Source organism: Massilia consociata, from assembly GCF_042432755.1.
In the GTDB taxonomy this organism is placed as follows: Bacteria; Pseudomonadota; Gammaproteobacteria; order Burkholderiales; family Burkholderiaceae_D; genus Telluria; species Telluria consociata.
The window spans coordinates 167248-278677 of the sequence record NZ_JBHLWP010000003.1 but is presented as its reverse complement, the minus strand read 5'-3'; the positions used below and the strand labels follow the sequence as shown (position 1 = coordinate 278677).

Genomic DNA, 111430 nt, shown 5'->3' with positions numbered 1-111430 from the left:
CGTTGTTCACCGTGTAGTTGCCCTTGGCGTCGATGGTGACGTTGATCTCGAACGGGCGCTCCTCCACCTTCGAGGCATCGGCCGTGGGCAGCGTGATCTGCAGTTCGGTGAACTTGCTGAAGGTGGTCGTGACCATCAGGAAGATGAGCACCACCAGCAGCACGTCGATGAAGGCGATCAGGTTGATCTCCGGCTCTTCGCGCCGGCGATCGCGGCGGAAATTCATCATTTGCGGCTACCGTGGACGACGTCGACGAATTTCACGGCCTGCAGTTCCATCTCGACGATGAAGCTGTCGACCAGCGCGCGGAAGTGGCGGTAGAACACCAGGGCCGGCATGGCGATGGCCAGGCCGAAGCCGGTGTTGTACAGCGCCACCGAGATGCCGTGCGCCAGCTGCGCCGGGTTGTTGCCGGTCGGGGTCTGGGCCCCGAAGATCTCGATCATGCCGACGATCGTGCCGAACAGCCCCATCAGCGGCGCCAGCGAGGCGATGGTGCCGAGCGTGGTCAGGAAGCGTTCCAGGCCGTGGGCGACGCCGCGGCCCGCTTCTTCGATCGATTCCTTCATGACGTCGCGCGGGGCGTCGACGTTGCGCAGCGCCGCCGCCAGCACGGTGCCGAGCGGCGAATTGTGTTCGAGCTTGTCCACGACCTCGGGCGTGACCTTGCCGGCGCGGTGGACGCGGATCACTTCATCGAGCAGTTGCTTCGGGAGGATCTTCTCGCGGCGCAGGTAGATCAGGCGTTCCACGATCAGGGCGACAGCAACGATCGAGGCGATCAGCAAGAACCAGATTGGCCAACCTGCAGCCTGAAAAATAGCGAGCAAGACAAACTCCTGAGGGAAGAAATCAATTCAGCAATGTAACAAGTTGCCAGCAGGGCGGCAAGTGTGCCGCACGCCAGGTTCTACACAAGTTCTGTGGATAAAAATGTGCGCAAGGGCCCTGCTACGTACGCATCCCCTTGATTGGTAAGGACTTTATGGACGTGCGCAAGAAAATGGCACCTGTTCGGCTCGCTTGGCAAGCGTACTATCGAGACTTATTCACGCGTCTTGACCTTGCTCAAGCATTTGCACTTACGAACAAATTCTGTGGACAAAATTGTGCGCAATGACGCCGACAGGCCATCAAATAGTTGATTTATATGGGGAAATTTCTAGCGCGCAAAAAATAAGCAGTGCCGAACTGTCGTCCTGCAACCGGACCTGTATGCGGTTCCTCACAATTTTTGTGGACAATAATGTGAGCAAGGGCCTTTTTGGACATCCAAGCACCTGATTTTAAACAATAAAACCTCTCTGCACAAAATTTAATCACTCAGCAGTAAAGCCGATGAAACGCTGCAAGCACGGCTTTACTTGCATGGTTTATTTTGCCCTCGACATGGAAAGGCAGACGAAGTTCAGCTTTGCACACATTGTGTGGATAAGGATGTGATGAAACGCAGAATCTAGAAGGTAAGTCGTTGTTTTTAAACGGTACGCACTCTCCTGCCGCAGAAATGTGCAGGCCAGGGGAAACGCCCGGGTCAAGGCATGATCCGGGGGGCAACGCTCGCCAGGCGCCCCGCGCGGCGGCGGCCCGGGACCTCCCCCACGCCCTCGCGGGCAAGCCGGCCAGGGCTTGTGCACACTTTTTGTGGACAAAATTGTGTGCAAGGCCCTGCTTGAGTCGTTAAGTCATTGATCCAACACAATAAAATTGCCGAGCGTCATTTTTGGGCAGGATCGAGATTGCCGCAAGCAAGTTCAATCACGGACAGCATAGGGGGATGGGCGCTTGGCGTGGTCATGCACAATTTCTGTGGACAAGAATGTGACCAAGCTCCTCATATGCCTGGCAAGTGCTTGATTCGAAAGGAAAGTCGGGCTTGCGCGCAATTCTTGTGCAGTCTTGTGTCTTATGGATGAGTTCCCCACAGAATGTGTGGATAAGATTGTGGTCAAGTATCAAGACCACCGTATAACCCTTTGATTTCAAATGATTTCATTGCCATGCATTGAAAAACGGCAATAGAAAGTTGTACACAGCAGCGCCCCGGCAGTCGCGCACGCTTGCATGCGCCCCTTGTCGCTCCATCAAGACTTGGCATAAGCTTCGCCTTTGCCCGTCTTTCAACGACTCCCCAGCTGCCCATGGAACACATCGCCGACGCCGATCCCGCCTACACCGCCCCGCCTGTCCTGAGCGTGACGGCCCTGAACCAGCAGGTTGCCCGCCTGCTCGAGCGGAGTTTTCCACTGGTGTGGATCGGCGGCGAGATTTCCAACTTCACGCGCGCCGCTTCCGGCCACTGGTATTTCACGCTGAAGGACGATGCCGCCCAGGTGCGCGCCGTCATGTTCCGCAGCCGTGCCCAGTACGCCGGCTTCATTCCGCGCGAAGGCGACAAGGTCGAGGTGCGGGCCCTGGTCACGCTGTATGGTGCACGCGGCGACTACCAGATCAACGTCGAGACCATCCGCCGCGCCGGCGTCGGCCAGCTGTATGAAGCCTTCCTGCGCCTGAAGGAAAAACTCTCGAGCCAGGGCCTGTTCGACGCCGAGCGCAAGCGCCCGCTGCCGCTGTTCCCGCGCACGGTCGGCATCGTCACCAGCCCGCAGGCCGCCGCCCTGCGCGACGTATTGACCGCCCTGCGCCGCCGCGCCCCGCATGTGAACGTCATCCTCTACCCTGCCCCGGTGCAGGGCCAGTTCGCCGCCGACAAGATCGCCGAAGCCATCATGACCGCGTCGCGCCGCCAGGAAGCCGACGTGCTGCTGGTCTGCCGCGGCGGCGGCTCGATCGAAGACCTGTGGAGCTTCAACGAGGAATGCGTGGCGCGCGCCATCGACGCCTGCACGATTCCCGTGATCTCGGGCGTCGGCCACGAAACCGACGTCACCATCGCCGACTTCGCCGCCGACGTGCGCGCCGCCACCCCGACCGCCGCCGCCGAACTGGCCGCCACGCCGCGCTCCGACTGGCTCGCCTCGCTGTCCGCCGATGCGACGGACCTGCGCCGCGCCATGCGCCGCACCCTGTCGGAAGCCAGCCAGGGACTGGACAATTACAGCCGCCGCCTCTTGAGCCCATCCGCCCAGATCCGGCACCAGCGCGTCAAGCTGCTGTCGATGGGCGCCGCGCTCACGCACGCCGTGCGCACCCCGGTCAACCGCCAGAACCTGGTGCTGGCCCAGTTGCAGCAGCGCTGGATGCGCCACCGTCCGGACATGCGGGCCCTGCGTGCGCGGCTGGCCTCGGACGCACGCCACCTGAACGCGAGCCTGTGCAGCCAGGTCAAACAGCGACGCGACGCGCTGGGCGCGCTGGCGGCCCAGCTCGAACTGCTGAACCCGCAGCGCACGCTCGAACGCGGCTATGCGATCGTGCGCAATGCAAAGGGCGAGGTCCTGCGCGACCCGGCGCAAATCAAGGCGCGCAACAAGCTCACCGTGCGCCTGGCCGGCGGCAGCGCCGAGATCGGCGTGTCCAGCGTGCAGAGCGTGCTGGAAGATGCGCCAGACTGACAGCCGGGCGGATAGCCGACCTGACAAGAGCCAAACATGCAACATCGCGCCATCCGGTTTAGAATAACGGCGCTCTGGAACAAAACCCGTCCAACCCGATACAAGGAATAACACATGGAACACATCCTGCCAGCACTGCCATACGCTAAGGACGCCCTGCAGCCGCACATCTCGGCCGAGACCCTGGAATTCCACCACGGCAAGCACCACCAGACCTATGTCACCAACCTGAACAACATGATCAAGGGGACCGAGTACGAAAACATGTCCCTGGAAGAGATCATCCAGAAGTCGTCGGGTGGCGTGTTCAACAATTCGGCCCAGATCTGGAACCACACCTTCTTCTGGAGCTGCATGTCGCCGAACGGCGGCGGCGCACCGACCGGCAAGGTTGCCGACGCGATCAACGCCAAGTGGGGTTCGTTCGACAAGTTCAAGGAAGAGTTCAACAAGGCCGCGCTGGGCAACTTCGGCTCGGGCTGGACCTGGCTGGTGCAGAAGGCCGACGGCAGCGTCGACATCGTCAACACCTCGAACGCCGGCACTCCGCTGACCACCTCGGACAAGGCCCTCCTGACCGCCGACGTCTGGGAGCACGCCTACTACATCGACTACCGCAACGCCCGCGCCAAGTTCCTGGAAGCGTTCTGGAACGTCGCCAACTGGGAATTCGCGAACCAGAACATGGCGTAAGCCTGTTTCGTTCGTGACGTGATGACGGCCCGCCTCGTGCGGGCCGTTTTCGTTTGGCCGCCCTGCCCGTCCTGGGCGGGCACGCCTGCACGCAAGCGCCTCAGAGCCAGCGCCGCACCCGGGCGCAGTAGGCGGCATATGGCGCGCCATGCAACTCGCGCAGGAAGGCTTCTTCGAGCCTGACCTGTAACTGCATCAATACCTCTCCCACCAGCATCAGCGCGACCGTGACCGCGTTCGGCCGCAGCAACACCAGGCTCAGCAGCGAAAGCCGCATGGCAAGGAAGATGGGGTTGCGCGACAAGGCGAACAATCCCGTGGTGACCAGGGCCGTCCGGTGTTGCCGATCGATCCCGATACGCCAGGACATCCTCATCTGGACTTGCGCCACGACGGTCCAGGCCACGGCGACGCCCAGTCCCACCCAACCGGCCATGCTTGCCGCGGGCCGGTCGAGCCAGGCCAGGGGGCCGAATGCGGGCTCCAGCTCCGGCCAGCACAGCTGGACGACGATGTAGCCGAGGATCCCGGCCATGACGGCGCGCATGCCGGCCGTCACGACACCGTAGGCGTCGTCCGTCGAGGGGAGCACATACGGATTCCTGCCGGTCATCCTCCAGACCCGGAAGGTAGGCCACAGGAAGGCCGCGGCAAAGTACAGCAGGAAGGCGGCAAACAGGACAAGGCGTTCGGCGTTCGGGGCCATGTGGCACACTCCTTTACGAGGTGGTTGTTTAATTGCCGCAATTACACACCCTGTAGCAGGTGCAGGGTCAATACACCATCGGCCGCCCCTGGCCAGACTACGGGTGGGGCACTTTCGCTGCCTCGGCGCAGACTAAGGCTGCGCCAGGTACCGCCGCAGGAAGTCCACGCACACCCGCACCCTGCCGGAACCGGCGAGGCGCTGCGGATACACGGCCCACACGTTCGCCGGCTGCGTGTATTCCGGCAGCACCTGCACCAAGGCCCCCTCCTCCAGGTAGCGCCGCGCATCCCACTGCGAGCGCAGCACGATGCCTGCGCCTTCCACCGCCCAGCGCAGGGCGATCTCGCCGTGGTTGGTCGACAGCGCGCCCGCCACCCGCACGGTTTCTTCTCCGTTCCTGCCGCGCAGGCGCCAGGTGCCGAACGGATGATCGCGCTCCTTGATGGCCAGGCACTGGTGGCCGGCAAGGTCGGCCAGCGTTTTCGGCGTGCCGGCCCGGGCCAGGTAGCCTGGCGCCGCGCACAGGATGCGGTGGTTGTCCATCAGCTTGCGCGCGACCAACTGCGGCGGGATGGCGTCGCCGATGCGCACGTCCAGGTCGAAACCCTCGGCCACCGTGTCCACCAGCCGGTCGAACACTTCGAAGCGGATCTGGAGTTTGGGATGGCTTGCCGCCAGCCTGGCGATCACCGGCGCGACAGCGTTGCGGCCGAAGCCGAAGCTGCTGCAGATGCGCAGCATGCCAGCCGGCTCCCCTCGGCGTTCCGAGAGGTCGTCCAGCATCTCGTCTACCTGTTCGAGGATGCGCAGGGCGCGTGCGTAGACCTGCTCGCCCTCGTCGGTAATGACGATGCGTCGTGTCGTGCGCTCGAACAGCCGCACGCCCAGGGCCTCTTCCAGCATGCCGATGCGCTTGCTGACATAGGCCGCCGACATGCCGAGCTCTTCGGCTGCACCGGTGAAGCTGCCCTTGCGGATGATCGTGACGAGCACCCTGAGATCGCCGTTCTCTACATTATTCACGATTCGTGTTTTATCGGGCTACGATTCTACGGATTATAAACAGATCGTTTTCTTGCTAAGCTGTCCTTCGTACAAATGCCATTGCAGGAGAAGCCATGAAAACGCACAAGATCGCCGTCATCGCCGGGGACGGCATCGGCAAGGAAGTCATGCCGGAAGGCCTGCGCGCACTGGAAGCAGCGGCGCAACGATTCGGTATCGGGCTGGAGTTCCAGACTTTCGAATGGGCCAGCTGCGACTACTACGCTAAGTACGGCAAGATGATGCCGGACGACTGGAAGGGGCAGCTCGCCGGATGCGAGGCGATCTTCTTCGGCGCGGTCGGCTGGCCGGATACCGTGCCCGACCACATCTCGCTGTGGGGCTCGCTGCTGAAGTTCCGCCGCGAGTTCGACCAGTACGTGAACCTGCGCCCGGTACGCCTGATGCCGGGCGTGCCCTGCCCGCTCGCGGGCAAGGAACCGGGCGACATCGACTTCTACGTGGTGCGCGAAAACACCGAAGGCGAGTACTCGTCGGTGGGCGGGCGCATGTTCGAAGGCACCGAGCGCGAGCTGGTGCTGCAGGAAGCCGTGTTCACGCGCCACGGCACCGACCGCATCCTGAAATATGCCTTCGAGCTGGCCCAGCGCCGGCCGAAGAAGCACCTGACGGCCGCCACCAAGTCGAACGGCATCGCCATCTCGATGCCCTACTGGGACGAGCGCGTGGCGGCGATGGGAAGCGCCTATCCGGACGTCCGCTGGGACAAGTACCATGTCGATATCCTGGCGGCGCGCTTCGTGCTGTCGCCGGAGCGCTTCGACGTGGTCGTGGCCTCGAACCTGTTCGGCGACATCCTGTCGGACCTGGGGCCGGCCTGCGCGGGCACGATCGGGATCGCGCCCTCGGCCAACCTGAATCCCGAGCGGAGCTTCCCGTCGCTGTTCGAGCCGGTGCATGGCTCGGCGCCGGATATCTACGGAAAGAACATCGCCAATCCGATCGCGATGATCTGGTCGGGGGCGATGATGCTGGAGTTCTTGGGTTACATCGAAGCGCACGATGCGGTCGTGCGGGCGATGGAGCATTGCCTGGTGAGCGGGCCGCGCACGCCGGACATGGGTGGGACCGCCAGCACCACGGAGGTGGGCACGGCGATCGCGGAGTACCTCGCGACCGCGTAGGGTGGCCGGCTTGCCGGCCGCGCGTTCAACTATCGCGTGAACAGCCATCGCGTCTGTTCGAGCCATGTTTTGAACGCGCGGTCGGCACAGCCGACCACCCTACAAGACCGGCGGCGCCGCAGTCGACACCAGCCTACTTCAGCAGGTAGGTGTTGAAGAACCCGATCGTCGCATAGAACAGGTAATCGGCATTCGCCTTCTTGGCAAACCCGTGCCCCTCGTCGTTCGCGGTCATGTACCACACCGGCGTGCCGTTCTTCTTCACGGTCGCGACGATCTGGTCGGCCTCCTGCCAGGGCACGCGCGGGTCGTTCTTGCCCTGCACGACGAACAGCGGCTTCTTGATTCTATCCGCGTTGTTGGCCGGCGCGATCGCTTCCATCCACTTGCGCATTTCCGGGTCGCGTTCGTCGCCGTACTCCACGCGGCGCAGGTCGCGGCGGTAGCTTTCGGTGCGCTCCAGGAACGTCACGAAGTTGGAGATGCCGACGATGTCGATGCTTGCTGCGATGCGGTCGGCGTACATGGTCGATACCGCCAGCGTCATGTAGCCGCCGTAGGAACCGCCCACCACCGCCACGCGCGAAGCGTCCATGTCCGGCTGGGTCGCGATCCAGTCGAGCAGCGCGCCGATGTCCTTCACCGAATCTTCCCTCAGCTTGCCGTTGTCCAGCTTCAGGAAGGTCTTGCCGTAGCCCGACGAGCCGCGCACGTTCGGGTAGATGACCGTCAGGCCCATCTCGTCGGTGTAGTAGTTGTTCCGCCCCAGGAAGCCCGGCGTGAACTGCGCTTCCGGGCCGCCGTGGATGTTGATCACCACCGGCCGCTTGCCCGGGAACTTGCCTGCCTGCGGACGGTAGACGAAGCCCGAGATCTCGCGCCCGTCGAAGGACTTCCAGCGCACCAGCGAAGGCTCGACGAACTTGTCCATGTCGACGCCCATCTTTTCGTGCCGGGTCCAGCGCGTCAGCGCATTGGTCTTTGCATCCACGCTGTAGACCTCGGACGGGCTGCGCGCCGACGACAGCGACAGCGCCAGGTGGCGGCTGTTCTTGTGCCACTCGATGCGGCCGATGACGCCCACCGGCAGCTTCGGCTGCGCGACCAGCTTGCGGTCGCCGGTACGCAGGATGCGCAGCACGCTGGTGCCGTCTTCGTTGGCCACGAAAGCCAGCAGCTTGCCGTCGTGCGACAGGTCGATGTCCTCGATGTCCCAGTTGATGTCGGGGGTGAGGATGGTCTCCTTGCCGCTGGCGATGTCGATGTACACCAGGCGCCGGAATTCCGAGCCGCGGTCGCTCGTCGTGTACAGGCCCTTGCCGTCGCGCGAGAACACGGCGTTCCCGTAGGCGACGGGCTCGCTGCCGTTGTTCTCCGTGTTTTTTTCGGTGAGGCGGCGGCTCTTGCCGGTCGCCACATCCATCAGCCACAGGTAGCTTTCGTTGGCCGACACGTACTCGCTGTACACGAGCTGCCTGTCGTCGTGCGAGAACGCGAACGCGCTCCAGCCGCCGCCCGGCAGTTCGGCCAGGGTGCGCACCTGCTCCGGCTCCTCCGGGTTCACGATGCTGACGGTGGACTGGATCTGGTCGTTCGAGCCCTGGCGGCCGACCGGCACCGTCACATACAGCAGCTTGCCGCTGGTCTTGCCCCAGGCCGTATCCTGCACGCGCCGGTTGTCCGGGGTGACGGGGATGGCCTCGCCACCCTTCCCATCGCGGCCGATGTCGCGCCGGTATGCACGGAACACCTCGTTGCCGCCGGTATCGCGGCCGAACACGTAGAACTTGCCGTGGCGCGGCTCGTACTGCGCGCTGCGCACCGGCTCGGCATAGTCCGTCATCAGCGTCAGCGGACCGCCCGGCTTGTCCACCCGGAACAGCTGCGGCGTGTTCTGGTGGCGGCGCGAGACGATCATCTCGAGCCTGGTCGGGTGCCAGGACGCGAACGAGGTCGGCTTGAACTCGTTGTACTTCGCCACCTGGCCGGCCAGGCTGGCCTGCACCGGCGGCACGTTTTCCAGCACCATCGCGGCAGGCGGCGCGACGGTGGTTTCCTGGGCCAGGGCCATGCCGGCGGCCAGGAACAGGCTTGCGAACAGGGTCAACCCGCGTGGGCTGCGGTCAGGTCTCATCCGGTAGTCTCCGTTTGCGTGTCAGTTGTTGGCATTACAGCATCTCAACTTTACACGATGTCGGCATGCCGGGACCACCGGATGAACAGGACCGGGCATGTCTTCCACCTGCAAGCTGCCTGCCGTGCCATCATGCGCAGCGGTCCCGGCCAATTGTCATCAAAATGTATGAAAGTGTCCCCCCATTGTAGGGGCTGTGCTTTTTGACAACTGGTCTTATACAATCTCGGACCAAGGAGAAATCAAGCATGTACCGAGTGATGTTGGTGGAAGACGATGCGCGCCTGGCCGAGCTCGTCATGGAATACCTGTCTGGCTACGAATTCGCGGTCGATCTCGTCACGCGCGGCGACGCGGCGCTGGAGCGCTTCAAGGCGCTCACCCCCGACGTCGTGGTGCTCGACCTGATGCTGCCGGGCCTGGACGGCATGGTGGTGTGCCGCCAGATCCGCGAGCTGTCCGAGGTGCCGATCCTGATCCTGACGGCGCGCGAGGACTCGTACGACGAGGTCTCCGGCCTGGAGCAGGGCGCCGACGACTTCGTGAACAAGCCGGTGCAGCCGCGCGTGCTGCTGGCGCGCCTGCGCGCGCTGATGCGGCGCACCCAGGCCAAGAATGGCGCGGATGCGCGCGTGCTGCAGTTCGGGGCGCTGCGCATCGCTACCAGCGACCGCAGCGTGGTCTGGCGCGGCGAACCCTGCGTGCTGTCGAACACCGAATACAAGCTGCTGCTGGTGCTGGCCGAGGCGGCCGGCCGCGTGCTGTCGCGCGACGCGCTGCTCAAGAAGATGCGCGGCATCGAGTTCGACGGCCTGGACCGCAGCATCGACAACTGCATCTCGAAGCTGCGCCGCAAGTTCGACGATGCGGACTCGGAAAAGATCAAGACGGTGTGGGGCGAAGGATATCTGTTCTCGCCGTCGGCCTGGGGCTGACCCGCCCCACCCTGCGCCCCCGTTACTCGAACAAAGGCACGATCGCCAGCGGCGCGCTGTAGGTCACCACCTGCGCCCGCTCGGGCGCGAAGCGGTAGGTCACCACCGGGAAATCGGTTTCGGTATCGCCCGCGAAGGCCTGGCCCGGCGCAACCGGCAGCGCCTGCTCGGCCCCGTCCGGACGGCGCAGCCTGACGGCGGTTTCGACGCCCTTCTTCGGGAACACCATGCGCACCCCCACGCATTGGCGCGCGCGCGCCGTGGCGTCCACGTAGCGGGCATAGGCCAGCGCCTGCTCGCAGGCGGCGCGCAGCTCGCCGCTGTCATAGGTATTGTCCGGCCGTGGCGCGATCGACACGCGCGCGCGCAGTTCGAACGCGCCCAGCTTGCGGTGCGGCGCCAGGATGGCGTTTTCGTCGTAGGCGGCCTTCACCAGCGGCAGCACGCCACGGCCCAGCGCGTCGAGCGCCAGACTGGTCTGCACGGTCTTGCCGCTCAGGACCAGCTGCACGCCCTCGCCCAGCACGCCCTTCTCGCGCGGCACCAGTTGCAGGCTGTTCTGCAGCAGGTTCTTGGGGCCGCCATACTTTTCGAACACCACCACCGCCCGGTAGGCGTCACGGTAGCTCGCCCACTCCGGCGCGTGCGCCATCCCCTGCGCCATGGCCGGGGCGGCCACGGACAGGAGGATGGCGGATGCGGTGGCGTGGGCGGGTCGCATCATCAGAACCGGTAGGCGAAGGCGGTCGAAACCGTCACGTTGGTCGGCCGCTCGACAAGCGGGCTATGGCGGGCGTCTCCGGCCAGGCGCGATGCCTGCACGGTCGAAGTCAGCATCCAGGACGGCGACAGCGTCCAGTTCCAGCGCGCGCCCAGGCGCACGTCCTTCAGGCCGCCATCCGGGCGGTATGCGGGATTGCCGCTGTTGGCGGACTGCTCCGCGGTGACACCGAAATACGACTGGTTGTAGGCGCGGTTGACGAAGCCGAGGCCGGCCGACACGGAAACCGTGTGGTGCGGGGCCACCCGGGCCGCCAGGCGCTGGATGCCCAGCTCGGCGCGCATGCCGTTGCGGTCGTTGCCGGCTCCGGCCAGCACGCTGCTGGTCAGCCGCCATTCGGGCGCCAGGTAATAGTTGAAGAAGGCCCCCGCCTCCGGTCGCGCCTTGATCTCGTCCATGCCGGCCAGCGGATTGCCGCGGCCGCTGCCCTGGCGCATCGTCACCGGCAGCAAGGTGTTGAATCCCTGCACGTCGTCGATGCTGCCGGCTGCGCCGGATTCGTTACGGCGCGGATGCACGGCCAGCAGCGGCCCGTACTCGACCGTCGGACGGCCGGACAGGTGCATGCCCGCGCTCATTCCCGAAATAAAAATCCCGTTGCTCCATTGGACCTGAAGCACCGGCAAGGCACGCTGCTTCCTGTCGTCCGCCCCCTCGTAGCGCGCGCCCGACACGACGCCCAGCCCCGCGTACATGTCGCGGCTGCCGTCGGGCATCGGGTTGGTGGTCGGCGTCTGTGCGTGTGCAGCACCGCACCAGACAGCTAGGACCAGGACGAGGAGTTTGTTCATGGTTTTGCAATCAGGGAGTTCGGGTGCCGATATTTTACGTCGAGCAACACAAACTCTCACCAATTGTTACTTCAGGAGTCGAATTTCTTGAGAGAATTCCACCGGAACCTCACTCCGGTCAACCACGACCAGGTGTGCCGGGTAGGTGATCGCCATCGTGCAGAACACCCCCGGGCCCGGCTGCGTGTCGACGTGCCTGACCTTGAGCTTGCCGTCGGCGTGGCGCACGCTCTCGATGCCGGTCGCGTAGCAGCCGCTCGGCTGGGCGCCCAGGAACACGCCGATGACCATCTGCCTGCCGAAATCGATCTTCGGCACCGGCGCGTCGCCGCCCGCATGCTCGCGCCACAGGGCCGCCCAGGCGGCCGGGTCACGCACCACCAGCTTGCGCGGCGTCTGCACGCCCGAGCGCGTGCCGCTGTCGATGCTCTGGAAGCTGGTCCAGTCCGACGCCGCCTTCACGAACTCGACCGGTACATCGCTGCGCGGCACCGCCACCACCTGCATCGGCTGGCTGACCACCGGCAGGCAGATCGCCACCGGGGTGATGTCGCGCTCTTCGTATTCCACGACCATCCTGCCGTCGCGCGTACCGACGTGCAGCACCGAGACCGTCTTGCAGCCGCTGTCGACGTCGCCGGCAAAGACGCCGACCAGCATCTGGCGCGAGAAGTCGACTTCCGGCGCGGCGATCCGGGTCTTGCTGTGCTCGGCCCACAGCGCAGCCCAGGCGGCGCCATCCTTGACGACCACCTGGCGCGGCGCGGTGATGTTGGAAAAACCTTCGCCCACCACCGTCGTGAAGGCGACCGGCGCGCCGGACGTCGGCAGGAAGGGCACCCGTTCCACCTTGTGGCCGGCGCCCAGGCCGAGGTCGGCCTTGTCGAGGTTCTTCAGCATCGTGTCGAACAGGCTGCGCAGGTTCGCGTCCGTGCAACTGGTGCGCGGGCCGGCGATGGTGTCGCCGGACTGGCACAGCACGGCCTCCGGGGTCGGGCCCATCAGGGTCTGGCCGTAGGCATTGTCGGCGCACTGTCCGGCACGGTCCCACAGCACGTATTTGTTATCCACCAGGTAGAGGTTGTTGCGGGTCGAGGCGCACGCGGCATCCTGCGCCAGCTTGATGTACTCGGAAACGACCGGGACGCCGCCATTGGGCTCGCCGAGCGTGATGCCCTGCCCTGCCGTCCGGTTCGTGGCGACGGTGGCGCCATCGCCGCCACCGCCACAGGCTGCCAGGGTGGCGCCGGCGACCAGCGCCATGGCCAGGGTGCGTACAACCATGCTCATCTTGTTCTTCTCCACGCAAGCAGGCGCAGGCTGCGCCAGGTCGTTTCCTTGGGAATAAAAAAACCCGCCGACACTCGCATATCAGGCGGGCAAACGGAAAACCAGATAGAACTTGATACCTGATGTTGAGCATGTTACGGACTCCCGGCTTGCGATTCCTCCTCGAACTGTCGGCCAATTGTCGTCAATTTGTAAATCACGTGCGCGGGCGATGTCGTAGTCACATCGTGCTCCTTGCTCCTATACAATACCGCCCAAGGAGAAACTATGTATTGCGCAGCATCCCGTAACCGCAAGTCATGCAGGATGGGCACGTGAACCGGATCTTCTTCCGCTTCTTCGTGCTGGTCATGCTGTCGATCACGGCGGCCACCTTCGTGATCTACTTCGCGTTCAGCCGCCTGTTCGGCGACCCGCTCGACGATATCGCGCGGCGCCAGGCGGCCGCCCAGATCTTCCTGCTCGAACAGTACGTGGACCAGGCGCCGCCCGACGACTGGCTGACGCGCCTGAACAACGTGCGCGAGGTCTCGGACGTGCGCTACGACCTGATTCCCCTGGGCGAGGCGCGCGCCGCGCTGTCCGCCGGGCGCCGCGCCGTGCTGGACCGCGGCGGCATCGTGCTCGACCCGGCCGGGCGCAGCTTCTACCGGCGGGTCGACCTCGAGGGGGAGCGCTACATCGGCAGCCACGAGGAAGTGCTGCGGGCGCAAAACCTGCCGATCGACATCGACCAGGCGCTCAAGCGGGAGGCGCTGCGCTACATCATCGTCGCGGTGGCGCTGCTGGTGCCGATCGCGCTGTGGTCGCGTTCGCACTGGCAGGGATTGCAGGCGCTGTCGCGCGTCGCCGACGAGTTCGGCAGCGGCAAGCTGACGGCGCGCGCGCAGATGAAACCCTCGGCCGCCGTCTATCCGCTGGCCGAGCGCATCAACCACATGGCCGACCGCATCGAACACCTGCTCGAAGCGCAGAAGAGCCTGCTGCATTCGGTGTCGCACGAACTGCGCACGCCGATTGCGCGGCTGGAATTTGCGCTGGAACTGCTCGATGCCCGCGCCAAGGACCCGGACCTGGGCAAGCGCATCCGCGCCATGGAGGGCGACCTGCACGAACTGAACGCCCTGGTGGGCGAACTGCTCGACATGAGCAAGCTCGACAGTGCCCGCAACCTGCAGGCGGAGCCGACCGCGCTGGCGCCGCTGCTGCGCGAGTGCACCCGGATGCTGCCGCCCTCGCCGCACAGCCTGGACTGCGCCGTGCCGGACGACCTGGGCGAGCCGGAACTCGACCGCCGCCTGCTGGCGCGCGCCGTGTGCAACCTGCTGCGCAACGCGCAGAAGTACGCCGGCAGCCGCATCGAACTGTCGGCCGCGCGCAACGGCAACGCGATCGAGATCGCGGTGGACGACGATGGCCCCGGTATCCCCGAGGACGAGCGCGAGAAGATCTTCGACCCGTTCTACCGGCTCGACCGCAGCCGGGACCGCGCCACCGGCGGCTTCGGCCTGGGCCTGTCGATCGCGCGCAAGGCGGTGGCGCTGCATGGCGGCACGCTGCGCGCCGAAAGCTCGGCCCTGGGCGGGGCGCGTTTCGTCATCACCCTGCCCGCATGAAGCGCACGCAGGCCCCGGTCAATCATGCGGCGCTTTCTTCCCGCCCCGCAGGCGTTACACTGTCTTTATGAGCGGAGGTCCACCATGATGATTGCATTACGCTGCCGTTGCGGCAAGCTGCGGGGACAGGTCGAGAGCCGGCGCGTGGCCGCGCGCCTGGTCTGCTACTGCAAGGACTGCCAGGCCTACGGGCGCTTCCTCGGCACCGGCGTGCTCGACGCCGCCGGCGGCACCGAGGTCGCGGCCATGCCGCCCTCCGCCGTGCGTTTCGAGGCCGGACTGGAGCACCTGGCCTGCATGTCGCTTGGGCCCAGGGGGACGCTTCGCTGGTATGCGAGCTGCTGCCGCACGCCGGTCGGGAACACGCCGCGTAACCCGCGCGTGTCTTACGTGGGACTGCCCAGGGCGTGCATGGATGCGCCGGCCGAAGTGCTGGACCGGGAAATGGGGCCGCTCCGGGCCAGGGTGAACACGGAATCGGCCACGGCGAAGATGGAAACGACGCCCGCGAGCACCGGCTGGGCGGTGTGCAGGCTGGCGGCGATGCTGCTGAAGGCGCGCCTCGGGGGCGGCTACAAGGACAATCCCTTCTTCGCACCGCAGGGCACGCCCGTCAGGACGCCGCAGGTGCTGTCGCTGGAAGAACGGAAAGCGCTGACCCCGGGTTGAGCCGCGGGGCCAGTGTAGGGAAACTGCAGGAAACGCTAGGACCCCGCGGAAAACCGCGGGATCAGCGCCGGCTCTGTTCGGAGCTGGGGCGCACGTGCGTCACGCCGTACCACAGGTGTTCCCACCAGTGGTCGCGCGAGCGTACGGTCACGAGGCAAGCCTTGTCGATGCCGCCCTTGAAGAGCGGATCGGGGCATTTGTTGGTCATCAGGGCGTGGCGCTGGTTCTCGGCGTTCACGAGGGCGATGGCCAGCCACACGGCCACACCCGCGAAGAACACCGCCAGCGACCACGCCACGTGGTTCACGTTACTGGTCTCAAACAGGTCCTCCTCGTTGGGCCGGGACCCATCGTACATCTTGAGGACTTCGCGTTCGACGTCCTTGTTACTCATTTCGCCTTCATTTCGTTTTAGCTGCCCTTGCAACGAGCGCGTCCATCACCTGCATGGTCGCCTGCATCGTCTGTTCCACGCCCTGGATCTTGTTGGCTTGGCCCACCTGGCCCGGCGACACCACGTACTTGCCGTCGATGACGATGGTCGGGGTGCTGTTGGCCTTGTAGGCTGCCGCTACCTGGCTCAGGCGGCGCAGCTTGGTAGTCACGCCGAACGAATTCCAGGTTTCCATGAACTTGGCGCGGTCCAGGCCGTTCTTCACTGCCCACTCGATGATCTGGTCGTCCTTCATCAGGCGCTGGCGCTCGACGTGGATGGCGCGAAACACGCGGTGGTGGTATTCGTCGAGCTTGCCCATCGCTTCGAGCGTCAGGAACAGGCGCGCTTCCGGATCGGCCGGCCCCTGGAACGGCAGGTGGATGCGGCGCACGACGATGTTGTCACCCTGCTTTTTGATCCACTGGTTGAACGCAGGTTCCAGCATGTTGCAGGCCGGGCAGTGATAGGCGAAGAATTCGATCACCTCGACCTTCTTGCCCGTTGCCTGGACCGGCTGCGGCTGGGCCAGCGTCTGGTAGTCAACGCCGTTTTTCGGGTCGGCCGGCGACGCGATGGCGGTGCTGGCGAACATGGCGGCGGCGATGATGGCAAAACGCAGAGAACGCATAGGTTACCTTCCACAAGAAAGAATTAGCAAACGCCGGGAGATTACCACTTTTTTGCCTTCCCCAAGAAGGAAGAGCGGTGATTTTGCATTTGCTTACGGAATTAACTTGAGCTTACGGAAGTGATGAGTGAGTGGCTGAGGTACGCACCTGGATTCGTGCCTGCGGTCTGCGCTGACGTACCTCATCCAGCGCCTCGCACAGCCGGGCCGTGCCGTCGATGATCCTGGGCCCCGGCCGCGTGAGCAGCTCCCCGTCCACGGTCACCAGGTTGCCCCGCTTTACCGCCGTCATGTTCCGGTACGGCTCCCACAGCCTGAGCCCCGGGTTGGCCGGATCATGGCGCCTGCCCGCCAGGATCGCTTCCGGGTCCGCCGCCAGCACCGCCTCGATGCTGACCACGGGGGCCACCACCTTCAGGTGGCCGAACACGTTGCGCCCGCCGCAGAGGCGGATCGCGTCGCTGGCGATCTGGCCATCGTTGAGCGTGTACAGCGGCTGGTCCCAGATCTGGTAGAACACCGTCACCGGCGGGCGTTTGCCGTAGCGCGCTTCCAGCCCTGCCAGCCGGGCGCGAAAGGCGCGGGAGGCGGCCTGCGCGCTCGCCTGGGTGCCCAGCAGCTGGCCCAGGCGCTCGACATTGTCCGCCACCTGCCCCAGCCGGCGCGGCTCGGTGTGGTACACGGGAATGCCGAGACTTTCCAGCTGCGCGATCTGGCGCGCCGTGTTCCCGGTATGCCAGACCACGATCAGGTCCGGTTTCAGGGACAGCACGCGCTCCATGTCGATCTGGCTGTTGCTGCCGATGAGCGGGATCTTCCTTGCCGCCTCCGGGTAGTCGCTGTAGTTCATGGCGCCCACGACGCGCGCGCCGCCGCCGGCCGCGAACAGCAGCTCGGTGGCGTGCGGCGCCATCGAGATGACGCGTTGCGCCGGCTGCCCCACCGTGACGCGGCGGCCGGCGTCGTCCACCACCGTCACGGCGGCCTCGGCGCCCAGCGCCGCCAGGGCCAGCAGCGCGGGGACGAGTCGATTCAAGGCACCCATCGTGGTTTGTTAGAAGTCGTAGCGCAACGACAGCTTCAGCTGGCGGCCGTCGCTCGGGTAGATGCCCGAACGGCAGGCGAAGGCGTTGCTGTAGTACTGGCGGTCGGCCAGGTTGAGTACCGTCGCCGCCACTTCCCATGCCCCCACGCGGTACGCATAGCGCGCGTCCACGGTGGTAAACGACGGGATGCGGGCATTGCAGCTGTTGGCGAAATCGTCGCCGTAGCGCTGGCGGTCGGCCCACTGGGCGCCGATGTCGGCGCTGTGGCCGCCGGCGGGAGCCCAGGCCAGGCGCGCGGTCACGACGTTCTTCGGCACCAGGACCATCTCGCGGCCGGCATTCGGGCCGCCGGTGAACTCGGCTTGCACGTGCTGCCACTGGCCGGTCAGGCGCCAGTCGCGGGCGAAGACCAGCTGCCCTTCCACTTCCACGCCCTGGCGGTGGGTCGGGTCGAGGTTGGTGTTCGCGCCCCAGCGGCCGTAAAGGGTCGGATCGTAGAAGATCTCGTTGCTCAGGCGGTGGCGGAACAGGCGCGCGCCGAGCTGGCGTGCGCTGTTGCCGAAGCTGGCGCCCAGCTCGATGTCGCGCGAGGTCTGCGGGGCCAGGACTTCGGGACCGGAACGCACGCTGTTCTCGTCGACGTTGGCGATGCGGTAGCTGCGCCCGAGCTTGGCGAACACGGTCAGCTGCGGCAGCACGTCGATGCTGCCTTCGAGCGACCAGGCGTTGACCGACTGGTCGCGCCGCTCGTTCGCTACCGGCGGGAAGCCCAGCGGGTCCGAATAGTTCTTCTCGAATTTCTCGTGGCGCGCGCCGACGGCCAGGCGCGCATTGTGCGGCGCCGACCACTGGATCTCGTCGCGCAGGTAGAAGGCGGTCGAATCCTGCTGCGCGTCGCCCAGCGAGAAATCGGACGTGGTCTGGCGGTTCCAGCGCATCAGGTCGACGCCGGCCACCAGCTCGTTGCGCTTGTCGCCGAGCGCGGCGATGTGGCGCAGGCGCGGCGAGAACTGGGTCTGGTCGGCGTCGTAGCGTGACCTTGATGCGATCCTGGCGCCGTTGCTCGTGTAGTAGTAGTAGTTCGCTTCCACCTCGCGTTCGCGATGCGACAGCTCGGCGGCCAGTTCCAGGCTGCCGATGCGGTGTTCGAGCGAAGCGGTGACGCGGTCGGTGTCGATGCTGCCGAAGTCGTCCGGCGTGACCGTCTGGCGCGGATTGTCCAGGAACTGGGCTTCCGTCAGCGATCCCGGGAAGCGCGCATCCTGGCGCGAGCGCTCCACACGCAGGCCGACGCGGCCGGCGCCATAGTTCCACTGCACGCCGCCGCTGGCGGTCTCCTGCTCGAATGCGCTGTTTTTGCGGTAGTTGTCGGTCTTGCGCCTGGCCACGGCCACGTCCAGCGACACCGGGCCGGCGCCATAGGCCAGCGAGCCGCGCAGGTCGCGCGCGTCGAAGCGGCCTGCTTCCGCGAACAGCGAGCCGTGGGCACCGGGGCGGGCGCCCTTGCGGGTAATGATGTTGATGACGCCGCCGGTGGCGCCTTCGCCGTACAGCACGCTGCTGCCGCCGCGCTGGATCTCGATGCGCTCGACGGTATCGACCGGGATGCTGGACAGGACGGCGTTGGTCAGCTCGTTCTCGTTCAGGCGCACGCCGTCGACCAGGATCACCACGTTCTGCGCGCTGTTCGAGCCGAAGCCGCGCAGGTCGAGCGCGAAGTCGGGCGAGGCGTCCAGGCTCTGGCGCCCGAACACGCCGCCGATCTTGCGGATCGCGGCATTGACGTCGGTGGCGCCGGCGCGGCGGATCTCGTCCGCGGTGATGACGGTGGCGCCGATCGGCGCGGCGCTCGGCTGGGCCGGGAAACGCGCCCCGGTGATGACGATCGAGGGCACGGCTTCCTGCGCGAGGGCGTTGGCGGCGAGGATGGACAGGGAAAAAGCACAGGCCAGCGCGAGCGGCTTGAAGGCCGGCGCGCTGCGCGGTACGGCAGCAAAATTCATGTTGGATGTTCTCGGTAAAAGCACCGGCCTGCGTCCCCGCACACCGGAGTCAACGGAAGCCGCCCAAGGCCCATGCCTGCGGCGCTTCCACCTGTCTGGCCGGTATCCGGGCTCGCAAGACCGACCGCCTCACCTTCCTATGCGATGCACAGTGGTTGTCGAGGCGGCCTGTCGCCCCAGGAAACCCTGCGCGGCGACGCTTGTTGACCGTTGCGGGGGCAGCACATCCCGGCGCCGGCGCGTTGCGCGGACACCTCGTGTTTCCCGTTTAACTGCACGCGCGGATTGCGCATGCGGGCACCAGAACGCGGCGATTATAACCTGACAAGCCGTCGCGGTTTGTTTCGCCGCTTGCAGGCGGGCCTGGTGGAGCCCGCGCCGGCGCCGCCGCGTTCGATCGGCTACCATGGGTGCTTCGACTGAACACCCGGAGCACCCATGACGCTTCCCACCTACTTCGTGTCCCACGGCGGCGGTCCCTGGCCGTGGATGAAGGACCAGTACGGCCGCGCCTACGACAAGCTGGAAGCCTCGCTGCAGGCGATGCGACGCGACGCGGGAGACCGGGTGCGCGCGGTGCTGGTCGTCACCAGCCACTGGGAGACGCCCGGCTTCATGCTGTCGTCGGGAACGGCGCCCGGCATGATCTACGACTACGGCGGCTTCCCGCCGCATACCTACCAGGTCAGGTACCCGGCGCCGGGCGAGCCGGCGCTGGCGCAGCAGGCGGCCGCGCTGTTGAGCACCGCCGGCCATCCGGCCGGGCTGGACCCGGCGCGCGGCTTCGACCACGGGACCTTCTCGATGCTGTATCCGGTCTATCCGGAAGCCGCGATGCCGGTGGTGCAGCTGTCGCTGCGGCGCGACCTCGACCCGCTGGGCCACATCGAGGCCGGCCGTGCGCTGGCGCCGCTGCGGGACGATGGCGTACTGCTCATCGGCAGCGGGCTGTCGTACCACAACCTGCGCCAGTTCGGTCCCTCCGGGGCGGCGGCATCGAAGGCGTTCGACGGATGGCTGCAGCAGGCGCTGGCCTTGCCGCCGCAGGAGCGCACTGCCGCGCTGCTGGGCTGGCTTGACGCGCCGATGGCGCGGGCAGCGCATCCGCGCGAGGAACACCTGATTCCACTGATGGTGGCGCTGGGCGCCGCCGAGCGGGAGCCGGCGGCCTGCGTGTATCACGAGGAGGATTTTTTCGGGAGCCTGACGGTGTCGAGCTTCCGGTTCGGGTGAAGCGAGTGGCCTGCTCATCAGGTCGCAGGGTGGCCGCCTGGCGGCCGCGCGCTCAAATGACGCTTGCATCGCGAGGACGCATCATCTGCCTGGACGCGCGCACGGCATAGCCGTCCACCCTACAAAAAACCTCAGGTGCCGCGCTTGCCGCGCGCCGCTTCCTCGGCCTTGGCGGCAGCCTTCTCTTCGGCGATGCGCGCCTTCTCCGCCATCTCGGCCGCATGCCTGGCCAGGGCCGCGGCGCGGGTCGCGGGCGTCTCCAGGCTGATGCGTCCCAGCGCGCCGGTGCGGTAGTCGTGCAGCAGCACGTGCGCCGCCTTTTCGTAGTCGAACTCCCCGCCGCGCACGCGGAAGCCGCGCCGCTGCGCGACGTTCTCGATCACGGCGATGCCGTCCAGGCCCTCGGTCTTGAAGCCGTAGCGCGCCGTGAGCAGCTGCGGGTAACGCTCCAGCAGCAGGTTGGCCAGGAATTCCGCCACCTCTTCCTCGATCAGCGCATTCGAGCCGACCGCGTGGCTGGCGGCCAGCATCAGGCCGTCGCTCGCCATCGCGATCTTCGGCCACAGCATGCCCGGGGTGTCGACCAGCACGATGTGCTTGCCGAGGTAGAGCTTCTGCTGGGTCTTGGTGACGGCCGGCTCGTCGCCCACCTTCGCCACGCGCTTCTTCAGCAGCGCGTTCATCAGGGTGGATTTGCCGACGTTCGGGATCCCCATGATCATGATGCGCAGTGGCTTGGTCGGCACACCGCGGTGCGGCGCCAGCGACTGGCACAACTCCGGAATGCGCGCGACATCAAGCGGCTTCTTGGTCGTCATCGGGTAGGCGGTCACGCCTTCCTGGGCGTCATAGAAGGCTTTCCATGCCGCGGTGGCGGCCGGGTCGGCCAGGTCGATCTTGTTCAGGATTTTCAGGCAGGGACGCTGGCGGAACTTGCGCAGTTCCTCGACCAGCGGGTTGCAACTGGCCTCGGGCAGGCGGGCGTCGAGGACTTCGATCACCAGATCGGTGTTCTCCATCTGCTCGGCGGCTTCCTTCTTGGCCGCGTTCATGTGCCCCGGGAACCATTGAATGGACATGCTGTGCTTTCGTAATCTTCGGTCAGGGCGCTATTTTACGCTGCCCCCGCGGCATGCAAGCAACAGACCGGGCAAAGCCGGCCTGTTGAAGCGGCCTGTAGCTACTCTTTACGCTGGCCTGTTGATCCACTACAACGTTATCGCCATCCGGCGGCGCACACTGGTGACTTTCATGTGTCTGCTGCAATCAGGAGTATCACCATGCAACACCGTACCAAGAAGTCGCCCAAGGCTGCGAAATTTCCACCAAGGAACTCCCTGATCCGCTGGTGTACGTTCGGCATGCTGTGCGCCATGGTCGGCGGCGCCTGCTTCGTCGACCGCTTCCCTCTGCTGCCGGTCTAGCGGTCTAGCGCTCCGGCGCTGCGCAGGCGCTCGGCGGCAGCGGCTGGGCCGGATCGAAGGCGGCCAGCTGCGCACGCGCGGCATGGCGGTCCTTCGCGTACTCGGTGAGGTAGCGCGTCCGTTCCTCGCTCTGCCATTCGGCGTCCGACACGCCCTTCATGCTCTGCGTGCGGCTGGCGAACACCTGCCCTTCCAGCCGCGGCAGCAGCAGGCGGTCCGGGTCCACGTTCTCGCGCAGCAGGTAGCCGTCGACGTCGCGCAGCCTGAGCGGCAATGCCGGCGCCTCGTCCGTCATCAGCTTGCCGAACACGGTCAGCTTCACTTCGCGCGTGCCGGTTTCCAGCACGTCGTTGAAGGTCGCCACCGCGAACGGCTTGCCGCGCGCATCGTCGACCCGGCCGGTGACCACATAGCGTCCCGGCTGGCGCACCTCGAGGCGCAGGTAGAAGTTGAGCGAGCCGTTTTCCAGCGCCTCGCGCACCTGGCCGGTCCAGGCGGCCGGCAGGACCGGGCTGTAGACCACGTCGAACAGGGCGAACCCGTTCTTCCCGCCCGCGGTGTAGCGTACCTCGGTGCGGATGGTGCCGTGGAAGCCCGCCAGGCCGGTCTGGCTTGGGGCCAGCACGCCGGCGAAGGCGTTGTCTCCCGCTACCGGGTCGGCGCCGCCGCCATCGTCGGCAAACGCGAGCGCCACCTGCGGCGTGGCACGGCTGGCCCCGTAGGTCATGCCCTGCGCGACCGCGCGCGTGATCACGATCGGCACGACTTCGCCTTGCGCGTTCACGGCCCGCAGCGAAAACGCAACGGCTTCGCCCGCGGCGAGGTAGACGCGCGACTGCGAGGTCTGCAGCAGGACCGAATTGCTGGTCGCGCCGCCTTCGACCCGCATCGGGTGCATCTCCGTGACAGGCTGGTTCGGGTGCAGCTGGTCGGGATTGTGCGCCACCGGCTGCGACTCCATCGGGTACTTGCTGCCTTCCAGGTAGCTGCAATAGGTATGGTCCGTGAGCTGCGCGTGCTCGAGCAACTGGCGGCGGCGCTCGGCGCGGTCGCCGGGAATGGCCAGGCCGCCGTCGCCCGCTAGCGCGCCGAAGAACCGGGGTCCCGCGGGCGGCGGGCTTGGGGCCGCCTGTACGGGCGCCTCCGCCTCGCCGCGCGCGAGCCACAGGCCGAGCGCGGCCACGAAGGCGACGCCCAGCCCGATCAGCCCCTTGGATCGCCTAGAGGGCACTGTTCACCACCGCGCTGCGCACCACGCCCACGATGCCGCCCCAGTTGCCGTTGGCGTAGTGGTTGTAGGCTTCGTTATCGTCACGGAAGACCACCGAATGGTAGCTCCACTTGGCGCTGCCGCCTTCGTTGGCGGCGGTGCCCATGGTCAGGTCGTTGCAGAACCAGTCGCTCGGGTTGCAGTAGGAGCCGCCCGAACTGCCGGCCACGCCGCCGGTGCTGTGGTAGGCCACGGCCTCGTCGTCCTGCCCCGGCAGGATGCCGGAATAGGCCGTGCCCTTGGCCGCCGCGTACATGTAGAACCAGATGTTGCGCGTGGTATTGTGGTTGTACATGGCGCGCGCCGTGGTGGTCTTCAGGTCCTGCACCAGTGGCTCCGACGTCGTCCAGGAGCCGGCATCGGACAGCTCCGAGCCCCCGGCGGCCCCGGAGGCGGCGCGCACCCATTTGATGTTCCAGCCGGTCTGCGAACTGCCGTCGCTGTTGCCGCACACGCCGCTCGTATTCGGGCTGGCGTTCTTCTTCAGGCGCGCCGAGCCGCCGTAGTTGGCCAGCGTGTAGCCCATCATCAGGTCGCCGGCGCTGTGGGTAACGACGTAGCACCAGTTGGGGCCGGTGCAGAAGCAGTCGAGCGCGTCGCGCACCTTGCCGCTCTGGGACGCGATGCTGCTGCGGCCGTCCCAGTTGACGGCCTTCTTGTTGACGCCGGCCGCCGTGGTGCCGGGCCCCCAATATCTGAAATCGTTGTAGTTGCCGATCGTCCCGCCGCCGGTGCGGCCGTTGATCCAGAGGGTGTAGTTTGCGGCAGCGGCCAGGCCGGATGCGAGGAACAGGCACAGCGCGCAGATCATACGTAGATGTCTCACTGTCTTTCTCCTTTTGTCGTTGTTCGCCGTAGGGGTACCACTCGGTTACGGCTGAGTCCGACTCTATGCCTGACATATATGCATGTCAATTTGCACAATTGAAAAGGAAACAGTGTGTCGTAATTGCACAATACAAGAGGCAACGAAGCATCGCGATTTACGCAAAGCAAGCACGCTGCCTCTTGTGCACCCTTGTGCGCCTACAGGGCGGTGTTCACCACGGCGCTGCGCACCACGCCCATGATGCCGCCCCAGTTGCCGTTGATGTAGTGGTTGTAGTCTTCGCTGTCGTCGCGGAAGACCACCGAGTGGTAGCTCCATTTGGTGCTGCCGCCCTGGTTGGCGGCGGTGCCGAGCGTCAGGTCGTTGCAGAACCAGTCGCGCGGGTTGCAGAGGGAGCGGCCGGCGCTGCCGGCCACGCCGCCGCTGCTGTGGTAGGCGATGACTTCGTCGTCCTGGCCCGGCAGCAGGCCGGAATACAGCGTACCCCTGGCGCCCGCATACATGTAGAACCAGATGTTGCGCGTGGTATTGTGGTTGTACATGGCGCGCGCGGTGCTGGTCTTCAGGTCCTGCACCAGCGGTTCCGACGTCGTCCAGGAGCCGGCATCGGACAGCTCCGAGCCCCCGGCGGCGCCGGCGGCGACACGCACCCACCGGATGTTCCAGCCGGTCTGCGAACTGCCGTCGCTGTTGCCGCACACGCCCGCGGCGTTCGGGCTGGCGTTCTTCTTCAGGCGCGCCGAGCCGCCGTAGTTGGCCAAGGTGTAGCCCAGCATCAGGTCGCCGGCGCTGTAGGTGACGACATAGCACCAGTTGGGGCCGGTGCAGAAGCAGTCGAGCGCGTCGCGCACCTTGCCGCTCTGGGACGCGATGCTGCTGCGGCCGTCCCAGTTGACTGCCTTCTTGTTGACGCCGGCCGGGGTGGAAGACGGGCCCCAGTAGCTGAAGTCGTCGTAATTGCCGGCGGCGCCGACCGCGCCACCGGCGCGGCCGTTGATCCATAGCGTGTAGTTGGTTGCGGCTGCCACGCCGGAAGCGAGGAACAGGCACAGCGCGCAAAAGGGTCGGGTCGGTCTCACTTTCTTCTCCTTGTTGGTCGCTTCGCGCATGGGCGCGAAGTCGTGAAGGATTAGATGTGCGGACCGGGCAGGACGTTCCAGGCCGAGCCTGCAGGCGAACGGCGATTGCCGGGTTATTCGAGTTCGGCCAGCACCTTCAGGTGGGCCACGACGCTGCGCCCCAGCGCCGACAGCGCATAACCGCCCTCGAGGCAGCTGACGATGCGCCCGTTCGCATACTGCCTGGCGATCGCCATCACCTGGCGCGTGATCCAGGCGTAGTCGGCCTCGACCAGGCCGATGCCGCCCATGTCGTCCTCGCGGTGGCCGTCGAAGCCGGCCGAGACGAAGATCATCTGCGGCTTGTGGGCATGCAGCGCGGGCAGCCAGTAGTCCGTGACCAGCTTGCGCACGGCCTCGCCGTCGCACAGCGCCGGCACCGGGATGTTGACGCTGGTGGCCGTGACGGGCTCCGGGTCGCAATACGGGTAGAACGGATGCTGGAACAGGCTCGCCATCAGCACCCGCGGGTCGCCCCTGAACGCCTCGGCCGTGCCGTTGCCGTGGTGGACGTCGAAGTCGACGATGGCCACGCGCTCCAGCCCATGCACCTCCATCGCATGGCGGGCGGCGATGGCGACGTTGTTGAAGAAGCAGAAACCCATCGGCTCGCGCGGCGTGGCATGGTGGCCCGGCGGGCGCACCGAGCAGAAGGCGTTGTCGACTTCGCCCGCGATGACGGCATCGGTCGCCGCCACCGCCGCGCCGGCCGCGCGCAGGGCCGCGCGGTAGCTGTCATGGCTGAGGATGGTGTCGCCGTCGAGCGGATAGTATTCGCCGGCGGCGGGCACGTTGTCGCGCACCAGCGCCACCGCGCCGGGGGTGTGGTTGCGCAGGACGTCGGACAGGTCGGCCAGCGGCGCGCTGCGCTGCTCGATCAGGCCGTCCAGGCGGGCCAGGATCAGCTGGTCGTCGATCGCCTGCAGGCGCGCCGGGCATTCCGGATGCCAGTCGCCCATCTCGTGCTTCATGCAGTCCGGGTGACTGTAGATTGCTGTGCTCATCGTGCTTGTCGTCTGCCTAATCGTTTGCCTGCCGGTTCGCAGGCCGGTTGCACTCGGCTCATCCATGTTCCCCCGTGCGCCCGTTCTCGCATAGAATCGGTGCAAAGGCTTGTTGCCGATGGAGTATGAAGCTTGCCAATGGCGTTAATCTACCACGCCAGCGCCCGCATCCGCACCTGGGCCTGCACGACAGGCACCGCGCCTTCACTTGAATGGATCACCGGAACCCAACCATGTTCAATCAACTGCATGCCGCCGCACGCCAGGTCAGCCAGGTCGTGGTCGGCAAGGACCAGCAGGTCCGCCTGGCCCTGACCTGCCTGCTGGCCGGCGGCCACCTGCTGCTCGAAGACCTGCCCGGCGTGGGCAAGACCACGCTGGCGCACGCGCTGGCGATCTCGCTCGGCCTGAAGTTCAACCGCGTCCAGTTCACCAGCGACCTGCTGCCGGCCGACGTGGCCGGCATCTCGGTGTACGAGCGCGAGAAGAACGACTTCGTGTTCCACCCCGGCCCGATCTTCACCCAGGTGCTGCTGGCCGACGAGATCAACCGCGCCACGCCCAAGACCCAGTCCGGCCTGCTGGAGGCGATGGAGGAACGCCAGGTCAGCGCCGACGGCGTCACCCGCGCCCTGCCCGAGCCCTTCTTTGTCATCGCCACCCAGAACCCGGCCAACCAGGTGGGCACCTTCCCGCTGCCGGAATCGCAGCTCGACCGCTTCCTGATGTGCCTGTCGCTTGGCTACCCGGACGCCGCCGCCGAACGCGCCCTCTTGATGGGCGAAGACCGGCGCGCCATGCTGCGCACCCTGCAGCCGGCCATGCAGCCGTCGGAACTGGCGGCCGCGCAGCGCGCCCTCAAGGAGATCCACGCTTCGCCGTCGCTCATCACCTATGTGCAGGCGCTGGCGCAGGCCTCGCGCCAGAACGGCCTGTTCGCCGAGGGGCTGTCGCCGCGCGCCGCCATCGCCCTGCTGCAGGCCGGCCGCGCCTGGGCGGCGCTGGAAGGACGCGACCACGTGATCCCCGAGGATATCCAGGCGGTGCTGGTGCCGGTCTGCGCGCACCGCCTGCGCCCGCTGAAGGCGGCGCACGGCATGGCGCTGGCCAGCCGCGACCTCGTGCTGCAATTGCAGAAGTCGGTCGCCGTCTAGATGGGGCAGGCGCTACGCGGACAGGGAGTGCGCGGTTGGCTGCGGCGCAGCACCGGCAAGTGGCTGCCGCGCCGCGGCACGCTCGATGCCGGCGAAGTGGTCCTGAGCCAGCGCCGCGTGTTCATCCTGCCGACGCGGGCCGGCATCGGCTTTGCCGTGCTGCTGTTCGTGCTGCTGGTCGGTTCCATCAACTACACGCTCGGCCTGGGTTTCGCCCTCACCTTCCTGGCCCTGTCGTGCGGCCTGGTGGACATGGTCTTCACCTACCGTAACCTGGCCCACCTGGCATTGCAGCCGGGCCGCGTGCCCCCGGTCTTCGCCGGCCAGGAAGCGCAGTTCGAGCTGCACATCGCCAACCGCGCCGGGCTGGCGCGCTACGGCGTCTGGGTCGACTTCGACGACGTTCCCGGCGGCGAGCCGCGCCACGTGACCGACATCCCCGCCCACGGCAGCGCCGCGGTGCTGCTGGGCGTACCGACTGCGGCGCGCGGCTGGCTGCGGCCTGCGCGCATCGTGCTGTCCACCCGCTTCCCGCTCGGCCTGTTCCGCGCCTGGAGTTACTGGCGTCCGGCCGCCCAGGCCCTGGTCTATCCGCGCCCGGAAGAAGGCGCGCCGCCGCTGCCGGCAGGCGGCAACGCGGACGGCAGCGGGCGTGCGGCATCGGCCTGCGCCAGCAACGACGATTTCGCCGGCGTGCGCAGCTACCAGGCCGGCGACTCGCCGCGCCAGCTGGCCTGGCGCCAGATCGCGCGGCTCGACCCGGCCCTCGGCGGCCAGCTGGTCACCAAGCATTTCGAAGGCGGCGCCGGCGACGAGCTGGTGCTCGACTTCGCCGCCCTGCCGGCCACCCTCGACCTGGAGCTGCGCCTGTCGCGCATGACCCGCTGGGTGCTCGACGCCGAGCAGCGCGCCCTGCCCTATGCCTTCCGGCTGGGCGCCGTGCGGTACGACGCCGCGCTCGGGGCAGCCCACCAGGCGGCCTGCCTGCGCGCGCTGGCCCTGTACGGCAAGGAGGCGGCATGAAGCCGGGTACCCTCCCGCGCGACAAGGCCGATACCCTGCTGCTGCTGGGCAGCGCGGTGCTGGTGCTGGCGCCGCACGCCGCCCACCTGCCGCTGTGGGTGACGCTGCTGTGCGCGGCGACGCTGGGGTGGCGCGCCGCGATCACCCTGCGCGGCAAGCGCATGCCCTCGGCCCTGGTGCTGCTGCCGATCGCGGCGGCGGCGATGGCCGGGGTGCAGTTCAGCTACCAGACCCTGATCGGACGCGACGCCGGGGTGGCGATGCTGGTGCTGCTGGTCGCCTTCAAGATGCTCGAGATGCATGCGCGGCGCGACCTGTACGTCGTGATCTTCCTGTGCTTCTTCCTGGTCCTGACCAACTTCTTCTACGCCCAGGGCATCGGCACCGCGCTCCTGATGGTGGCCGCGGTGCTGGCCCTGCTCACCACCCAGCTCTCGTTCCAGTTCACCGGCGCGGTGCCCCCGCTGCGCTCGCGCCTGGCGATGGGGGCGAAGATGCTGGCCTTCGCCGCGCCGGTCGCGGTGGTGCTGTTCGTCGTCTTCCCGCGCCTGGGCGGCCCGCTGTGGAGCATGCCGGGCAGCGGCCCCGGGGGCGGCGGCCAGTCCGGCCTGTCCGAGCGCATGGCACCGGGGCAGATGTCGAACCTGGCGATGTCCGGCGAGCCGGCCTTCCGGGCGCGCTTCGACGGCCCGCCGCCGAACCGCGAGCAGCTGTACTGGCGCGCGCTGGTGCTCGACGCCTACGACGGCGTCGCCTGGACCCGCGGCGGCTCGCTTCCGACCCGCGGCGGCGTCGACCTGAACGTGCGCGGCCAGGCCCTGCGCTACGAGGTGACGCTGGAGCCGTCGACTGCGCGCTGGCTGTTCACGCTCGAGATGCCGGGCCAGGTGCCGCAGTTGACGGGCTACCGGGCGCGCGTGTCGCACCAGCTGGAACTGAGCAGCGACCGCCCCCTGAACCAGCGCGTACGCTACGCCATGACCTCGTACCCGGAATACACCCTGGACGGCGCCGACGCCCTCGACGACCCGAACCAGTGGCTGCTGCTGCCCTATGGGTACAACCCACGCGCGCTCGCCGCCGGCATCGCCCTGCGCAAGGAGCCGGAGCCGGCGCGCCGCGTCGAGGCCGTGCTGCGCCAGTTCCGCGAGCAGCCCTACAGCTACACGCTGGAGCCGCCGCTGCTGGGCCGTCACGCGGTGGACGAATTCCTGTACGGGACGCGCGCCGGTTTTTGCGAACATTATTCCGGCGCCTTCGTGTTCCTGATGCGCGCGGCCGGCATCCCGGCGCGTGTCGTGACCGGCTACCAGGGCGGCGAGCTGAACCCGATCGACGGCTACATGACGGTGCGCCAGTCCGATGCGCACGCCTGGGCCGAGGTCTGGCTGCGGGGACGCGGCTGGGTGCGCGTGGATCCGACCGCCGCGGTGGCGCCGGAGCGGGTGCGCCGCAACCTCGCCGCGGCCGTCGAGGCGCCGGCGCCGTTCGGCATCGACGCGCTGCGCGGCTTTTCGCTGTTCAACGCCGGCGGCGACGGGCTGCTCGGGCGCCTGCGCAACGCGATCGGCGCCGTCAACAACGGCTGGAACCAGTGGGTGCTGAACTACACGCCGGAGCGCCAGCGCGGCGTGATGCAAAGCCTGCAAACCGGGTTGTCGGGATGGCGTTTTGCCGCCCTGTTAACGTTCATCGCCGCGGTGTTGCTGCTCACGAGAATTTTATCTCGCCATAGGGAAATTGATCCTGTCGAGGCGGTATACTCCTCGCTATGCAAGCGCCTCGCCCACCTGAGCCTGGCACGTGCGGCGGACGAAGGGCCCACCTCCTACGCGGCCCGGATTGCGGCCACGCAGCGCCTGGCGCCGCCATCACGCGAAGCCGCCGCCGAACTCTTGCGCCGCTATAGCGCCTGGCGCTATGCGCCGCCCCAGCCGCAACTGCAGCGCGAGCGGCTGGCCGCTACCTTGAAGAGCTTATTGTCACAGGTTAGATGAAATCGATCGTTCCCCTGGTTGCCGCGCTGGCACTGGCGTTTTCCCCGATCGGGGTTGCCGGCGCCGCCGCGAAGGATTCCCACGCCCCTGCCACCCAATCGACCGCCAAGGCCAAAGCCGGGACCAAGGCTAGCACCAAGGCCAAGCCCGGCAAGGCGAAGGCCGGCAAGCCGGTCTCCATCAAGTCGTCCCGCGTACTGAAGGCCGCCCCGGCGGCTGCGGTCATCGACTATGACGGCGAGCACAGCAATTTCCTCGAATGGCAGGCCATGCGCGACTTCATCGACGAGATGGTCGGCAAGCACGGTTTCGAGCGTGCCTGGCTGGAGTCGCTGTTCCGCGAGGCGCGCTTCATCGACTCGGCCGTCCAGCTGGTCAAGCCGGCGCCGCCGGGCAAGCCGAAGAACTGGCAGGTCTACCGCGACCGCTTCATCGAACCGATCCGCATCGCCGCCGGCGTGCGCTTCTGGAACGAGCACGCCGCCACGCTGGCCCGCGCCGAAGCGGCCTATGGGGTGCCGGCCGAAATCATCGTCGGCATCATCGGCATCGAGACCATCTATGGCCGCGACACCGGCAAGTTCCGCGTGCTCGATACGCTCTCCACGCTGGCCTTCGCGTATCCGGAAACGCCGAACCGCGCCAGCCGCATGGCGTTCTTCCGCAGCGAACTGGCCAACACCCTGCTGTTCGCGCGCGAGCACAAGATCGAGCCGTTTTCGCTGCTGGGCTCGTTCGCCGGCGCGGTCGGCATGCCGCAGTTCATGCCCGGCAGCATCCTGAGGTATGGCGTCGACTTCAATGGCGACGGTAAGCTCGACCTGCGCAATTCGCCGGAAGACGCGATCGGCAGCGTCGCCAACTTCCTGGTCCAGCACGGCTGGAATCCGGAGCACCGCGGCACGCCGGTGGTGAAGGTCGATGTGTCGCCGAACCGGGCCTGGGAACCCCTGCTGGAGCGCGGTCTGACGGCGACGCTGACACCGGAAGCGCTGCGCGCCGCAGGCGTCATGCCCGAAACCGCGCTGCCGGCCGGGCGCCTGTATGGCCTGGTCGACCTGCAGAACGGCGCCGAGCCGACCGAGTATTGGGCAGCAGACGATAATTTCTTTGCTATCACTAAATACAATCGCAGTTATTTCTATGCCATGTCCGTCATCGAGCTTGGCCGTGCTGTAAGCGCTTCTCGCGGCCGTTAGCCTTGCCGCGCGGGAAACTTTGTATCGATTTGTAACGGGTTTCCCGCACTGCAGCAGTGCTCCTCCCCCTTCCACCCCCGCATACCCCCGGGGGTATGCGTCCCTTTCGTGTAGATTCTCTGTAGAAACATCTACAACGTCCCCATACTCCCCGTTTTCTTGCATTCCTGTCAGCGTTTTTCATACCGTGCGGCACTAATAGCGGCTTCCGACTACACTGGTGATTAATCAAAAAACAATTATTATTTCCGTGACTTTGTGAGAGAATTGCATTGCGGCTATTGTTGCGATGAGACAACAATTCTGAGACTAGTCATCTGATTCTTATTGCTATTGAGTATCAGATTAGAAATAGTTGTACAATTGAATAGAAAATTACGAAATACCATGCCTGGAGCCGAGCGCCGCATGGGGCTCCGTCCAACCCAAAAATAGGATATTGAATCATGACAAACCAAGTCGGCATCGATATGAATAGCGATTCGGAGTCCGATGAACTCCTGCAGTACAACCCGAACCGCCTGCTCGACACCCTGATCGAGAACCTTCGCCTGAAGAACGATGCGGCCCTGTCGCGCGCGCTGGAAGTGGCACCGCCGGTGATTTCGAAGATTCGTCACCACCGCCTGCCGGTCGGCGCCTCGCTGCTGATCCGCATGCACGAAGTGAGCGACCTGTCGATCCGCGACCTGCGTTACCTGATGGGCGACCGTCGCGCCAAGTTCCGCATCAGCGACAAGCAGTTCAAACCGAAAGAAGGTGCCGCCCCGGCACCGAAAGAGGCGTGATCGCCGGGACGGGCCTGGCCCGTCCAGCTTGCGCAACGAGTGCGTGGCCCGGGTATCGCCGCATGTGCGACACACGGCTCAGGCGCGCACGTTAAGTTGCACAAAAACAAAAGCCATCCGTCAGGATGGCTTTTTTATTGTCCAGCCAGGCCGGTTGCCTCAGGCAGGAAAGACGCCGGTCGACAGGTAGCGGTCGCCGCGGTCGCACACCACGAACACGATCGTCGCGTTTTCCACGGTCTGGGAGATGCGCAGTGCCACTTCGCAGGCGCCGGCCGCCGAGATGCCGCAGAAGATGCCCTCCTCGGCCGCCAGGCGGCGCGCCATCTGCTCGGCGGCGGCCTGGCTCACCGGCTCCACCTGGTCCACGCGCGATTTCTCGTAGATCTTCGGCAGGTAGGCTTCCGGCCACTTGCGGATGCCCGGGATCGACGAGCCTTCCTCCGGCTGGGCGCCGATGATGCGGATCGCTTCGTTCTGTTCCTTCAGGTAGCGCGACACGCCCATGATGGTGCCGGTCGTGCCCATGGCGCTCACAAAATGGGTGATGCGGCCTTCGGTGTCGCGCCAGATTTCCGGGCCGGTGCTCTCGTAGTGCGCATGCGGGTTATCGCCGTTGGCGAACTGGTCGAGGATGATGCCCTGGCCGTCCTTCTGCATCTGCTCGGCCATGTCGCGCGCATACTCCATGCCGCCCGACTTCGGCGTCAGGATGATCTGGGCGCCGTAGGCGGCCATGCTCTGGCGGCGCTCGATCGACAGGTTGTCCGGCATCAGGAGCACCATCTTGTAGCCGCGGATGGCGGCCGCCATCGCCAGCGCGATGCCGGTGTTGCCGCTGGTGGCTTCGATCAGGGTGTCGCCCGGCTTGATTCTCCCGCGCTGCTCCGCGCCGCGCAGCATCGACATCGCGGCGCGGTCCTTCACCGAACCGGCCGGGTTGTTGCCTTCGAGCTTGCCGAGGATGATGTTGTTGCGTGCAGCCGCCTCCGCGCCGGGCAGGCGCACCAGGCGCACCAGCGGGGTGTTGCCGATCGTGTCTTCGATGGTCTTGTAAGCCATTCCTTGCTCTCTCGCGATTTCCTAAACCGCTATTTTAATCCGGACAGCAAGGTGGCGTACGGGATGGGCCCGCAAGCCCTGTCCCGTCTTCGAATGCGCCGGATCAGCGCTGCGGCAACGGGTAAGTGGCGACGCTGACGTTGCCGTCCTTGTCCACCGCCTGCACGCCGAAGAACACGTTGTCCTTCGACAGGTCGACCGTTGCCTCGGTTACGTTGCCAACCCACTTCGAACCCTGCCAGTTGGCGGCGGTGGTCTCGCGCCAGACGATGCGGTAACCCGCCAGGTCCGGCTCGGCATTGGCCTGCCACACCAGGGTCGAGTCGTTGGTCAGCTTGTCGGTGCGCAGCTTGACGTTCTGCGGCGCGGCCGGCGCCAGCGCCAGCGAGGCCAGCGCGGCGGCGTTCACCTTCGTCACCTTGGCGATGTAGTCATAGTCATTGAACTCGATGAGGTCGCCGTACACCTTGCCGTTTTCGGTGCGCAGGTCCTGGTGCTGGTGCGCGAAGTCCTCGTTCGGTTCGGTGAAGCGCAGCGCGGCATAGCCCTGCTCCAGGAACGGCATGTGGTCGCCGCCGCGCAGGTAGCGGTCGGCACGGTGGATCACCGTCACCTTGAAGCCCTTCACGTAGCGCTCGCCCTGCTCCTTGGTGTGGCGGGCCAGCTGGCGCGACAGCGAATCGCTCTCGCCGCCGGTGGCCACCAGCTGGCGCACGGTCTCGCTCATTTCCTTGGTGGCGGGGATGCTCTGCGAGAACAGGCGCACCTGCTTGTTATCCACCTTGCCATTGTCGGCGCGCGAGCTGCCGATGATGTCGTTGGTGTACATGCCGGCGATGTTCAGGTTCTTCTGGCGCGCCTGGGTAGCCCAGTGGCGGGCACCCAGCAGGCCCTGCTCCTCGGCGGCCACCGCCATGAAGACCAGGGTGGCGTCGAACTTGTGCTTGGCCATCACGCATGCCAGCTCCATGGTGGCGGCGGTACCCGACGCGTCATCGTTGGCGCCCGGGGCATCCGAGGTGTAGTCCATGACGTCGCTGACGCGCGAATCGTAGTGGCCGCTGACCACGTAGATGCGGTCCTTCGAGGCTTCCTGGGTGCCCGGCAGCGTGGCGACCACGTTGACGATCTCGGTCGGGCGCGAGATGCGCGCCGACACCGGGGCGATGTGGCTGTCGAAGGAAACCTGCAGCGGCGTGCCTGCGCCGCAGCGCTCCAGCTCGGCCTTGATCCAGCGCCGCGCCGCGCCGATGCCGCGCGTCTCCGATTCGGTTTCCGACATCGTGTGGCGGGTGCCGAAGCTCACCAGCTTGGCGACATAGGCTTCCATGCGCTTGGGCGAGATGTCGGCAAGGATCTTGTTGATCTGCGGCTGCTGGCGCTTGAGGTCCGGGGCGGCCGGGGTGGCCGGCGCTGCGGATACCGACGTGGCGACGGAAGCGGCAGCGACGGCAAGCGTGGTTGCCAGCAGGCGGGAAGAGATGCGTGCGCGAGGCATGAGAACCTTTCTAGTTGTGGTGTGCAAATGAACATGCACATCTTCTCATGCGGATCGGTTGGTGTCAGTCAATACATGACATGGCGTGCAGCGCCGCACCCACGATGCCGGTAAAGCCGGCCACAGCTGAAACATCCATTAACACAGTTGTACCGAAGCGGCCGCCGCCGACATCTACAATGCTCCCAACCATACAGCTAACGGGAGCGCTTCATGAAAAAGCCGGCGGTTTCACTACTTCTGGTCCTGCTTGCTTCGGCATCCTCGGTCGCATTGGCCGATCCGTGGAAGGACGAAAGCGGCAAGGGCCGCCATGGCGAGCGCCGCGAGCACAAGCAGGAGTTCTGGGACGGCAACTGCAAGGTCGAGCGGAAATGGGAGAAGAACGGCGGCTACAAGGAAGAACGCAAGTGCAAGGGACCGCGCCGCGACTATTCGGACCGCCGCTACCAGGACCGCCATTACCAGGACCGCCATGACGAGCGCCCGGTGGTGCACCAGCGCAGCTACGCGCCGAATTCCTACTACTATCCTGCCCCGCGGTATGACGGGCGCGCCCCGGAAGTGCGCATCGACGTGCGCGTGCGCCAGTAATCTGTTCCATCAATGAAAAAACCCGCGTCGCCGCGGGTTTTTCATTGCTTACATCGCCTTCTGCTCGGCCGGCTTGGCCTTGGCATCCGCCTTGGCCGCGGTCTTCTCGGCCTTCGCGCCGGCCGGCTTGGCGGCCGCGCCTTCCATCGCCTTGCCGTTGACCACCAGTCCGGCCTCGGACAACTTCATCGCCTTCTTGTCGCCAACGCCCTTCACGCGCTGCCGGAAGTCTGCCCAGTCCTTGAATTCGCCCTTGGCGCGCTCGTCGAGGATCACCTTCGACATGCTCGGACCCACGCCCTTGACGCCGTCCAGCGCGGCCGCGTCGGCCTTGTTGACGTCCACCTGGGCAAAGGCGAAACCGGTCGAGGCGACCAGCGCGGCAACAGCGAATACGAATTGCTTGATCATGTGCTTGTTCTCCGTTTTGTAGGGACGATGGACGGCGGCGCCGCCCATCCATGCCCTAACGGCGCTGCCCGGCCGCCGTTGACGGCCCGGGCTTGACCCGGCTCAAGCGACCTCAACCCGGGAACAGTTCCTCGCGGGTGACGGTCGCCGTCCCCAGCTTGCCGACCACGATGCCGCCGGCGCGGTTGGCGGTGGCCAGCGCTTCGGCCAGCGGCGCGCCCGCGCCCAGCATCGCGGCCAGGGTGGCGATCACGGTGTCGCCGGCGCCTGAGACGTCGAACACCTCGCGCGCGTCGGCGTGCACGTGCAGCACCTCGTCGGCGCTGTACAGGCTCATGCCCTCTTCCGAACGGGTCAGCAGCAGCGCATCCAGGCCCAGTTCGGCGCGCAGGCGCTGCGCCTTTTCCGTCAGCTGCTCCTCGGTCTTCCAGCCGCCGACCACGCGCTGCAGTTCCGAGCGGTTCGGGGTCAGGATGGTGGCGCCGCGGTAGGGCGAGAAATCGTCGCCCTTCGGGTCGACCAGCACGATCTTGCCGGCCGCGCGCGCGGCCTTGACCATCTCGGCCACGTTCACCAGCGCGCCCTTGTTGTAGTCCGACAGGATCACGACGTCGTAATCCGGCAGCAGGGCCTTGAACTGGTCGAGCTTCTCGACCAGCACGGTCTCGGTCGGCGCGTCCTCGAAGTCGATGCGCACCATCTGCTGCTGGCGGCCGATGACGCGCAGCTTGATGATGGTCGAGATCGCGTCGTCACGCTTCATGTAGCTGTGGATCGAGGCTTCGCGCAGGAGTTTTTCGACCTCGTCGCCCGCCTCGTCGTTGCCGGTGATGCCCAGCAGGCCGGTGTGCGCGCCCAGTGCCGCCGCGTTGCGCGCCACGTTGGCCGCGCCGCCCAGGCGCTCCTCGCGGCGCTCGATGCGCACGACGGGCACCGGCGCCTCGGGCGAGATGCGCGAGACGTCGCCGAACCAATAGCGGTCGAGCATCACGTCGCCCACCACCAGCAGGCGCACGCTGGAAAGTTCCGGGGCCGCCTCGCGGCGGAAGCTGTCTGCCGCCAGCAGGCGGCTCGGGATCGGGTCGTTCATGGGTTTGTTTTGGATGCGGCCGGGTTTTGGATACCGTGCATCAGTTCATTACATTGAGTTCTTCGGTACGACGCGGCGGGTAGGTTTCCCAGCGGCTGCAACCCGGGCACTGCCAGTAGAACTGGCGCGCCTTGAAGCCGCAATGGCTGCACTGGTAGCGCGCCAGCTTCTGGGTGTAGCGCTGCACCAGGTTCTTGACCATCGACAGCTCTTCCCAGACCTCGGTGCGGGCATCCATCAGGTGGGCCTCGAGCAGCTTGTCCAGGCCCAGCAGCGTCGGGTTGCGGCGCAGTTCCTGGACCACCAGCTGTTTGGCCGCTTCCACGCCGTCGAGTTCGATGACGGCCTTGAACACGACCTCGATCAGGTCAATGGAGGACGCTTCCGCCAGGTAGGCGCGCAGCAGGTTGACGCCTTCCTGCGGCCGGCCGACCTTGCGGTAGCCGTCCATCAGGCGTGCGGCCACCAGGGCCACGTGCGGCACGCTCTGGTGCTCGACCCGGCGCCAGGTCATGATCGCGGCTTCGACATCGCCCTGGGCCAGCTGGGCGTCGCCGTAGAGAATGGTCGCGCGCACGCTGGTGCGGTCGGCGTGCAGAGCCTTGTCCAGCAGCTGCATGGCGTCGCTCGGCTGCAGGTGCACCAGGGCGTCCTGCGCCAGCTCGCAGTAGAACTGGGCGATCTCCTTCTGGCGGGCACCGGCGCCGGATTCCTGCAGGCCCTGGGCCACGTCGATGGCGCGGCGCCATTCCTTTTCGCGCTGGTAGATCTCGAGCAGGGCGCGGCGCGCCTGCACCGCATAGGTGCTGTCCACCAGCAGGTTGAAGGTTTCCTCGGCACGGTCCAGCAGGCCGGCCTTCAGGTAGTCCATGCCGAGCTCGTACTGGGCCTGGGCCTTCTGCTCGCCCGGCAGGTCGGGGCGCGCCAGCAGGTTCTGGTGGACGCGGATGGCGCGCTCGGTCTCGCCGCGGCGGCGGAAGAGGTTACCGAGGGCAAAGTGCATGTCGGCCGATTCCGGATCGAGCTTGACGATTTCGATGAAGGAATCGATGGCCTTGTCCGGCTGGTCGTTGAGCAGGTGATTCAGTCCCTTGAAGTAGCCGCGCGGCAGGGTGCGCGATTCGGAGACCAGTGCGTTGATGTCGACGCGGGCGGCGATCCAGCCCAGGCCGAAGATAATTGGGATGCCAAGCAGCATCCAGAGTTCGAATTCCATGTGTTCTTGTTCTGTGTGGCGCGTGTATGGCTCAGAGCGCCGGGTTCACGGCATCCGGCTGCGGCTGGGCATTGCCGGTACCGGCGGCGCTCTGCAGGGCCTGGATGGTGTTCTTGTGTTGCGAGGTCTGGCGGCGCTGGCGGAAGACGGTCGGCGTCAGGGCCAGGATGCCGAGGGCGGCGCCGGCGACGAAGAAGGCCAGCAGCATCAGGACCAGCGGGCCGCGCACTTCGTAGCCCAGGAAGAGATACAACTCGACTTCCTGCGTGTTCTTGAGGGCGAAGCCGAAGAACAGGACGAACAGGATGATGCCGGCAATGGTCGAAACAAATTTCATTGGAAGTGGTCGCTAATCGGGTCGACGAGGGCGAAGTGTCGCATATCCAACATGATATTTCAAAAGGCGCGGGGGTGCTCGGCGGTTGGTGGTGCAGGCATGGGCCGGCAGGAACGACGTTGGCCAATGGGATGGCTGAGCAGATCCTGCCATCATGTGTGCCTCCAGCAGTAAGCGCGTCATTCCCGCGCAGGCGGGAATCCAATTTTTGAGCTGATTGCCAGCTGATGCAGTGACCTGCCAAAAAAAACGGCATCCCGAAGGACGCCGTTTTTGCCTGCTTGCTGGCAGACGACTTCAATCCTCGATGATCGGTTGCCCGACCATCGCGTCCACCCGCTCGCGCAACTGCTTGCCCGGCTTGAAGTGCGGCACCCGTTTTTCGGGCACCATCACCTTGTCGCCGGACTTCGGGTTGCGGCCGATGCGGGGTGGCCGGCTGTTCAGCGCGAAGCTGCCGAAGCCACGGATCTCGATGCGTTGCCCGGTCGCCAGGGCGTTGGTCATCGCATCGAGGATGGTCTTGACGGCAAACTCGGCATCTTTCGCCACCAGCTGTGAATAGCGCTCAGCCAGGCGGTTGATCAGCTCGGACTTGGTCATCTGCTAGCTCCAGTCAGAACTAAGCCTTGCTTAGTTCTTGCTCAGTTTTTGTTGTCGAACTTGGCCTTCAGCAGTGCGCCCAGGCTGGTGGTGCCCGAAGCGGCGCTGTTGTCGGCTGCCAGCTTGCTCATGGCTTCCTGAGTGTCGGCGCTGTCTTTCGCCTTGATCGACAGCTGGATGCTGCGAGCCTTGCGATCGATGTTGATGACCAGTGCTTCGACCTTGTCGCCCACTTTCAGGTGGGTGCCGGCGTCTTCCACGCGGTCACGCGAGATTTCCGAAGCGCGCAGGTAGCCTTCGACTTCGTCGTTCAGCGCGATCACGGCGCCCTTCGGCTCAACCGACTTCACGGTGCCGGTGACCAGGGTGCCCTTGTCGTTCAGCGAAGCGAAGTTGTTGAACGGGTCGCCTTCCAGCTGCTTCACGCCCAGCGAGACACGCTCGCGCTCGACGTCGATCGCCAGAACGACGGCTTCCAGCTCGTCGCCCTTCTTGAAGCGGCGCACGGCTTCTTCGCCCGGCTCGGTCCACGACAGGTCCGACAGGTGCACCAGGCCGTCGATGTTGCCCGGCAGGCCGATGAACACGCCGAAGTCGGTGATCGACTTGATCGAACCCTTGACCTTGTCGCCCTTCTTGTGGGTCATGCCGAAGTCGTCCCAAGGATTGGCCTTGCACTGCTTCATGCCCAGCGAGATACGACGACGCTCTTCGTCGATTTCCAGGACCATGACTTCGACTTCGTCGCCCAGCTGGACAACCTTGTTCGGAGCCACGTTCTTGTTGGTCCAGTCCATTTCCGAGACGTGCACCAGGCCTTCGATGCCCTGCTCGACTTCCACGAACGCGCCGTAGTCGGTCAGGTTGGTGACCTTGCCGAACAGACGGGTGCCCTGCGGGTAGCGACGCGACAGACCGGTCCACGGATCGTCGCCCAGTTGCTTGACGCCCAGCGAGACGCGGTTCTTTTCCTGGTCGTACTTGAGGACCTTGGCGGTGATTTCCTGGCCAACCGACAGCACTTCCGACGGGTGACGCACGCGACGCCATGCCAGGTCGGTGATGTGCAGCAGGCCGTCGATGCCGCCCAGGTCGACGAACGCACCGTAGTCGGTGATGTTCTTGACGACGCCGGTGACCACGGTGCCTTCTTTCAGGGTTTCCATCAGCTTCGCACGCTCTTCGCCCATCGATGCTTCGATGACGGCGCGACGCGACAGGACGACGTTGTTACGCTTGCGGTCCAGCTTGATGACCTTGAATTCCAGGGTCTTGCCTTCGAACGGGGTGGTGTCCTTGACCGGACGGGTGTCCACCAGCGAACCCGGCAGGAATGCGCGGATGCCGTTGGTCAGGACGGTCAGGCCGCCCTTGACCTTGCCGTTGACGGTGCCGGTGACGATCTCGCCCGACTCCATTGCTTTTTCCAGAGCCAGCCACGATGCCAGGCGCTTGGCCTTGTCGCGCGACAGGATGGTATCGCCGAAACCGTTTTCCAGCGATTCGATGGCCACGGAAACGAAGTCGCCAACTTGGACTTCCAGTTCGCCCTGGTCATTCTTGAATTCGTCGATAGGAATGAAAGCTTCCGACTTCAGGCCGGCGTTGACGATCACGAAGTTGTGATCCAGGCGCACGACTTCAGCGGAAATGACTTCGCCCGAACGCATGTCCTGACGCGACAGCGATTCCTCGAAGAGGGCGGCAAAGCTTTCCATACCGGTAGCTTGGGTGGTTGCAGTAGACATAAAAGAGATTACTCAGGTTAGCCCAGCAGGCCGGCGATAGTGCGGACTGAACTGGGGTTAGGTTGAAACACACCTGCAGCGACAGGATTGCCGTTGCAGGCACCAGCAAGGACAACGTACCTTCGCACGTCGTCCCCGCGAAGGCGGAGACCCAATTTTGTTTGCGTTGTCGCGGCGATGACTCGAGCCAACTAGACGCAACGAACTTGGATTCCCGCCTGCGCGGGAAGTCTTTACTGCCAGTGGCAGTAAAGACGATTTGCGAAGGTATCAGTACCCTTCAAAACTCACGCATGCGCATACCACGCCAACACCTGTTCCACCGCTTCCGCAGCCGTCATGTTCGAGGTATCGAGCAAGTGCGCATCTTCCGCCGGGACCAGGGGAGCGATGGCGCGCTTGGTGTCGCGCTCGTCCCGCTCCTTCAAATCCTTCAGCAGATCGTCCATATTAGCAGAAAATCCTTTGTCAATCAATTGCTTATACCGGCGTTCCGCACGGGCTTCCACGCTTGCGGTCAAGAACACTTTAAGTTTTGCGCCGGGAAAGATGACGGTCCCCATGTCGCGCCCGTCGGCCACCAGGCCGGGGGTCTGGCGAAAGCCCAGTTGCAGCCCGTGCAGCGCGTGGCGCACGGTCGGCAGCGCGGCGATCTTCGATGCCATGTTGCCAACCTCTTCCGCCCGGATCGCCTGCGTCACGTTCTCGTTGTTCAGGAAGATGTCGCCGCCCACGAAGCGCGCCGGCAGGTGCTCGGCCAGCTTGGCGATACCGTGCTCGTCGCGCAGTTCGGTACCGCGGCGCAATGCCTGCAGGGCGGTCAGGCGGTAGAGGGCGCCCGAGTCGAGCAGGTGGAAGCCCAGGCGCTCGGCGACCTTGGCGGCAACGGTGCCCTTGCCGGAAGCGGTCGGGCCGTCGATGGCAATGACGGGAATGGGATTGTTTGGCATGTGGTGGGTCGCGGGGATAAAACTGTCCAGTGGACTATTTTACTGGCCCCCGCGGGGTCCTGTTCAAAACAATTCGTTCCTGGCGATGCCCGCAAAGGCCTCGAAGTATTCCGGAAAGGTCTTGGCGACGCATTTCGGGTCGTTGATGCGCATGGCGTTGCCGCGGCGCGCCTTGCCGTCCAGCGAGGCCAGCGAGAAGCACATCGCCATCCGGTGGTCGTCATAGGTGTCGATGGTAGCCGGCTTCAGCTGTTCCGGCGGCGTGATCCGGATGTAGTCCGGCCCCTCCTCCACCTCGGCGCCCACCTTGCGCAGTTCGGTTGCCATGGCGGCCAGGCGGTCGGTTTCCTTCACGCGCCAGCTGGCGATGTTGCGCAGCGTACTGGGTCCGTCCGCGTACAGCGCGGCCACGGCGATGGTCATCGCGGCGTCCGGGATGTGGTTGAAGTCGGCATCGATGGCCTTGAGCACGCCGTTCGAGCGCGCCTCGATCCAGTTCTCGCCACGGGTAACGATCGCCCCCATCCGTTCCAGCGCGTCGGCGAAGCGCACGTCGCCCTGGATGCTGTGCTCGCCCACGCCTTCGACCCGGACCGGGCCGCCGGCGATCGCACCGGCAGCCAGGAAGTAGGAAGCCGACGAGGCGTCGCCCTCGACATGGATGCTGCCCGGCGAGGCGTAGCGCTGGCCCGGGTGCACGGTGAACGAGGCCCAGCCGTTCTGCTCGACCGTCACGCCGAAGCGGCGCATCAGGTTCAGGGTGATCTCGATGTAGGGCTTGGAGATCAGCTCGCCGACCACGTCGATCGACACCGCATGGGTGGCGGCCATCAGCGGCGCCGCCATCAGGAGCGCGGTCAGGAACTGGCTCGACACGTTGCCGCGCACCGCGATGCGGCTGGCGTGAATGTGGCCGCGGCGGATGCGCAGCGGCGGAAAGCCCGCTTCGCCCGTGTACTCGATCTGAGCCCCGACTTCGTTGAGGGCATCGACCAGGTCGCCGATCGGGCGCTCGTGCATGCGCGACACGCCGTGCAGGGTGTAGTCGCCGCCGATCACGGCCAGCGCGGCGGTGAGCGGACGGATGGCGGTGCCGGCGTTGCCCATGAAGAGGTCGGCCTCGTGGTTCGGCAGCGCTCCGCCGTTGCCGTGGACGATCACCGTGCGTTCGTCCACCTCGTCCCACCGGATGCCGAGCGAGCGCAGCGCGCCCAGCATCACCATGGTGTCGTCCGAGGCCAGCAGGTCGTGGATCGTGGTCGTGCCCTCGGACAGTGCGGCCAGCAGCAGCGTACGGTTCGAGATGCTCTTGGAGCCCGGCAGGCGCACCGATCCTTCCACGTGGATCACGGGTTCGAGGTCGATGTGCTGGGGGTAGTGCTTCTGATGCGGTTTGGACTGCGTCATTCTGTATCCCGGTGTTGCTGCGGCGGCGAGCCGGCCTCGATCGCCTCGATCCATGCCTGCCTTGCGCGTTGCGCATTGGCGTAGACCAGTTCGAGGCCGCGACCGTCGGCGGCGGCGAGCTTGTGCCGCAATGTAGTCAATTGTGCCAGATATGCATCCAGCTCGGTGAGCAGCGCTTCGCGGTTGGCCAGGCTGATGTCGCGCCACATCTCGGGCGAGGAGCCGGCAATCCGCGTGAAGTCGCGGAAACCGCTGGCGGCGTACTGGAACAGCAGGTCGGCGTGCGGCTTGGCGGCGATGTCGTCCACCAGCGCATAGGCCAGCAGGTGCGGCAGGTGGCTGACGGCGGCGAACACGCGGTCATGGTCTTCCGGGCTCAAGGTATGGATGAGCGAGCCGCACAATCGCCAGGCGGCGGCGACGCGCTCCACGTCGGCCGGCGTGTTCTCCGGCAGCGGCGTGAGCACGGTCTTCTTGCCGCGGTACAGGCCGGCCATTGCCGCGTCCGGGCCGTTCGACTCGCTGCCGGCGATCGGATGGCCCGGCACGAACTGCCTCACGCGCGGCCCCAGTGCCTGCCGGGCCGCCGCGACCACGTCGCACTTGGTGCTGCCGGCGTCGGTAATGACGGTCTGCGGCTCCAGGTACGGCAGCAGCGAATCCAGGATGGGCCCGGTCTGCCCGACCGGCGCCGCCAGCAGCACCAGGTCGGCGCCGCGCAGCGCCTGCTGCGGCGTGTCGCAAATCTCGTCGACGATGCCCAGCTCACGCGCGCGCGCCATCGCTTCCGCCGACCGTCCGAGACCGGCAACGGTCTTGACCGCGCCGGCCGCCTTCAGGGCCAGCGCGAAGGAACCGCCGATCAGGCCGGCCCCGACGACGACGAGCCGGCCGATCATTGTCCGAGCACGCCCGCGCTTGCCAGCGCTCGCTCCAGCGCTGCGATGAAGGTGGCGTTCTCTTCCGGCAGGCCGATCGAGATGCGCAGCCACTGCGGCAGGCCGTAGTTGCCCACCGGGCGCACGATCACGCCCTGCTCCAGCAGCGCCAGGTTGACGCGGGCGCCGGCCTGGTCGTCCTCGCCGACCTTCACCAGCACGAAGTTGCCGAAGGACGGCACGTACTGCAGGCCCAGCTCGTCGAAGGCGGCAGTCATCTGGCGGTAGCCCTCGGCGTTGTTGCGCGCGCCCTTCTCCAGGAAGGCCTTGTCGTTCAGTGCGGCGATCGCGGCGGCTTGGGCCAGCGAGTTGACGTTGAACGGCTGGCGGATACGGTTCATCAGGTCCGTCACCGCCGGCTGGGCGATGGCGAAGCCCACGCGCAGGCCGGCCAGGCCGTAGGCCTTCGAGAAGGTGCGCGAGACGATCAGGTTCGGGTACTTGCGCACCCACTGGCTCGATTCGAACTGGTGCTGCGGCGCCAGGTATTCGTTGTAGGCCTCGTCCAGCACCACGACCACGCTGGCCGGCACCTTCCGCAGGAAGGCTTCGATTTCATTTGCCGGGATGAAGGTGCCGGTCGGGTTGTTCGGGTTGGCGATGAACACCAGGCGGGTGTCGTCGTCGATGGCGGCGGCCATGGCGTCGAGGTCGTGGCCGTAGTCTTTTGCAGGCACCACGATGGCCCGTCCGCCCACGCCCTGGGTGGCCAGCGCGTACACGGCGAACGAGTATTGCGAGTACACCACGGCTTCGCCCTTCTGCACGAAGGCGTGGGCGGCGATTTCCAGGATGTCGTTGCTGCCGTTGCCCAGCGTGATCCAGTCGGCCGGGACATCGTAGCGGCTCGAGAGCGCCGCCTTCAGCTCGAAGCCGTTGGCGTCCGGGTAGCGGCCGAGGTCGGCGGCCGCAAGCGCCATCGCGGCGCGGCTCGATTCGGGTACGCCGAACGGGTTTTCGTTCGAGGCGAGCTTGACGATCTTGGCTTCGTCGAGGCCGAACTCGCGGGCGACTTCAGCGATGGGTTTGCCGGCCTGGTAGGGGGCGATGGCGCGAACGTAATCTGGACCGAATTGCGACATGTTTGTTCTCAACAAGGATTAAAAGGACATGGAGGAATTTTTGCGCACGCTCAGAGGCTTTGCGGGTAGGAACCGAGCACTTTGAAGAACGCTGCATTGTCCTTCAGCTCGCCGAGCGCGCGCGCCACGGCGGCATCGTGGACGTGGCCTTCGATGTCGACGTAGAAGTAATACTCCCAGGTGCCGATGCGCGCCGGGCGCGATTCGAAGCGCGTCATCGAGACGCCATGCTTGGCCAGCGGCGCCAGCAGGTTGTAGACGGCGCCGGCCTTGTTCGGCACGGCCAGCACGATCGAGGTATGGTCGCGGCCGGACGGGCCGGTCTGGAGCTGGCCGATCACGGCGAAGCGGGTGCGGTTGTGCGGGTCGTCCTGGATGTGGGCCTGCACCACGCCCAGCCCGTACTGCTCGCCCGCCATTTCGCTGGCGATCGCGGCCACCGCCGGGTCCCGGCTGGCCAGGATGGCGGCTTCGGCGTTGGAGGCCACGGCGCGGCGCTCGACGCCCGGATGGTGCAGGTTGAGCCATACCTGGCACTGGGCCAGCGCCTGCGAATGGGCGCAGACGACGGTCACGCCGTCCATCGAGCCGGTCTTCGTCATCAGGCTGTGGTGGACCGGGATCGAAATTTCGCCGCTGATGATGGTCGTGGTGGCCAGCATCAGGTCGAGGGTGCGGTTGATCGCGCCTTCGGACGAGTTCTCGACCGGGACCACGCCGAACTCGGCAGTGCCGGCCTCGGTGGCGCGGAACACTTCGTCGATCGACACGCAGGGCAGCGTCTCGATGGCGGTGCCGAACTGCTGGTACACGGCTTGCTCGCTGAAGGTGCCGGACGGGCCGAGGTAGGCCACCGTGACGCGCTTTTCCAGCGCCCGGCACGACGACATGATCTCGCGGAAGATGGTCTGGACGTCGCGGTCCTTCAGCGGGCCGGGGTTGCGGTCGGCCACGCCGCGCAGCACCTGCGCCTCGCGCTCGGGACGGAACACCGGGGCGTTGGTTTCGGCCTTGACGTGGCCCACCTGCTGGGCGACGCGGCCGCGCTGGCTCAGCAGTTCCAGGATTTGCGCGTCGATCGCGTCGATCTGCTCGCGCAGGGGTTTGAGTTTGTCTGTCATCGTTGGGTCGTTATCCATTTTCGCTGGCTGCTCATGCGTGATGCGAACGCGCGGTCGGCGAGCCGACCACCCTACGTTACCGTGGTGTCCGTAGGGTGGACGGCTTTGCCGTCCGCGCGTTCAACCGGCCGATGCGTTGCCGCACCACCTGGTCGAACGCGTGATCACCTGCCTGCGAATTCGTTCAAATAATCGACGAGGGCCTGCACACCCTCGAGCGGCATCGCGTTGTAGATCGATGCCCGCATGCCGCCGACGGACTTGTGGCCCTTCAGTTGCAGCAGCCCGCGCGCCTTCGCGCCGGCCAGGAATTTGTCGTTCAGGGATTCGTCGCGCAGGAAGAACGGTACGTTCATGCGCGAACGGTATGCGGGCGCGACGCGGTTCTGGTAGAAGTCGTCGGCGTCCAGCGCCTCGTACAGCAGGCGCGCTTTTTCGATGTTTCTCTGTTCCATCGCCGCCACCCCGCCCTGTTTCTTGAGGTGGGCGAACACCAGCCCGGCGATGTAGATCGCGTAGGTTGGCGGCGTGTTGAACATGGAGTCGTGTTCGGCCACGGTCTTCCAGTGGAAGGCCGAAGGGCAGATCGGCAGCGCGTCCTCCAGCAGGTCCTCACGCACGATCACCAGCGTCAGGCCGGCCGGGCCGATGTTCTTTTGCGCACCGGCGAAGATCACGCCGTACTTCGACACGTCGATTGCCCGCGACAGGATGTGCGAGGACATGTCGGCCACGATCGGGGTACGCGGGCCGATGTCGGGGACGAAGTCGTACTCGACCCCGTCGATGGTTTCGTTGGTGCAGATGTGCAGGTAGGCCGCGTGCGAGGTGAGCCGCCACGATTCCTGCGGCGGCACGCCGTTGAAACCGTTCGCTTCGCTGCTCGCCGCGACGTTGACGTTGGCGTAGCGCTTCGCTTCCTTGATCGACTTGCCCGACCATGAACCGGTATGGATGAAATCGATGGTGGCCGGCTGCGGGCAGCACCCCACCAGGTTGAGCGGGATGATGGCGTTCTGGGCCAGCCCGCCGCCCTGCATGAACAGGATCCTGTAATTCGGCGGGACGGCCAGCAACTCGCGCAGGTCGCTTTCTGCCTGCTGGTAGATCGAGATGAATTCCGGACCGCGGTGGCTCATCTCCATGACCGACATGCCGCTGCCGTGCCAGTCGAGCATCTCGGCTGCGGCCTGCTGCAGCACTTCCCTGGGGAGGACGGCCGGGCCGGCCGAGAAATTGAATATCTGCGTGGGTTGGGCCATGCGGCGGTCCTTTCTGTGCCGTTAGGGTTTCTGGACGCCTTGCATGATGTCCTGCATCAGCGCACCCAGGCGCGGCGTCACGACACGCTGGCCGATCGCCATGCTCTCGGTGGTGACGCGCGGCGTTACCGCCAGCATCTTGCGGCCCAGCGGCGTGCGGTAGAACGCGGTCAGCTCCTTGATCTCGGCGGTCGTGTAGTTGTTCGCATAGAGCGGCACCATCTCGCTGATCATCTCGTCGATCAGGGTCGGGTCGCGGAACACCTTGCTCATCGCCTGGGCGGCGCCCGGCAGGATCTGCTCGACCTTGGCCAGCGCTTCCTTCTTCTGCTCGGCGCCCAGGTTCGGATCGTTCTGGATCACGGCGCTCAGCTGGGCACGCATCATCGCAGGAAACGACTTCTCCATTTCGGCAAACTGCGCCAGCATCACCTTGCGTACATCCATCGCGTCGAGCAGGGCCTTGACGGCCGCCGTGGTCTGCGCATCGGCGACGGCAGCAGGGGTCGCGGGCGCCGCCTGGGCGAACGATGGAAGGACGGCGAAGGCCGCAGCCGCGGTCAGGGAAACGAGGATTTTTTTCATTGTGGTTTCGAAGCGGCCGGTGCAGCCATTGACAAAGTCCGTACGCACCGGCTCACCAGGCCGGGCGGAAAACGGATCGAAAAAAAGCGGAGCCGAAGCCCCGCCCTTGCCATTATTGCGGCGCCTGCTCGATCTCGACCTCTTCCAGGTCGGTCTCGACGATGCGCTGCAGGCCCGACAGCTTGGTGCCGTCTTCCACCGCGATCAGGGTCACGCCCTGGGTGGCGCGGCCCATCTCGCGGATCTCGGCCACGCGGGTGCGGATCAGCACGCCGCCGGTCGTGATCAGCATGATCTCGTCGGTCGTGTCGACCAGGGTCGCGGCCACGACCTTGCCGTTACGCTCGGTGGTCTGGATCGCGATCATGCCCTTGGTGCCGCGGCCGTGGCGGGTGTACTCGAGGATCGGGGTGCGCTTGCCGAAGCCGTTCTCGGTGGCCGTGAGCACCGACTGCTGCTCGTTCTCGGCCACCAGCAGGGCGATGACCTGCTGGCCCTCTTCCAGGTTCATGCCGCGCACGCCACGCGCGGTGCGGCCCATCGGGCGCACGTCGTTCTCGTCGAAGCGCACCGCCTTGCCGCCGTCCGAGAACAGCATCACGTCGTGCTGGCCGTCGGTCAGCGCGGCGCCCACCAGCACGTCGCCCTCGTCCAGGTCGACGGCGATGATGCCGGCCTTGCGCGGGTTGCTGAAGTCGCGCAGCGGGGTCTTCTTGACGGTGCCCAGCGAGGTCGCCATGAACACGTAGTGGTCTTCCGGGAAGGTCCGGTTCTCGCCCGACAGCGGCAGGATCACGGTGATCTTCTCGCCGTCCTGCAGCGGGAACATGTTGACGATCGGCTTGCCGCGCGAATTGCGCGAGCCTTGCGGCACTTCCCACACTTTCAGCCAGTACATGCGGCCGCGGTTCGAGAAGCACAGCATGTAGTCGTGCGTGTTGGCGATGAACAGCTGGTCGATCCAGTCCTCGTCCTTGGTCGCCATGGCCTGCTTGCCGCGGCCGCCGCGCTTCTGCGCGCGGTATTCGGCGATCGGCTGCGACTTCATGTAGCCCGAGTGCGACAGCGTCACCACCATGTCCTGCGGGGTGATCAGGTCTTCGGTTTCCAGGTCGCTGGCATTGTGCTCGATGACCGAGCGGCGCTGGTCCTTGCCGTTCTCGGTGTAATCGTTCTTGATCTGGACCATCTCGTCGCTGATGATGGTCGTCACGCGCTCCGGGCGCGCCAGGATGTCGAGCAGGTCGGCGATGTGGGCCATCACTTCCTTGTACTCGTTGACGATCTTGTCCTGCTCCAGGCCGGTCAGGCGCTGCAGGCGCATCTGCAGGATTTCCTGGGCCTGCTCGTCGGACAGCTTGTACAGGCCGTCCGGCTGCATGCCGTAGTGCTTCGGCAGGTGTTCCGGACGGAAGGCTTCGATGCCGCCGGCCGCGCCAGTTTCGGTGCGGTTGAGCATTTCACGGACCAGGGACGAATCCCAGGCCTTGCCCATCAGCTCGACCTTTGCCACCGGCGGCGTCGGCGCGGCCTTGATGATCGCGATGAAGTCGTCGATGTTGGCCAGCGCCACGGCCAGGCCTTCCAGCATGTGGCCGCGCTCGCGCGCCTTGCGCAGCTCGAACACGGTGCGGCGGGTGACCACTTCGCGGCGGTGCGACAGGAAGCACTCGAGCATCTGCTTGAGGTTCAGCAGCTTCGGCTGGCCGTTGACCAGCGCCACCATGTTCATGCCGAAGGTGTCCTGCAGCTGGGTCTGCTTGTACAGGTTGTTCAGCACCACTTCCGGCACTTCGCCGCGCTTGAGTTCGATGACCACGCGCATGCCCGACTTGTCGGACTCGTCGCGGATGTCGGAAATGCCTTCGAGCTTCTTGTCGCGCACGTTCTCGGCGATGCGCTCGAGCAGCGACTTCTTGTTCACCTGGTATGGCAGCTCGTCGATGATGATCGCGACGCGGCCGCCGTCCTTGCCGTATTCCTCGAAGTGGGTCTTGGCGCGCATCACCACGCGGCCGCGGCCGGTGCGGTAGCCGTCGCGCACGCCCGAGACGCCGTAGATGATGCCGGCGGTCGGGAAGTCCGGCGCCGGGATCAGTTCGATCAGCTCGTCGATCGTGCAGTCCGGGTTCTTCAGCAGGTGCTGGGCGCCGTTGATGACTTCCGACAGGTTGTGCGGCGGGATGTTGGTGGCCATGCCGACCGCGATGCCCGAGGAGCCGTTGATGAGCAGGTTCGGGATCTTGGTCGGCAGGACGGTCGGTTCTTTTTCCTTGCCGTCGTAGTTCGGCTGGAAGTCGACCGTGTCCTTGTCGATGTCGGCCAGCAGTTCGCTGGAGATCTTGTCCAGGCGGCACTCGGTATAACGCATTGCCGCGGCGCTGTCGCCGTCGATCGAGCCGAAGTTGCCCTGCCCGTCCACCAGGGTATAGCGCAGCGAGAAGTCCTGGGCCATGCGCACCAGCGTGTCGTAGATCGACGCGTCGCCGTGCGGGTGGTACTTACCCATGGTGTCGCCAACCACGCGCGCGCATTTCACGTACGGGCGGTTATGCGCATAGTTACTCTCGTGCATCGAGTACAGCACGCGCCGGTGCACCGGCTTGAGGCCGTCGCGTACGTCCGGCAGAGCACGGCCCACGATCACGCTCATCGCGTAATCGAGGTAGCTCTTGCGCATTTCTTCTTCCAGGGAAATGGGAACTGTTTCTTTTGCGAATTGATCCATTGGGCGGGTCGACTGCTTTCAGGCTAATGGTTATGAAGGAAGCTCCAAAAACCGTCGCGCGCATCGCAAACCGACGATGCAGCGGCTGGCGGGTCTTCCGGGCTTCCTTTGATTGCAACGGACGATTCTACCATGGGCCACTTATCGCCAGCACAATTCCGTTTTTTGGGGCGGACGATTCCAGCATTGTCGATGTCGGCCCAGTCCGCTTGACCGAATGTTGCAACAAAACAACGTCTGAAGAAATATGCGTTGCGTTTGCTTTGGGTGCGGTCGTGCGATTTTGGTGCATGTGGCAAAATGGACAGGAAATTAATTGTATGTTTCACAATGCGAAACTGACACCACCTGCGGTGTGTTAGTATCTTGACCATAACGCCCCGCTGCCCTCGCATTGGATCAAGCACGGCATTATTACCGAAAGGAAAAACAATATGAATAAACTGGCAACCCTCATGCTCGCAGCCTCGGCCGCGATCGCGGGCAATGCATTTGCCCAAAGCGCGCCGCCGTATGCACCGCTGACCACGGACATCCAGGCCCGTACCCCGTACAGCGCCTATGTGCAGGACAGCCGCGGCGTGATCGCCCGCAATCCTTTCGGCCTGTGCTGGCGCACCGGTTACTGGACCCCGGCCGACGCCGTGCCGGGTTGCGACGCGCCGCTGTGCGTGCCGCCGGAGAAACTGGAAAACGGCAAGTGCGTCGCTCCGCCGCCTCCACCTGTAGCCGCACCTGCGCCGGCGCCCGCTCCAGCGCCTACCCCGGCACCGGCACCGGTCCCGACCTCGGAAAAAGTCTCCTACTCGGCTGACGCCTTCTTCGATTTCGACAAGGCCGTGCTGAAGCCGGCCGGCAAGGCATCGCTGGACGAGCTGGTGGCGAAGCTGGGCGACATGAACCTGGAAGTCATCATCGCCGTCGGCCACACCGACTCGATCGGCACCGATGCCTACAACCAGAAGCTGTCGATCCGCCGCGCTGAAGCCGTCAAGACTTACCTGAAGAGCAAGGGTGTGGAAGAAAACCGCATCTACACCGAAGGCAAGGGCGAGTCCCAGCCGCAAGCCGACAACAAGACCGCAGCCGGCCGCGCCCAGAACCGCCGTGTGGAAATCGAAGTCGTCGGTACCCGCAGCGTCAACAAGTAATCCAGGCAGCTCGCAGAAAAACCCCGCCACGGCGGGGTTTTTTATTGGGGTGGCAAGTACGGGAGCTGGCGATTCGCATCGGAGCCCGGGTTTGCATGCGCACCCCGCATATTTTCCGTGCGGCAGCCATCGCGCCGCATCATTTCCAGTATCATCCACCTTATGAATACGAACGCAGACCCATTAGAAATCCAGAAATTCAGCGAACTGGCCCACCGCTGGTGGGACCCGACGTCGGAATTCCGTCCGCTGCACGAGATCAATCCGTTGCGCCTGGAGTGGATCAACGCCCGCGCGCCCTTGCTGGGCAAGAACGTGATCGACATCGGTTGCGGCGGTGGCGTGCTGTCCGAGGCAATGGCGCGCAAGGGCGCCAAGGTGACCGGCATCGACCTGTCGAAGAAAGCGCTGAAAGTGGCCGACCTGCACAGCCTGGAATCGGGCGTCGAGGTGCGCTACAAGCATATCGCGGCCGAGGAGATGGCTGCCGCCGAACCGGGCCAGTACGACGTGGTCACCTGCATGGAAATGCTCGAACACGTGCCGGACCCGGCCGCGATCGTGCAGGCGGCAAGCACCCTGGTCAAGCCGGGCGGCCACGTGTTCTTCTCGACGCTGAACCGCAATCCGAAGTCCTACCTGTTCGCCGTCATCGGGGCGGAATACGTCCTGCGCATGCTGCCGCGCGGCACCCACGACTACGCCAAGTTCATCACCCCGGCCGAGCTGTCGCAATTCGCGCGCCTGGCAGGACTGCAGGTCGACGGCATGAAAGGCCTGACCTACAATCCCCTCACCAAGATTTACTCGCTGAACAACGACACCGACGTGAATTACATGGTGGCGTGCAGCAAGCCGCTCTGATCCCCGCTCCGATCCCACCGCATTGACTTTCCGATGACTCTCCCGACCGTCCTGCCGGCACCGCGTGCCGTTCTGTTCGACCTCGATGGCACGCTGGCCGACACCGCGCCCGACCTCGCGGCCGCCGTCAACTGGCTGCGCACTGAGCGCGGCCTGCCGCCGACCCCGTACTCGGTGCTGCGCCCGACCGCCTCGGCCGGGGCGCGCGGCATGATCGGCGCCGCCTTCGGCCTGGCGCCGGGCGACGACGGCTATGAAGAACTGCGCATGCAGTGGTTCGACCGCTACCAGGAAACCATGGCCGTGCACAGCTCGCTGTTCGGCGGCGTCACCGAACTGCTGCTGGGTATCGAGCAGGCGGGAATGGCGTGGGGCATCGTCACCAACAAGCCGGCGCGCTTCACCGATCCCCTGCTTCCGCAGATCGGCCTGTCGCATGCGGGCTGCGTGGTCTCGGGCGACACCACCGGTTTCGCCAAGCCCCACCCTGCCCCGCTGCTGGAAGGCGCGCGCCGCCTGGGCATCGACCCGGCCCATTGCTGGTACGTGGGCGACGACAAGCGCGACATCGAAGCGGGTCATGCCGCCGGCATGGTAACGGTGGCCTGCAACTGGGGATACTGCGGCGCCATCGAACCCTCGACCTGGGGCGCCGACTACCTGCTCGACACCCCGACCGACCTGCTGCAGACCCTGCGCACCGTGGTGGAAGCGGCACGCATGGCCGAGCGCGCTGCCTGAGCATTGCCTTCCTCCCGGCGGGCCGCCCGGCCCGCCGGATCGCCAGCGCCGGATCGCCAGCCGCCGGCCGCTTACAAGTCTTTACGATTGATACAGCCTCATGTCTAGTTTGGAGGCTGACCTGCCGGTAATCTACTCCCATACGACAACACAACGTCTCACGGAGCAGAACATGGAAACCACCCAACGCCTCAATCGCATTCATCCCCTGATGGCCGCTGCTGCCGCGTCGGTCATCGTCGTCAGCCTCACCGGCGCAGCCGCGATCACCGGACTGCTGCCGAATTCGAACAGCGCACCGGAAGCACCGAACGCCGCTCTCGCCCCAGCCTCGCCGTATGCGATGCAGCAGCCGGGCATGGTGCCGATGACGAATGCGCAAGGCCAGGTGGTGATGGTGCCGGCAGCCGCCGTGCAGGGCCAGGTGGCAGCGCCGCAGGCAGCGATGCCGCTGGCCGCCACCCCGGTCACCCCGCAACTGGCAACCCAGCTGGCAGCCGGCCAGATGCCGCAGATGGCGATGCCGGTCGCCGCAGCCCAGCCGGTCGCGTACATGCAGCCGGCGGTCCAGCCTGCTCCGCAGCCGGCCCCGGTGGTGATCAAGGAAGTCATCAAGGAAAAGCCGGTAGTCAAGGTGGTCGAGAAGACTCGCGTCGTCCACGCCAAGCCGAGCGAGCCGCGCTACTACCCGCCCGCTCCGGCGCCCGCCCCGGCCCAGCCGAACTACGTCGGCATCGGCACCGGCGCCGTCATCGGCGGCCTGATCGGTAACCAGATCGGCGGCGGCAACGGCAAGAAGCTGGCTACCGTGGCCGGCGTGATCGGCGGCGGCATCATCGGTAACGAGATCGCCAACCGCAACCGCTAAGCGGTCAAAGGAGCGGTCGGATGCGGTCATGAAGGCTCGCTTGACCGCTCTCTTGACATTAAGCGCGGTTTAAGCTGTGAGTCTCCACGTACCGACAAATTGCGGTACAATGAAGTTCTCTCGTTGGGGGCGACCTGGTTTCGACGTGGGTTGCAAAGCAGCGCAGGGCATACCGAGGACTGGTTACCTCGTAAATACATCCAGAAATCAATAACTGCAAACGATAACTCGTACGCACTCGCAGCTTAATTGCTGCTAGGTCCACAACACCTCGCCCCTGGGGTGTGCCGCAAGGTTCGTGGACTCATTTACAGGGGCTCGCAGTAGGCCGGGTCACTTGGTCGACTGCTAAATAATAGGTGACTCGCCTGTCCAAAGGGTGCACATCCCCGTTGTCCAGGTTAAATTAATTGATAGTGCTAAGTATGTAGAACTGTCTGTAGAGTGCTTGCGGACGCGGGTTCAATTCCCGCCGCCTCCACCAACCTCTTCCAAAAAGTCGCTGATTCGTCAGCGGCTTTTTTATTTCCTTGTCGAACGACAAGCCTGCCCCCTATCATGCGCTGCCTGGAACGACCAGCGCATCAGTACAGCGGGCCTTGCGGTTCTTCCGGAATGTCGTCGAGTTCCATTCCATTTGGCCGTCGAATAGTCAGACCGACGTCACCAGCATTTGACGCATTGGGTCTCATGCCAGGTGTGTCACTCGACATTTCACTCGGCGCAAACGCCTTCGATCATCACTCAACTACATTGTCATCTCACGCGGGCACGAGGAGATGCGCATGAATATCGTCGGATGGATACGGGAAGGAGACCAGGCCGCGTGCGGCGGCACGGTGGCCGAGGGCGAGCAGACATTCCGTTGCGACGGCCGGGCCTTCAGCTTCAAGGGCGCGCAAATGTCCTGTCCACAAAACTGCGTCATAGCCGAAGAATTCGCCGGCTCAATACTCTCCAATTCTCGCCGCCGGGTGCTGCATGGCATGAAGACGAGCGCAGGATGCCCTCTTCTTTCCACGCTTAACGGTCGTGACGGCGTACGCAATACCCCTGAGGAGGTGGCACCTATTCGCTTCACCCGAAACGATTCCGGAGAATGGGTCGGCAGAACCAATGAAGGCTTTGACCAGCATTTTCTCCTCACCGATCAGCAGACCGGCGAGCCGCTTCGTGATCGCCATTACAGATTGACCTGTAACGGAAAAACGGTCGGAGGGAAAAGCGACGCGAATGGAATGACGCAGAAGATTGCTGCAGACGATCCCCTGGAGGTCATCATTGAAGTCCTGCCGGAAGGGTATGCGGAGCCCGCAAGATGATTCCCCAGGCGTTTTTTACCAAAGCCGTGCTGACACCAGTTGCCGATACAACGCCGATCACGATCAGTGTCAACAGGCCGAGGGGCACGATTTATTGGGGCGGCGCCGGATTGAACGGGTCCTATATTTCCGACCAATTGACCGCATTACAGGAAGCCGGCATCAAACATGTGTACCGGGGAACGAGGACATATACCATGGCGGTCGATTCACTGCGTTCCGGTTTCAGCATACGTTACCGGGGCAGTCCGATCGACGAGGACTGGCATATCGGAGGCATGGACGATAATCCCGCATCCCAATTCAATATGATTGGATACTCATACGGCAGCCTGCTTGCGGCGCAAACCGCCCATTTTTACGCACACAACGGACATATCGTCGATCATCTAATCCTTATTGGAAGCCCGATCGACATAAAGTTCCTCCAGGCACTTGAGAAGCAAAAAAACATCAAGAAGATTATCGTGAAGAACCTGAAGGAACACGGCGATCCGATTTTCGCCGGCATCACACAACCGCAGTTCGTACGGTCCTATCCCACGCTCTTCCTGCAAATGGTGCGCAGCGAGAGGTCAGGGGAAGGAATGGGACATTTTTATTATGCGAGTGCCAACGCAACCGGTGCAAGCCGGCGGCGTGATCTGGCAAAATTCATCTGCGACCATGGCCTGAGATGAACATGAGATTCGCTTGCAGCCTGGCGGCAGCCACGATGCTTTTCATAAGCATGCTCCTGCAGGCCTATGTCTTATTGTTCGTCATTGCGGAATTAATCCTGATCGGCAGCGTAGGATTTCCTTCCGGGCTCGCCTATGGAGCAAGCTTACCGCTTTCCCTGCCCAGCTATTCCCTGTTCTGGGTAGTTGCTCAAATCATACGAGCCGGATTTCCCATGAAGCGGCTTCACGTGGCATATTTCGGATCACACCTGCTCATCCTGTTTTGCCTGTTTGCCTTCCCAGGGAAATTCGGCCCGTCATGAATCAGTCACCCGTGCCGCGTGCCATGCGGCGCATCTCCGGAACAATTACGACGTCGGCCCCGGATCCGCCCCCGCCTGCTGTATCACCATCAATTCCTTCAATAACGCGTCGTTGAACGCCGGGATATCCTCGGGCGTACGGCTGGTGATCAGCTTGCCGTCGACCACCACCTCGTCGTCCGTCCATTCGGCGCCGGCATTGAGCAGGTCGTCCTTGATGCCCGGGTAGCTGGTCATGTGCTTCGATACCGCAATGCCCGCGTCGATCAGCGGCCACGGGCCGTGGCAGATCGCCGCGATCGGCTTGTCCGCCTCGTAGAATTCCTTGATGAACGCAAGTGCCTGCGGATCCTGGCGCAGCTTCTTCGGATTTTCCTCGCCGCCCGGCAGCACCAGCGCATCGAAATCGGCGGCATTCGCCTGGGCCAGGCTCAGCTCCACCGGGAAGCTGTCGCCTTGCTGGTCATGGTTCATTCCCTGCACCTGCTCGCCCGCCGCCTTGGGGGCGATCAAGGTGACTTTCACGCCGTTTTGCTCGAGGAAGCTGCGCGGGCCGGTGTACTCGACCTGCTCGACACCGTCGGTCATCAATACCGCAACGCGCTTTCCCTGTACATCTTCCACGCTGACCTGGTCCAGATGATCGCCCATATACCCTCCTGTAGATTGGTTCGGTTGTCGGGAACGATTGTAGGTCGGCCGCGTGACGGGCGTCGCGCGGATGATGGTCAGTCGAGAAGATAATGCACGTCGTCGCGGTCGCCCGCCACGGGCCCGGTCTGGAGGAAGCCATCGCGCCCGATCCGGGTGCGGCCGTCGAGCCGGATGCCGTGCACGTCCTCGGCACGCAGCACCACCTGCAGTTCGCGGTACGGCAGGTCGATGGCGAACTGGCGCAGCAGCCCGGAGATCGCGCGCGCGCCCGGCGCGCCCGGCAGGAAGCGCTCGAACGCCGCGCGCGAAACCGGCCCCACGCGAATCCGGATGCCGAGTTCGGGCCGCGGCAGCCGTTCGCCGAGCGTCGCCCCGAGGCCGACCTCGCAGTTGTTCTCGCCCAGCCGGCTGCGCTCGCCCTGGCCGAGGACATCCCAGCGCCCCGTGAACTGCTCGACGGCGACCGGTACCTGCAGGTACTCGCCGAGCACGCCGGCGACCAGGCCGGCCGGCACCACGCGGCTGCGCAGCTGGGCCGCGAAATACGCCTGGGTCTCGAAGGACAGGCCGGCATCCGCTTGCCCCTGGCTGGCCGCGCCGCCGAGTGCCGCGAGCTGGGCGAGGAAGCGGTCGCGGTTGTGCTCGTCCGGCCCGCCGCGCACCCGGTACTTGCACCAGGCCCGATAGAACAGCGCCAGCTGGCGGCTCGAGAACGCGTCGTAGAATGCACGCGGACCTTCGTCGCGCGCCGCGTGTTCCCAGGCGGCGATGCGTTCGGTGTAGTGCAGCGGCAGTGCGCCGTTCACGCCGAGCAGGCCCATCACGGCGCTGCGCACCCGTACGCGCATCTCGCCGTCATCCGCGGCCTCCACCCGCAGCGCCTCGATCTCGCTGGCTGGAAAGCCGAGGGCCAGGCTGTTCTCGAAACGCACCGAGGTTTCCAGCGTGCCGCCGTAGCGGCGCAGCCAGCGTACCAGCAGCCGGATTGCCTGGAACAGTTCGTAGCGGTAAGGCTCCGCCAGCAGTCGCTCGATCACGCCGGAATCACACCAGGGTCAGGCTGCCGTTGCGGGGCGCGCACCGCAGCAGTTCCCTGTCGGACTGGCTCGAGCGGACCACCAGCCGGGTGAAACTGTTGATGTGCACGTACAGGCCGAAGAACCGGTTCACCACCTCGGCAAACACGTACAGGCTGGTGCCGGCGAAGGCCTCTTCGTCGACGATCATGCGCACCTCCGTGCCATGCACCAGCGTGGCGCCGATCGCATTGCGGATCCAAGCGGTGGACGGCAGGGTCTCCAGGCCGGTGATGCCGGCGATCTGGCGCTGCGTGACGGCCGAGCGCGACACGTCGTACAGGGTCAGCACTTCGCGGAAGGCGTCGAGGTCGCCCAGCGAGCGGTGGTTGAGCGCGAGCTGCGCCACCAGCCGCCACTGCGCCCCGCCCGAGGAGGGAAACCGGTGCGGCTGGGTCGGTTTGCGCAACAGGTGGATCGGCAGTCCGCCGGTGGCCGTCTCGCTCATCATGTCGCCGCCCGGCGCGCCGAAGCCGGCCGTGGTCGCGTGCGCGCCGTTGGTACAGGTCAGCTCGATCGAAGCGACGCATTGTTCATCGTGCGCGAGGGGAAAGCCGGCGTCGGTAAAGCCGATCTTCATGCGGTGGCGCAGCACGCCGCGGTCGTCGCGCCGCGCGAACCAATAGCGCTCGCGCAGCTCGCCGCCTTCGCCGTGGCGCAGGCCATAGTAGGGGCGGTACTCGACAGCCTGCACCCTTCCCTCCACCGTGCGCAACACCTTGACCTCGTCGATGCTGTACACCTCGACATCGTCCTCGTGCCGCCCGGGCACGACATCGTACATCGCCGTGCGCTGCGTGATGCGCACCGGCATGGCCGCTTGCCGGAACAGGTTGACGACCGGCGCGCACCCGCTCAGGAGATGCGGCGCGGCCAGGGTACCGAGCAGCCGGGCGGCCTTGGTATCCCCATGCAGTCCGTTCACCACCAGATGCAGGGTGAAGCGGTGCGCGGCGGCCGGCAGCATCGGCGCCAGCCGGGACAGGTCGATGTCGATGAAATGGAATTTTTCCGGGAAGGCGAAGTATTCGCTCAGCAGCCGGTAGGCGCCATGCTCGTGCGTGCGCAATGGCACCAGGGCGTCGTCGTCGCCGAAGCCGCCGAGCGCCAGCGGCATGTGCTCCAGCTGGCGCCAGGCGCCGCCGTCGCCGATCTCGATATAGCTGGCGCATACCCGCATGAACAGGGTGTCGATCAGCGCCGCTCCCAGTGACGGGTCGGCGTCGACATACACGCGCAGGCGCGGCATGCCGAGCTGGTGCAGCAGCCGGACCGGCGTCGCGCTGTCGATCGTGATGGCGACCTGCCCGGTCGCCCGCGCCGGCAGGCGCACGTGGGCGGGCGCATGCACGACCGGCTCGTAACGCGCCCGCGCGACACCGACCGGCGCCATCGTGAGCGGACTGGCGGTGCGGAAGCGGCAGGCCGTGCCCTTGCCGTGCAAGACGCTCATCTCGGTGCCGCGCGGCACCGTCTGCAGGCACTCGCCCTTGGCCCCGGCCCCGTGCGGCTCCTGCCCGTCGCCCACGCGCACGATCGAGCACGAGGGGATTCCCTGCAGGAAGTAGGGATACAGGCTGCCCAGCAGCGCTTCGGTGAACTCGGGGTAGTCGTCGTCGAGCTTCTTGGCGGTACGCGCATTGAGCAGGGCGCAGGCCTGGATCAGGCGCCGGATGTGCGGGTCTTCGCTGCCGTCTGCGCCGATGCCGAGCTCGCCCGCCAGGCGCGGATAGGTGTTCGCCAGTTCGCGCCCGACCGTGTTCAGGTACACCAGTTCGCGCTCGTAGTACGGCAACAGTTCTTCCATGGCGCCCTCCTCTCATGACACGCTCGTCGACACGTTTGTCGCGACACTTTAAGGTCGTGCAGTTTTGCGCAGCTGATCTTGCGAAGGCTCAAGAACCGATGAGCAACCCAATCGGCATGTCCCTGCCGCAAACGTGCACGGCACGGCCCGGCCGACGCAAGCTTGTCGGTTCGTCAGTACAATGGCGGGCTTTCCCGCATCAACGCATCGCCTGCCATGACCGCCACCACCCCTGCCGCCTCCGCCGCGGCCGCCGCTCCCGTCCGTACCGAAATCGCCACGCTGTGGCGCCTGTCCTGGCCGATGCTGGTCGGCCAGCTTGCGACCGTGGGCATGGGGGTGGCCGACGTGGCGATGACCGGCCACGTCAGTGCCGAGGAACTGGCCGCCGTGTCGCTCGGCACCTCGGTGTGGTCGATCGTGCTGGTGACCGTGATGGGAACCATGATGGCGATTAACACGGTCGTGGCGCACGAGATCGGCGCCGCGCGCCACGACAAGGTCCCGCATTCGGTACGCCAGGCAATGTGGAAGGGCCTGCTGGTCGGCCTGGTCGCCTGCCTGTTCGCCAACCTGTGCACGCTGCTGTTCGGCCATGTCGGCCTCGACAAGGAAGTTGCCGGCCGCGCCGCCCTGTACCTGCACGTGGCCAGCCTCGGTATGCCGGCCTTCGCCTGCTTCCGCGCATTGTATGGCTACAGTACGAGCATCAACCAGACCAAGCCGATCATGTGGATCGCCATCTTCGGCTGCGTTTTCAACGTGTTCGTGAACTGGCTGCTGGTGTACGGCAACTGGGGATTTCCGCAAATGGGGGCGGTCGGCTGCGCGGTGGCAACCGCAGCAGGCATGTGGCTGATGCTGGGCGCGGTGATCGCCTGGGTCAAGTATGCGCCCGCCTACCGCATGACCTATCCTTTCACCGTGTGGGAAGGCCCGGACTGGAAAGCGATCGGTGCGATGCTGCGCCTCGGCCTGCCGATCGGGGTCACCTATTTCGCGGAAGTCAGCGCCTTCGGGCTGATCAGCTTGCTGGTGGCGCGCTTCGGCGTCGTGGCCGTGTCCTCGCACCAGGTCGCGCTGAACTTCGCCTCGCTGGTCTTCATGGTGCCGCTCAGCTTTTCGATCGGCATGATGACCCGCGTCGGCCAGGCCATGGGGGAAGGCAACCCGCAGCGCGCCCGCTTCGTCGGCTGGGTCGGCGTGGGCATGTCGGTGGCGTTCGGCGCGCTGTCGGCGCTGTTCATCGCCATCTTCCGCTGGGAGATCGCGGCCGCCTACACCTCCGACCCGGCGGTGCAGGCCGCCTGCGCCCACCTGCTGCTGTTCGCGGCGCTGTTCCAGCTGTCCGACGCCACCCAGGTGGCCACCGCCTCGGCGATCCGCGGCTACCAGATCACGCGGCCGCCGATGATCATCCAGCTGCTCGCGTTCTGGGGCATTTCGCTGCCGCTGGGCTGCATCCTGGGGCTGGCCCCGGGGTGGTTCCCCTGGACGCCGGATGCGCCGATGTCGACCACCGGCTTCTGGATCGGGCTGGTCGTGGCGCTGACGGTGGCGGCCGTGCTGCTGACCTGGTCGTTCGAGAAACTGGCGCGCCAGCGCATTCGCGAGGGCGCAGCGCGTCAAGGGACGCATCGGCACAGCATGCAGACGTAATTACAGCTTTTCAGGGCGGTCTCTGGTATCGTTCCGCAGTTGTCGCAAATTAACTTATATACCAGAGACATTTCATGCGCCCTCTCCTGTATCTCCTGGCCGCCCTCGCGGCCGCTCCCGCTTCGGCCGAACGCCTGACGCTGGACCGCATCTACGGCGACCCGGCCCTGGCCGGGCCCGGCGTGCGCAGCCTGCGCGTGTCGCCGGACGGCGAACGCGTCACCTTCCTGCGCGGCCGTGCCGACAACCAGTACCAGCTGGACCTGTGGGAATACAACATGAAGAACAAGACCACCCAGCGTCTTGTCGATTCCAAGCGCCTGGTCCCGAACGAGGAACTGTCGCTCGAGGAGAAGGCGCGCCGCGAGCGTGCGCGTACCGCCGGCCTGTCGGGCATCATCACGTATAACTGGTCGCCGGACGGCAAGCAGCTCCTGGTGCCGATCGGCGGCGACCTGTACCTGGTCGATGCCGCCAAACCGGACGCCCCGCGCAAGGTGGCGTCGGGCAACGTGACCGACCCGAAGATTTCGCCGAAGGGCCGCTACGTCTCCTTCGTGCGCGACCAGAACCTGGTCGTGATCGACCTGCAGACCGGCGCCGAGCGCCAGCTGACGACCGACGGCAAGGGCACCATCCACAACGGCGAGGCCGAGTTCGTCGCGCAGGAAGAGATGGACCAGCACACCGGCTACTACTGGGCGCCGGACGATTCCGCGATCGCCTACCGCCGCTATGATGAAAAACCGGTCCCGGTCGTGCGCCGCTTCGAGATCTTCGCCGACCGCACCGAAGTGATCGACCAGCACTACCCGGCCGCAGGCGATCCGAACGTGCTGATCGAGCTGATGATCGTCAACCCGGCCACCGGCCAGCAGCGGAGGATCGACCTCGGCGCCGAGAAGGACATCTACCTGGTGCGCGCCGACTTCAGCGCCGACGCCAGGACCCTGGTCTACCAGCGCCAGTCGCGCGACCAGAAGCGCCTCGACCTGGTGGCCGTGGACGTCGCCACCCTGGCCCAGCGCCCGCTGTTCACGGAAACCTCGGCAACCTGGGTCGAAGTCCACAACGACCTGCGCTTCCTGAAGAACAAGAAGGCCTTCATCTGGGCCTCGGAGCGCAGCGGCCGCAAGCACCTCTACCTGTACGGCCTGGACGGCAAGCTCCAGTATCCGCTGTCGAAGGGCGAATGGGGCGTGGACAACATCCTGGCGGTCGACGAAGCCGGCGGCCGGGTGTATGTGTCGTCCAACAAGGACGCCGTGATCGACAAGCAGACCTATGCCCTGAAACTCGACGGCAGCAATGCCGCCAATCCGGTGCGCATCACCAGCGGCGACGGCTGGCACGAGGCGGCGTTTGCGGGCAACGGCAAGATTTTCGTGGACACCTATTCGAACCCGCGCACCCCGCCGCAGGTGTCGATCCGCCGCGCCGACGGCACGATGGTGGAATGGCTCGAGAAGAACGAGCTGAACGCCAACCACCCGTACGCGAAATACCTGCCGGACCACTTGACCACCGAGTACGGCACGATGAAAGCCAAGGACGGCCAGACCCTGCATTATTCGATCATCAAGCCCGCCGATTTCGACCCGAACAAGCGCTATCCGGTGTTCCTGTTCACCTATGGCGGCCCGCACTCGCAGCGCGTGACCCGCGCCTGGGGCAACTACTTCGACCAGTACATGGCGCAGCAGGGCTTCGTGGTGTTCCGCCTGGATAACCGCGGCTCGGGCCGCCGCGAGCGCGCCTTCACCGACGCCCTCTACGGCAACCTCGGCTCGGTCGAAGTGGAAGACCAGATCACCGGCATCGACTGGCTGGCCCAGCAGAGCTTCGTCGATCCGAAGCGCATCGGCGTATTCGGCTGGAGCTACGGCGGCTTCATGACCTTGCGCCTGCTGGCCGCGGCCTCGGACAAGATCGCGATGGGCGTCTCGGTGGCCCCGGTGACCGACTGGGCGCTGTACGACACCCACTACACCGAACGCTACGTCGGCGGCACGCCGAAGTCGGCTCCGGCCGCCTACGAGCGCAGCGGCGTGTTCGCGCACCTGGACGGCATGAAGTCGAAGCTGCTCCTGATCCACGGCATGGCGGACGACAACGTGCTGTTTACCAACACTACCCGCCTGATCGACGAACTCGTCAAGCGCAACGTGCAGTTCGACCTGATGACCTACCCGGGCGCCAAGCACGGCATCTCGGGCAAGGTCAACCAGCGCCACGTGTATGGGCTGATCGAGGCGTTCTACAAGAAGAACCTGGGCGGGACGGCGGCGCAGTAAGCCTGTTTTTCTGCTGACGGAACAGCCGCCTTCGGGCGGCTGTTTTCTTGTTTTTTGCTATCCAAGGAATGGGATTCGGGCTTCGCCGGGATGACGTGCCGAGAGTGCGGGCTGAAAGTTGGCAATACAACATTCACTATCCGTAAAACCGTCGTTCCGGCGCAGGCCGAACCCAATTCCGCAGCACAGCCTCCGTACACGACAACAGCCGCCCTCGGGCGGCTGCGACTCATCGCTGAACCAGCGAATCAATGACGACGGGTGGTCGTCGTGGTGGCGTCATCCAGCGCTTCGCGCACATCGCCCAGCTTCTTCTGGGTCTTGCCTTCCACCTGGTTTTTCAGGCCCTTGGCTTCCTGCTCCGGGCTGTCGATCGCATCACCAAATTCTTCCTGGATCTTGCCGCCGATGTCCTTGAGCGTGCCTTTGACTTGGTCCTTGTTCATGGTCTTCTCCTTTAAGAAAACATGCCCGGATGGCCATGCATGACTACAGATTACAGGAGCGCATCCAGGCCTTCTGTTCGGACCCTAACATTGCACAAAAAGCATCTGCCGCGCGACGTTTTTCAGCAGCGAATGCTAATCTTTTGTCAATTCGGCCACGCCGCCCAAGGGGTACGCCATGGATCAACAACATCAAGAACACACAGCCGACCTGCCGCAAACCCAGCGCCGCCTCGCGCGCCGCGTCACGATGGTCAACGGCATCGCGGTCCTGTTCATCGCGGGCGCCGCAGCCGTCGTGCTGGCCGCCAACGCGCTGCTGCTGGTCTTCGCCTGCATCCTGTGCGCCATCCTGCTCTACAAGCTGAGCGAGATCCTGGCACGGCGCTTCCACATGCGCCGCAAGCTTGCGCTGGCCATGGTCGTCGGCGCGCTGGCGCTCGTCATCGGCCTGGGCGGCTGGGCCATGGCGCCGCAGATTGCCGAGCAATCGAGCAGGCTGGCGCAGGAGATTCCGGCCGCCGTCGAGCGCCTGCAAACCGCAGTGCAGCAACATCCGCTGCTCAAGCGGATTGCGTCGGAACTGCCGCCCCCCGAGCAGATCGTCAAGCAGATGGGCGACATGGTGCCGAACGCCGGCCTGTTCTTCGGCGGCGTGCTGGGCGCGATCGGCAATGTCGTCATCATCCTGTTCGTCGGCATTTATTTCGCCACCTCGCCGCAGCTCTACACCAGCGGCCTGATCCGTCTGGTGCCGCAAAGCCGGCGTCCGCGCGCGCGCGAAGTGCAGCAGGAACTGGGGCATACCCTGGCCAACTGGCTGCTCGGCAAGGCCGCCTCGATGCTGATCGTCGGCGTCGTCACCTCGATCGGCCTCTCCATGCTGGGCGTGCCGCTGGCGCTGATACTCGGCATCATTGCCGGCCTGCTCGACTTCATCCCCTACCTCGGCCCCATCATGGCCGGCATACCGGCCGTGCTCCTGGCATTGTCGATCAGTCCGGAGCTGGCGCTGTACACCGTGCTGCTGTTCGTCGGCATCCAGCTGGTCGAAGGCTATGTGCTGCAGCCGCTGATCGAAGCCAGGGCGGTGGACCTGCCGCCGGCCCTGGTCATCGTCATGCAGCTGGTGTTCGGCACCCTGTTCGGTTTTGCCGGGGTGGCGCTGGCGACACCGCTGGCCGCAGCCCTCGCCGTGCTGGTCAAGATGCTGTACATCGAAGACGTGCTGGGCGACCGGCCGGCCCAGAAGCCCAAGCCGGGGTAAGGCAGCCCAACAATGAAAAAGCCGCGCAATGCGCGGCTTTTCTGCTGTCAGACAGCGTGGGAACTCAGTTGTTCCCTTTGAAGATGTCTTTCACATCTCCGAGCTTTTCCTGGACCTTGCCCTCGGCCTGGTTCGATACGCCTTCGCGCTGGGCCTGGCGGTTGCCGACGGCTTCGCCGACTTTCTCCTGGATCTTGCCGCCAATGTCCTTGGCCTTGCCCTTGACTTGATCGTCGTTCATTTCGGCACCTCGTCTGTGGTTGAATCGAAGCCCCACCATAGCCCCGGTCGCCGTCTCATTCTGTTCGCTGGCTAACCAAGGGATTCGACCGGCTTGCGCCAGACGCTCGCCAGCCAGGGCTGCTGTTCGCGTGGCAGACCCTCGGGGCGGTAGTAATGGCGCAGAGGCAAGAAGCCGGCGTCGGTCAGGTAGAACTCCCACATGTCGTAGTCGTAGAACGTGCCGTAGCGGGCGCCGTGCCAGCCTTCTTCGTTCTCGCCGCGCGGATTCGAGCTGAACAGCACGCCGCCGGGTTTCAGGGCGGCGCGCAGCTGCGCCAGCACGCCCGGCAGCTCGCTGCTCGGCACATGGAACAGCGAGGCATTGGCAAAGATGCCGTCGAACATGGCTTCGGGCAGGTCGAGGTGCAGGAATTCCTGGTGCCAGACCTCGCAGCCGCTGTAGGCCCGCGCCATCTCGGCAAAGCGCGGGCAGCCGTCCAGGCCGATGGCCCGGTGGCCGAGCCGGGTGAAGGTCTTGAGGTCGCGCCCGGGGCCGCAGCCGAGGTCGAGGATCGTGTACGGCGCCCGGGCCTCGATGGCCGAGAGCAGCGCGTCGATGTTCTGGCTGACGTCGTGGTTGATCGTGCCGGCGAAGAAGGCGTCGGCGGTGCGGTGGTAGTTCGCCAGCGTGCGGTGGGCGATGTCGTCGGGGCTCATGTCGGTGTGCGGGTTCATGGGCCGATTATCGCCATGAATGGGACAGGGGCGGCGTACGGTTCGGCCGGGCCGCGCGGCGGCAGGTGACACAACGCTTTTCAGGAGCGACGCCCTGCGGTAGCGGGTGCAAGTTGGCGCTGGCGTGCAGCTTGCACTGTTCGCCTATTTACGGCTCCCAGCTTTCTTTACCAAACGCGAACCCGCTCCCCTGGCGCCAGGTACAGCTGCTGCCCCGGCCGCACATCGAACGCCTCGTACCAGGCGTCCAGGTTGCGCACGGTGTAGGTGCGGTACTGGCCCGGGGCATGGCTGTCGGTCAGGACGGTGCGGCGCAGCGAGGCTTCGCGCATCTTGGTGCGCCAGCTGCGCGCGAAGCCGGTGAAGAACGCGCGGTCGGCTTCGACGCCGCTGCCCTTGCCGCCTGGCGAGGCCTTGAAGGCGTCGTGGGCCGCCGCCAGGCCGGCCAGGTCGGACAGGTTCTCGCTCAGCGTCAGCTTACCGTTGACGGCCAGGTCCTCGAAGGGCTTGTAGGCGTTGTACTGCTCGACCAGCTTTTGCGACGCCTTCCTGAAGTGCGCCAGGTCCTCCTTCGTCCACCAGTCGCGCAGGCGGCCCCGGGCATCGAACTGGGCGCCCATGTCGTCAAAGCTGTGGCTGATCTCATGGCCGATCACCGAGCCGATCGCACCGTAGTTCCGGGCGTCGGACGCCTTCGGGTCGTAGAACGGCGGCTGCAGGATCGCGGCCGGGAAGTTCAGTGCGTTCTGCAGCGGCAGGTTGAGCGCGTTGACCAGCTGCGCCGGCATGGCCCAGTCGGTCTTCTTCGGCTTCTGTTTCAGCTTGGAGAGTTGCCGGGTGTAGTGGAACTCCTGCGCGCGCATCACGTTGCCCAAGGCATCGGTTGGTGACACCACCAGCCCCTCGTACGACTTCCAGGTATCCGGATAACCGACGCCCACGTACATCGTGCGCACTTTTTCCTTGGCCTGGGCACGGGTGGACGGCGCCATCCAGTCGAGCTTGTCGATGCGGCGTGCGAAGGCGTCCTTGATGTTGGCGACCATCTTCTGGATGTGCACCTTGTGCCCGGCCGGGAAATATTTCGCGACGTACATCTTGCCGACGGCGTCTTCCAGCGCGCCATTGGTGGCTGCCAGCGCCCGCTTCCAGCGTGGCGACTGCTGCGGCGAGCCGGTCAGGCCCTTGCCGTAGAACGCGAAGCGCAGGTCGGCATAGGCCTTCGGCAGCGTATTGGCGAACTGGTTCAGGCTGTGGAAGGCCAGGTAGTCCTTCCAGGTCGCCAGGTCGGTCGCGGCTACCTGCTCGGCGGCGCCCTTGAGTGCGCCCGGGTGGTAGGCGATGAAGCGGTCCTGCCCGGCGAGGCGCGCGCCCTTCATGAAGGCGTTCCAGTCCATGCCCGGCGCCTTTGCCGCGAAATCCTTCATGGTCCAGTGGTTGTTGGCCTTCTGGATGTCGGCGGACTCTTCCCGGCTGGCGTGGCTTTGGGCCAGTTCGGATTCGAGCGCGAAGATCTTCGCGGCGCGCTGCGCCGGATTGTCGTAGCCGGCCAGCTCGAGCATGGCCACGATGTACTGCTGGTACTTGCCGCGCAGTTCGTTCATGCGCGGGCTGTTGTCGAGGTAGTAGGCGCGGTCCGGCATGCCAAGGCCGCCCTGCAGCAGGTAGGGGACATTGCGCGAGGGGTCGGCCAGGTCCTGGTTGATCCACACACCGAACAGGTTCGGGGTGTTGAAGTTGGTCATGTTCAGCGGGTCGACGTCGGCGCGCAGGAACTCGCCCAGCACGCGCGACAGGTCGGCGCGGGTCTTGACGGCTTCGATTTTCGCCAGGCGCGGCTTGAGCGCCGACAGGCCGGCCGCTTCGATGCCGGCTTCGTTCATGTACGCGTTGTAGAAGTCGGTCACCTTGCGCGCCTCGGCGCCGGCCGACTTGTCCGCGGCCGCTTCCTCGATCAGCCTGGCGATGCGGGCGTTGCTCTCCTCGGCCAGCGCGTACATCGCGCCCCAGGAGCCGCGGTCGGCCGGGATCTCGGTCGTGGCCATCCACTCGCCATTGGCCCAGGCGTAGAAGTCGTCGCCCGGCAGCACGACGGCGCCGGCCGGTCTTGCCGGGGCCGTGCCGCTGGCGCTGGCGCTGGCGTTGGTGCCAGCGCCGGCAGCGGCCGCCTGACCGGCCGCCTGGGCCGGTGCGAAGGCAAACGTTGCGCCGCACAGCGCCAGGATGACGGCAGTCCTGATCGGAGTCCAGCTGGTCTTCATGGCTTCCCTTCTCTCCTGGTGGGTTGATTCGGGTATGGCGGATTGCCTGCATCGTCTTATTCGAACGCCGTGCGTACCTGCGGCAGCAGGCGCGCCTTCTGCTGGGCCCGGATGCGCACGCCGTTGCCGACGCGCTCGGCTTCGACAACGCCGTCCGGACCGAAGTTCTTGCGCATGTACGCTTCCATCATGTCGGCGTGCGCCGGATTGCTCGAGGAGGCCACGATGCCGGCGAACAGAGTGTTGCGGCCAAGGGCTTCCATGTTGTCCAGCAGCGCCGTACGGTGCGCGACGGCAAAGTTCCATGCCAGGTCGAGGTGTTCGCCGGCGACGCCGCCCATGATGTAGGGCATCAGGTCTGGCGGGGTGCCCGGCGCCAGCAGCAACTGCAGCGTGCGCGCGGCCAACGCCGGGTCCTGGGCGCTGGCGAGCGCGCGGCCGAAGCGGTTGCGCTCTTCGCTGTTGGGGGCGTTCGCGGCGCGGGCGGCCAGCGCGTCGTAGGTGGTGGCATCGGCATGGCGGCCGGCGGTGCCGATGACGAAGTCGATCATCGACGGCGGCACCGAGGCCGGGTCCTCCAGGAAGCGCGCAAAGCGCGCGCGCCCCTCTTCGATCGCCTGGCGGTCGCCGGCACGCGCCAGCGCGCCCGCCAGCATGCCGCGCAACTGGCTGTCCTCGGCGCTCTCGCCCGGTTTCTCCTCCCAGCCGAGCTGCTCGAACTTCGGGCGCGCAAAATCGACCAGGAAGCGCCGGATCGCGGCCTGCTCCGGCTCGCCGCGCGCCAGCGAGTCGAGCGTGCGCAGGTTCGACAGGATCGATTCCCACACGGCCGGGCGAGGCTCGTCCCCGTACTTGCGCACCAGGTCCAGGTAGCCGTCCAGCCGCATGCGGCCGGCCGAGACGAAGCTCCAGGTGTCGGTGAGCAGCTTGAGACGGGTGCTGTCCGGCAGGCGCGGCGCCTGTCCGGCGAGCGCGCGGAAGCTGGCCGGATCGTACTGGACGCGGAAGTAACCCACGCTGTAGGGGTCTACCACCAGGGTGCCGCCGTCGCAACTGCCCTGCTGGATGGTCATGCTCGGGCCCGACAGCAGCGAGTACCAGGCCTTGCCGTTGACGGTGCCGACCTGCAGCGGCACGTTCCACAGGCGTTTTTCCCTGGCCGGCTCGTCCAGGCGGTACTGCTCCTGCGACAGCGTGACCTTGCGCTTGCCGCCCTCGCAGGCCTGCTCGACCTTGATGAGCGGAAAGCCGGGCTGCAGGGTCCAGTCGGACGCCAGCTTGCCGACCGGCTTGCCGGATGCCTTCTCGAGCGCCGCCCACAGGTCGCTCGACGTGGTATTCGAGTACTGGTGCTTGTCCATGTAGGCGCGCATGCCCTTGCGGAAGGCGTCCTCGCCCAGGTAGGCCTCGAGCATGCGCAGGAACGCCTGCCCCTTCAGATAGGTGATCGCGTCGAACGCGGACGCGGCCTGCTCCTCGGTCTCGATCGGGGTCTGGATCGGGTGCGTGGTCTTGCGCGCGTCGAGGTTCATCACGTGTTCGCGCTCGGCGATGCCGTCCAGGTAGGGACGCCATTCCGGATGGAAGTGCTGGGTGGCCTTGGCCCCCATCCAGGACGCGAAACCCTCGTTGAGCCACAGGTTGTCCCACCATGCCATCGTGACCAGGTTGCCGAACCACTGGTGCGCCATTTCGTGCGCATTGATCCTGAAGGTAAGTTTCTTGACCCGGTCCGGGCTCTTCTTCGGGTCGTACAGCAGGGTCGTCTCGTTGTACACCACCGCGCCCCAGTTCTCCATCGCCCCGTTGAAGCCGCCGGGAATCGCGATCTGGTCGAGCTTGGGCAATGGGTACGGAATGCCGAAGTAATTATTGAAGTAATGCAGCAGGTCGCGCGTGGCGGCCAGCGGGAAGGCAGCCGAACCGAGCTTGCCTTCGGTGGTGACGATACCGATGTCGACCCCGTCCTGCCTGCCCGCGAGGCGTTCGAGTTCCCCCGCCACCAGCACCACCAGGTAGCTCGGCATCTTCGGCGTGTTGCCGAAGGTGACGCGCTGCATGCCGCCCGGGAGCGCCTCGCGCTTCTCGACCGGGGTCGTCGAATAGGCCGTGAAGTTGCCCGGGACGTCGACCGTCAGCTTGAAGCGGGCGCGGAAGGCCGGCTCGTCCCAGGTCGGCAGCATGCGGCGCGCATCGGTCGGCGCCATGGTGGTGGCGATCAGCTTCTTGTCGCGGCCCCCGGCTTTGTAGTTCACGTAGAACAGGCCGCGCCCCTCGCGGTTGATCTGGCCGCGGAACTGCAGCGCCAGCGTGTACTTGCCGGGCGCCAGCGGTTGGGGCAGGTCGAAGCGCAGGGTCTGCTGCGCCTTGTCGAGGACCGGGGCCAGGGCCAGCCTGTCGATGCCCCTGCCGCTGAGCGTGGCGGCGTCAATCTGCAGGTTGTCGGCGTTGAGCATGATCGTCGAGGTCGGAGCCAGGACATCGATCTCGACGCTCTGGCTGCCGCGGAAGGCATTGGCCGCCACGTCCGGCACGATGTGCGCGGTGTACTGCAGCGGAATCACATTCTTCGGCAGCTTGCCCGGCGTGGCCGCGAACGAAAACGGCGCCTCCGCCTGCGCCGTCCCGGCGCCCAGCGCAAAGGCGACCGCGGCGGCGGCCCGGGCGACTGGCATGTGTCTCATAAGTCTCTTTCTCGGCATCTGTTTTTATTGGTCGGTTGGCGTGGCAACCCAGCACGCACTCTAAGCAAGCCCTAAGCCGCACGCGCCCACATTGCGACAAACTGCAAAAAACGCGGCCGAACTGCTGAATCGGGGGATTGGCGGGAAGCATGCGGGACGGTGCATGGCGGTTTGATCATGCAAGATTAACAATATTCATCCCGAGTGAAAAAAGTTCAAAAAAATTTATCCAGAACCCTAAAGTTCCCGGAAACCCATCCGTAAATGCTTTAGATACCCGGCAATCCGGCCTGGGTGAATGCCTTGGTGCTGACATGACCTCGAACGACGTCCTTCCGATGTACGAACATCTCGCCGGCCTGACTGGCCAGATGAAGACCGCGGCGCAGGCGGGCGACTGGACCGGGTTCGACAAGCTCAACGTGCAGGCCAGCGTGGCTGCGGGCGCGTCGATCGGCGGCGTGCCGGCTCTGGACGGCGCCAAGCGCCAGCGCAAGATCGACCTGATCAAGCAACTGATGGCCAACGACCGCGCCATCCGCGAGGTGACCGAGCCCTGGATGGGCCAGCTGGACCGCGCGCTGTGCGCGCACTGATTAATCGGGGAACATGACGAAGGCGCCTGCGGGCGCCTTTTTTGTTTCAATCACGCATCTATTGCGGTGATGTCACGGCCGGTTGAACGCGTGGGCGGCGCTGGCGTACTGGCTTGCTCGCGCTGTCGGTAGAGCCGCCCACGCTACTGGTCCAGGTTGCTCAACTTGCCGAGGCAACGGCGCTGGAAACTGTTCAGCCCGTTCGAAACGAGCGGATCGTCTTCGGGCAGCACGCCGGCATCGATCAGCAGCCGCAGCTTGGCGATATGGTCGCCCTGTGCGAGCGCCTGCGCCAGGGCGGAACCGTCCGGATTGCCTGCCTGGGCGATGGCGTCGGAGACATTCTCGGGGAAATCCCAGTAGGCGGCGATCGCCGCCGACAGCTGCCGGCTGTGCGCCATCAGATCGAGCCCGAACGCACTGGAATCGGGCACCTTGCCGTTCTGGCAGATGCGGTCGGCCAGGCGGAAGGCGACGATCAGCCCGACATCCTGCATCAGGCCGGCCAGGCAGGATTCGAAGATATCCGCGGTCAGGCCGGGCGCCATCAGGCTGGCGGCAACGGCGCAGCGCTCCGAATGGTTCCACAGCAGGGGCGCGACGCGGCGGGCAAAGCCGGCCTCGTGCATCCTGATCACCGGCCGGAACGCGACGCGGGCCAGCAGCATGCGCAGTCCGTTTTGCCCCAGCAGCATGATGGCCGCGTCCAACGTCTTGATTGGCGTCATCGGACGGTAGTAGGCGCTGTTCGCTTCGCGCAGCACTTCGGCGACCAGCACCACGTCTTCCGCCACCTGGCCGGCCAGCTCGGCGCTCGTCACGTTCTCGTCGCGCAGGCTGCGCAGCAGCTTGGGGATCAGCTCCGGCACACGCGGCACCAGTTCGGCGGCGACACCCGGATTCTGCGCCAGCTGGCGCACCTGCTCCAGGATCAAGCCTGCGGTCTCGGGCGGCGCGTCGAAAGCCGCCGGGCCGGTGAGCCAGCGGTAATACAGGACGTCGGTATTCGCCTCGTTGGCCTCGTTGGCCTCGTCCGCCGCATCATCCTGCAGCGCGGCGCCGGCGCGCGCGCCACCGGGCTCCTGCGGGGCCTGGCTCTCCGCGCCGCTCAATAAACGATTGATCCAGTTTTTCATGTTGTCCGGGTCTGTGCTGCACGGGATTGTAGCCTGTCCGGCGCAGGCCGGGATGGCTCCCATGCATGGCGCATGCCGGTGACGCCATCTCGACGGCGTGCCATGGACAGAAAAGACAAAAGCGCCCGAAGGCGCTTTTGACATGCGACCGAGCGGGACGCTCGGGGGCGGAATGGGGGGGAAAGCGAGCACCAGGTATCTCCTGGCGTCGCTTCTTGCCGGTTGCTCCCGGCGCTCGCTGCCGCAGTTGGCCCGCGAGCTGCTTCCAACACAGGCGTTTCTTCAACGTCCATCTGCTTTCCGCGCCACGCTATCGGTGGTGGCTGCGCCAGATCTCTGTGCTGTCTGTGATCTCGTCGACCACAAATCCAGTATATATGAAATCTCAAACTTGTGTAGACGACTCGTGCGCGCCCTCTTCCAGCACCGGCTCGGCCGTCCGCGCCGGCGCCGGCTTGCGTCCGAGCCGGGCCTTCAGCCGCGCTCCCAGGCCGGCTTTCGGGACGGCCGGCCGCCCCGTCTTCCTGCGCCGCTGCGCCACCACCAGCGCGGCCAGCAGCGCCAGCACGCCGGCCACGCCGCCGGCCACCAGCAGCCACGGCGTGCCGGCCTCGGGCGCTGCCTCCTGCTTTTTCTTCTTCGGCTTGTAGGGTTTGAGCGGCGGCACGACCGACGCAGGCGCGGCGCCCATGGCCACCTGCAGCACCTTGACCTTGTCTTCGAGTTGCCCCAGTTGCTCGCGCAGCATCGCGTTCCTGACGCCGAGCGCGACGCAGGCGCCGGCCTCCGGCTGCGGCTGCGGCATCTGCGGCGTACAGGCCCCACCGGCAGCGGGCAATGGCGCAGCGGCCTTCGGCGCCGGAGCGACTGCCGGGGCAGGAACCGGAACCGGCGCCCGCACCTTGCGCGGCAGCACGGCTGCCATGGGCTGCGCCCTGGCGGGCGCCGGGGCCAGGACCGGCGCCTGCTCCCGGACGGGTACCGGTGCGGGGGCGGAGGCCGGTGCAGGTGCAGGTGCAGGTGGGGGTGCCGGTGCCGGCGCCGGATTCGGGTCCGGCGACAGCCACAGGGTTGCCAGCCGCACGGTGCGCTGGCTGCCGTCGGCCAGTTCCAGGTACAGGTGCAGGTGCGGCGACTCGACCGGCCGCAAGGAGGTCACGTGCAGAAACTGGCGCCCGTCGCGCCGCATGACGGACAGGTTCAGCGTCGACAGCACGGGCGGCATGCCGATGCTGGCGCCGCGGTAGACGTCCGGATGGGCAAGGCGAACGCCGACCGGGCTTGCGGCGTCTTCCAGCATCGTGAGCTCGATGTCGGCCACCAGCGGCTGCCCGATGAAGGAACTTACGCGCGGCTCGCCGAGCTCGGCCGCCTGGGATGGCCCGCATGCGGTGGCCAACAACGCGTAAGTCAGTAACAGGGAAAGGCGGGGAGCCATAAGAATGCCGAAAAGATAGCCTAAGCGTATATAACGGACATTGGGATAAACTCTTTAATCATTCCCATCCTTGCCAAAAAGGACACGCCATGGAAAACAGGATCGAAAAAGACAGTTTCGGCCCGATCGAGGTGCCCGCGGACCGCCTCTGGGGCGCCCAGACGCAGCGCTCGCTCCACCACTTCCACATCTCGACCGAGCGCATGGCGCCCGAACTGGTCGCGGCCCTGGCCCAGGTCAAGCGCGCGGCCGCCGCGGTCAACCGCTCGCTCGGCAAGCTGCCCGCCGACAAGGCCGAAGCCATCATCCGCGCCGCCGACGAAGTCCTGGAAGGCCGCCATCCCGATGAATTCCCGCTCGCCGTATGGCAGACCGGCTCCGGCACCCAGAGCAACATGAACATGAACGAGGTGCTGGCCAACCGCGGTTCCGAGCTGATGGGGGGCGAACGCGGCGAGAAACGCCTGCTGCACCCGAACGACCACGTCAACATGGGCCAGTCCTCGAATGACATCTTCCCCACCGCCATGCACGTGGCCGCCGCCGTCGCCGTGGCGCAGGACGTGCTGCCGGCGCTGGCCCAGCTGCGCTCCACCCTGCTGCGCAAGTCGCGCGACTTCGACGACATCGTCAAGATCGGCCGCACCCACCTGCAGGACGCCACCCCGCTGACGCTGGGCCAGGAATTCTCCGGCTACGTCGCCCAGCTGGACTTTGCCGAACAATCGATCCGCGCCACCCTGCCCGGCCTGCTGGCGCTCGCCGCCGGCGGCACGGCGGTCGGCACCGGCCTGAACGCACACCCGGACTTCGCCCCGCGCATCGCGGCCGAACTCGGCTCGCGCACCGGGCTGGCATTCAAGAGCGCCCCCAACAAATTCATGGCGCTCGCGGGGCACGACGCGCTGGTGTTCGCCCACGGCGCTTTCAAGACCCTGGCCACGGCCCTGATGAAGATCGCCAACGACATCCGCTGGATGGCCTCGGGACCGCGCTCGGGCCTGGGCGAGATCACCATTCCGGAGAACGAGCCGGGCAGCTCGATCATGCCGGGCAAGGTCAACCCGACCCAGGCCGAAGCCTTGACGATGCTGTGCTGCCAGGTATTCGGCAACGACGTCGCGATCACGGTCGGGGGCTCGCAGGGCAACTTCGAGCTGAACGTGTTCAAGCCTATGATCGCGCACAATTTCCTGCAGAGTGCCCGCCTGCTGGCCGACGGCATGCGCTCCTTCGACACCCACTGCGCCCAGGGCATTGAGCCGAACCACGCGCGCATCGCCGAGCTGATGGAAAAATCCCTCATGCTGGTGACCGCACTGGCGCCGCACATCGGGTATGATCGCGCCGCCCAGATCGCCAAGACGGCATCGCACGAAGGCCTGACGCTGCGCCAGGCCGCGCTGCAGTCCGGCTTCGTCACCGAGCAGCAGTTCGAGCAGTGGATCGTCCCGATCGAGATGACCCGTCCGGAACGGGTCGACTGAGCGCAGCTTCCCAGGCATCTGCACACACCAGACGGCCTCGTGTATCGTACGCCGCCTTTACCAACCCCGAGGATAGAATGCAAAAAATAGTTTTCGATTTGACATCAGAATTCGTCGAGGTCAACCAGCTCCTGAAGCTGGTCGGCCTGGTCGACAGCGGCGGCGCCGGCAAGAACATGGTTGCCAGCGGCGTGGTGTCGGTCGATGGGAAACAGGAGCTTCGCAAGACTGCCAAGATCCGCAGCGGCCAGCTGGTCACCGTGGGAGACGTGCAGATCCGGGTGCAATAACGAGCCCGGAACCCGCCGAAAAAGCGGGGGGCTTATGTTTGCGCCCTAACAAACAGAGCGGGGCTTCCTTGTTTATATTTTAATCGTCACGACACGACTGAAATCAACGGCTAAAGGTGAAGCAATGGAAACCCCGGACCGCCGCGCACAGACGCAGGAACAGCTGATCGGCGACCTGCGCCTCGTGATCGAAAACGCGGAAGAACTGCTCAAGAATACCGATCACTACACCAGCGTGCTGTACCAGAACGCGCGCGCCAAGCTGGCGCTGGCCCTGGAAGCCGCCAACGAGGAACTGGCGCGTTTCGAAGACGCCCAGATCGAGCGCATGATGGCCGCCACCCGCGCCGCCAACGAGCGCTTCCACGACTGCACCGGGGAACAGCGCATCCTGCGCGCTTTCCACTGAGCCGTTCCGGCTGGTTCAGCCGGCGTACATCCTAATCTGTCGAGATTGCGGTGACGACGCCAAGCCCGAACCAGCGCTGCAACATGGCGCCGAGGTCCGGCGTCTCCACACCACACGCCAGCGCCGCATCGAGCGCCTGGCCGAAGGTGGCGCCCGCCGCCAGCTGTTCCAGCATGGCGGCATCGAAAGCCCCCAGCTCCACCACCTCCACCTGCCAGCCGGGCCGCACGGCCAGCGCCGTCGACGGCAGGTCCACGCGCGCCGGCAGTGCCGGCCCGTCCGGCTGATGCGCATGCCACAGCGGCACCGTCGCCCAGCGGCTGCGCAGCAAGGCCGCGGACGGGTGCAGGGTGAAGCGGGCGGCATCGAGCGCTTCCGGCGCCAGTTGCGCCAGCACGTCGATGCCCAGCGGCGCGATGCCGGATTCCAGGCCCGGCGCCAGGTACGCGCAGTGGACCGCCCACTCGAGCCGCGCCACGTCGGGCAGGTAGGGAAACGCGGCCGCCGGGGCGAAGCCTTCCAGGAAGCCGGCCAAGCGCAGGCCGAATCCGGCCAGGTCCGGATCCTGCGAGGGCGCGGCCTTGCCGTAGGCCCGCGCCAATCCCGCGAAGAACTCCTCGCCCACGAGCCGGCGCACGACCGGATAGGCGTCGGCCAGCGCACGCTCCCAGCCGGCCACCAGGTTGCCGCGGTAGAGCGCCAGGCGCGCCACTGCCCCGTCTTTCAATAACGGCCGCAGGGCCTGCTCCCGGCCACGATCGGCCAGCGCATCGCCGACCTGCTGCTGGAGCGCGGCAAGCCCGTGGTCCGGCGCCACGTTCGCCCCGCGCGCCACCGGAGCACGCGCCGGCACGACCGGCCAGGCAAGCGGATAGTCGCGCGCGATCGCGTCCGCCCTGGCGGCTTCGGCCAGCAGCAGCTCGAGCGGCGGCACGTCGGTATCCCATTCGACGAGCGCCGGCACCCGCCCGAAGCGCTGCAGCGCGGCGCGGTACAGCGCCCACACCGGCTCGGCCACCGCCGCGCCGTGGTGGTCGACCAGCGCCAGCGGCGTGTCGAGATGGCCGGCCAGGTGGATTTCGCCGACGCTTCCCGGCGGCAGCGCCGCAATGGCGGCCAGCGCGTCCTCGCCGTGGTTGTGCTGGTTGACGTACAGGTTGTTCACGTCGAGCAGGACGCCGCAGCCGGTGCGCCGCACCAGTTCGGCCAAAAACTCGGCCTCGCTCATGGTATCGGCACGAAAGCGCACGTAGGCCGAGACGTTCTCGACCAGCAGCCGGCGGCGCAGCAAGGTTTGCACGCGGTCCACCCGCTCGCACAGCAGCGCCAGCATGGCCCCGTCGAGCGTCACCGGCAGCAGGTCGTTGAGCTGGCGGTCGGCCAGCGCACCCCAGCTCAGGTGTTCGGAAACGAGGAAAGGATCGACGGCTTCCACCAGCGCACGCACGCGCTCGAGGTGGGCTTCGGAAAAGCCGCGCGCCGAGCCCAGGCCGAGCCCGACCCCATGCAGGCTGAGCGGGTAGTCGCGCCGCAGCGTGGCGAGCACGTGCCAGTCCCAGCCCACCCGGGCAAGATGATTTTCGCTATGGACTTCGAGGAACCCGACCGCCGGGCGCCGCTCGAGAAAGGCGCGGTAGTGCGGCGCGCGCAGCCCCACGCCGGCGCCGACGGGCGCGCCGGGCACACGCATGGATTACTTCTTCGATTCGGCCTGGACAGCCTGGGCCTGGGTTTTGCCGGCATTGCCGGCATCGCCTGCCTTGCCCGGCTCGAGCGAACCGCCGAGCTTGGTGCAGGTCCCCTTGGCGACGAACTTCCACTCGGCCGGGTCGTTGTCGGTCCTGGCGGCGCCGGCGCAGCCATGGGTCGCGGTGCCGCAGTCGTTCTGGCCGGCCTTGGCGACGCCGTAGCAGGTTTCCTGGTCGGCTTTCGGCGTGCCCATCTGGTCCTGACCGGCGGCTTGGGCGGCTTGGGTGGCGCAGACGCTGGCGAGGGCGGCGGCAATCAGGGCGTGGCGGTGACTCATGCGGTACTCCGGTGGGCTGGAAAGGCGCCAGTATTTATCAGGTGGGGGAAAGATGCAAGGCGGGAGGTTTTGGCGTTTGTGGCTGCACAACGCACCGGAGGAAGCGAAGCCGGTGGCATCGCCGCCGCCTTCGCCGGCTTCAGGCTAACGCATGGGAAGCCCGCTGCCCGCGCACGTCGTTCCCGCGCAGGCGGGAACCCAGGTTCGATGAGCGGAAATCAGCCTGGCTTCAGGCCGTGGTGTTGATCTTGTTTCCCAGATGCGGCGGCAGGTTCGCCGGCTGCACCGCAGGAATCGCCTCGAGCAGCTGGGTGGCGGTCGCCTCCTGGATCTGCTGGGCCTTCTTGAAAACGGCCAGGCTGACTTCCTGGCGGTTGCCGGTTTCGGCGATGCTGCTGGACAGCTTGGCAATGCTCGAGACATCCATGTCATTCTCCCATTGAGGCGTATCCACTTTTAACGGCAACCCCCGCCGGAACTTTAGCCCGCTCGCGCATCCACTGGCTCAACCATGCAAGCACTCCATCCGGATCATTCAGGTCCAGCCAGGCGAGCCGGTCCAGGCCTTCCGGACGCGGCGCGTCCGACACCACCGCGACGATGTCGGCATCGTCCGGGTACAGTGCCGGCTTGCCCACCGCCGGCCGGTACACCTCCAGCTTCGGGAAGCGCTCCCACTTGTAGCCTTCGACCAGCGTCAGGTCGGCCGGGGCCAGCCGGGCCAGGTGCTCCGCCAACGCGGGCTCGGCCGCGCCGCGCAGTTCGTGCAGAATGGCCACGCGGTACGGCGAGGCAATCATCACCTCGGCCGCGCCCGCCATGCGCAGGCGGGCGCTGTCCTTGCGCGGGGGTTCGAGCTCGATGTCGTGGTGGCTGTGCTTGACGACGTTGACGCGCATCCCCTGCCCCGCCAGCCGCCCGATCAGTTGCTCCAGCAGCGAGGTCTTGCCGCTGCCGGACCAGCCGACCACCCCCAATACCGGGCCGGGCTCAGTAGGCGACACGGTAGCGGTAGCCACGGAAATTCATGATGGCCGCTTTCGGCAGCAGGCGCTCCAGCACCAGGCCAGGGGCGACTTCCTCGCCTTCGCGGCGCAGCATCTTGTCGACCAGCAGCAGGCGCTCGGCCGGATTGGGCGAATAGATATAGCCGCCGAAGCTGACCCTCGGGAGCTCGCGCTGCACCGCCTCGGGCAGCGACTGGAGCGGGCCGATGTTGTCGTCCGCTGCCTGGACAGGCGCGGCGGCCACGGCGGCCGGCGGTGCGTCCGGAACCGCCACGACCTGCGCCGCGACCGGGGCCGGGCCCGGACGGGATGCCTCGGGCGCCGGCGCGGGGGCCGGCGCAGAAGCTGGCGCGCGCGGCCGTGCCGATGCGGCCGCGACCGCATCGGCACGGCGCGGCGGCTCCGCCACCGGGGCCTCCTTCGGCTTGACCGGCGCCGGCGCTTTCGCCAGGGAAGCAGGTTCCGTACGGACTGGACCGGCCACCGCAGCAGGCGCGGCCGGCGCGGAGACAGCGGGCGCGGCCATTTCCGGCGCAGATGCCACGACCGGCGCCGCCGGCGCCTCCGGCACAGGCGTGGCCGGCGTGCTCGCACCTGGAACAGCCGCGCTCGCCACCTGCTGCGCCGGCCCTGGAACGGCCGGGGGCGGCGCCGGCTGGCGCATCAGGAACACCGCGCCGAGCGCCACCACGGCCGCCCCGGCGCCCAGTCCCGCCAGCAGCGGCTTGCGGCTGGACGGGGCAGCCGGCGGCGCATACGACGGCATGGGCGCATGGATGGTCGGCGCGCTGCCGAGCTGGCGCTCGGCCTGGGCCTTCTTGAGGGCTTCGAGGATGTACGACATGGTTTATTGTCCCGTCCCGGCTGCCAGCAGGCGCGGCTCGGGCACGCCGGAGAGCTGGTTCAGACGCATGTAGGTGCGCGGTCCGGCCACGCCGTCCGCTTTCAGGTTCTGCGCGGTCTGGAAGCGCCGCAGCCATGCGCGCGTGCCGGCATCGAGCGGCCGGTCGGCCTTCGGCGCCGGCGCCCGGTTCAGCTGCGCCAGGCGTGAGGCCAGCCAGTCCACGTCCGGGCCGCGGTCGCCCTCGGACACTTGCTCCCGGAACGCGCGCGGCATGCGCCAGAAAGTCGTGAACTCGCCGCCGAAACGGCTGACGAAGGTCGCCAGGTCGATGCGTTCGCGCCGCGCTCCCGCGCTCAGGGTGACGCTGTTTGCGTCCATCGCGGTCAGCACGGCATAGCCGGTGCGCGGGCCGTCGTGCAGCGTGACGACCGCCGGCCGGTCGAGCAGGCGCAGTTCGTACAGGCCGCCGCGCCCCTGGTGGCAGCGCAGGTTCAGGCGCGGCGCCGCCTCGCAGGGCTTGTCGCCGGCCAGCGGCTGCCCCCACAGGGAAGCCAGTTCGCGCAGGGCGCTCGCTTCGCTGGCCTGGGTCGGCGGCACCGCCGATGGGGCAGCCGGCGCCGCGGCATGCGAGACCGGCACCGCGCCCGCATGGGGAACCTGCGCTGCCTGCACCTGCGCCGGCGCGGCTTCGCGCGCCGGCAACACCTGCCAGGCAGCCGCCCCCACCGCCACCGCCGCCAGCACGCCGGCCAGCTGCGGCAGGCGCTGCCTGACATGGGAGGGCAAGTGCGAGGGCATGCGCGCCGGCGGTTCGCCGGCAAATACCTCCGCCGCCGCTTTCTTCAGGATCTGGCGCGTCACCTGCGGGCTGTTCTCGACGTAGGCGCCGAGCAGCGCGCGGTCGCACAGCAGGTTGATGCGGCGCGGCACGCCGTGCGTCAAGGCATGGATCTGGGGCGTGAGCGAAGCCGGGAATGGCTGCCCGCCCGCTCCCGCCACCGCCAGCCGGTGCGCCACGTAGGCGCCGGTTTCGGTGTCGGACAGCGGCCCCAGGTGATAGCGCGCGATGACGCGCTGGGCCAGTTGCTCGAGTTCGGGCCGGGCCAGCATGGCGCGCAGCTCTGGCTGGCCGATCAGGATGATCTGCAGCAGCTTGCGCTCGTTCGTCTCCAGGTTGGTCAGCAGGCGCAGCTGCTCCAGCACTTCGGCCGACAGGTTCTGCGCCTCGTCGATCACGAGCACGTTGTTCAGGCCCTGGGCGTGCGATGCCAGCAGGTAGCGGTTGATCGCATCGACGTAGCCTTTCACGCCCGGCGCCGCCTTGCCCGCCGCCGGCAGCGCGATATGCAGTTCGTCGCAGATGCTCTGCAGGAGTTCCTCGACGTTCAGGCGCGGATTGAAGATGTAGGCCAGCCGGCAGTTTTCCGGGATCTGCTCGATGAAGCAGCGGCACACCGTGGTCTTGCCGGCGCCGATCTCGCCGGTCAGCAGGACGAAGCCGCCGCCGCTGCCGATCCCGTACAGAAGGTGCGCCAACGCCTCGCGGTGCCGCTCGCTCATGAACAGGTAGCGCGGGTCCGGGGCGATCGAGAAAGGCGCGCCCGTCAGGTGGAAGTAGTGGTTATACATGAGCAATATTGCGGGGCGGATGCGGCGTGGCTAGCGGACCGGCTGCGATTTGAACTTCGCGCAGTATATTTTGCTTTTGTCATTCATGTAAGCAATCGTACTGCCGGGATTGGACACGCGCAAAGGAAAGGCCGAGGCATCGACCGGCCTGAACGCGGTACCCGTTGCCGCCCGGACCGCCCCCTCCAGCTCTTCCGGCGTGCCTTCGAGCACGGCCGCGACGAACACCAGCTCGCTGCTGTCGTCGCTGACCATCACTTCCCTGACCTCCAGGCCCCACAGCGTCGCTTCCGGCCTGAACCAGTACGCCCCGCCCTCGCGCTTGTAGGCCGGGCCGAAGGCGCTCGTCAGGTAGTCGTGGAAATAGCGGTTCTCGAGATGGCTGCGGCACAGCAGTGCGTTGCCGATTACCGGTCCGAAGGTGGAGGGCATGGCGCGGGCCGGGAGCGCAGTGGCGAGCAGCGTGAGCACAAGCGTGAGCAGAAGCGCCGGCAACAGCGTGCGCCCGGGCATGGCGGCCGGCGCCAGGCGAATGAGGCGCATGCGTTTACAGTTTGGAAAGCCAGGCGCGGTTGGCCGCGATCTTGGCCTTGACCGAGGCCGGCAGGGCTTCGTAGCAGCCGGGATGCTGCTTGAGCGCATGCTCACGCACTTCCTTCTGCATGCCGTTGACGAGGAACACGTACAGTTCCGCCCCTTCGCCGTTCTTGCGGGTGCCCATATAACGAATCACAGGAGTTCTCCTTCCATACCGGCATTATGACACCGCCGGGTCCGCCCCGGCCACCCGGCTGGGCCAAAGCATGGCGTCTCGCCGCTCAGGGCGCGGTCGTTCGCACCGCCCGATACGCATCGCTGTTGCTGTCGAGCCACGTTTTGAGCAACGCCCGGTTGTCATGTTGCCACGGGTGGAAGGATGGCGAGAAATAAGCCAGCACCGGCCCGGCCATGTGCCAGGCCAGCCCGCGCCGCCCGAACCATGTGCGCGCCGCGCTGGCCCAGGTGCCGATCTTCCACAAGGCGCCGTCGCGGTGCAGGTTGTGCGCCGTCTGCCAGAAATTGTCGAACCAGAACACCAGGCTGACATGGAGGAACCACAGCACCCGGCGCCAGTAGCCGCCGCCCGCCGCGCGGTAGGCATCGAACGCGACGGCCTTGTGTTCCAGCTCCTCCACGGCATGCCATTCCCACAGGCGGCGCAGCGCCGGCTCGGCATCCGCGATCCACTCGGGGTGGCGCAGCACGCCGTCGGCCAGCATCGCGGTGTAGTGCTCCAGCGCACAGGTGATCGCCACCCGGTTGCGTACGCCGAAACCGTCGATCCGGCGCACCCGCCGCAGGATGCGCTTCTCGGTGACGAAGGACAGTCCTTGCCGCTCCAGTTCGGCGTTGTACTGGATGTGCATGTAGCGGTGGGTCGCTTCCTGCCCGACGAAATCCTTCACCTCGGCGCGCAAAACCGGATCAGCCAGTAGCGCGTCCGGAATGGCGCGCAGGCTGTCGATGAACATCTGCTCCCCGATCGGGAAGGTCATCGACAGCGCGTTGAAGAACTGGGTGCGGTAGGCGTCGCCGCCCAGCCAGCGCCTGCCGAAGCCCTGCGCCAGGTCGACGTCGAGTTTGCGTACGGTCAATGAAGACATGGACTCCCCTCCCCGGCCGGCGGGCCGACGGCCCACTATAGCGCAGCGTCCGGCTACCGGCTAGCGGCCGGTTGGCTGATGAGCCAGGTTTCCAGCGCCTGCAGGTCCACCGGCTTGGTCAGGTGCTTGTCGAAGCCGCTTTCGCGGGTGCGCCGCCGGTCCGCTTCCTGCCCCCAGCCGGTCAGGGCCACGATGCGCGGGCACGCCTGGCCATGCGCCTGCGCCGTCTCGCGCAGCCTGCGCGCCACCTCGAAGCCGTCCATCATCGGCATGCCCAGGTCGAGCAGGACGGTGCCGGGACGGAACTCCCCCGCTTCCCGCAGCGCGCTCTCGCCCTCGTAGGCCACGCGCACCTCGGCACCGGCCGCACGCAGCAGCAGCGCCAGGGAATCGGCGGCGTCGCGATTGTCGTCGACCACCAGGACGCGCCGGCCGTGCAGCGGCAACTGGCCGGGCCGCGCGTCGTCGTGGGCCGCGCCGGCGGAGTCGTCCGGCACCGGCGCCGCCAGCGGCAGCCGGACGATGAACTCGCTGCCCTGGCCTTCGCCCGCGCTACGGGCCTCGACCCGCCCCCCGTGCATCTCGACCAGGCTGCGCACCATCGTCAGCCCGATGCCCAGGCCGCCCTGGCCGCGCCAGCTTTCGCGGTGCACCTGGGCGAACATGTCGAACACCCGCGCCAGGCTCGCGGGCGGGATACCGATGCCGTCGTCGCGCACCGAAACGGCCACTTCGCCGCAGCCTTCCCGGTCTTCGCGCCAGGCGCGCAGCCAGATGTGCCCGCCGCGATCGGTGTACTTGGCAGCGTTGTTGAGCAGGTTGGCCAGCACCTGCGTCAGGCGCACCTTGTCGGCCGCCAGGCCCAGGCTTTCTTCCGGCAGCGACACCGTCAGCTGGTGCCGTCCCGATTCGATGAGCGGCATGCTGGTTTCCACCGCCGTGTTGACGATGTCGGCCAGCGCCACCGGCGCCATATCCAGGTCGAGCTTGCCGCGCGTGATGCGCGAGACCTCGAGCAAATCGTCCACCAGGCGCACGATATGGCGCACCTGGCGCCCGACCATCTCGACCACCCGGTCCGCGGTGCGGCGCCCGTCGGGACGGCGCAGCAGGTGCACGGCATTGCTGATCGGCGCCAGCGGGTTGCGCAACTCGTGGGCCAGGGTGGCCAGGAACTCGTCCTTGCGGCGGTCGGCCTCGCGCAGCTCGTCCTCGGCGCGCACCGTGCGGGTGATGTCGAGCGAGATGCCGACATGGCCGAGGTAGGCGCCGCCGGCGTGGAAGCGCGGCGCCGCATGGTTCTCGAACCAGCGCCATTCGCCGTCATGGGTGCGCATCCTGACCCGGTGCTGGAACGGCGCATGGTGCATGACGGCGTGCGCGACCGTGTCCATGTACCCGGGCACGTCGTCGGCATGGATCAGGTCGCGCCAGTTGGCCTCGCGAAGTTCGTCGGGCCGCACTCCGAACAGGTCGAGGCAGCGCTGGTTGGCATAGGTCATCCCGATCCCGGGCGTGAACTCGTAGATCAGCGCCGGCGAGGCTTCGGCCAGCGTGCGGAACCGCGTCTCGCTTTCGCGCAGCGCCTCGCGCGCCCGGGCCCGTTCGTCGATGTCGATGTTCATGCCGATCCAGCGCTGGATGGCGCCGTCGGCCCCGACCTGGGGCGCGGCCCGCATGTTGGTCCAGCACCAGCCGCCCTCCCTGCTGCGCAGCCGGAACTCGGCGCTGACCGCGCGCTTCCCGGCCACGGCCTCGCGCCACAGCTGCATCACGCCGGCACGGTCGTCCGGGTGGATCGCATCGACCCACCCCTGGCCCATCCATTCTTCCGGCGTCTGTCCGGCAAAGGCGTGCCAGCTCGGCGAATCGGCCACCACGCGCCCCTCCGGGTCGGCCTCCCACATCGCCTGCGCGACGCCGTCCACCAGGATGCGGAAACGCTCCTCGCGCTGGCGCAGTCCTTGTTCCTGGCGCTTGAATTCGTCGATATCGAAGACGAACTCGATGCAGCGCGCGTGCGCGCCCTGGCCGGAAAGGCGATTCGGAGCGCACAGGCCCCAGATCCCCTGCCCGTCCTTGCGCACGAGCTGTTTCATGTAGGGCCTGGCATGGCCGCCGGCTGCCAGCTCGGCGCGCGCGCGGCCCTCGGCTTCGTGGCAGCGCGGCGCCACCAATGCCTTCCAGTCCGGCATCGAGCGCAGTTCGGCGAGCGCATAGCCGGTCATCTGCTCGAAGGCCGGATTGCAGTCGGTGATGCCCTCGTCGAGCCCGTAGAACACCACGCCGACGGTCTCGACATCCAGCGCGCCGCGCAGGAACACGTTGAGGTCATGCTGCCGGGGTTCCGGGCCCGAGGCCGTGGCCGGCGGCATGCCCTGGTCCGCCTGGCGGCGCGCGCGCTCCACCCCGTCGACGGCACTGACCATGCGCCAGGCCGCCGCGGCGAAGCCCGACAGGCTTTTCAGCAGGCGCGCGTCCTCGGCGTCGAAGTGGCGCCCGGGCGTGTGGGAAATCGCCCAGACGGTACCGGTCGGCTCGCCATCGAGCGACCAGGGCGCCAGCATGTTTTCGTGCATCTGCGGTTCGAAGTCGCGCAGCCCCGGATAGTGGCGGCCGAGCTGGCTGAACAGGAGCAGCTCGTTGCGCTCGACCACGATGCCGCAAGGGCTGAGCCCGCGCGCGATCGTGCCGCCGAGGTACGGGGCGAATGCCCCGGCGGCGGCTTGCCAGCGGAAGATGCCCTTCCCGCCGTCCGCGCCGTCCGTTTCGAGCACGCTGACGCCGGCCGAATCGGCATGGCACAGCTCGACGACGAGCTCGGCCAGCTTCTGCAGCATGCCGCGCGGGTTGCGCGCAAGCTCGCGCGCCAGCGCGGCCAGCGCTTCGCTTTCGGCACGGTAGTCGGGCGCGCGCGACGGCCGAAGGGCGAGCTGGTGCGTGATCAGGACGTCGTCGATCCCATTGCCCGCCTGGTCGCCCGGCTGCTTGTTACTGGAACAGTCATGTGTGGCGCATGCATCCATGCCCCGAGCGTAGTGCATCGTCCTGATGGATACCAGCGTCCGCACGCTCGTGTGCGCGCCCGACTAGACCTACATTCGTGCCGGCGTTCCATCGCACGGTTGTGCAGTTGATACCGCGATTTCGTGGTTCCGTCGGTTTCCGGCAGCGTGCGCCGTCGTGTTGTCCTATCGTTCAGGCTCCGTCCCCCACGCACGACAAGAACATGAAAACCGCCCTCAAGCCCCTGCTGCTCGCCGCCGCCATCGCAAGCGGCTTCCTTGCCATCCAGTCCAGCCACGCCGAGGCGCCCGGCAGCGAGACCATCGCCCAGAAGCGCAACGTGGGCGCCTTCAGCGCCATCGAACTGTCCGGCCCGTTCAACGTCGTGGTGCGCGCGCAGGGGCGCCAGGCAGTCGAGCTCTCGGGCGAGCGCAAGCAGCTCGACGAGATCGAGACCGTGGTGCGTGGCGACACCCTGATCGTGCGCCCGGTGCAGCGGCGCGGCTTCCACTTCAGCTGGGGCAAGCGCCGCGACAGCGTCAGCATCCACATCACGGCAAGCCAGCTCAGGAGCCTCAGGATGTCGGGCAGCGGCGACGTCGAGCTCGAACAGCTCAGCGGCGACCGCTTCGACCTGCGGGCCGAGGGACCGGGCGACCTGAACGCCTCGGGCACGGTGCGCGAACTGGCCGTGCGCAGCAGCGGCAGCGGCGACCTCGACCTGCACCGGGTGAAGGCGGCCAATGTCGAGCTGGGCATGTCCGGGCCGGGCGACGTGCGCCTGTCCAGCGTGGGCAACGAGCTGGCCGCCACCGTCAGCGGTTCGGGCGAACTCGAGGCCGACGACCTGCGCCTGGCGCGCCTGAACGCGCGGGTGAGCGGCCCCGGCGGCGTGAAACTGTCGGGCAGCGCGCGCGAGCTGCGCCTCGAACTGAGCGGCTCGGGCGATGTCGACGCCTGCTCGCTGGCGGTCGAGGCCGCCTCCACGGTACAGCGTGGCCCGGGCAATGCCTGCCTCACCGGCAACATCAAACGCTTCGACGCCGAGGTGAGCGGCTCGGGCAAGCTGGAAGCGAGCGGCCTGCAGGCCGCCGCCGCCACCGTGCGCATGGGCGGCCCCGGCAACGTCAGGCTGGACGGCGCGATCGGCGAGCTGACCGCCGAGGTGTCGGGCTCGGGCGACCTGGAAGCGGGCCGCCTGGACGTGCGGCGCGCGATCGTCAAGGCGCGCGGCCCGGGCGGCGTCGCGCTGGCGAACGTGTCCGACACCCTGGACGCCGAGCTGCGCGGTTCGGGCGGCCTGGACGCGCGCATGGACGGCAAGCGCCTGCTGCTCAAGATGAGCGGACCCGGCAGCGCCCACATCGGCGGCAAGGTCGACCTGGTCAAGGCGCAGCTGAGCGGCTCGGGCGGGCTCGACGGCCGGCGCCTGCATGCCGGCCGTGCCGACATCGCGGTGAGCGGTCCGGGCAACGCGGCGGTCAACGTCGCCGGCCGGAACGAATCCCGCGGCGAGCGCAATGCCCGCCGCAATGGTCCCGATGGACGCGATGGACGCGACGGCGGACACGGCCAGCTGCTGGTGGTGGACCGCAGCGGCAGCCGCCACGCCAGCCAGTAAGAGCCGTCCCGGCACGCAACCCGGTGCGGCAGGCATGTCGATGAATGGCCGCACGCACGGCATCGCCGTGATGCGAAGCGTGGGCGGAGCATCCGCCCACGCTACAAGTACCACGCCAGGCATTTTCCACGCTCTACAATACCAGTTTCAGTACCAATAATAATCCCTGGCAAATCAGATACCTATGCAAATTTCCCGTGCATTTTCGGGCCGAACTGCACAGAAAATTTGCATACCAGTTAAATACCTGTTGACATCGCTGTACCGCCTGCCTATAGTGCGCTGACCTTCCGGCTGAACACTTCACACCATGATCGACTATCTCATCGGCGTCGACGGCGGCGGCACCGGCACCCGCGTACGCCTGGCGCGCGCCGGCGCCACCGGCGGCGCCGAACTGGCGCAGGCCAGCGGCGGCCCTTCCGCCCTGTCGCGCGGCATCGACAATGCCTGGACCACCATCAATGGCATCGTCGCCGACGCGTTCAGGCAGATCGGCATCGATGCCGCGCCCATGCGCTCCTGCGCCATCGGCCTGGGCCTGGCGGGCGTCCACAACAAGGAATGGGCGGCCCGGTTCGTCGCTGCCGATCCCGGCTACGCCCTGCTTGCGCTCGATACCGATGGTTTCACCACGCTGATGGGCGCGCACGGCGGCCGCCCGGGCGCGATCGTCGCGATCGGTACCGGCAGCGTCGGCGAAGCGATGCTCGAGGACGGCACCAAGGTCGAAGTCGGCGGCTGGGGTTTCCCGGCCGGGGACGAGGCCAGCGGCGCCTGGATGGGCCTGCGCGCACTGAACCACATCGAGCAGGTGCTCGACGGCCGCGCGGAAGGCCGCGATTTTGCGCGCGACGTCATCGCCTTCTGCGGCGGTTCGCGCGACGCGGTGCAGGTCTGGCTCGGCAAGGCCAGCCAGACCGCCTACGCCGGCCTGGCGCGCTTCGTGGTGGCGCACGGCCAGACCGATCCGGTGGCGCGCGCCATCCTGGAACACGCCGGCCGCGAAGTGGCCAGCATCGCCGACGCGCTCGACCGCAGCCACACGTTGCCGCTGGCCCTGTGCGGCGGCCTGGGCGAGGCGCTGCGCGCCTGGCTGCCGGCCGACACGCTGGCGCGCTGCGTCCCGGCCCAGGGCGATTCAGCCGCCGGCGCGCTGCGCATGATCGGGCAACGTCTGGAAAGAACGACACCATGAAAGGCAACATCCTTACCCCGGACGGCTGGATCCACGGCGAACTGCGCCACGGCACCGGGCCCGACGCACGCATCGAATCGGTCGACGGCCACGAAGCCGATCCTTCCGCCAACGCCGACGACTACATCCTGCCCGGCTTCATCGACGTGCACGTGCACGGCGGCGCCGGCCGCGACATGATGGAAGGCGGCGACGCGCCACATGTCATCGCGGCGCTGCACGCGAAGCACGGCACCACCGCCCTGCTGGCCACCACCATGACCGCCCCGGTCGAGGACATCGAGCGCGCGCTGGCGGCCATCGGCGGCGCCTGCCGGCAGCGCGGCGCCGGCGAGGCGCGCATCCTCGGCGTGCACCTCGAAGGCCCGTACATCAACTCGGGCAAGCTGGGCGCCCAGCCGCCCTTCGCGCGCGAAGCCACGCTCGACGAAGTGATGCGCTTCCATGCACAGGCGCCGATGCGCCTGATCACCGTGGCGCCGGAGATCGACGGCCACATGGAACTGGTGCGCGCCCTCGCCGACGCCGGCATCCGCGTGCAGATCGGCCACACCAGCGGTTCGTACGAGGTTGGCGTACAAGCGCTGGCGCATGGCGCGGCCGGCTTCACGCACCTGTTCAACGCCATGCCCGGCCTGCACCACCGCGACCCCGGGATGGTCGGCGCCGCGCTGGCGCACGCCGAATACGCCGAGATCATCCCCGACCTGCTGCACGTGCACCCGGGCGCGATCAGGACCGCGCTGCGCTGCATCCCCAAGCTGTTCTGCGTGACCGATTCCACCGCCGCCGCCGGCATGCCGGACGGCGAATACATGCTGGGCCGCCAGGTCGTCCACAAGTGCATGGGCGGCGTGCGCCTGCTTGACGGCACGCTGGCCGGCAGCACGCTCACCATGGACCAGGCGCTGCGCAACCTGGTGAAAATCGGATTGCCCCTGTCTGAAGCTAGTCGCCGCGTATCCCTGCACGCCGCCGACTACCTCGGCGAAACGCAGCGCGGCCGCCTGGCGCCGGGCTGCCACGCCGACTTCGTGGTCCTCGACCGCGACCTCAACATCAAAGCCGTCTATATCGAAGGAGAAGTTCTGTGACCATCGTCCCCACCTCGCTGCCCACTTCCCTGATGTACCAGGAAGCCCTGTCCGCCGGGGACTGCGTGGCTCGGCAACTGGCGCAGGATGCCGAGCGCTACGCGGAGCTGGGCCGGGCCCTGCGCGCCACCCCCTTCCACAGCGCGGTGACGGTCGCGCGCGGCAGCTCCGACCACGCGTCGAGCTACCTCGCCTACCTGATCATGGCGCGCATGGGCCGCCTGGTCACCTCGCTGCCGATGTCGCTGATCACGCTGTACAAGTCGCCCCTGGTGGCGCGCGACACCCTGGCGATCTCGATCTCGCAGTCGGGCCAGAGCCCGGACGTGGTCGAGCCGATCAACTACTTCCGCGACGGCGGCGCCACCACCGTGGCGCTGGTGAACGACGCCGCCTCGCCGCTGGCGCAGGCCGCCGAATGGGCCATGCCGCTGCACGCCGGCAAGGAGTTGAGCGTGGCCGCGACCAAGAGCTTCATCACCAGCATGGTCGCCGGCGCGCGCCTGGTCGCCGAATGGCAGGACGACGCCGAACTGAAGGACGGCATCGCCGCCCTGCCCGACGCCCTGCGCACCGCCTCGAAAGCCGACTGGTCGGCCGCCATCGAGGTGCTGGCCCCGGCCCGCAACATCATGGTGGTCGGCCGCGGCATCAGCTTCCCGGTGGCGCTGGAGTCGGCCCTGAAATTCAAGGAAACCTCGGCGCTGCAGGCCGAAGCGTTCAGCGGCGCCGAGATCAAGCACGGCCCGATGGCCCTGATCGAGGAAGGCTACCCGCTGCTGATCTTCGCCACCCGCGGTCCGGCACAAAGCGGCCTGGTGGCGCTGGCCGACGAGATGCGCGGCCGCGGCGCGCGCGTGCTGCTGGCCGCGCCGGGCGACATCGCCAGCCGCGACCTGACCCTGCCGGTGGCCGCCACGCCGGACCTCGATCCGATCGCCGCGATCCAGGCCTTCTACATGATGGCGGCCAGCCTGTCGGAAGCGCGCGGCCTCGACCCCGACAAGCCGCGCCACCTAAGCAAGGTCACCAGGACCAACTGAGCATACCCAAGCGGATCAACGATGAACGACTACCTCGACCTGGCCGGCCAGCTGATGATGGTGCGGCTGTTCGGCACCGAACTCGATGCCGAGACCGACGCCTTCATCCGCCGGCACAAGGTGCGCGGCGCCTGCCTGTTCCGCCAGAACATGCAGGATGCCACGCAACTGGTGCGCTTTACGTCCGCCTTGCGCGATGCGATGGGCCCGGAAGCCCTGGTCGCGCTCGACCAGGAAGGCGGCGCCGTGGTGCGCGCGACCTGGGTGCCGGCGCCGCCGAGCGCCATGGCCCTGGGCGCGGCCGACGATCCGGCATTGGCGCGCGCCGTCGGCGCGGCGGTGGCGCGCGCGGTGCGCTCGCTGGGCTTCAACTGGAACTTCGCGCCGGTGCTGGACCTGAACAACAACCCGCACAACCCGGTGATCGCCGAGCGCTCGTTCGGCGCCGATCCGCAAGCCGCCACGCGCATCGCCATGGCCTGGATGGAAGGCAGCGAAAGCGAAGGCGTGGCCTGCTGCGTCAAGCACTTCCCCGGCCACGGCGACACCCACGTCGACTCACACCGCGACCTGCCGACCGTGGACAAGCCCTTGGCGGAACTGGAGCGCTTCGAGTTCGCACCCTTCCGCATCGCCACGCAGGGTGAAAACGCGGCCCCGGCGGTCATGACCGCGCACATCGTCTATCCTGCGCTGGACCCGGACAACCCGGCCACGATGTCGCGCACCATCCTGACCGGCATCCTGCGCGAGCGCTTCGGCTACGGGGGGGTGGTCATCACCGACGGCATGGACATGCACGCGATCGCGCACCGCTACGGCGCCGGCCAGGCCGCCGTCAATGCGCTGGTGGCGGGCGCCGACATGGTCATGGCGATCGGTTCGCGCGAAACGCAGCTGGAAACCGTGCAGGCGATCGCCGAGGCGATCCGCACGAACGTGCTGCCGCTGCACGAGGTGCATGCCCGGCTGGCGCGCCTGTCGGCACTGGCGCAGGCGCACCCGGCCGGCGCGCCGCGCTACGCCACCGACGGCGACGACCGGGCGCTGATGGCCCGTGCCTGGCGTGCCGGCCTGACCGCCCTCGGCCGGCCGCAACGCCCGCCGCGCGGCAGCAGGATCCGCCTGGTGGCGCGCGCCGATGTCGTCAGCGACGGCGTGTCCGAAGCCGGCGTGCCGGCCGCCGGCATCGCGCAGGCGCTGGGCCGCCTGTACGACGTCGACCTGGTCACCTTCGCCGACGCCGAGACCTTCGACTGGAGCGCGCTGCCGCAGGACGGCCGCTTCACCATCCTGGCCTCGACCTCGCGCCGCCGCTACGGGCCGCACGCCCGCTCGACGTGGCTGCCGAGCCTGCACATCGCGCTGTGGAACCCCTACCAGGCGCTCGACTTCGACGCGCCCGCCCTGATGACCTACGGTTTCGCCGCGCCCGCGCTGGACGCCGTGGTCGACTGGCTGGCCGGGGATGCGCAGGCCCCGGGCCGCTGCCCGGTGCCCGGGTTTGGTGGTGCTCCCGTGCAAGACAATGAGGCTATGTAGTAACGCAATGTAAAAACGCGGCTGCGCCCGCGCAGCCTGCGGCACAATTGCCGAGCCTGAAAATGGCGCTTTTATGGGACAATGCACGCTTTGTCCGGGATTGGCATTTTCGCCATGTTTGGCCGATATGCACGTCTCATCATTATTGACTTGATTGAAGGATTATTCATGGCCCAATTCCGTCTTGCCCGCCTCTGCCTGATGCTCGCCGCGATCGGCGTCTCCGCTCCGGCCCTGGTGACCAGTGCCCATGCGCAGCAGAAGGATGCTGCGGCGCCTGCCGCGGCCGCGGCGCAAAAGGACACCGTGCGTCCCGAAATCTTCAAGCTGCTCGACCCGGCCGCCATCAAGCCGCTGATGGACGCCAAGAACCACACCGAAGTCCAGAACCGCATCACCCAGGCCGAAGCCTTCCCGAACCGCACGCCGTACGAAGACTACGTCATCAACCGCATGAAGCTGTCGCTGGGTTCGTCGACCAACAACAACGCCCTGGCAATGCCGGCGCTGGAAGCCGTGATCAACTCGGGCCGCCTGACCGGCGCCGAGCAGGCCAACTTCATCCAGGCCCTGGCCAACATGCACTACAATGCCAAGGATTATCCGAAGGCGATCGAGTGGTTCAAGCGTTACCAGAAGGAAAGCCCGACCCCCGAGGCGGTGCGTCCGGCCCTGATCCGCGCCTACTACCTGAACAACGACTTCGCCACCGCCAAGACCGAGCTGGCCGCGATGCTGGCCGAGTCGCAAAAGACCGGCAAGGCCCCGAGCGAAGAAGACCTGCGCCTGCTGGCGACCGCCGCCAACAAGACCAAGGACGACGCGGGCTACCTGGCGGCGCTCGAACAGCTGGTGCGCTACTACCCGAAAGACGAGTTCTGGGTCGACCTGCTCAGCCGCGGCGTGGCACGCAAGGCGGGCTTCGACGAGGCCACCTTCGGCCAGAGCATGCTGCGCCTGGAGTTTGCCGCCGCCAAGAACGACCTGCCGCCGGAACACTACACCTTCCTCGCCGAGACCGCGCTGCGCGACGGTTTCCCGGCCGAAGCCAAGGAAGTGCTGGACGCGGGCTTTGCCGCGGGCGTGCTGGGCAAGGGCGGCGACGCCAAGACCCACACCGCGCTGCGCAGCAAGGCGACCAAGCAGGCCGCCGACGACGCCAAGACCATCGCCGCGGGTGAAGCGAGCGCGGCCAAGTCGAAGACCGGCGCCGGCCTGGTCAACATCGGCTGGGCGTACACCACGATGGGCCAGGCCGACAAGGGCATCGGGTTCATCCAGCAGGGTATCGCCAAGGGGGGCCTGAAGAACGCCGACGAGGCCAAACTGCGCCTGGGCGCGGCGCAGGCACGCGCCGGCAAGAAGGCCGAGGCGATCCAGACCTTCGAAAGCATCAAGGGCGGCGGCGGCGCAAGCGACATCGCCAAGTACTGGGTCCTGCTGCTGAACCAGCCGGGCGGCGCCCAGACCGCAGCCAATTAATTCCTGGCCGCGCCTGGCAAGGCCGGCGATGTGAACCAGACCCCGACAGCCGGTCCCCGGCTCTCGGGGTTTTTTCCTGGGCGTCCGCGTGGCCATGCTCGCGCATCCCCTGCAGAAGCCGTGGCCCAGGCGAGAGCGGAGGCGGTGGTATGATGCCGCTACCCTAGCCTTCGATGCCCGGATGACCCACCTTGCCGAACTGATGCAGTCCGCCGCCGGCGGCGACAAGCTCCCCCTCTACCAGCAGTTGCAGCACGCGCTGCGGCGGGCCATCGACGAAGGCGCGTTCGGTCCCGCTTCCGCTCTGCCGGCCGAGCGCCAGCTCGCCGAGGAACTCGGCATCTCGCGCATCACGGTGCGCAAGGCGATCGACGCCCTGGTCGAGGAAGGGCTGCTGGTGCGGCGCGCCGGCGCGGGCAACTTCATCAACACGCGCATCGAAAAGAACTTCGCCAGGCTCACCTCGTTTTCCGAAGACATGCGCGCCCGTGGACGCGTGCCGCGCAACGTGTGGCTCAAGCGTTCGGGGGGGCTGGTGACGCCCGAGGAGGCGCTGCGCCTGCGGCTCTCGCCGGGCACGCCGGTGTACCGCTTCCACCGCATCCGCTTCGCCGACGAGGTCCCGATGTGCCTCGAGTACGCCACCATCGCCGCCTTCGCCCTCGGTTCGCTCGACGCGGTGGGCGACTCGATGTACGAAGCGCTGGAACGGACCGGCAACCGGCCGGTGCGCGCGCTGCAGCGGCTGTCGGCCCTGCTGCTGGGCGGCGAGCAGGCCAGGCTGCTGCAGGTGCGCGAAGGCGATGCGGGGCTGTGCGTGGAACGGCTGGGGTTTGCGCGCGACGGGCGGGCGGTGGAGTTCTGCAGGTCGTACTTCAGGGGGGATATGTACGACTTCGTGGCGGAGCTGAATGCGGGTTAGACCGCCGTAAACCCGCCATCGACCACCAGTTCGTGCCCGTTCACGTACGACGCGCCTTCCGAGCACAGCCACAGCGCCGCGCTGGCGACCTCGGACGTCTCGGCGAAGCGCCCCATGGGGTGCGCGGCCTTCATCTTCTTCTCGCTCGGCGGGTCGCGGTCGATGGCGCGCGCCAGCATCGGGGTCTTCACGCCGGCCGGGCACAGGGCGTTGATGCGGATCCCTTCACGGGCATACTCGGCGGCCGCGCTCTTGGTCAGGCCCACCACCGCATGCTTGCTGGCGGCATAGATGGCCCGCTTCGGCGCGCCCACCAGTCCCGACACCGATGACACGTTGACGATCGCCCCGCTGCCCTGCTTGAGCATCTGGCGCAGCTGGTGCTTCATGCATAGCCACACGCCCTTGACGTTGGCGCCCATGATGCGGTCGAACTGTTCCTCGTCGCCTTCCGCGAGCGGCGCCGATTCCTCGTCGAGGGCGGCATTGTTGACGGCGATGTCGAGCTGGCCGTAGTAGTTGATGGTCTTCTCGATCAGCGCCTCGACATCGCCCGCCCTGGTGATGTCGCTGCGCACGAACAGCGCCTTGCCCCCGGACTCGACGATCATGGCGGCGGTGGCGTGACCGCCGTCGATGGCGGTGTCGGCCACGACGACACAGGCGCCGGCGCGGCCGAATGCCAGCGCCGTCGCCCGGCCGATGCCGCTGGCCGCGCCGGTGACGAGCGCCACTTTGCCGGCGAACGGAAGGCCGGTGGCCGGCTGCGCTTTGGTGGTTCCCTTCATGATGCTCCTGATACGCTGCAACAAATGCTTCTCAAAGGAAACATTTTAACGCAGCCCACTCCTCCTGTCACAATTGCGCCGGTCAGGTGTTGCGTCTAGGGTGCACTTTTGGTCGCGCTGCGGTCCGCATCCCCGGCTCCCGCCCCGGCCTTGTCCTGGTCCCCCGCCATCACGACCGACAGTTTTGCCGGGTCGATCGCCTTGCGGAAGGCGGCGTTCAGCTGCGGCAGGGTGACCGCCATCAGCTTGCGCTCGAACGCAAGCGACCATTCGTAGGTGCGGCCGCGGTACAGGAAGCTGGTCCAGCCCGAGGCGAGCACCGCGTCGCTGGTGCGGTTCTGCAGGCGCTGCTGCATCAGGCCCGACTTGGCGCCGGCCAGTTCATCGGCCGTGAACCCTGTCTTCACCGCGCGCGCCAGTTCGTCGCGCACGGCGGCGTCGAGCCTGCGCAGGTTCTGCGGCGCCGCGATCGCGCTGACCATGAAGCTGCCGGCGCGGTCGAGGTCGCCCGCGCCCAGGTCCGAGCCGCCGCCGTAGGACAGGCCGTCCTTCTGGCGGATGCGGTCCATCAGGCGGGACTTCAGGCCGCCTTCGCCGAAGATGTAATTGGCCAGCATGAGCGCCGGGTAGTCCGGGTCTTCGATGTTCAGGTCGAGGTTCATGCGCGCCAGGTAGAAGCCGTTTTCCTTGTCCGGCGTGTCGATGCTCCGGCTGGCCGCCGGCACCTCGGCATGCTTGCTCAGCACCGGCGCCACGTTGGCCGGCGCTTTCCAGTCACCGAACAGCTGGTTCACCAGCGGCACGACCTGGTCCGGGTCGAAGTCGCCCACGATCGCCATCTCGGCCGGGTTGCTGTTGTGGTAGTCGCGGTGGAAGGCCCGCAGGTCTTCCAGGCGCGCCGCCTTCACGTCCTCGATGTCTTCCTCGAGCGTGTTGGCGTGGCGGATGTCGCCGCGCGGGTACTGCTCGAAATGCCGGGCCATGGCGCGCGAGGCGGCGCTTTGCGGCTCGGCGCGACTGGCCTCGAGGCCGACCAGCATTTGCTGGCGCAACTGCTCGAATTCCGCGGCCGGGAATCCCGGCTCCTTCAACACGTGGGCGGCCAGCCGCAAGGCCTCGGGCAGGTTCTCGCGCGTGGTCTGGAAGTGCTGCGGGCTGCCGCTCATCTTCAGCTTGTCGAAGGCGTCGGCCAGTTCGGCGCGGCTGTACTTCGTGGTGCCGCGCATCAGCATCGCCGACGTCAGGGCCGCCGTGGTGCCCTTGCCGAACAGGTTCTTCTCGTCGCCGAAATGGCGGCGCAGGTCCACGGTGACGGTCTCGCCGCGGTTCTTCTTCGGCAGCAGCGCGAGCTTCACCCCGCCCGCCGTCGTGAGCGTGGTGCGCTTCATGATGTTGGCCTGGCTCGGGTCGAAGTCTTCCGACACCAGGGTGGAGGCCGCCGGCTTGAAGTCCTTCAGTAAGCTTTCTACCGACGGCGCCGCCGGAACCAGCGCGCGCTGCGGCGCCTCCTCCGGCACGAAAGTGCCGGTGGTCCGGTTACTGCGGAGAAAATAGCGCTTGCTGGCTGCGGCGACCTGCTCGGCCTTCGTCTCCTTGAGGCGCTCGCGGCCCAGGAAGTACAGGCGCCAGTCGCCCAGTGCGATCGACTCGGACAAGGCCACGCCGACCGCCTGCGGGTCGTTCAGGCTGCGCTCGATCGTGTTCATGTAGGAGCGGCGCACGCGCTCCATCTCCTCGGTGGTCGGCGGACGCGCGCCGAATTCCTCCACCGCCCGGGTCAGGGCCTCGCGCACCGGCTCGATCGGCTCGCCCTTCTTCACCACCGCGCCGAAGAACTGCAGGCCGGGCGCATAGCCGGTCTGGCCGAAGCTGAACACCTGGCTGGCCTGGCCCGATTCCACCAGCAGCTTGTGCAGGCGGCCATTGGGCGCGTCGCCCAGGATCTCGGAGGCGAATCCGAGCGCCTCGGCGTCGTCGTGCAGGTCCGACGGGATCTTGTAGCCGACCGCCACGATCTGCACGTCGCCCTGGCGCCGCACCGCGAAGCTGCGCTCGCCGTCCTGGGTCGGCTCGACGGTCCAGAACTGCGGCAGCGTGCGCTTCGGTTTCGGGATGGCGCCGAACAGGCGGCTGATGGTGGCCAGCGTGCTGTTCGGGTCGAACTTGCCGGCCACCAGCAGCACCGCGTTGTCGGGCTGGTAATACGTGCGGTAGAAGGCCTGCAGGTTGCCGATCTTGACGTTCTCGATGTCGCTGCGGTTGCCGATGGTCGAGCGACCATAGCTGTGCCAGTCGTAGGCGACGCTCTGCATGCGCTTGAACAGTACGTTGCCGGGCGAGTTCTCGCCGCTTTCGAACTCGTTGCGCACCACCGTCATCTCGGAGGCCAGGTCCTTCTGGGCCACCGGCGAATTGACCATCCGGTCCGCTTCCATCTGCAGCGCCCAGTCCAGGTTTTCCTTCGATGCCTGGAACACTTCGTAGTAATTGGTGCGGTCGAGCGACGTGGTGCCGTTGAACTGCATGCCGCGCTCGGAGAACTGGCGCGTGATGTCCGGATTCTTCTTCGTCCCCTTGAACAGCAGGTGTTCCAGCAGGTGGGCCATGCCGGTCTCGCCGTAGTTCTCGTGGCGCGAGCCGACCAGGTAGGTAACGTTCACCGTCACCGTCGGGCGCGAAGCGTCCGGGAACAGCAGCACCTTCAGGCCGTTGGCGAGCCGGTATTCGGTGATGCCCTCGACCGACGGGCCGAGCGTGACGCCTTTCGGCAAGGGCGCGCTCCTGGGCGCGCGCTCGCTTGCGCCCGTGGGCGCAGCCTTGGACGACGGCGCAGGCGATGGCGCAGCCCAGGCGGCGCCCGCCACCACGAAGCTCAGCGTCCCCGCCACGACCCGGGCGGCGACGCCGCGTGTCAGCATGCCAACATGAATGTTCAAGATCATTGTTTCCATCCCACATACTTGTTCGATGCGGGATGGTAACACTGGACAAGCCTACTGGCGGGCCCGGCGCTCGTGGGCTTGCTGCCAGGGACTGATGCGGGACAATTCTCCCATCTCTTCCGCCAGGAATTCGAGCAGGTCGTCGGCACTGACGATGCCGGCCAGGCTGCCCCTGGCGTCGACCACGGGCACCCGCCGGATGCCGCGCAGGCGCATGCGCTCGATGGTCTCGTAGACGTCGTCGGTGTCGCGCGCGGTGAGCAAATCCTCGCTCATGATGTCGCCCACCTGCAGGCTGACGGGGTCGAGTCCGGGCGCGATGACGGAAATGACGATGTCGCGGTCGGTCACGATCCCGACCGGGACGCTGGCGCCGTCGAACCGGTCGACGACGATGACGTCGCCCACGTGCTGGCGGCGCATCAGGAGGGCTGCGCCCTGCACGGTTTCATCGCGGGTGCAGCAGGTGGCTTCGTTGGTGCAGATCTGGCCGATGTGCATGGTGGTCTCCCCTTCGTGCGCTGGCGCCAGGGTGCGACCTTGCGACGCACTTGCAAGATCCATGTGTGCTTGCGACGCGCGGACTTGCCCTTACGCTAGCCCAAAAGAAAACTGGCGCTACGATTTCATCATAGCGCCAGTTCCAGAATCCGGAAGGGTCGAATCGACAAGCTTACGCAGCGGTTTTTTTCCCGTCGGCCGGCGGCACGAAGCAGGCATCGGCCACCTGCAAATCATTGTCCTTGGCAAAGTTCAGCACGAAGTGGTAAGCCAGCGGCTCGATCTTCTGCAGCTCGCGGCTGACGACCACGGCCTTCACGCCGTTGACGATGGTCGGGTGGACCCAGGGGGAAAATTGCAAATGGGAATCACGCCCGGCTGCGCCCGGCGCGAAGCACGACATGACCCCGCACAGGCGCTCGGCCCAGTCGCTGGGGCGGAATTGCCTGCCTTTGCTGGTAATGCCCAGGATGAAGAACTCGTCCTTGAGTTTTTCATCCTTGGTGTGCGGTAACTCGGCCATAGTGCTGCTTGCTGAAACAAGAATACTGCGTGGAAGAGAACAAGCTCAGATCAGCTCAGTTCAGTATTATATCTTATAGAAGACTCACGGACGAGACCCACGACGCGAAATCGGGCTTTCCTCCTCAGCCAAGCCACACCACGCTCGACAGCAGGAGCAGCAGAATCATCCACAGGATCAGCGCCCGCCACACCAGCCCGACCGTGCTCTGCAGGGCGCGCAGGTTCGGTTCCTCGCCCGGCAGCACGTCGGTGTCGCTGTCGCCCAGGTCGACCGTCGCGGCATCGAGCGGCAGCAGCGCCGGGGCGTTCTCGAGCGGCGTGCCCAGGCGTACGCCCATCGCGCCGCCGCCCGCGGCCAGGATGATGCCGCGCGATTCGTCGGCCCAGCGGCGGGCAAAGTTACGCCATGCATAGATCGCGTCCTCGAAATTGCCGACCACGGCAAAGGCCACGGCCGTCAGGCGCACCGGGATCCAGTCGATCCAGTAGAAGGCTTTCGCCGCGAACTGGCCGAAGGCTTCGTTACGCATGTGCTCGGGCTCGTTCCAGGCGCGCGCCAGGTATTCCGAGACGCGGTACAGCACCGCACCGGCGGGCCCGAACGGCATCAGGAACCAGAAGAATACGCCGAATACGTTGCGGTGCGTGGTGATCAGGGATTTTTCCACGGCCACGCGGCAGATCTCGGTGGCGTCCATCCCGACCGTATCGGTCCGGGTCCACTCGGCCAGCAGCTTGCGCGCGGTCGCTTCGTCGCCCTGGTTCAGCGCCAGCTGGATATTGGTGAAGTAATGGCTGTAGTGGCGGAAACCCAGCGTCAGGTAGACGATCAGGACGTTCCAGGCAAAGGCCAGCAGCACCAGGTTGTAGCGCATGAAGAACCAGTACACCAGCCAGGTCGGCAGCAGCAGCGCCAGCATCATCAGGATCCAGCCCATGCGGCCATTCTTCTGCTCGCCCGCGTTGAACCAGCCTTCGATGCGCATGGCAAAGCCCTTGATGCCCGCATAGACCTGGTTGTCTGCGCGCAGCGGCTTGAGCTGCTCGATGATGAGCGCGACGAGGATGGAGAAAAACGTCATTCAGGAGTCCTTTTTTGTTCTGGCAATACCGTGCTGCCCGCTACGATAGCGGAGAAGCGGGCGGGAATCAAATCAGGAACTGGAGGAAAAGCTCGGGTTGGCAGGGACGATCCGGTCCGGTGGACCAGATCGCGCTCTGCCGGTTGAGCTTCCAAGGGGCAAAGAAATCGACGCAGCGTTCGTTCATGCCGGATTTGAACGCGCGGCCGGGAGCACCCGGCCGCCCTACAGGCACGGTCAGGCGCGCAGGAAATGGTACAGGTTGCGCAACATGGCCGCCGTCGCACCCCAGATGAAATAATCCTGGTACGGCATCGCATAGAACGTGCGCTTGCCTGCCCCGTCGGTCAGCATCACCGAGCGGCGCTGGTGGTTGCTGCCCGCCATCAGGAAAGCCAGCGGCACTTCGAAGATCTCGGCGACCTCGTTCGGGTCGGCACGCAGTTCGAACGGCGGCTTCACCAGCGCCACCACGGGAGTGACGCGGTAGGCGCTGATCGTGACGTGCTCGGGCAGCACGCCGATGATTTCGACATGGCGGCGGTGCAGGCCGATCTCTTCCTCCGCTTCGCGCAGCGCGGTCTCGATCGGCGACGAATCGAGCTCTTCGGCGCGCCCGCCCGGGAAGCTGATCTGGCCCGCATGGCTGGACAGATGATCGGTGCGCTTGGTCAGCAGCACGGTCAGGCCTTCCGGGCGCTCCACCAGCGGCACCAGCACGGCGGCGCGGCGCAGGCGTAGCGCGGGTGCGGCAAGCGCTTCGTCCGAGGCTTCCGGGTCCCACGGCAGCGTGCGCGCGAAACGGGCACGGACCGCTTCCGCGCTCAACAGCTCGGGCGCAAGCGCGGCTTCGCCGGCAAGGCCTTCGACCGGCATGGCGGTGGGATCAAACAGGGATTTGGTCAAAACTCATTCCTAAAGGAAAAACACGCGCGCATAAAGAAAAAGGCATCCTTGCGGATGCCTTTTTCAGAACACAGATGCTATTACTCAGCAGCAGCTTCTGCGGTCTTGACACGACGCTGCGGCAGTTTTTCTTTGATACGTGCCGACTTGCCCGAACGCTCACGCAGGTAGTACAGCTTGGCACGACGCACGTCGCCACGGCGCTTCACTTCGATCGAAGCGATCAGCGGCGAGTACAGCTGGAACGTACGCTCCACGCCTTCGCCCGACGAAATCTTGCGAACGATGAAGTTCGAGTTCAGGCCGCGGTTACGACGCGAGATGACGACGCCTTCGTATGCCTGGGCGCGCTTGCGGTTGCCTTCGACGACGTTGACGTTGACGACCACGGTGTCGCCCGGTGCGAAATCAGGGATGTTGCGGCCGAGGCGCGCGATTTCTTCTTGCTCGAGTTGCTGGATCAGATCCATTTTATGACTCCAAAAACCATCTTGCTGGCGCGTGTCGTGACAGATGCGTGGCCCAGTAGAGGATGGGGTTGAAACACGCGGACAACATGTCCGCAGTTCATACGCTTGCGCGTATTCTTATTCGGCAGGCTTGTTCAGCTCTGCCAGAAACTTTTCGTCTGCCTTGCTCAGCTGGCCGGCGGCACGCGCCTTGTCCAGCAGTTCCGGGCGCTTCTTCAAGGTCGCTTCCAGCATGCGCTGGCGGCGCCACTTGCTGATCTCGGCGTGATTGCCGCCCATCAGGACGGGCGGCACCGGTTCGCCTTCGTAGACTTCCGGACGCGTGTAGTGCGGCGAATCGAGCAGGCCGTTGACGAAACTGTCTTCGACCGCCGATGCTTCATCGCCCAGCACGCCCGGCAGCAGGCGCACCACGGCATCCATCAGCGCCATCGCCGGTATCTCGCCGCCCGACAGCACGAAATCGCCGATCGAGATTTCCTCGTCGACACAACGGTCCAGCAGGCGCTGGTCCACCGCTTCGTAGCGGCCGCACAGCACGACCAGTCCAGGCTCGTCCTTCAGCGCCATCGCCCGCTCGTGCGTCAGCGACTTTCCCTGCGGCGACATGAACACCACGCGCGGCGCCGGCAAGCCGAGGTCGACCTGGCGCTGCTTTGCGGCATTGATCGCGGCCTCGAGCGGTTTTGCCAGCATCACCATGCCGGGTCCGCCGCCATAGGGGCGGTCGTCGACGGTACGGTGGCGGTCCTGCGTGAAATCGCGTGGATTCCAGATCGACAGGCCCCAGCGCTGCTGCTCGAAGGCGCGGCGGGTCACGCCCGACTGCGTCAACGCGGCAAACATCTCTGGAAACAAGCTCACGACGTCAAACTGCATCGGGACCTCGCTTCAGGCACTTCACGCTGCTACGCGGGTCAATAATCCAGACCCCAGTCCAGGGTAATGCGTTTCGCGTCGAGGTCGACGGTCTTGACGAACTGGTCCACGAACGGCACGAGGCGCTCGGATGCTTTCGCATCGGGCGCCGCTGCTGGATCAGGCACTGGCGCGATACGCAAAATGGATTGCGCGCCGTTGTGCATCATGTCGGTCACCTTGCCAAGGGCTTCGCCCTCCAGGTTGACCACATCCAGGCCGATCAGGTCGGACCAATAGTATTCGCCTTCCTCGAGCTTCGGGAACTCGCTGCGCGACACCGACACCGCCGCGCCTTTCAGCGCCTCGGCTTCGTTGCGGTCGCGCATGCCGACCAGGGTGGCGACCACGTCGCCGCCATGCATCTTCGCGCTCCGTACCGAGACGGAACGCAGCGTCGGCTTGTCGAGCCACCAGGTCTTGACGCTCAACAGCGCGTCCGCATCCACCGAGAACGGGGTGACGCGCAGGCCACCCACGATCCCGAATGCGCCGGACACATAGCCGACCTGGACCAGGTCGTCGGGGATTGCTGCCCCGCTTGCTGCCGAATCGGTCAAAACCTTGCTACCTTGTCTGCTTGATTAAGCAGCCGGCTTCTGCTGGGCAACCAGGCGAGCGACGGTCGGCGACAGTTGTGCGCCAACGCCTTGCCAGTGAGCCAGACGGTCAGCAGCGATACGCAGGCCGACTTCAGCGCCCGAAGCCATCGGGTTGTAGAAACCGATGCGCTCGATGAAACGACCATCGCGACGGTTGCGCGAGTCAGTTGCAACGATGTTGTAGAACGGGCGCTTTTTTGCGCCGCCACGAGCCAAACGGATAACGACCATAGTAATTCCAAAAAGTTGTATTGGACGGAGAAAGCCGACGATTATAGCGCGATACCCTAGATAGGGGCAAGCGCTTATAGCAACACGGCGGACACGCGGCGTGCAGTTCGGTGAATTGAGCATTATCACCTATTTTTCGCCACAAGGCCACCGTTGGGCGTTTCTACTCCTCGCTTCTACTCTCCCCCTCCCCCATCAGGACGCGCAACATCCGCGCCGGATTGGACAGGAAGTCGCGGGTGACGCGGTAGTGTTCCGTATCTTGGTAGGCGATTTCGCGAATGCCGTGCTCGCTGCATTCGTAGATGAGGGCGTTCGGGTAGGCCATCAGGATCGGCGAATGGGTGGCGATGACGAACTGGCAGCGCTCGCCGACCAGGTCGTGCAGGCGGCTCAGCAGGGCAAGCTGGCGCTGGGGCGACAGGGCGGCCTCGGGTTCGTCGAGCACGTAGAAGCTGTCCTGGCGGAAGCGGTTCATGAACAGGGCCAGGAATGCTTCGCCATGGGACTGCTCATGCAGCGGCGTGTGTCCGTAGGACTGCTGGACGCCAAGCCGCTCGATCTCACTGCTGACGTTGTAGAAGCTTTCGGCGCGCAGGAAGAAGCCGTCGCGCGGCCGCTCGACGCCGCGCACGAGGCGCAGGTGCTCATGCAGTTCCGAATGCGAGGCCCGCGTGGCGAAGTTGAAGTTGCGGCTGCCGCCTTCGGCATTGAAGCCCATGCCGACCGCGATTGCCTCCAGCAGCGTCGACTTGCCCGAGCCGTTTTCGCCAACCAGGAAGGTGACGTTCGGGTGCAGCGGCAGCCGGTCGAGGGTGCGGATCGCCGGCAGGGTGAACGGGAACACTGCCGGCTCGAGGGGCGCGTTCGGCTTGAGCTGGATTTCCGCGAGATAGGCGCGCGTCTTGAGCATGGTGAGGGTGACCGGATGGGTTTGCGTGGTTCGACAGGGGGCGAAAGGCCGGGTTCACGCAATACGTGCCTTCCTTGTCATTTTGCACCATACTCATGCTTTCCTGAACTTTTGGCAACGCTCATGGCTGTCCGGCACAAGAACAAGACCCTCGCCGCCCTGCTCGCCCTGCTGCTGGGCGGGCTCGGCGCCCACCGCTTCTACCTGAAAGGCGGCACCGACCGGCTCGGCCTGCTGCACCTGTGCAGCCTGCCCCTCACCGGCATCCTGTGGGGCGCGGTCAAGCCGCATCCTTTCTTCGTCCTGCTGCCATTGCTGTTGTCCTATATCGTGGGTTTCATCGAGGGGCTCGTCATCGGCTTGAACCCGGACGAGGCCTGGGATGCGCAGTACAACAAAGGAAGTGGAAAAACCTCGCGCTCGAACTGGGTGCTGGCGCTGGTGCTGGTGCTGATCCTGGGAGTGGGAGCGATCATCCTGATCGGGACCATTGCCCGGGTGTTCGACCTGGTGTACACGGGCGGGGCGTACGGCTGACTGAGTGCTGCTGAAATTGGGTTCCCGCCTACGCGGGAACGACGGGTTTGGGTGCGTGTCCGAAGTTGACGCAGCAAATATGCTCACTCCCTAACCAACGTCGTTCCCGCGAAGGGGAAGTAATGCCACTGGCATTACCTCCCCAAGTTTATTAGCGGACCTCTGGCCCTTACAGGGCCGCCGACGCCCACCTAGTCGTGGCCCTTGCCGTGATCCTTGTCGTCGTCCTTGTCGTCGTCCTTGTCGCGGTGCTTGCCGAGCTTCCTGGCGGCGTCGACCAGGTCATCCTGCAGGTGCTCGAACTTGCGCACCGCCACGCCGAGGCGCTCGAGGGCTTCCTTCACGTAGGCCTTGTACTCGTAGAGCTCCTTCTTGTACTTCAGGGCCGTCTTCTTCCACTCTTCGCGCTCCTTCTTGTAGTCGTCGCGCTCCTTGCGGTACTCGTCGCGCTCCTTCTTGTACTCGGCCCGCTCCTTCTTGCACTTGCAGTAGTCGCGGTCCTTGTCATCATCGTGGCCGTGGTCGTCATCACGGTCGCGGTCGTGACGGCAGTCCTTGTCGTGGTCGTGATCGTGGTCGTCCTTGTTCTCGAAACCCATGATGTTCTCCTCGTCGAGCCGGTGAGATTGAGGGCCGTGCGGCTCATGCGCGGCTTGATTACAAGTTAGTTCCTTCCGGATGAGCTCGCATTGAGCCAAACTAAATATCGCGCACCATGTTTCCGTGCAAATTTCCTTTGCGATAATTCGCTTTACATTAAATATTATTTCATTCAATAAATTGAATGATCGGAAGCAAGGACGCGATTCGACTGCGCAATAAAAAAGCGGCCCGCAGGCCGCTTCAGGAAGACAGTCGGGGCGACGTCAGAACTGATCCACCTCCAGCGCCAGCACGCCCGGCGCGCCTTCGACGATGGCGGTGCGCAGGCCCGGCGCCGACGACAGCACGTGGTCGGCGAAGAAGCGCGCGGTCGCGATCTTCGCGCGCAGGAAGGACGCATCGCCCTCGCCAGAGGCCAGCTTCTTCTGGGCGACGAGTGCCGCGCGCGCCATCTGCCAGCCGCCCAGTACGATGCCGGCCAGCTTCAGGTACAGCACGCTGCCCGCGAACACGGCGCGTACGTCCGATTTGGCGTTGGCCACGACGAAGTCCACCACCTCCTCCAGCGCGGTGGAACCCAGCGCCAGCTGGCGGCGAATGGCGGCGAATTCCTCGCCCTGTACTTCGGCCAATTGGGCTTCGGTCGCACGCACCTGCTCGATGAGCGACTTGGCCACGGCGCCGCCGTCACGCACGGTCTTGCGGCCCACCAGGTCGTTGGCCTGGATCGCGGTGGTGCCTTCGTAGATGGTCAGGATCTTGGCGTCGCGGTAGTGCTGGGCCGCGCCGGTCTCCTCGATGAAGCCCATGCCGCCGTGCACCTGCACACCGTCGCGCGCCACGTTCTCGCTCATCTCGGTCGACCAGCCCTTGATGATCGGGACCAGGTATTCGTACACCGAGAGATTCGCCTTGCGGGTCGCCTCAATCGCGTGGCTGTGGGCGATGTCCGACAGGCCTGCGCCGACGTAGGCCAGCGCGCGCGCCGCCTCGGTCTGCGAGCGCATCGACATCAGCATGCGGCGCACGTCCGGGTGGTTGATGATCGCCACCGGGCCCGGGGAGCCGGCCACTTCGCGCGACTGGATGCGGTCCTTGGCGAACGCGACTGCCTGCTGGTAGGCGCGCTCGGCCAGGCCGACGCCCTGCATGCCGACGCCGAAGCGGGCCGCGTTCATCATGATGAACATGTATTCCAGGCCGCGGTTCTCTTCGCCCACCAGGGTGCCGATGGCGCCGCCGTGGTCGCCGAACTGCAGCACGGCGGTCGGCGAGGCCTTGATGCCCAGCTTGTGTTCGATCGAGACGCAGTGCGCGTCGTTGCGCTCGCCCAGCGAACCGTCTGCATTGACCAGGAACTTCGGCACGATGAACAGCGAGATACCCTTCACGCCCGCCGGGGCGTCCGGGGTACGCGCCAGCACGAGGTGGATGATGTTCTCCGCCATGTCGTGCTCGCCGTAGGTGATGAAGATCTTGGTGCCGAAGATCTTGTAGGTGCCGTCGCCCTGCGGCTCGGCGCGGGTGCGCACGGCGGCCAGGTCGGAACCGGCCTGTGGCTCGGTCAGGTTCATGGTGCCGGTCCACTTGCCGCTGATGAGCGGCTCCAGGAACAGCTTCTTCTGCTCGCTTGACCCGGCGGTGAGCAGCGCCTCGATGGCGCCGTCGGTCAGCAGCGGCGCCAGCGCGAACGACAGGTTGGCCGCGTGCAGCATCTCCATGCACGGCGTGGCGACCAGCTTCGGCAGGCCCTGGCCGCCGAATTCGCTCGGATGCTGGATGCCTTGCCAGCCGCCTTCGGCGAAGGCGCGGAAGGCGTCGCGGAAGCCTTTCGAGGTCGTGACGCTGCCGTCGCGCCAATGGCTCGGCTCCTTGTCGCCGAGGTGGTTCAGCGGGGCGATCACTTCACCGCAGAACTTCGCGCTCTCCTCCAACACGGCGCTGACGGTGTCGCTCGTGGCGTCCTCGCAGCCGGGCAGCTGGTTGATTTCATGCAGGTTGGCCAGTTCGTTCAGGACGAACTCCATGTCTTTCAGCGGGGCTTGGTAGCTCACCTTTGTCTCCTGATGTGACGGGTATGTCTGTAGCAGGTTGCGGGCGCCGAACGCCACAGGCAACCTCCGTTATAAAGTAAAACGTCGTTCCCGCGCAGGCAGGAACCCAAGTTTGCTTGCGCTACCGATCACGTCAAACGCTAGGAGGTACGCTTCGAACATTGGGTTCCCGCCTTCGCGGGAACGACGGATCATGCTTCAGCGGTGGGAGCCACATAAAGGTGCACCCACCGAACGGGATCAGCCCAGTTCCTTGACCAGCTGCGGAACGACCTCGAACAGGTCGCCCACCAGGCCGTAGTCGGCCACCGAGAAGATCGGCGCTTCCGGATCCTTGTTGATGGCGACGATGGTCTTCGAGTCCTTCATGCCGGCCAGGTGCTGGATCGCGCCCGAGATGCCAACGGCGATGTACAGGGTCGGGGCGACGATCTTGCCGGTCTGGCCCACCTGCCAGTCGTTCGGCACGAAGCCCGCGTCCACTGCCGCGCGCGACGCGCCCATGGCGGCGCCCAGCTTGTCGGCCAGCGGCTCGAGCAGCTTGAAGTTCTCGGCCGAGCCGATGCCGCGGCCGCCCGACACGATGATCTTGGCGGCGGTCAGTTCCGGACGGTCCGACTTGGCCAGTTCGCGGCCGACGAAAGCCGACCTGCCCGAGTCGCCCACGGCGGCGACCTGCTCGATGGCGGCCGAACCGCCGGTAGCGGCCGCGTCGAAGGCGGTGCCGCGCACGGTGATGACCTTCACCGGGTCGCCCGACTGGACGGTGGCGATGGCGTTACCGGCGTAGATCGGGCGCTCGAAGGTGTCCGGCGACTCGACCTTGGTGATTTCCGAGATCTGGGCCACGTCCAGCTTGGCGGCCACGCGCGGCAGGATGTTCTTGCCGAAGGCGGTTGCCGGGGCCAGGATGTGCGAGTAGTTGCCGGCGACGGCCAGCGCCTGCTCGGCGACGTTCTCGGCCAGGCCGTCGGCGAAGTGCGGCGCGTCGGCGACCAGCACCTTGGTGACGCCGGCGATCTGCGCGGCGGCTTCGGCGGCGGCGCCGCAGTTCGAACCGGCGACCAGGATGTGAACCTCGCCGCCGCACTGGGCGGCAGCGGTCACGGTGTGGTTGGTGGCGCCCTTGAGGGAGCCGTTGTCGTGTTCAGCGATAACGAGTGCGACCATGTTCTTTTCCTAACGATGGAAATAAGCGGTATGCGGCAGGCCGCGATTAGATGACTTTGGCTTCGGTGCGCAGCTTCTGCACCAGGGTCGCCACGTCCGGCACCTTCACGCCGGCCGAGCGCTTGGCCGGCTCGGTGACCTTCAGGGTCTTCAGGCGCGGGGTGACGTCGACGCCCAGGTCTTCCGGCTTGACGGTTTCCAGCGGCTTCTTCTTGGCCTTCATGATGTTCGGCAGCGTCACGTAGCGCGGCTCGTTCAGGCGCAGGTCGGTGGTGACGATGGCCGGCAGCGTGAGCTGCACGGTTTCCAGGCCGCCGTCGACTTCGCGGGTCACGGTGACCTTGCCGTCTTCCAGCACGACCTTCGAAGCGAAGGTCGCCTGCGGCCAGCCCAGCAGGGCTGCCAGCATCTGGCCGGTCTGGTTCGAATCGTCGTCGATCGCCTGCTTGCCCAGGATGATCAGCTGCGGCTGTTCCTTCTCGGCCAGCGCCTTCATGATCTTCGCCACGGCCAGCGGCTCGGTCTCGACCGCGGTCTCGACCAGGATGCCGCGGTCGGCGCCGATCGCCATGCCGGTACGCAGGGTTTCCTGGCACTGCGGCACGCCCACCGACACGGCCACCACCTCGGTG

The 111430-nt window shown here is 66.2% G+C and carries 105 protein-coding genes, 1 other RNA gene and 1 riboswitch (2 of these 107 running past the window's edge); of the genes, 37 read left to right on the top strand and 69 right to left on the bottom strand.

Annotation, left to right across the window (positions count from 1 at the left end):
* Both ACFFJK_RS02865 and ACFFJK_RS02860 read right to left on the bottom strand, forming a co-directional pair.
* Window positions 1-226, bottom strand: partial view of an ExbD/TolR family protein gene (locus ACFFJK_RS02865; RefSeq protein WP_379677659.1) — the 5' portion only. The gene continues 215 nt to the left of window position 1, outside the view; the window shows 226 of its 441 coding nt (coding positions 1-226); the start codon lies at window positions 224-226; the stop codon falls past the left edge of the window.
* Window positions 226-831 carry a MotA/TolQ/ExbB proton channel family protein gene (locus tag ACFFJK_RS02860; protein ID WP_379677580.1) on the bottom strand — a complete coding sequence of 202 codons (606 nt, stop codon included), beginning with the start codon at window positions 829-831 and terminating at the stop codon, window positions 226-228. The genes ACFFJK_RS02865 and ACFFJK_RS02860 overlap by 1 nt, the downstream gene beginning before the upstream one ends.
* A gap of 1311 nt (window positions 832-2142) precedes the next feature.
* On the opposite strand from ACFFJK_RS02860, the gene xseA reads away from it, so the two are divergent.
* Together xseA and ACFFJK_RS02850 are read left to right on the top strand one after the other, a co-directional pair.
* On the top strand, window positions 2143-3516 hold the full coding sequence (xseA, locus tag ACFFJK_RS02855) for an exodeoxyribonuclease VII large subunit (RefSeq protein ID WP_379677579.1): 1374 nt from the start codon (window positions 2143-2145) through the stop codon (window positions 3514-3516).
* A gap of 114 nt (window positions 3517-3630) precedes the next feature.
* Window positions 3631-4209 (top strand): superoxide dismutase, encoded by a 579-nt coding sequence (locus ACFFJK_RS02850; protein WP_379677578.1) that lies wholly within the window; start codon window positions 3631-3633, stop codon window positions 4207-4209.
* Between the two features lie 100 nt (window positions 4210-4309).
* Here the strand turns inward: ACFFJK_RS02850 and ACFFJK_RS02845 are convergent, their stop codons facing one another.
* Together ACFFJK_RS02845 and ACFFJK_RS02840 are read right to left on the bottom strand one after the other, a co-directional pair.
* Complete coding sequence (locus ACFFJK_RS02845) at window positions 4310-4915, bottom strand: methyltransferase family protein (protein WP_379677577.1); 606 nt, start codon at window positions 4913-4915, stop codon at window positions 4310-4312.
* A gap of 132 nt (window positions 4916-5047) precedes the next feature.
* The gene (locus tag ACFFJK_RS02840) at window positions 5048-5941 is read right to left on the bottom strand and encodes a LysR substrate-binding domain-containing protein (RefSeq protein ID WP_379677576.1); all 894 of its coding nucleotides are present in this window, start codon (window positions 5939-5941) and stop codon (window positions 5048-5050) included.
* Window positions 5942-6036: 95 nt separating this feature from the next.
* Here ACFFJK_RS02840 and ACFFJK_RS02835 point away from each other — a divergent pair, with 95 nt between their 5' ends.
* Window positions 6037-7107: a tartrate dehydrogenase gene (locus ACFFJK_RS02835; RefSeq protein ID WP_379677575.1), complete on the top strand. Its 1071-nt coding sequence runs from the start codon at window positions 6037-6039 to the stop codon at window positions 7105-7107.
* Window positions 7108-7240: 133 nt separating this feature from the next.
* Here ACFFJK_RS02835 and ACFFJK_RS02830 read toward each other — a convergent pair whose 3' ends face one another.
* A complete protein-coding gene (locus ACFFJK_RS02830) occupies window positions 7241-9241 on the bottom strand; it encodes a S9 family peptidase (protein WP_379677574.1) in 2001 nt (666 codons plus the stop codon).
* Between the two features lie 248 nt (window positions 9242-9489).
* On the opposite strand from ACFFJK_RS02830, the gene ACFFJK_RS02825 reads away from it, so the two are divergent.
* A complete protein-coding gene (locus ACFFJK_RS02825; RefSeq protein ID WP_379677573.1) occupies window positions 9490-10176 on the top strand; it encodes a response regulator in 687 nt (228 codons plus the stop codon).
* A 22-nt stretch (window positions 10177-10198) separates the two neighbouring features.
* Here the strand turns inward: ACFFJK_RS02825 and ACFFJK_RS02820 are convergent, their stop codons facing one another.
* From ACFFJK_RS02820 to ACFFJK_RS02810, 3 genes are all read right to left on the bottom strand, one after another.
* Complete coding sequence (locus ACFFJK_RS02820) at window positions 10199-10900, bottom strand: hypothetical protein (RefSeq protein ID WP_379677572.1); 702 nt, start codon at window positions 10898-10900, stop codon at window positions 10199-10201.
* Complete coding sequence (locus ACFFJK_RS02815) at window positions 10900-11748, bottom strand: MipA/OmpV family protein (RefSeq protein WP_379677571.1); 849 nt, start codon at window positions 11746-11748, stop codon at window positions 10900-10902. The genes ACFFJK_RS02820 and ACFFJK_RS02815 overlap by 1 nt, the downstream gene beginning before the upstream one ends.
* 66 nt (window positions 11749-11814) lie before the next feature.
* On the bottom strand, window positions 11815-13038 hold the full coding sequence (locus ACFFJK_RS02810; protein ID WP_379677569.1) for a protease complex subunit PrcB family protein: 1224 nt from the start codon (window positions 13036-13038) through the stop codon (window positions 11815-11817).
* Window positions 13039-13352: 314 nt separating this feature from the next.
* On the opposite strand from ACFFJK_RS02810, the gene ACFFJK_RS02805 reads away from it, so the two are divergent.
* Together ACFFJK_RS02805 and ACFFJK_RS02800 are read left to right on the top strand one after the other, a co-directional pair.
* Window positions 13353-14654 carry an ATP-binding protein gene (locus ACFFJK_RS02805; RefSeq protein WP_379677568.1) on the top strand — a complete coding sequence of 434 codons (1302 nt, stop codon included), beginning with the start codon at window positions 13353-13355 and terminating at the stop codon, window positions 14652-14654.
* An 84-nt stretch (window positions 14655-14738) separates the two neighbouring features.
* The gene (locus ACFFJK_RS02800; protein ID WP_379677567.1) at window positions 14739-15323 is read left to right on the top strand and encodes a DUF6151 family protein; all 585 of its coding nucleotides are present in this window, start codon (window positions 14739-14741) and stop codon (window positions 15321-15323) included.
* Between the two features lie 61 nt (window positions 15324-15384).
* Here ACFFJK_RS02800 and ACFFJK_RS02795 read toward each other — a convergent pair whose 3' ends face one another.
* From ACFFJK_RS02795 to ACFFJK_RS02780, 4 genes are all read right to left on the bottom strand, one after another.
* Window positions 15385-15717 carry a hypothetical protein gene (locus ACFFJK_RS02795; RefSeq protein ID WP_379677566.1) on the bottom strand — a complete coding sequence of 111 codons (333 nt, stop codon included), beginning with the start codon at window positions 15715-15717 and terminating at the stop codon, window positions 15385-15387.
* 7 nt (window positions 15718-15724) lie between these two features.
* Window positions 15725-16387: a thiol:disulfide interchange protein DsbA/DsbL gene (locus ACFFJK_RS02790; RefSeq protein WP_379677565.1), complete on the bottom strand. Its 663-nt coding sequence runs from the start codon at window positions 16385-16387 to the stop codon at window positions 15725-15727.
* Window positions 16388-16499: 112 nt separating this feature from the next.
* A complete protein-coding gene (locus ACFFJK_RS02785; RefSeq protein ID WP_379677564.1) occupies window positions 16500-17423 on the bottom strand; it encodes a cobalamin-binding protein in 924 nt (307 codons plus the stop codon).
* Window positions 17424-17441: 18 nt separating this feature from the next.
* Window positions 17442-19436 carry a TonB-dependent receptor family protein gene (locus tag ACFFJK_RS02780; protein WP_379677563.1) on the bottom strand — a complete coding sequence of 665 codons (1995 nt, stop codon included), beginning with the start codon at window positions 19434-19436 and terminating at the stop codon, window positions 17442-17444.
* A gap of 80 nt (window positions 19437-19516) precedes the next feature.
* A riboswitch (cobalamin riboswitch) is annotated at window positions 19517-19755 on the bottom strand.
* 119 nt (window positions 19756-19874) lie between these two features.
* Between ACFFJK_RS02780 and ACFFJK_RS02775 the strand changes: the two genes are divergently transcribed.
* Window positions 19875-20669: a DODA-type extradiol aromatic ring-opening family dioxygenase gene (locus ACFFJK_RS02775; protein ID WP_379677562.1), complete on the top strand. Its 795-nt coding sequence runs from the start codon at window positions 19875-19877 to the stop codon at window positions 20667-20669.
* A gap of 131 nt (window positions 20670-20800) precedes the next feature.
* On the opposite strand, the gene ylqF is transcribed toward ACFFJK_RS02775, so the two are convergent.
* Window positions 20801-21748, bottom strand: coding sequence for a ribosome biogenesis GTPase YlqF (ylqF, locus tag ACFFJK_RS02770; RefSeq protein ID WP_379677561.1), 948 nt, complete (start codon window positions 21746-21748; stop codon window positions 20801-20803).
* Window positions 21749-21949: 201 nt separating this feature from the next.
* Here ylqF and ACFFJK_RS02765 point away from each other — a divergent pair, with 201 nt between their 5' ends.
* Window positions 21950-22093, top strand: coding sequence for a hypothetical protein (locus ACFFJK_RS02765; RefSeq protein WP_379677560.1), 144 nt, complete (start codon window positions 21950-21952; stop codon window positions 22091-22093).
* A gap of 4 nt (window positions 22094-22097) precedes the next feature.
* Here the strand turns inward: ACFFJK_RS02765 and ACFFJK_RS02760 are convergent, their stop codons facing one another.
* The 4 genes from ACFFJK_RS02760 to ACFFJK_RS02745 all read right to left on the bottom strand — a co-directional run bounded on the left by ACFFJK_RS02760 (window position 22098) and on the right by ACFFJK_RS02745 (window position 26314).
* Window positions 22098-23324, bottom strand: coding sequence for a hypothetical protein (locus ACFFJK_RS02760; RefSeq protein ID WP_379677559.1), 1227 nt, complete (start codon window positions 23322-23324; stop codon window positions 22098-22100).
* Window positions 23314-24189, bottom strand: coding sequence for a hypothetical protein (locus ACFFJK_RS02755; protein ID WP_379677558.1), 876 nt, complete (start codon window positions 24187-24189; stop codon window positions 23314-23316). Before ACFFJK_RS02755 ends, ACFFJK_RS02760 begins: the two co-directional genes overlap by 11 nt.
* A gap of 200 nt (window positions 24190-24389) precedes the next feature.
* A complete protein-coding gene (locus tag ACFFJK_RS02750; RefSeq protein ID WP_379677557.1) occupies window positions 24390-25271 on the bottom strand; it encodes a hypothetical protein in 882 nt (293 codons plus the stop codon).
* 113 nt (window positions 25272-25384) lie between these two features.
* Window positions 25385-26314 (bottom strand): histone deacetylase family protein, encoded by a 930-nt coding sequence (locus ACFFJK_RS02745; protein WP_379677556.1) that lies wholly within the window; start codon window positions 26312-26314, stop codon window positions 25385-25387.
* Window positions 26315-26547: 233 nt separating this feature from the next.
* Between ACFFJK_RS02745 and ACFFJK_RS02740 the strand changes: the two genes are divergently transcribed.
* The 5 genes from ACFFJK_RS02740 (at window position 26548) to ACFFJK_RS02720 (ending at window position 32475) form a co-directional block, all read left to right on the top strand.
* On the top strand, window positions 26548-27468 hold the full coding sequence (locus ACFFJK_RS02740; protein ID WP_379677555.1) for an AAA family ATPase: 921 nt from the start codon (window positions 26548-26550) through the stop codon (window positions 27466-27468).
* Window positions 27469-28491 carry a DUF58 domain-containing protein gene (locus ACFFJK_RS02735; protein ID WP_379677554.1) on the top strand — a complete coding sequence of 341 codons (1023 nt, stop codon included), beginning with the start codon at window positions 27469-27471 and terminating at the stop codon, window positions 28489-28491.
* Entirely contained in the window at window positions 28488-30488 is a 2001-nt protein-coding gene (locus ACFFJK_RS02730; protein ID WP_379677553.1) for a transglutaminase TgpA family protein, read from the top strand. Before ACFFJK_RS02735 ends, ACFFJK_RS02730 begins: the two co-directional genes overlap by 4 nt.
* Window positions 30485-31687, top strand: a complete 1203-nt coding sequence (gene mltB / locus ACFFJK_RS02725) for a lytic murein transglycosylase B (protein WP_379677552.1) — start codon at window positions 30485-30487, stop codon at window positions 31685-31687. Before ACFFJK_RS02730 ends, mltB begins: the two co-directional genes overlap by 4 nt.
* A 446-nt stretch (window positions 31688-32133) precedes the next feature.
* Window positions 32134-32475, top strand: a complete 342-nt coding sequence (locus tag ACFFJK_RS02720; protein WP_379677551.1) for a hypothetical protein — start codon at window positions 32134-32136, stop codon at window positions 32473-32475.
* A gap of 159 nt (window positions 32476-32634) precedes the next feature.
* On the opposite strand, the gene cysM is transcribed toward ACFFJK_RS02720, so the two are convergent.
* Both cysM and ACFFJK_RS02710 read right to left on the bottom strand, forming a co-directional pair.
* Entirely contained in the window at window positions 32635-33537 is a 903-nt protein-coding gene (gene cysM, locus ACFFJK_RS02715) for a cysteine synthase CysM (protein WP_379677550.1), read from the bottom strand.
* A gap of 103 nt (window positions 33538-33640) precedes the next feature.
* Window positions 33641-35035, bottom strand: a complete 1395-nt coding sequence (locus ACFFJK_RS02710) for a M20/M25/M40 family metallo-hydrolase (RefSeq protein ID WP_379677549.1) — start codon at window positions 35033-35035, stop codon at window positions 33641-33643.
* Between the two features lie 213 nt (window positions 35036-35248).
* Between ACFFJK_RS02710 and ACFFJK_RS02705 the strand changes: the two genes are divergently transcribed.
* Complete coding sequence (locus ACFFJK_RS02705) at window positions 35249-35629, top strand: hypothetical protein (protein ID WP_379677548.1); 381 nt, start codon at window positions 35249-35251, stop codon at window positions 35627-35629.
* 48 nt (window positions 35630-35677) lie between these two features.
* Here ACFFJK_RS02705 and ACFFJK_RS02700 read toward each other — a convergent pair whose 3' ends face one another.
* The 15 genes from ACFFJK_RS02700 to ACFFJK_RS02630 all read right to left on the bottom strand — a co-directional run bounded on the left by ACFFJK_RS02700 (window position 35678) and on the right by ACFFJK_RS02630 (window position 51436).
* Window positions 35678-36040: a ComEA family DNA-binding protein gene (locus ACFFJK_RS02700; RefSeq protein ID WP_379677547.1), complete on the bottom strand. Its 363-nt coding sequence runs from the start codon at window positions 36038-36040 to the stop codon at window positions 35678-35680.
* Between the two features lie 112 nt (window positions 36041-36152).
* On the bottom strand, window positions 36153-37130 hold the full coding sequence (gene rfaE1 / locus ACFFJK_RS02695; RefSeq protein ID WP_379677546.1) for a D-glycero-beta-D-manno-heptose-7-phosphate kinase: 978 nt from the start codon (window positions 37128-37130) through the stop codon (window positions 36153-36155).
* 40 nt (window positions 37131-37170) lie between these two features.
* On the bottom strand, window positions 37171-38346 hold the full coding sequence (gene lapB, locus ACFFJK_RS02690; protein ID WP_379677544.1) for a lipopolysaccharide assembly protein LapB: 1176 nt from the start codon (window positions 38344-38346) through the stop codon (window positions 37171-37173).
* A 31-nt stretch (window positions 38347-38377) separates the two neighbouring features.
* A complete protein-coding gene (locus ACFFJK_RS02685; protein WP_379677543.1) occupies window positions 38378-38683 on the bottom strand; it encodes a LapA family protein in 306 nt (101 codons plus the stop codon).
* 297 nt (window positions 38684-38980) lie between these two features.
* The gene (locus tag ACFFJK_RS02680) at window positions 38981-39286 is read right to left on the bottom strand and encodes an integration host factor subunit beta (RefSeq protein ID WP_027864826.1); all 306 of its coding nucleotides are present in this window, start codon (window positions 39284-39286) and stop codon (window positions 38981-38983) included.
* Between the two features lie 41 nt (window positions 39287-39327).
* The gene (rpsA, locus tag ACFFJK_RS02675) at window positions 39328-41004 is read right to left on the bottom strand and encodes a 30S ribosomal protein S1 (protein WP_379677542.1); all 1677 of its coding nucleotides are present in this window, start codon (window positions 41002-41004) and stop codon (window positions 39328-39330) included.
* Between the two features lie 317 nt (window positions 41005-41321).
* Window positions 41322-41984: a (d)CMP kinase gene (gene cmk, locus ACFFJK_RS02670; protein WP_379677541.1), complete on the bottom strand. Its 663-nt coding sequence runs from the start codon at window positions 41982-41984 to the stop codon at window positions 41322-41324.
* 63 nt (window positions 41985-42047) lie between these two features.
* Complete coding sequence (gene aroA / locus ACFFJK_RS02665; RefSeq protein WP_379677540.1) at window positions 42048-43391, bottom strand: 3-phosphoshikimate 1-carboxyvinyltransferase; 1344 nt, start codon at window positions 43389-43391, stop codon at window positions 42048-42050.
* The gene (locus ACFFJK_RS02660; protein WP_379677539.1) at window positions 43388-44290 is read right to left on the bottom strand and encodes a prephenate dehydrogenase; all 903 of its coding nucleotides are present in this window, start codon (window positions 44288-44290) and stop codon (window positions 43388-43390) included. The genes aroA and ACFFJK_RS02660 overlap by 4 nt, the downstream gene beginning before the upstream one ends.
* Window positions 44287-45411 carry a histidinol-phosphate transaminase gene (gene hisC / locus ACFFJK_RS02655; RefSeq protein ID WP_379677538.1) on the bottom strand — a complete coding sequence of 375 codons (1125 nt, stop codon included), beginning with the start codon at window positions 45409-45411 and terminating at the stop codon, window positions 44287-44289. Before hisC ends, ACFFJK_RS02660 begins: the two co-directional genes overlap by 4 nt.
* A 50-nt stretch (window positions 45412-45461) precedes the next feature.
* Window positions 45462-46532: a prephenate dehydratase gene (gene pheA, locus ACFFJK_RS02650; protein ID WP_379677537.1), complete on the bottom strand. Its 1071-nt coding sequence runs from the start codon at window positions 46530-46532 to the stop codon at window positions 45462-45464.
* A gap of 164 nt (window positions 46533-46696) precedes the next feature.
* Complete coding sequence (gene serC, locus ACFFJK_RS02645) at window positions 46697-47794, bottom strand: 3-phosphoserine/phosphohydroxythreonine transaminase (RefSeq protein WP_379677536.1); 1098 nt, start codon at window positions 47792-47794, stop codon at window positions 46697-46699.
* 21 nt (window positions 47795-47815) lie between these two features.
* Window positions 47816-48379: a DUF2059 domain-containing protein gene (locus ACFFJK_RS02640; protein WP_379677535.1), complete on the bottom strand. Its 564-nt coding sequence runs from the start codon at window positions 48377-48379 to the stop codon at window positions 47816-47818.
* A gap of 112 nt (window positions 48380-48491) precedes the next feature.
* On the bottom strand, window positions 48492-51107 hold the full coding sequence (gyrA, locus tag ACFFJK_RS02635; RefSeq protein ID WP_379677534.1) for a DNA gyrase subunit A: 2616 nt from the start codon (window positions 51105-51107) through the stop codon (window positions 48492-48494).
* Between the two features lie 23 nt (window positions 51108-51130).
* Entirely contained in the window at window positions 51131-51436 is a 306-nt protein-coding gene (locus tag ACFFJK_RS02630) for a hypothetical protein (protein ID WP_379677533.1), read from the bottom strand.
* Window positions 51437-51541: 105 nt separating this feature from the next.
* Between ACFFJK_RS02630 and ompA the strand changes: the two genes are divergently transcribed.
* The 8 genes from ompA (at window position 51542) to ACFFJK_RS02590 (ending at window position 57038) form a co-directional block, all read left to right on the top strand.
* Window positions 51542-52258 carry an outer membrane protein OmpA gene (ompA, locus tag ACFFJK_RS02625; RefSeq protein WP_379677532.1) on the top strand — a complete coding sequence of 239 codons (717 nt, stop codon included), beginning with the start codon at window positions 51542-51544 and terminating at the stop codon, window positions 52256-52258.
* A gap of 162 nt (window positions 52259-52420) precedes the next feature.
* A complete protein-coding gene (gene ubiG / locus ACFFJK_RS02620) occupies window positions 52421-53122 on the top strand; it encodes a bifunctional 2-polyprenyl-6-hydroxyphenol methylase/3-demethylubiquinol 3-O-methyltransferase UbiG (protein ID WP_379677531.1) in 702 nt (233 codons plus the stop codon).
* Window positions 53123-53155: 33 nt separating this feature from the next.
* The gene (locus ACFFJK_RS02615) at window positions 53156-53863 is read left to right on the top strand and encodes an HAD family hydrolase (RefSeq protein ID WP_379677530.1); all 708 of its coding nucleotides are present in this window, start codon (window positions 53156-53158) and stop codon (window positions 53861-53863) included.
* 172 nt (window positions 53864-54035) lie between these two features.
* Window positions 54036-54731: a glycine zipper 2TM domain-containing protein gene (locus tag ACFFJK_RS02610; protein ID WP_379677528.1), complete on the top strand. Its 696-nt coding sequence runs from the start codon at window positions 54036-54038 to the stop codon at window positions 54729-54731.
* A gap of 125 nt (window positions 54732-54856) precedes the next feature.
* Window positions 54857-55215, top strand: a transfer-messenger RNA (tmRNA) gene (ssrA, locus tag ACFFJK_RS02605).
* A 301-nt stretch (window positions 55216-55516) separates the two neighbouring features.
* Window positions 55517-56053 (top strand): PAAR domain-containing protein, encoded by a 537-nt coding sequence (locus ACFFJK_RS02600; RefSeq protein ID WP_379677526.1) that lies wholly within the window; start codon window positions 55517-55519, stop codon window positions 56051-56053.
* Complete coding sequence (locus tag ACFFJK_RS02595; protein WP_379677525.1) at window positions 56050-56733, top strand: hypothetical protein; 684 nt, start codon at window positions 56050-56052, stop codon at window positions 56731-56733. Before ACFFJK_RS02600 ends, ACFFJK_RS02595 begins: the two co-directional genes overlap by 4 nt.
* Window positions 56734-56783: 50 nt before the next feature.
* On the top strand, window positions 56784-57038 hold the full coding sequence (locus tag ACFFJK_RS02590; protein ID WP_379677524.1) for a hypothetical protein: 255 nt from the start codon (window positions 56784-56786) through the stop codon (window positions 57036-57038).
* A 45-nt stretch (window positions 57039-57083) separates the two neighbouring features.
* Here ACFFJK_RS02590 and ACFFJK_RS02585 read toward each other — a convergent pair whose 3' ends face one another.
* From ACFFJK_RS02585 to tssF, 3 genes are all read right to left on the bottom strand, one after another.
* Complete coding sequence (locus tag ACFFJK_RS02585; RefSeq protein WP_379677522.1) at window positions 57084-57689, bottom strand: type 1 glutamine amidotransferase domain-containing protein; 606 nt, start codon at window positions 57687-57689, stop codon at window positions 57084-57086.
* Between the two features lie 77 nt (window positions 57690-57766).
* Window positions 57767-58729 carry a type VI secretion system baseplate subunit TssG gene (gene tssG / locus ACFFJK_RS02580; RefSeq protein WP_379677521.1) on the bottom strand — a complete coding sequence of 321 codons (963 nt, stop codon included), beginning with the start codon at window positions 58727-58729 and terminating at the stop codon, window positions 57767-57769.
* 7 nt (window positions 58730-58736) lie between these two features.
* The gene (gene tssF, locus ACFFJK_RS02575) at window positions 58737-60575 is read right to left on the bottom strand and encodes a type VI secretion system baseplate subunit TssF (protein ID WP_379677520.1); all 1839 of its coding nucleotides are present in this window, start codon (window positions 60573-60575) and stop codon (window positions 58737-58739) included.
* A gap of 216 nt (window positions 60576-60791) precedes the next feature.
* Between tssF and ACFFJK_RS02570 the strand changes: the two genes are divergently transcribed.
* Window positions 60792-62234 (top strand): MATE family efflux transporter, encoded by a 1443-nt coding sequence (locus ACFFJK_RS02570; protein ID WP_379677519.1) that lies wholly within the window; start codon window positions 60792-60794, stop codon window positions 62232-62234.
* A 74-nt stretch (window positions 62235-62308) separates the two neighbouring features.
* The gene (locus ACFFJK_RS02565; protein WP_379677518.1) at window positions 62309-64528 is read left to right on the top strand and encodes a S9 family peptidase; all 2220 of its coding nucleotides are present in this window, start codon (window positions 62309-62311) and stop codon (window positions 64526-64528) included.
* A 248-nt stretch (window positions 64529-64776) separates the two neighbouring features.
* On the opposite strand, the gene ACFFJK_RS02560 is transcribed toward ACFFJK_RS02565, so the two are convergent.
* Window positions 64777-64974, bottom strand: coding sequence for a CsbD family protein (locus ACFFJK_RS02560; protein ID WP_379677517.1), 198 nt, complete (start codon window positions 64972-64974; stop codon window positions 64777-64779).
* A 178-nt stretch (window positions 64975-65152) separates the two neighbouring features.
* Here ACFFJK_RS02560 and ACFFJK_RS02555 point away from each other — a divergent pair, with 178 nt between their 5' ends.
* Complete coding sequence (locus tag ACFFJK_RS02555) at window positions 65153-66241, top strand: AI-2E family transporter (RefSeq protein WP_379677516.1); 1089 nt, start codon at window positions 65153-65155, stop codon at window positions 66239-66241.
* Window positions 66242-66305: 64 nt separating this feature from the next.
* Here the strand turns inward: ACFFJK_RS02555 and ACFFJK_RS02550 are convergent, their stop codons facing one another.
* From ACFFJK_RS02550 to ACFFJK_RS02535, 4 genes are all read right to left on the bottom strand, one after another.
* Window positions 66306-66482 carry a CsbD family protein gene (locus ACFFJK_RS02550; protein ID WP_379677515.1) on the bottom strand — a complete coding sequence of 59 codons (177 nt, stop codon included), beginning with the start codon at window positions 66480-66482 and terminating at the stop codon, window positions 66306-66308.
* Between the two features lie 71 nt (window positions 66483-66553).
* Complete coding sequence (locus ACFFJK_RS02545) at window positions 66554-67180, bottom strand: class I SAM-dependent methyltransferase (RefSeq protein WP_379677658.1); 627 nt, start codon at window positions 67178-67180, stop codon at window positions 66554-66556.
* A gap of 185 nt (window positions 67181-67365) precedes the next feature.
* Window positions 67366-69459: a M13 family metallopeptidase gene (locus tag ACFFJK_RS02540; protein WP_379677514.1), complete on the bottom strand. Its 2094-nt coding sequence runs from the start codon at window positions 69457-69459 to the stop codon at window positions 67366-67368.
* 56 nt (window positions 69460-69515) lie between these two features.
* The gene (locus tag ACFFJK_RS02535; RefSeq protein WP_379677513.1) at window positions 69516-72134 is read right to left on the bottom strand and encodes a M1 family metallopeptidase; all 2619 of its coding nucleotides are present in this window, start codon (window positions 72132-72134) and stop codon (window positions 69516-69518) included.
* Between the two features lie 323 nt (window positions 72135-72457).
* Between ACFFJK_RS02535 and ACFFJK_RS02530 the strand changes: the two genes are divergently transcribed.
* The gene (locus ACFFJK_RS02530; protein ID WP_379677512.1) at window positions 72458-72739 is read left to right on the top strand and encodes a flagellar protein FliT; all 282 of its coding nucleotides are present in this window, start codon (window positions 72458-72460) and stop codon (window positions 72737-72739) included.
* Window positions 72740-72882: 143 nt separating this feature from the next.
* Here ACFFJK_RS02530 and ACFFJK_RS02525 read toward each other — a convergent pair whose 3' ends face one another.
* Entirely contained in the window at window positions 72883-73875 is a 993-nt protein-coding gene (locus ACFFJK_RS02525; RefSeq protein WP_379677511.1) for an HDOD domain-containing protein, read from the bottom strand.
* A 385-nt stretch (window positions 73876-74260) separates the two neighbouring features.
* A complete protein-coding gene (locus ACFFJK_RS02520; protein ID WP_379677510.1) occupies window positions 74261-75277 on the bottom strand; it encodes a type IV pilus assembly protein FimV in 1017 nt (338 codons plus the stop codon).
* A 125-nt stretch (window positions 75278-75402) separates the two neighbouring features.
* Here ACFFJK_RS02520 and fumC point away from each other — a divergent pair, with 125 nt between their 5' ends.
* From fumC to ACFFJK_RS02505, 3 genes are all read left to right on the top strand, one after another.
* On the top strand, window positions 75403-76800 hold the full coding sequence (gene fumC, locus ACFFJK_RS02515; RefSeq protein WP_379677509.1) for a class II fumarate hydratase: 1398 nt from the start codon (window positions 75403-75405) through the stop codon (window positions 76798-76800).
* Window positions 76801-76877: 77 nt separating this feature from the next.
* The gene (locus ACFFJK_RS02510) at window positions 76878-77090 is read left to right on the top strand and encodes an RNA-binding S4 domain-containing protein (protein ID WP_379677508.1); all 213 of its coding nucleotides are present in this window, start codon (window positions 76878-76880) and stop codon (window positions 77088-77090) included.
* 124 nt (window positions 77091-77214) lie between these two features.
* Window positions 77215-77499, top strand: a complete 285-nt coding sequence (locus tag ACFFJK_RS02505; protein ID WP_379677507.1) for a DUF883 family protein — start codon at window positions 77215-77217, stop codon at window positions 77497-77499.
* Window positions 77500-77530: 31 nt separating this feature from the next.
* Here the strand turns inward: ACFFJK_RS02505 and bufB are convergent, their stop codons facing one another.
* The 10 genes from bufB to ACFFJK_RS02455 form a co-directional block, all read right to left on the bottom strand.
* Complete coding sequence (bufB, locus tag ACFFJK_RS02500) at window positions 77531-79189, bottom strand: MNIO family bufferin maturase (RefSeq protein WP_379677506.1); 1659 nt, start codon at window positions 79187-79189, stop codon at window positions 77531-77533.
* 3 nt (window positions 79190-79192) lie between these two features.
* Entirely contained in the window at window positions 79193-79525 is a 333-nt protein-coding gene (locus ACFFJK_RS02495) for a BufA1 family periplasmic bufferin-type metallophore (protein WP_379677505.1), read from the bottom strand.
* 229 nt (window positions 79526-79754) lie between these two features.
* Complete coding sequence (locus tag ACFFJK_RS02490) at window positions 79755-79952, bottom strand: YjfB family protein (protein ID WP_379677504.1); 198 nt, start codon at window positions 79950-79952, stop codon at window positions 79755-79757.
* A 1-nt stretch (window position 79953) separates the two neighbouring features.
* The gene (gene mobB / locus ACFFJK_RS02485) at window positions 79954-80550 is read right to left on the bottom strand and encodes a molybdopterin-guanine dinucleotide biosynthesis protein B (protein WP_379677657.1); all 597 of its coding nucleotides are present in this window, start codon (window positions 80548-80550) and stop codon (window positions 79954-79956) included.
* Window positions 80516-81376, bottom strand: a complete 861-nt coding sequence (locus tag ACFFJK_RS02480; RefSeq protein ID WP_379677503.1) for a general secretion pathway protein GspB — start codon at window positions 81374-81376, stop codon at window positions 80516-80518. Before ACFFJK_RS02480 ends, mobB begins: the two co-directional genes overlap by 35 nt.
* Before the next feature lie 3 nt (window positions 81377-81379).
* Window positions 81380-83005 (bottom strand): AAA family ATPase, encoded by a 1626-nt coding sequence (locus ACFFJK_RS02475; protein ID WP_379677502.1) that lies wholly within the window; start codon window positions 83003-83005, stop codon window positions 81380-81382.
* Between the two features lie 30 nt (window positions 83006-83035).
* Window positions 83036-83548, bottom strand: coding sequence for a hypothetical protein (locus ACFFJK_RS02470; RefSeq protein ID WP_379677501.1), 513 nt, complete (start codon window positions 83546-83548; stop codon window positions 83036-83038).
* A gap of 4 nt (window positions 83549-83552) precedes the next feature.
* On the bottom strand, window positions 83553-83738 hold the full coding sequence (locus tag ACFFJK_RS02465; protein WP_379677500.1) for a hypothetical protein: 186 nt from the start codon (window positions 83736-83738) through the stop codon (window positions 83553-83555).
* Window positions 83739-83823: 85 nt separating this feature from the next.
* Entirely contained in the window at window positions 83824-84648 is an 825-nt protein-coding gene (locus tag ACFFJK_RS02460; RefSeq protein ID WP_379677499.1) for a metal-dependent hydrolase, read from the bottom strand.
* Between the two features lie 53 nt (window positions 84649-84701).
* A complete protein-coding gene (locus tag ACFFJK_RS02455) occupies window positions 84702-87674 on the bottom strand; it encodes a PAS domain S-box protein (RefSeq protein WP_379677498.1) in 2973 nt (990 codons plus the stop codon).
* A gap of 203 nt (window positions 87675-87877) precedes the next feature.
* Between ACFFJK_RS02455 and ACFFJK_RS02450 the strand changes: the two genes are divergently transcribed.
* The 7 genes from ACFFJK_RS02450 (at window position 87878) to ACFFJK_RS02420 (ending at window position 96556) form a co-directional block, all read left to right on the top strand.
* The gene (locus ACFFJK_RS02450) at window positions 87878-89275 is read left to right on the top strand and encodes a GIN domain-containing protein (protein ID WP_379677497.1); all 1398 of its coding nucleotides are present in this window, start codon (window positions 87878-87880) and stop codon (window positions 89273-89275) included.
* 310 nt (window positions 89276-89585) lie between these two features.
* Window positions 89586-90473, top strand: coding sequence for a glucosamine kinase nucleotide-binding domain-containing protein (locus ACFFJK_RS02445; RefSeq protein WP_379677496.1), 888 nt, complete (start codon window positions 89586-89588; stop codon window positions 90471-90473).
* Entirely contained in the window at window positions 90470-91567 is a 1098-nt protein-coding gene (nagA, locus tag ACFFJK_RS02440) for an N-acetylglucosamine-6-phosphate deacetylase (protein ID WP_379677495.1), read from the top strand. The genes ACFFJK_RS02445 and nagA overlap by 4 nt, the downstream gene beginning before the upstream one ends.
* A gap of 32 nt (window positions 91568-91599) precedes the next feature.
* Entirely contained in the window at window positions 91600-92610 is a 1011-nt protein-coding gene (locus ACFFJK_RS02435) for an SIS domain-containing protein (protein WP_379677656.1), read from the top strand.
* Window positions 92611-92631: 21 nt separating this feature from the next.
* A complete protein-coding gene (gene nagZ, locus ACFFJK_RS02430) occupies window positions 92632-94152 on the top strand; it encodes a beta-N-acetylhexosaminidase (RefSeq protein WP_379677494.1) in 1521 nt (506 codons plus the stop codon).
* A 168-nt stretch (window positions 94153-94320) separates the two neighbouring features.
* Entirely contained in the window at window positions 94321-95634 is a 1314-nt protein-coding gene (locus tag ACFFJK_RS02425; protein WP_379677493.1) for a tetratricopeptide repeat protein, read from the top strand.
* Window positions 95635-95815: 181 nt separating this feature from the next.
* Window positions 95816-96556: a GntR family transcriptional regulator gene (locus tag ACFFJK_RS02420; protein ID WP_379677492.1), complete on the top strand. Its 741-nt coding sequence runs from the start codon at window positions 95816-95818 to the stop codon at window positions 96554-96556.
* Here the strand turns inward: ACFFJK_RS02420 and ACFFJK_RS02415 are convergent.
* The 11 genes from ACFFJK_RS02415 to ACFFJK_RS02365 form a co-directional block, all read right to left on the bottom strand.
* Entirely contained in the window at window positions 96553-97344 is a 792-nt protein-coding gene (locus tag ACFFJK_RS02415) for an SDR family oxidoreductase (RefSeq protein WP_379677491.1), read from the bottom strand. The two genes, ACFFJK_RS02420 and ACFFJK_RS02415, sit on opposite strands and share 4 nt — an antisense overlap.
* A gap of 95 nt (window positions 97345-97439) precedes the next feature.
* The gene (locus ACFFJK_RS02410) at window positions 97440-100262 is read right to left on the bottom strand and encodes a M16 family metallopeptidase (protein WP_379677655.1); all 2823 of its coding nucleotides are present in this window, start codon (window positions 100260-100262) and stop codon (window positions 97440-97442) included.
* Between the two features lie 75 nt (window positions 100263-100337).
* A complete protein-coding gene (locus tag ACFFJK_RS02405; protein ID WP_379677490.1) occupies window positions 100338-100850 on the bottom strand; it encodes a CBS domain-containing protein in 513 nt (170 codons plus the stop codon).
* 109 nt (window positions 100851-100959) lie between these two features.
* Entirely contained in the window at window positions 100960-101310 is a 351-nt protein-coding gene (locus ACFFJK_RS02400; protein WP_379677489.1) for a DUF3579 domain-containing protein, read from the bottom strand.
* Between the two features lie 124 nt (window positions 101311-101434).
* Window positions 101435-102394: a CobD/CbiB family protein gene (locus ACFFJK_RS02395; protein ID WP_379677488.1), complete on the bottom strand. Its 960-nt coding sequence runs from the start codon at window positions 102392-102394 to the stop codon at window positions 101435-101437.
* Between the two features lie 237 nt (window positions 102395-102631).
* Window positions 102632-103300 carry a CoA pyrophosphatase gene (locus tag ACFFJK_RS02390; protein ID WP_379677487.1) on the bottom strand — a complete coding sequence of 223 codons (669 nt, stop codon included), beginning with the start codon at window positions 103298-103300 and terminating at the stop codon, window positions 102632-102634.
* Between the two features lie 80 nt (window positions 103301-103380).
* Window positions 103381-103770, bottom strand: a complete 390-nt coding sequence (gene rplS / locus ACFFJK_RS02385; RefSeq protein WP_379677486.1) for a 50S ribosomal protein L19 — start codon at window positions 103768-103770, stop codon at window positions 103381-103383.
* A gap of 117 nt (window positions 103771-103887) precedes the next feature.
* Window positions 103888-104649 (bottom strand): tRNA (guanosine(37)-N1)-methyltransferase TrmD, encoded by a 762-nt coding sequence (gene trmD / locus ACFFJK_RS02380; RefSeq protein ID WP_379677485.1) that lies wholly within the window; start codon window positions 104647-104649, stop codon window positions 103888-103890.
* A gap of 38 nt (window positions 104650-104687) precedes the next feature.
* Complete coding sequence (gene rimM / locus ACFFJK_RS02375) at window positions 104688-105248, bottom strand: ribosome maturation factor RimM (protein WP_379677484.1); 561 nt, start codon at window positions 105246-105248, stop codon at window positions 104688-104690.
* A 24-nt stretch (window positions 105249-105272) separates the two neighbouring features.
* Complete coding sequence (gene rpsP / locus ACFFJK_RS02370; protein WP_277487822.1) at window positions 105273-105521, bottom strand: 30S ribosomal protein S16; 249 nt, start codon at window positions 105519-105521, stop codon at window positions 105273-105275.
* A gap of 163 nt (window positions 105522-105684) precedes the next feature.
* The gene (locus tag ACFFJK_RS02365) at window positions 105685-106434 is read right to left on the bottom strand and encodes an AAA family ATPase (RefSeq protein WP_379677483.1); all 750 of its coding nucleotides are present in this window, start codon (window positions 106432-106434) and stop codon (window positions 105685-105687) included.
* A gap of 123 nt (window positions 106435-106557) precedes the next feature.
* Here ACFFJK_RS02365 and ACFFJK_RS02360 point away from each other — a divergent pair, with 123 nt between their 5' ends.
* A complete protein-coding gene (locus tag ACFFJK_RS02360; RefSeq protein ID WP_379677481.1) occupies window positions 106558-106971 on the top strand; it encodes an NINE protein in 414 nt (137 codons plus the stop codon).
* A 191-nt stretch (window positions 106972-107162) separates the two neighbouring features.
* On the opposite strand, the gene ACFFJK_RS02355 is transcribed toward ACFFJK_RS02360, so the two are convergent.
* The 4 genes from ACFFJK_RS02355 to ACFFJK_RS02340 form a co-directional block, all read right to left on the bottom strand.
* Window positions 107163-107570, bottom strand: coding sequence for a hypothetical protein (locus ACFFJK_RS02355; protein WP_379677480.1), 408 nt, complete (start codon window positions 107568-107570; stop codon window positions 107163-107165).
* Window positions 107571-107837: 267 nt separating this feature from the next.
* A complete protein-coding gene (locus ACFFJK_RS02350; protein WP_379677479.1) occupies window positions 107838-109628 on the bottom strand; it encodes an acyl-CoA dehydrogenase in 1791 nt (596 codons plus the stop codon).
* 240 nt (window positions 109629-109868) lie between these two features.
* Complete coding sequence (locus tag ACFFJK_RS02345) at window positions 109869-110798, bottom strand: electron transfer flavoprotein subunit alpha/FixB family protein (protein WP_379677478.1); 930 nt, start codon at window positions 110796-110798, stop codon at window positions 109869-109871.
* 46 nt (window positions 110799-110844) lie between these two features.
* Window positions 110845-111430: the 3' portion of an electron transfer flavoprotein subunit beta/FixA family protein gene (locus ACFFJK_RS02340; protein WP_379677477.1), read on the bottom strand. It continues 164 nt past the right edge of the window; the window shows 586 of its 750 coding nt (coding positions 165-750); its start codon lies off the right edge, out of view — the gene reads right to left on this strand; its stop codon occupies window positions 110845-110847.

Excerpts from the sequence above, each read along its gene's own strand:
- ACFFJK_RS02560 (WP_379677517.1), bottom strand. The coding sequence starts at position 64,974 with ATGAACAAGGACCAAGTCAAAGGCACGCTCAAGGACATCGGCGGCAAG.
- fumC (WP_379677509.1), top strand. The coding sequence starts at position 75,403 with ATGGAAAACAGGATCGAAAAAGACAGTTTCGGCCCGATCGAGGTGCCC.
- ACFFJK_RS02795 (WP_379677566.1), bottom strand. The coding sequence starts at position 15,717 with ATGAGTAACAAGGACGTCGAACGCGAAGTCCTCAAGATGTACGATGGG.
- ACFFJK_RS02700 (WP_379677547.1), bottom strand. The coding sequence starts at position 36,040 with ATGATCAAGCAATTCGTATTCGCTGTTGCCGCGCTGGTCGCCTCGACC.
- cmk (WP_379677541.1), bottom strand. The coding sequence starts at position 41,984 with ATGCCAAACAATCCCATTCCCGTCATTGCCATCGACGGCCCGACCGCT.
- ACFFJK_RS02590 (WP_379677524.1), top strand. The coding sequence starts at position 56,784 with ATGCTCCTGCAGGCCTATGTCTTATTGTTCGTCATTGCGGAATTAATC.
- ACFFJK_RS02400 (WP_379677489.1), bottom strand. The coding sequence starts at position 101,310 with ATGGCCGAGTTACCGCACACCAAGGATGAAAAACTCAAGGACGAGTTC.
- ACFFJK_RS02610 (WP_379677528.1), top strand. The coding sequence starts at position 54,036 with ATGGAAACCACCCAACGCCTCAATCGCATTCATCCCCTGATGGCCGCT.
- ACFFJK_RS02790 (WP_379677565.1), bottom strand. The coding sequence starts at position 16,387 with ATGCGTTCTCTGCGTTTTGCCATCATCGCCGCCGCCATGTTCGCCAGC.
- ACFFJK_RS02345 (WP_379677478.1), bottom strand. The coding sequence starts at position 110,798 with ATGGTCGCACTCGTTATCGCTGAACACGACAACGGCTCCCTCAAGGGC.
- ACFFJK_RS02735 (WP_379677554.1), top strand. The coding sequence starts at position 27,469 with ATGGGGCAGGCGCTACGCGGACAGGGAGTGCGCGGTTGGCTGCGGCGC.
- ACFFJK_RS02810 (WP_379677569.1), bottom strand. The coding sequence starts at position 13,038 with ATGAGCATGGTTGTACGCACCCTGGCCATGGCGCTGGTCGCCGGCGCC.
- lapB (WP_379677544.1), bottom strand. The coding sequence starts at position 38,346 with ATGGAATTCGAACTCTGGATGCTGCTTGGCATCCCAATTATCTTCGGC.
- ACFFJK_RS02720 (WP_379677551.1), top strand. The coding sequence starts at position 32,134 with ATGACAAACCAAGTCGGCATCGATATGAATAGCGATTCGGAGTCCGAT.
- ACFFJK_RS02450 (WP_379677497.1), top strand. The coding sequence starts at position 87,878 with ATGAAAACCGCCCTCAAGCCCCTGCTGCTCGCCGCCGCCATCGCAAGC.
- aroA (WP_379677540.1), bottom strand. The coding sequence starts at position 43,391 with ATGACGCAGTCCAAACCGCATCAGAAGCACTACCCCCAGCACATCGAC.
- ACFFJK_RS02705 (WP_379677548.1), top strand. The coding sequence starts at position 35,249 with ATGAAAAAGCCGGCGGTTTCACTACTTCTGGTCCTGCTTGCTTCGGCA.
- ACFFJK_RS02360 (WP_379677481.1), top strand. The coding sequence starts at position 106,558 with ATGGCTGTCCGGCACAAGAACAAGACCCTCGCCGCCCTGCTCGCCCTG.
- ACFFJK_RS02660 (WP_379677539.1), bottom strand. The coding sequence starts at position 44,290 with ATGATCGGCCGGCTCGTCGTCGTCGGGGCCGGCCTGATCGGCGGTTCC.
- ACFFJK_RS02445 (WP_379677496.1), top strand. The coding sequence starts at position 89,586 with ATGATCGACTATCTCATCGGCGTCGACGGCGGCGGCACCGGCACCCGC.
- ACFFJK_RS02685 (WP_379677543.1), bottom strand. The coding sequence starts at position 38,683 with ATGAAATTTGTTTCGACCATTGCCGGCATCATCCTGTTCGTCCTGTTC.
- ACFFJK_RS02565 (WP_379677518.1), top strand. The coding sequence starts at position 62,309 with ATGCGCCCTCTCCTGTATCTCCTGGCCGCCCTCGCGGCCGCTCCCGCT.
- ACFFJK_RS02730 (WP_379677553.1), top strand. The coding sequence starts at position 28,488 with ATGAAGCCGGGTACCCTCCCGCGCGACAAGGCCGATACCCTGCTGCTG.
- nagA (WP_379677495.1), top strand. The coding sequence starts at position 90,470 with ATGAAAGGCAACATCCTTACCCCGGACGGCTGGATCCACGGCGAACTG.
- ACFFJK_RS02585 (WP_379677522.1), bottom strand. The coding sequence starts at position 57,689 with ATGGGCGATCATCTGGACCAGGTCAGCGTGGAAGATGTACAGGGAAAG.
- ACFFJK_RS02530 (WP_379677512.1), top strand. The coding sequence starts at position 72,458 with ATGACCTCGAACGACGTCCTTCCGATGTACGAACATCTCGCCGGCCTG.
- ubiG (WP_379677531.1), top strand. The coding sequence starts at position 52,421 with ATGAATACGAACGCAGACCCATTAGAAATCCAGAAATTCAGCGAACTG.
- ACFFJK_RS02845 (WP_379677577.1), bottom strand. The coding sequence starts at position 4,915 with ATGGCCCCGAACGCCGAACGCCTTGTCCTGTTTGCCGCCTTCCTGCTG.
- ACFFJK_RS02710 (WP_379677549.1), bottom strand. The coding sequence starts at position 35,035 with ATGCCTCGCGCACGCATCTCTTCCCGCCTGCTGGCAACCACGCTTGCC.
- serC (WP_379677536.1), bottom strand. The coding sequence starts at position 47,794 with ATGGCCCAACCCACGCAGATATTCAATTTCTCGGCCGGCCCGGCCGTC.
- trmD (WP_379677485.1), bottom strand. The coding sequence starts at position 104,649 with ATGCAGTTTGACGTCGTGAGCTTGTTTCCAGAGATGTTTGCCGCGTTG.
- ACFFJK_RS02535 (WP_379677513.1), bottom strand. The coding sequence starts at position 72,134 with ATGCCAGTCGCCCGGGCCGCCGCCGCGGTCGCCTTTGCGCTGGGCGCC.
- ACFFJK_RS02540 (WP_379677514.1), bottom strand. The coding sequence starts at position 69,459 with ATGAAGACCAGCTGGACTCCGATCAGGACTGCCGTCATCCTGGCGCTG.
- ACFFJK_RS02680 (WP_027864826.1), bottom strand. The coding sequence starts at position 39,286 with ATGACCAAGTCCGAGCTGATCAACCGCCTGGCTGAGCGCTATTCACAG.
- mltB (WP_379677552.1), top strand. The coding sequence starts at position 30,485 with ATGAAATCGATCGTTCCCCTGGTTGCCGCGCTGGCACTGGCGTTTTCC.
- ACFFJK_RS02525 (WP_379677511.1), bottom strand. The coding sequence starts at position 73,875 with ATGAAAAACTGGATCAATCGTTTATTGAGCGGCGCGGAGAGCCAGGCC.
- ACFFJK_RS02765 (WP_379677560.1), top strand. The coding sequence starts at position 21,950 with ATGCAACACCGTACCAAGAAGTCGCCCAAGGCTGCGAAATTTCCACCA.
- ACFFJK_RS02570 (WP_379677519.1), top strand. The coding sequence starts at position 60,792 with ATGACCGCCACCACCCCTGCCGCCTCCGCCGCGGCCGCCGCTCCCGTC.
- ylqF (WP_379677561.1), bottom strand. The coding sequence starts at position 21,748 with ATGTCCATTCAATGGTTCCCGGGGCACATGAACGCGGCCAAGAAGGAA.
- pheA (WP_379677537.1), bottom strand. The coding sequence starts at position 46,532 with ATGACAGACAAACTCAAACCCCTGCGCGAGCAGATCGACGCGATCGAC.
- ACFFJK_RS02405 (WP_379677490.1), bottom strand. The coding sequence starts at position 100,850 with ATGGATCTTGCAAGTGCGTCGCAAGGTCGCACCCTGGCGCCAGCGCAC.
- ACFFJK_RS02775 (WP_379677562.1), top strand. The coding sequence starts at position 19,875 with ATGACGCTTCCCACCTACTTCGTGTCCCACGGCGGCGGTCCCTGGCCG.
- ACFFJK_RS02480 (WP_379677503.1), bottom strand. The coding sequence starts at position 81,376 with ATGTCGTACATCCTCGAAGCCCTCAAGAAGGCCCAGGCCGAGCGCCAG.
- ACFFJK_RS02495 (WP_379677505.1), bottom strand. The coding sequence starts at position 79,525 with ATGAGTCACCGCCACGCCCTGATTGCCGCCGCCCTCGCCAGCGTCTGC.
- ACFFJK_RS02365 (WP_379677483.1), bottom strand. The coding sequence starts at position 106,434 with ATGCTCAAGACGCGCGCCTATCTCGCGGAAATCCAGCTCAAGCCGAAC.
- ACFFJK_RS02615 (WP_379677530.1), top strand. The coding sequence starts at position 53,156 with ATGACTCTCCCGACCGTCCTGCCGGCACCGCGTGCCGTTCTGTTCGAC.
- ACFFJK_RS02355 (WP_379677480.1), bottom strand. The coding sequence starts at position 107,570 with ATGGGTTTCGAGAACAAGGACGACCACGATCACGACCACGACAAGGAC.
- ACFFJK_RS02820 (WP_379677572.1), bottom strand. The coding sequence starts at position 10,900 with ATGATGCGACCCGCCCACGCCACCGCATCCGCCATCCTCCTGTCCGTG.
- tssF (WP_379677520.1), bottom strand. The coding sequence starts at position 60,575 with ATGGAAGAACTGTTGCCGTACTACGAGCGCGAACTGGTGTACCTGAAC.
- ACFFJK_RS02550 (WP_379677515.1), bottom strand. The coding sequence starts at position 66,482 with ATGAACGACGATCAAGTCAAGGGCAAGGCCAAGGACATTGGCGGCAAG.
- ACFFJK_RS02460 (WP_379677499.1), bottom strand. The coding sequence starts at position 84,648 with ATGTCTTCATTGACCGTACGCAAACTCGACGTCGACCTGGCGCAGGGC.
- rplS (WP_379677486.1), bottom strand. The coding sequence starts at position 103,770 with ATGGATCTGATCCAGCAACTCGAGCAAGAAGAAATCGCGCGCCTCGGC.
- rpsA (WP_379677542.1), bottom strand. The coding sequence starts at position 41,004 with ATGGAAAGCTTTGCCGCCCTCTTCGAGGAATCGCTGTCGCGTCAGGAC.
- ACFFJK_RS02780 (WP_379677563.1), bottom strand. The coding sequence starts at position 19,436 with ATGAATTTTGCTGCCGTACCGCGCAGCGCGCCGGCCTTCAAGCCGCTC.
- ACFFJK_RS02545 (WP_379677658.1), bottom strand. The coding sequence starts at position 67,180 with ATGAGCCCCGACGACATCGCCCACCGCACGCTGGCGAACTACCACCGC.
- ACFFJK_RS02555 (WP_379677516.1), top strand. The coding sequence starts at position 65,153 with ATGGATCAACAACATCAAGAACACACAGCCGACCTGCCGCAAACCCAG.
- ACFFJK_RS02435 (WP_379677656.1), top strand. The coding sequence starts at position 91,600 with ATGTACCAGGAAGCCCTGTCCGCCGGGGACTGCGTGGCTCGGCAACTG.
- gyrA (WP_379677534.1), bottom strand. The coding sequence starts at position 51,107 with ATGGATCAATTCGCAAAAGAAACAGTTCCCATTTCCCTGGAAGAAGAA.
- ACFFJK_RS02600 (WP_379677526.1), top strand. The coding sequence starts at position 55,517 with ATGAATATCGTCGGATGGATACGGGAAGGAGACCAGGCCGCGTGCGGC.
- ACFFJK_RS02745 (WP_379677556.1), bottom strand. The coding sequence starts at position 26,314 with ATGAGCACAGCAATCTACAGTCACCCGGACTGCATGAAGCACGAGATG.
- ACFFJK_RS02490 (WP_379677504.1), bottom strand. The coding sequence starts at position 79,952 with ATGGATGTCTCGAGCATTGCCAAGCTGTCCAGCAGCATCGCCGAAACC.
- bufB (WP_379677506.1), bottom strand. The coding sequence starts at position 79,189 with ATGCGTGTGCCCGGCGCGCCCGTCGGCGCCGGCGTGGGGCTGCGCGCG.
- ACFFJK_RS02815 (WP_379677571.1), bottom strand. The coding sequence starts at position 11,748 with ATGAACAAACTCCTCGTCCTGGTCCTAGCTGTCTGGTGCGGTGCTGCA.
- ACFFJK_RS02415 (WP_379677491.1), bottom strand. The coding sequence starts at position 97,344 with ATGAAGGGAACCACCAAAGCGCAGCCGGCCACCGGCCTTCCGTTCGCC.
- ACFFJK_RS02470 (WP_379677501.1), bottom strand. The coding sequence starts at position 83,548 with ATGCGCCTCATTCGCCTGGCGCCGGCCGCCATGCCCGGGCGCACGCTG.
- ACFFJK_RS02830 (WP_379677574.1), bottom strand. The coding sequence starts at position 9,241 with ATGAGACCTGACCGCAGCCCACGCGGGTTGACCCTGTTCGCAAGCCTG.
- ompA (WP_379677532.1), top strand. The coding sequence starts at position 51,542 with ATGAATAAACTGGCAACCCTCATGCTCGCAGCCTCGGCCGCGATCGCG.
- ACFFJK_RS02505 (WP_379677507.1), top strand. The coding sequence starts at position 77,215 with ATGGAAACCCCGGACCGCCGCGCACAGACGCAGGAACAGCTGATCGGC.
- ACFFJK_RS02395 (WP_379677488.1), bottom strand. The coding sequence starts at position 102,394 with ATGACGTTTTTCTCCATCCTCGTCGCGCTCATCATCGAGCAGCTCAAG.
- ACFFJK_RS02455 (WP_379677498.1), bottom strand. The coding sequence starts at position 87,674 with ATGGATGCATGCGCCACACATGACTGTTCCAGTAACAAGCAGCCGGGC.
- ACFFJK_RS02640 (WP_379677535.1), bottom strand. The coding sequence starts at position 48,379 with ATGAAAAAAATCCTCGTTTCCCTGACCGCGGCTGCGGCCTTCGCCGTC.
- ACFFJK_RS02800 (WP_379677567.1), top strand. The coding sequence starts at position 14,739 with ATGATGATTGCATTACGCTGCCGTTGCGGCAAGCTGCGGGGACAGGTC.
- ACFFJK_RS02595 (WP_379677525.1), top strand. The coding sequence starts at position 56,050 with ATGATTCCCCAGGCGTTTTTTACCAAAGCCGTGCTGACACCAGTTGCC.
- ACFFJK_RS02740 (WP_379677555.1), top strand. The coding sequence starts at position 26,548 with ATGTTCAATCAACTGCATGCCGCCGCACGCCAGGTCAGCCAGGTCGTG.
- rpsP (WP_277487822.1), bottom strand. The coding sequence starts at position 105,521 with ATGGTCGTTATCCGTTTGGCTCGTGGCGGCGCAAAAAAGCGCCCGTTC.
- ACFFJK_RS02825 (WP_379677573.1), top strand. The coding sequence starts at position 9,490 with ATGTACCGAGTGATGTTGGTGGAAGACGATGCGCGCCTGGCCGAGCTC.
- ACFFJK_RS02835 (WP_379677575.1), top strand. The coding sequence starts at position 6,037 with ATGAAAACGCACAAGATCGCCGTCATCGCCGGGGACGGCATCGGCAAG.
- ACFFJK_RS02425 (WP_379677493.1), top strand. The coding sequence starts at position 94,321 with ATGGCCCAATTCCGTCTTGCCCGCCTCTGCCTGATGCTCGCCGCGATC.
- ACFFJK_RS02475 (WP_379677502.1), bottom strand. The coding sequence starts at position 83,005 with ATGTATAACCACTACTTCCACCTGACGGGCGCGCCTTTCTCGATCGCC.
- rfaE1 (WP_379677546.1), bottom strand. The coding sequence starts at position 37,130 with ATGAACGACCCGATCCCGAGCCGCCTGCTGGCGGCAGACAGCTTCCGC.
- ACFFJK_RS02410 (WP_379677655.1), bottom strand. The coding sequence starts at position 100,262 with ATGCTGACACGCGGCGTCGCCGCCCGGGTCGTGGCGGGGACGCTGAGC.
- ACFFJK_RS02850 (WP_379677578.1), top strand. The coding sequence starts at position 3,631 with ATGGAACACATCCTGCCAGCACTGCCATACGCTAAGGACGCCCTGCAG.
- cysM (WP_379677550.1), bottom strand. The coding sequence starts at position 33,537 with ATGGCTTACAAGACCATCGAAGACACGATCGGCAACACCCCGCTGGTG.
- nagZ (WP_379677494.1), top strand. The coding sequence starts at position 92,632 with ATGAACGACTACCTCGACCTGGCCGGCCAGCTGATGATGGTGCGGCTG.
- ACFFJK_RS02420 (WP_379677492.1), top strand. The coding sequence starts at position 95,816 with ATGACCCACCTTGCCGAACTGATGCAGTCCGCCGCCGGCGGCGACAAG.
- xseA (WP_379677579.1), top strand. The coding sequence starts at position 2,143 with ATGGAACACATCGCCGACGCCGATCCCGCCTACACCGCCCCGCCTGTC.
- ACFFJK_RS02510 (WP_379677508.1), top strand. The coding sequence starts at position 76,878 with ATGCAAAAAATAGTTTTCGATTTGACATCAGAATTCGTCGAGGTCAAC.
- hisC (WP_379677538.1), bottom strand. The coding sequence starts at position 45,411 with ATGTCGCAATTCGGTCCAGATTACGTTCGCGCCATCGCCCCCTACCAG.